The organism is Aestuariibius violaceus, from assembly GCF_040779325.2.
GTDB lineage: Bacteria > Pseudomonadota > Alphaproteobacteria > Rhodobacterales > Rhodobacteraceae > Aestuariibius > Aestuariibius violaceus.
Genome location: NZ_JBFONT020000002.1, coordinates 611,433 through 722,700 on the forward strand (window position 1 = coordinate 611,433; position 111,268 = coordinate 722,700).

General features: G+C 65.7%; 110 protein-coding genes (2 of these 110 only partly in view). 54 read left to right on the top strand and 56 right to left on the bottom strand.

Annotation, left to right across the window (positions count from 1 at the left end; genetic code table 11):
• The 5 genes from lptG to rsmA all read left to right on the top strand — a co-directional run.
• Nucleotides 1–29, top strand: the 3' end of a protein-coding gene (gene lptG, locus AADZ90_RS10240; protein WP_367309898.1) for an LPS export ABC transporter permease LptG. 1,069 nt of this gene lie to the left of the window's left edge; only the last 29 of its 1,098 coding nucleotides appear in the window; the start codon falls outside the window, past its left edge; its stop codon occupies nucleotides 27–29.
• Nucleotides 29–2,128, top strand: a complete 2,100-nt coding sequence (locus AADZ90_RS10245) for an LPS-assembly protein LptD (protein WP_367309899.1) — start codon at nucleotides 29–31, stop codon at nucleotides 2,126–2,128. The genes lptG and AADZ90_RS10245 overlap by 1 nt, the downstream gene beginning before the upstream one ends.
• Before the next feature lie 13 nt (nucleotides 2,129–2,141).
• Entirely contained in the window at nucleotides 2,142–3,326 is a 1,185-nt protein-coding gene (locus AADZ90_RS10250; protein ID WP_367309900.1) for a peptidylprolyl isomerase, read from the top strand.
• On the top strand, nucleotides 3,323–4,300 hold the full coding sequence (pdxA, locus tag AADZ90_RS10255; protein ID WP_367309901.1) for a 4-hydroxythreonine-4-phosphate dehydrogenase PdxA: 978 nt from the start codon (nucleotides 3,323–3,325) through the stop codon (nucleotides 4,298–4,300). Before AADZ90_RS10250 ends, pdxA begins: the two co-directional genes overlap by 4 nt.
• A 178-nt stretch (nucleotides 4,301–4,478) precedes the next feature.
• On the top strand, nucleotides 4,479–5,312 hold the full coding sequence (gene rsmA, locus AADZ90_RS10260) for a 16S rRNA (adenine(1518)-N(6)/adenine(1519)-N(6))-dimethyltransferase RsmA (RefSeq protein ID WP_367309902.1): 834 nt from the start codon (nucleotides 4,479–4,481) through the stop codon (nucleotides 5,310–5,312).
• Here the strand turns inward: rsmA and AADZ90_RS10265 are convergent.
• From AADZ90_RS10265 to prfA, 4 genes are all read right to left on the bottom strand, one after another.
• Nucleotides 5,197–5,553: a hypothetical protein gene (locus tag AADZ90_RS10265; protein WP_367309903.1), complete on the bottom strand. Its 357-nt coding sequence runs from the start codon at nucleotides 5,551–5,553 to the stop codon at nucleotides 5,197–5,199. The genes rsmA and AADZ90_RS10265 overlap by 116 nt on opposite strands.
• A 66-nt stretch (nucleotides 5,554–5,619) precedes the next feature.
• Nucleotides 5,620–6,216: a DUF4167 domain-containing protein gene (locus AADZ90_RS10270; protein ID WP_367309904.1), complete on the bottom strand. Its 597-nt coding sequence runs from the start codon at nucleotides 6,214–6,216 to the stop codon at nucleotides 5,620–5,622.
• 194 nt (nucleotides 6,217–6,410) lie between these two features.
• Nucleotides 6,411–7,253, bottom strand: a complete 843-nt coding sequence (prmC, locus tag AADZ90_RS10275) for a peptide chain release factor N(5)-glutamine methyltransferase (RefSeq protein WP_367309905.1) — start codon at nucleotides 7,251–7,253, stop codon at nucleotides 6,411–6,413.
• Nucleotides 7,250–8,302 (bottom strand): peptide chain release factor 1, encoded by a 1,053-nt coding sequence (gene prfA / locus AADZ90_RS10280; protein ID WP_367310218.1) that lies wholly within the window; start codon nucleotides 8,300–8,302, stop codon nucleotides 7,250–7,252. The genes prmC and prfA overlap by 4 nt, the downstream gene beginning before the upstream one ends.
• Before the next feature lie 79 nt (nucleotides 8,303–8,381).
• Here prfA and AADZ90_RS10285 point away from each other — a divergent pair, with 79 nt between their 5' ends.
• Nucleotides 8,382–8,636: a hypothetical protein gene (locus AADZ90_RS10285; RefSeq protein WP_367309906.1), complete on the top strand. Its 255-nt coding sequence runs from the start codon at nucleotides 8,382–8,384 to the stop codon at nucleotides 8,634–8,636.
• Nucleotides 8,637–8,711: 75 nt separating this feature from the next.
• On the opposite strand, the gene AADZ90_RS10290 is transcribed toward AADZ90_RS10285, so the two are convergent.
• Nucleotides 8,712–9,122 carry a DUF1499 domain-containing protein gene (locus AADZ90_RS10290; protein ID WP_367309907.1) on the bottom strand — a complete coding sequence of 137 codons (411 nt, stop codon included), beginning with the start codon at nucleotides 9,120–9,122 and terminating at the stop codon, nucleotides 8,712–8,714.
• A gap of 68 nt (nucleotides 9,123–9,190) precedes the next feature.
• Nucleotides 9,191–10,171, bottom strand: a complete 981-nt coding sequence (gene speB / locus AADZ90_RS10295) for an agmatinase (protein WP_367309908.1) — start codon at nucleotides 10,169–10,171, stop codon at nucleotides 9,191–9,193.
• Between the two features lie 62 nt (nucleotides 10,172–10,233).
• On the opposite strand from speB, the gene mazG reads away from it, so the two are divergent.
• Entirely contained in the window at nucleotides 10,234–11,043 is an 810-nt protein-coding gene (gene mazG / locus AADZ90_RS10300; protein WP_367309909.1) for a nucleoside triphosphate pyrophosphohydrolase, read from the top strand.
• A 68-nt stretch (nucleotides 11,044–11,111) separates the two neighbouring features.
• On the opposite strand, the gene AADZ90_RS10305 is transcribed toward mazG, so the two are convergent.
• From AADZ90_RS10305 to AADZ90_RS10315, 3 genes are all read right to left on the bottom strand, one after another.
• The gene (locus tag AADZ90_RS10305) at nucleotides 11,112–11,630 is read right to left on the bottom strand and encodes an RES family NAD+ phosphorylase (protein WP_367309910.1); all 519 of its coding nucleotides are present in this window, start codon (nucleotides 11,628–11,630) and stop codon (nucleotides 11,112–11,114) included.
• A gap of 179 nt (nucleotides 11,631–11,809) precedes the next feature.
• Nucleotides 11,810–12,226, bottom strand: coding sequence for a DUF4279 domain-containing protein (locus AADZ90_RS10310; protein ID WP_367309911.1), 417 nt, complete (start codon nucleotides 12,224–12,226; stop codon nucleotides 11,810–11,812).
• A gap of 414 nt (nucleotides 12,227–12,640) precedes the next feature.
• Nucleotides 12,641–14,326, bottom strand: a complete 1,686-nt coding sequence (locus tag AADZ90_RS10315; RefSeq protein WP_367309912.1) for an acyl-CoA dehydrogenase family protein — start codon at nucleotides 14,324–14,326, stop codon at nucleotides 12,641–12,643.
• A gap of 148 nt (nucleotides 14,327–14,474) precedes the next feature.
• On the opposite strand from AADZ90_RS10315, the gene AADZ90_RS10320 reads away from it, so the two are divergent.
• A complete protein-coding gene (locus AADZ90_RS10320; RefSeq protein WP_367309913.1) occupies nucleotides 14,475–15,248 on the top strand; it encodes a sulfite exporter TauE/SafE family protein in 774 nt (257 codons plus the stop codon).
• 4 nt (nucleotides 15,249–15,252) lie between these two features.
• Here the strand turns inward: AADZ90_RS10320 and AADZ90_RS10325 are convergent, their stop codons facing one another.
• Genes AADZ90_RS10325 through AADZ90_RS10340 form a run of 4 tightly spaced genes read right to left on the bottom strand, consistent with a single transcriptional unit; the run spans nucleotide 15,253 to nucleotide 18,478 of the window.
• Entirely contained in the window at nucleotides 15,253–16,431 is a 1,179-nt protein-coding gene (locus AADZ90_RS10325) for a trans-sulfuration enzyme family protein (RefSeq protein ID WP_367309914.1), read from the bottom strand.
• A complete protein-coding gene (locus tag AADZ90_RS10330) occupies nucleotides 16,428–16,952 on the bottom strand; it encodes a gamma carbonic anhydrase family protein (protein ID WP_367309915.1) in 525 nt (174 codons plus the stop codon). The genes AADZ90_RS10325 and AADZ90_RS10330 overlap by 4 nt, the downstream gene beginning before the upstream one ends.
• Nucleotides 16,949–17,593 carry a guanylate kinase gene (gene gmk / locus AADZ90_RS10335; protein ID WP_367309916.1) on the bottom strand — a complete coding sequence of 215 codons (645 nt, stop codon included), beginning with the start codon at nucleotides 17,591–17,593 and terminating at the stop codon, nucleotides 16,949–16,951. The genes AADZ90_RS10330 and gmk overlap by 4 nt, the downstream gene beginning before the upstream one ends.
• Before the next feature lie 3 nt (nucleotides 17,594–17,596).
• Nucleotides 17,597–18,478, bottom strand: coding sequence for a YicC/YloC family endoribonuclease (locus AADZ90_RS10340; RefSeq protein WP_367309917.1), 882 nt, complete (start codon nucleotides 18,476–18,478; stop codon nucleotides 17,597–17,599).
• Nucleotides 18,479–18,691: 213 nt separating this feature from the next.
• On the opposite strand from AADZ90_RS10340, the gene AADZ90_RS10345 reads away from it, so the two are divergent.
• Nucleotides 18,692–19,360 carry a PAS domain-containing protein gene (locus AADZ90_RS10345; protein WP_367309918.1) on the top strand — a complete coding sequence of 223 codons (669 nt, stop codon included), beginning with the start codon at nucleotides 18,692–18,694 and terminating at the stop codon, nucleotides 19,358–19,360.
• 1 nt (nucleotide 19,361) lies between these two features.
• Here AADZ90_RS10345 and AADZ90_RS10350 read toward each other — a convergent pair whose 3' ends face one another.
• Nucleotides 19,362–20,735, bottom strand: coding sequence for a class II 3-deoxy-7-phosphoheptulonate synthase (locus AADZ90_RS10350; RefSeq protein WP_367309919.1), 1,374 nt, complete (start codon nucleotides 20,733–20,735; stop codon nucleotides 19,362–19,364).
• Between the two features lie 160 nt (nucleotides 20,736–20,895).
• Here AADZ90_RS10350 and AADZ90_RS10355 point away from each other — a divergent pair, with 160 nt between their 5' ends.
• Entirely contained in the window at nucleotides 20,896–21,903 is a 1,008-nt protein-coding gene (locus tag AADZ90_RS10355; RefSeq protein ID WP_367309920.1) for a GlxA family transcriptional regulator, read from the top strand.
• Nucleotides 21,904–21,906: 3 nt separating this feature from the next.
• Here the strand turns inward: AADZ90_RS10355 and AADZ90_RS10360 are convergent, their stop codons facing one another.
• Nucleotides 21,907–22,329 carry a hypothetical protein gene (locus AADZ90_RS10360; protein ID WP_367309921.1) on the bottom strand — a complete coding sequence of 141 codons (423 nt, stop codon included), beginning with the start codon at nucleotides 22,327–22,329 and terminating at the stop codon, nucleotides 21,907–21,909.
• 123 nt (nucleotides 22,330–22,452) lie between these two features.
• Between AADZ90_RS10360 and AADZ90_RS10365 the strand changes: the two genes are divergently transcribed.
• The 6 genes from AADZ90_RS10365 to AADZ90_RS10390 all read left to right on the top strand — a co-directional run bounded on the left by AADZ90_RS10365 (nucleotide 22,453) and on the right by AADZ90_RS10390 (nucleotide 28,479).
• On the top strand, nucleotides 22,453–23,634 hold the full coding sequence (locus AADZ90_RS10365) for an ABC transporter substrate-binding protein (RefSeq protein WP_367309922.1): 1,182 nt from the start codon (nucleotides 22,453–22,455) through the stop codon (nucleotides 23,632–23,634).
• Nucleotides 23,635–23,709: 75 nt separating this feature from the next.
• On the top strand, nucleotides 23,710–24,492 hold the full coding sequence (locus tag AADZ90_RS10370; RefSeq protein ID WP_367309923.1) for an ABC transporter ATP-binding protein: 783 nt from the start codon (nucleotides 23,710–23,712) through the stop codon (nucleotides 24,490–24,492).
• A gap of 175 nt (nucleotides 24,493–24,667) precedes the next feature.
• A complete protein-coding gene (locus AADZ90_RS10375) occupies nucleotides 24,668–25,426 on the top strand; it encodes an ABC transporter ATP-binding protein (protein WP_367309924.1) in 759 nt (252 codons plus the stop codon).
• Nucleotides 25,427–25,733: 307 nt separating this feature from the next.
• On the top strand, nucleotides 25,734–26,177 hold the full coding sequence (locus tag AADZ90_RS10380; protein WP_367309925.1) for a hypothetical protein: 444 nt from the start codon (nucleotides 25,734–25,736) through the stop codon (nucleotides 26,175–26,177).
• A complete protein-coding gene (locus AADZ90_RS10385) occupies nucleotides 26,174–27,187 on the top strand; it encodes a branched-chain amino acid ABC transporter permease (protein ID WP_367309926.1) in 1,014 nt (337 codons plus the stop codon). Before AADZ90_RS10380 ends, AADZ90_RS10385 begins: the two co-directional genes overlap by 4 nt.
• The gene (locus tag AADZ90_RS10390; RefSeq protein ID WP_367309927.1) at nucleotides 27,184–28,479 is read left to right on the top strand and encodes a branched-chain amino acid ABC transporter permease; all 1,296 of its coding nucleotides are present in this window, start codon (nucleotides 27,184–27,186) and stop codon (nucleotides 28,477–28,479) included. Before AADZ90_RS10385 ends, AADZ90_RS10390 begins: the two co-directional genes overlap by 4 nt.
• A gap of 320 nt (nucleotides 28,480–28,799) precedes the next feature.
• Here the strand turns inward: AADZ90_RS10390 and AADZ90_RS10395 are convergent, their stop codons facing one another.
• Complete coding sequence (locus tag AADZ90_RS10395; RefSeq protein ID WP_367309928.1) at nucleotides 28,800–29,555, bottom strand: methyltransferase domain-containing protein; 756 nt, start codon at nucleotides 29,553–29,555, stop codon at nucleotides 28,800–28,802.
• On the bottom strand, nucleotides 29,552–30,427 hold the full coding sequence (locus tag AADZ90_RS10400) for an NAD(P)-dependent oxidoreductase (RefSeq protein ID WP_367309929.1): 876 nt from the start codon (nucleotides 30,425–30,427) through the stop codon (nucleotides 29,552–29,554). Before AADZ90_RS10400 ends, AADZ90_RS10395 begins: the two co-directional genes overlap by 4 nt.
• 80 nt (nucleotides 30,428–30,507) lie before the next feature.
• On the opposite strand from AADZ90_RS10400, the gene AADZ90_RS10405 reads away from it, so the two are divergent.
• Both AADZ90_RS10405 and AADZ90_RS10410 read left to right on the top strand, forming a co-directional pair.
• On the top strand, nucleotides 30,508–32,967 hold the full coding sequence (locus AADZ90_RS10405; RefSeq protein ID WP_367309930.1) for a penicillin acylase family protein: 2,460 nt from the start codon (nucleotides 30,508–30,510) through the stop codon (nucleotides 32,965–32,967).
• A 76-nt stretch (nucleotides 32,968–33,043) separates the two neighbouring features.
• Nucleotides 33,044–33,814: a GGDEF domain-containing protein gene (locus AADZ90_RS10410; RefSeq protein WP_367309931.1), complete on the top strand. Its 771-nt coding sequence runs from the start codon at nucleotides 33,044–33,046 to the stop codon at nucleotides 33,812–33,814.
• A gap of 117 nt (nucleotides 33,815–33,931) precedes the next feature.
• On the opposite strand, the gene hflX is transcribed toward AADZ90_RS10410, so the two are convergent.
• The 5 genes from hflX to AADZ90_RS10435 all read right to left on the bottom strand — a co-directional run bounded on the left by hflX (nucleotide 33,932) and on the right by AADZ90_RS10435 (nucleotide 39,317).
• A complete protein-coding gene (gene hflX, locus AADZ90_RS10415; protein ID WP_411997022.1) occupies nucleotides 33,932–35,197 on the bottom strand; it encodes a GTPase HflX in 1,266 nt (421 codons plus the stop codon).
• A 27-nt stretch (nucleotides 35,198–35,224) separates the two neighbouring features.
• Entirely contained in the window at nucleotides 35,225–35,458 is a 234-nt protein-coding gene (gene hfq, locus AADZ90_RS10420) for an RNA chaperone Hfq (RefSeq protein WP_367309933.1), read from the bottom strand.
• Nucleotides 35,459–35,599: 141 nt separating this feature from the next.
• The gene (locus AADZ90_RS10425; RefSeq protein WP_367309934.1) at nucleotides 35,600–37,120 is read right to left on the bottom strand and encodes a TrkH family potassium uptake protein; all 1,521 of its coding nucleotides are present in this window, start codon (nucleotides 37,118–37,120) and stop codon (nucleotides 35,600–35,602) included.
• A gap of 4 nt (nucleotides 37,121–37,124) precedes the next feature.
• Entirely contained in the window at nucleotides 37,125–38,501 is a 1,377-nt protein-coding gene (gene trkA, locus AADZ90_RS10430; RefSeq protein WP_367309935.1) for a Trk system potassium transporter TrkA, read from the bottom strand.
• Nucleotides 38,502–38,555: 54 nt separating this feature from the next.
• Nucleotides 38,556–39,317, bottom strand: coding sequence for an alpha/beta fold hydrolase (locus AADZ90_RS10435; protein WP_411997023.1), 762 nt, complete (start codon nucleotides 39,315–39,317; stop codon nucleotides 38,556–38,558).
• Between AADZ90_RS10435 and AADZ90_RS10440 the strand changes: the two genes are divergently transcribed.
• On the top strand, nucleotides 39,288–39,452 hold the full coding sequence (locus AADZ90_RS10440) for a hypothetical protein (RefSeq protein WP_411996994.1): 165 nt from the start codon (nucleotides 39,288–39,290) through the stop codon (nucleotides 39,450–39,452). The genes AADZ90_RS10435 and AADZ90_RS10440 overlap by 30 nt on opposite strands.
• Here the strand turns inward: AADZ90_RS10440 and ntrX are convergent.
• The 5 genes from ntrX to dusB all read right to left on the bottom strand — a co-directional run bounded on the left by ntrX (nucleotide 39,411) and on the right by dusB (nucleotide 46,638).
• On the bottom strand, nucleotides 39,411–40,805 hold the full coding sequence (gene ntrX, locus AADZ90_RS10445) for a nitrogen assimilation response regulator NtrX (RefSeq protein WP_367309937.1): 1,395 nt from the start codon (nucleotides 40,803–40,805) through the stop codon (nucleotides 39,411–39,413). The genes AADZ90_RS10440 and ntrX overlap by 42 nt on opposite strands.
• A gap of 8 nt (nucleotides 40,806–40,813) precedes the next feature.
• Nucleotides 40,814–43,036, bottom strand: a complete 2,223-nt coding sequence (locus AADZ90_RS10450; RefSeq protein WP_367309938.1) for a sensor histidine kinase NtrY-like — start codon at nucleotides 43,034–43,036, stop codon at nucleotides 40,814–40,816.
• 121 nt (nucleotides 43,037–43,157) lie between these two features.
• Nucleotides 43,158–44,522, bottom strand: a complete 1,365-nt coding sequence (locus AADZ90_RS10455; protein ID WP_367309939.1) for a response regulator — start codon at nucleotides 44,520–44,522, stop codon at nucleotides 43,158–43,160.
• A gap of 20 nt (nucleotides 44,523–44,542) precedes the next feature.
• On the bottom strand, nucleotides 44,543–45,610 hold the full coding sequence (locus AADZ90_RS10460; protein ID WP_367309940.1) for a two-component system sensor histidine kinase NtrB: 1,068 nt from the start codon (nucleotides 45,608–45,610) through the stop codon (nucleotides 44,543–44,545).
• Nucleotides 45,607–46,638, bottom strand: coding sequence for a tRNA dihydrouridine synthase DusB (dusB, locus tag AADZ90_RS10465; RefSeq protein WP_367309941.1), 1,032 nt, complete (start codon nucleotides 46,636–46,638; stop codon nucleotides 45,607–45,609). The genes AADZ90_RS10460 and dusB overlap by 4 nt, the downstream gene beginning before the upstream one ends.
• Nucleotides 46,639–46,761: 123 nt before the next feature.
• On the opposite strand from dusB, the gene AADZ90_RS10470 reads away from it, so the two are divergent.
• The 3 genes from AADZ90_RS10470 to AADZ90_RS10480 are packed head-to-tail and all read left to right on the top strand — an operon-like array spanning nucleotide 46,762 to nucleotide 48,862.
• Nucleotides 46,762–47,904 carry a bifunctional 2-C-methyl-D-erythritol 4-phosphate cytidylyltransferase/2-C-methyl-D-erythritol 2,4-cyclodiphosphate synthase gene (locus tag AADZ90_RS10470; protein ID WP_367309942.1) on the top strand — a complete coding sequence of 381 codons (1,143 nt, stop codon included), beginning with the start codon at nucleotides 46,762–46,764 and terminating at the stop codon, nucleotides 47,902–47,904.
• Nucleotides 47,904–48,395 carry a phosphatidylglycerophosphatase A family protein gene (locus tag AADZ90_RS10475; RefSeq protein WP_367309943.1) on the top strand — a complete coding sequence of 164 codons (492 nt, stop codon included), beginning with the start codon at nucleotides 47,904–47,906 and terminating at the stop codon, nucleotides 48,393–48,395. The genes AADZ90_RS10470 and AADZ90_RS10475 overlap by 1 nt, the downstream gene beginning before the upstream one ends.
• A complete protein-coding gene (locus tag AADZ90_RS10480) occupies nucleotides 48,392–48,862 on the top strand; it encodes a CinA family protein (RefSeq protein WP_367309944.1) in 471 nt (156 codons plus the stop codon). The genes AADZ90_RS10475 and AADZ90_RS10480 overlap by 4 nt, the downstream gene beginning before the upstream one ends.
• Here the strand turns inward: AADZ90_RS10480 and AADZ90_RS10485 are convergent.
• On the bottom strand, nucleotides 48,859–49,302 hold the full coding sequence (locus AADZ90_RS10485) for a type II toxin-antitoxin system RatA family toxin (protein ID WP_367309945.1): 444 nt from the start codon (nucleotides 49,300–49,302) through the stop codon (nucleotides 48,859–48,861). The genes AADZ90_RS10480 and AADZ90_RS10485 overlap by 4 nt on opposite strands.
• Nucleotides 49,303–49,378: 76 nt before the next feature.
• Here AADZ90_RS10485 and hpt point away from each other — a divergent pair, with 76 nt between their 5' ends.
• On the top strand, nucleotides 49,379–49,921 hold the full coding sequence (hpt, locus tag AADZ90_RS10490) for a hypoxanthine phosphoribosyltransferase (RefSeq protein ID WP_367309946.1): 543 nt from the start codon (nucleotides 49,379–49,381) through the stop codon (nucleotides 49,919–49,921).
• Between the two features lie 76 nt (nucleotides 49,922–49,997).
• Complete coding sequence (locus tag AADZ90_RS10495) at nucleotides 49,998–51,284, top strand: sensor domain-containing phosphodiesterase (RefSeq protein WP_367309947.1); 1,287 nt, start codon at nucleotides 49,998–50,000, stop codon at nucleotides 51,282–51,284.
• An 18-nt stretch (nucleotides 51,285–51,302) separates the two neighbouring features.
• On the opposite strand, the gene AADZ90_RS10500 is transcribed toward AADZ90_RS10495, so the two are convergent.
• From AADZ90_RS10500 to AADZ90_RS10520, 5 genes are all read right to left on the bottom strand, one after another.
• Entirely contained in the window at nucleotides 51,303–52,415 is a 1,113-nt protein-coding gene (locus tag AADZ90_RS10500) for a S1C family serine protease (protein WP_367309948.1), read from the bottom strand.
• Nucleotides 52,416–52,473: 58 nt separating this feature from the next.
• Nucleotides 52,474–52,917, bottom strand: a complete 444-nt coding sequence (locus AADZ90_RS10505; RefSeq protein ID WP_411996995.1) for a hypothetical protein — start codon at nucleotides 52,915–52,917, stop codon at nucleotides 52,474–52,476.
• Nucleotides 52,918–53,053: 136 nt separating this feature from the next.
• Nucleotides 53,054–54,004, bottom strand: coding sequence for a lipoyl synthase (gene lipA / locus AADZ90_RS10510; protein ID WP_367309950.1), 951 nt, complete (start codon nucleotides 54,002–54,004; stop codon nucleotides 53,054–53,056).
• A gap of 125 nt (nucleotides 54,005–54,129) precedes the next feature.
• Nucleotides 54,130–54,453: a DUF4342 domain-containing protein gene (locus AADZ90_RS10515; RefSeq protein WP_367309951.1), complete on the bottom strand. Its 324-nt coding sequence runs from the start codon at nucleotides 54,451–54,453 to the stop codon at nucleotides 54,130–54,132.
• Nucleotides 54,454–54,536: 83 nt separating this feature from the next.
• Nucleotides 54,537–55,565 carry a DUF6456 domain-containing protein gene (locus AADZ90_RS10520; protein WP_411996996.1) on the bottom strand — a complete coding sequence of 343 codons (1,029 nt, stop codon included), beginning with the start codon at nucleotides 55,563–55,565 and terminating at the stop codon, nucleotides 54,537–54,539.
• Between the two features lie 227 nt (nucleotides 55,566–55,792).
• On the opposite strand from AADZ90_RS10520, the gene AADZ90_RS10525 reads away from it, so the two are divergent.
• On the top strand, nucleotides 55,793–56,080 hold the full coding sequence (locus tag AADZ90_RS10525) for a DUF6477 family protein (protein WP_367309953.1): 288 nt from the start codon (nucleotides 55,793–55,795) through the stop codon (nucleotides 56,078–56,080).
• Nucleotides 56,081–56,090: 10 nt separating this feature from the next.
• Here AADZ90_RS10525 and AADZ90_RS10530 read toward each other — a convergent pair whose 3' ends face one another.
• Both AADZ90_RS10530 and AADZ90_RS10535 read right to left on the bottom strand, forming a co-directional pair.
• Complete coding sequence (locus AADZ90_RS10530) at nucleotides 56,091–57,623, bottom strand: trimethylamine methyltransferase family protein (RefSeq protein WP_367309954.1); 1,533 nt, start codon at nucleotides 57,621–57,623, stop codon at nucleotides 56,091–56,093.
• Nucleotides 57,624–57,729: 106 nt separating this feature from the next.
• Nucleotides 57,730–58,677, bottom strand: a complete 948-nt coding sequence (locus tag AADZ90_RS10535; protein WP_367309955.1) for a trypsin-like serine peptidase — start codon at nucleotides 58,675–58,677, stop codon at nucleotides 57,730–57,732.
• 434 nt (nucleotides 58,678–59,111) lie between these two features.
• Between AADZ90_RS10535 and AADZ90_RS10540 the strand changes: the two genes are divergently transcribed.
• Nucleotides 59,112–60,014 (top strand): sulfurtransferase, encoded by a 903-nt coding sequence (locus tag AADZ90_RS10540; RefSeq protein WP_367309956.1) that lies wholly within the window; start codon nucleotides 59,112–59,114, stop codon nucleotides 60,012–60,014.
• 51 nt (nucleotides 60,015–60,065) lie between these two features.
• Nucleotides 60,066–61,619 carry a glutamine-hydrolyzing GMP synthase gene (gene guaA, locus AADZ90_RS10545; protein ID WP_367309957.1) on the top strand — a complete coding sequence of 518 codons (1,554 nt, stop codon included), beginning with the start codon at nucleotides 60,066–60,068 and terminating at the stop codon, nucleotides 61,617–61,619.
• Between the two features lie 107 nt (nucleotides 61,620–61,726).
• Here guaA and AADZ90_RS10550 read toward each other — a convergent pair whose 3' ends face one another.
• Entirely contained in the window at nucleotides 61,727–62,395 is a 669-nt protein-coding gene (locus AADZ90_RS10550) for a GFA family protein (RefSeq protein ID WP_367309958.1), read from the bottom strand.
• A gap of 2 nt (nucleotides 62,396–62,397) precedes the next feature.
• Between AADZ90_RS10550 and AADZ90_RS10555 the strand changes: the two genes are divergently transcribed.
• The 5 genes from AADZ90_RS10555 (at nucleotide 62,398) to queF (ending at nucleotide 66,575) form a co-directional block, all read left to right on the top strand.
• Nucleotides 62,398–63,288: a DMT family transporter gene (locus tag AADZ90_RS10555; RefSeq protein ID WP_367309959.1), complete on the top strand. Its 891-nt coding sequence runs from the start codon at nucleotides 62,398–62,400 to the stop codon at nucleotides 63,286–63,288.
• A 111-nt stretch (nucleotides 63,289–63,399) separates the two neighbouring features.
• Nucleotides 63,400–64,581, top strand: a complete 1,182-nt coding sequence (locus AADZ90_RS10560) for an OmpP1/FadL family transporter (RefSeq protein ID WP_367309960.1) — start codon at nucleotides 63,400–63,402, stop codon at nucleotides 64,579–64,581.
• 216 nt (nucleotides 64,582–64,797) lie between these two features.
• Nucleotides 64,798–65,661 (top strand): lysophospholipid acyltransferase family protein, encoded by an 864-nt coding sequence (locus tag AADZ90_RS10565; RefSeq protein WP_367310220.1) that lies wholly within the window; start codon nucleotides 64,798–64,800, stop codon nucleotides 65,659–65,661.
• 66 nt (nucleotides 65,662–65,727) lie between these two features.
• A complete protein-coding gene (locus AADZ90_RS10570; RefSeq protein ID WP_367309961.1) occupies nucleotides 65,728–66,114 on the top strand; it encodes a YunG family protein in 387 nt (128 codons plus the stop codon).
• Entirely contained in the window at nucleotides 66,111–66,575 is a 465-nt protein-coding gene (queF, locus tag AADZ90_RS10575) for a preQ(1) synthase (protein WP_367309962.1), read from the top strand. Before AADZ90_RS10570 ends, queF begins: the two co-directional genes overlap by 4 nt.
• Here queF and AADZ90_RS10580 read toward each other — a convergent pair.
• Together AADZ90_RS10580 and AADZ90_RS10585 are read right to left on the bottom strand one after the other, a co-directional pair.
• On the bottom strand, nucleotides 66,557–67,294 hold the full coding sequence (locus tag AADZ90_RS10580; RefSeq protein ID WP_367309963.1) for a transglycosylase SLT domain-containing protein: 738 nt from the start codon (nucleotides 67,292–67,294) through the stop codon (nucleotides 66,557–66,559). The genes queF and AADZ90_RS10580 overlap by 19 nt on opposite strands.
• A 46-nt stretch (nucleotides 67,295–67,340) precedes the next feature.
• Complete coding sequence (locus AADZ90_RS10585; protein ID WP_367309964.1) at nucleotides 67,341–67,922, bottom strand: transglycosylase SLT domain-containing protein; 582 nt, start codon at nucleotides 67,920–67,922, stop codon at nucleotides 67,341–67,343.
• A gap of 176 nt (nucleotides 67,923–68,098) precedes the next feature.
• Between AADZ90_RS10585 and gatB the strand changes: the two genes are divergently transcribed.
• Nucleotides 68,099–69,613: an Asp-tRNA(Asn)/Glu-tRNA(Gln) amidotransferase subunit GatB gene (gene gatB, locus AADZ90_RS10590; protein ID WP_367309965.1), complete on the top strand. Its 1,515-nt coding sequence runs from the start codon at nucleotides 68,099–68,101 to the stop codon at nucleotides 69,611–69,613.
• Nucleotides 69,614–69,616: 3 nt separating this feature from the next.
• On the opposite strand, the gene AADZ90_RS10595 is transcribed toward gatB, so the two are convergent.
• The 3 genes from AADZ90_RS10595 to AADZ90_RS10605 all read right to left on the bottom strand — a co-directional run bounded on the left by AADZ90_RS10595 (nucleotide 69,617) and on the right by AADZ90_RS10605 (nucleotide 71,137).
• Nucleotides 69,617–70,327, bottom strand: a complete 711-nt coding sequence (locus AADZ90_RS10595; RefSeq protein ID WP_367309966.1) for a hypothetical protein — start codon at nucleotides 70,325–70,327, stop codon at nucleotides 69,617–69,619.
• 138 nt (nucleotides 70,328–70,465) lie between these two features.
• Nucleotides 70,466–70,765: a hypothetical protein gene (locus AADZ90_RS10600; RefSeq protein WP_367309967.1), complete on the bottom strand. Its 300-nt coding sequence runs from the start codon at nucleotides 70,763–70,765 to the stop codon at nucleotides 70,466–70,468.
• Between the two features lie 9 nt (nucleotides 70,766–70,774).
• Entirely contained in the window at nucleotides 70,775–71,137 is a 363-nt protein-coding gene (locus AADZ90_RS10605) for a hypothetical protein (protein ID WP_367309968.1), read from the bottom strand.
• A gap of 247 nt (nucleotides 71,138–71,384) precedes the next feature.
• On the opposite strand from AADZ90_RS10605, the gene AADZ90_RS10610 reads away from it, so the two are divergent.
• On the top strand, nucleotides 71,385–71,867 hold the full coding sequence (locus AADZ90_RS10610; RefSeq protein ID WP_367309969.1) for a DUF4177 domain-containing protein: 483 nt from the start codon (nucleotides 71,385–71,387) through the stop codon (nucleotides 71,865–71,867).
• Here AADZ90_RS10610 and AADZ90_RS10615 read toward each other — a convergent pair.
• Entirely contained in the window at nucleotides 71,864–72,121 is a 258-nt protein-coding gene (locus AADZ90_RS10615; protein WP_367309970.1) for a BolA family protein, read from the bottom strand. The genes AADZ90_RS10610 and AADZ90_RS10615 overlap by 4 nt on opposite strands.
• Before the next feature lie 78 nt (nucleotides 72,122–72,199).
• Between AADZ90_RS10615 and AADZ90_RS10620 the strand changes: the two genes are divergently transcribed.
• Entirely contained in the window at nucleotides 72,200–72,829 is a 630-nt protein-coding gene (locus AADZ90_RS10620) for a J domain-containing protein (RefSeq protein ID WP_367309971.1), read from the top strand.
• Between the two features lie 272 nt (nucleotides 72,830–73,101).
• Nucleotides 73,102–74,145 carry an extracellular catalytic domain type 1 short-chain-length polyhydroxyalkanoate depolymerase gene (locus AADZ90_RS10625; RefSeq protein WP_367309972.1) on the top strand — a complete coding sequence of 348 codons (1,044 nt, stop codon included), beginning with the start codon at nucleotides 73,102–73,104 and terminating at the stop codon, nucleotides 74,143–74,145.
• Between the two features lie 7 nt (nucleotides 74,146–74,152).
• Here AADZ90_RS10625 and AADZ90_RS10630 read toward each other — a convergent pair whose 3' ends face one another.
• The 3 genes from AADZ90_RS10630 to AADZ90_RS10640 form a co-directional block, all read right to left on the bottom strand.
• Nucleotides 74,153–74,608: a hypothetical protein gene (locus tag AADZ90_RS10630; protein WP_411996997.1), complete on the bottom strand. Its 456-nt coding sequence runs from the start codon at nucleotides 74,606–74,608 to the stop codon at nucleotides 74,153–74,155.
• Nucleotides 74,609–74,766: 158 nt separating this feature from the next.
• Complete coding sequence (locus tag AADZ90_RS10635) at nucleotides 74,767–75,168, bottom strand: hypothetical protein (protein WP_411996998.1); 402 nt, start codon at nucleotides 75,166–75,168, stop codon at nucleotides 74,767–74,769.
• An 11-nt stretch (nucleotides 75,169–75,179) separates the two neighbouring features.
• On the bottom strand, nucleotides 75,180–75,308 hold the full coding sequence (locus tag AADZ90_RS10640; protein ID WP_367309975.1) for a hypothetical protein: 129 nt from the start codon (nucleotides 75,306–75,308) through the stop codon (nucleotides 75,180–75,182).
• Between the two features lie 36 nt (nucleotides 75,309–75,344).
• On the opposite strand from AADZ90_RS10640, the gene cobS reads away from it, so the two are divergent.
• From cobS to cobT, 4 genes are all read left to right on the top strand, one after another.
• The gene (gene cobS, locus AADZ90_RS10645; protein WP_367309976.1) at nucleotides 75,345–76,331 is read left to right on the top strand and encodes a cobaltochelatase subunit CobS; all 987 of its coding nucleotides are present in this window, start codon (nucleotides 75,345–75,347) and stop codon (nucleotides 76,329–76,331) included.
• A gap of 316 nt (nucleotides 76,332–76,647) precedes the next feature.
• Nucleotides 76,648–78,000, top strand: a complete 1,353-nt coding sequence (locus AADZ90_RS10650) for an EF-hand domain-containing protein (RefSeq protein ID WP_411996999.1) — start codon at nucleotides 76,648–76,650, stop codon at nucleotides 77,998–78,000.
• On the top strand, nucleotides 77,970–78,524 hold the full coding sequence (locus tag AADZ90_RS10655) for a hypothetical protein (RefSeq protein WP_367309978.1): 555 nt from the start codon (nucleotides 77,970–77,972) through the stop codon (nucleotides 78,522–78,524). Before AADZ90_RS10650 ends, AADZ90_RS10655 begins: the two co-directional genes overlap by 31 nt.
• Before the next feature lie 12 nt (nucleotides 78,525–78,536).
• The gene (cobT, locus tag AADZ90_RS10660; RefSeq protein ID WP_367309979.1) at nucleotides 78,537–80,417 is read left to right on the top strand and encodes a cobaltochelatase subunit CobT; all 1,881 of its coding nucleotides are present in this window, start codon (nucleotides 78,537–78,539) and stop codon (nucleotides 80,415–80,417) included.
• Nucleotides 80,418–80,479: 62 nt separating this feature from the next.
• Here cobT and AADZ90_RS10665 read toward each other — a convergent pair whose 3' ends face one another.
• The 4 genes from AADZ90_RS10665 to AADZ90_RS10680 form a co-directional block, all read right to left on the bottom strand.
• Nucleotides 80,480–82,297, bottom strand: coding sequence for a phosphate ABC transporter substrate-binding/OmpA family protein (locus tag AADZ90_RS10665; RefSeq protein ID WP_367309980.1), 1,818 nt, complete (start codon nucleotides 82,295–82,297; stop codon nucleotides 80,480–80,482).
• A 439-nt stretch (nucleotides 82,298–82,736) separates the two neighbouring features.
• Entirely contained in the window at nucleotides 82,737–83,396 is a 660-nt protein-coding gene (locus tag AADZ90_RS10670) for a DUF2461 domain-containing protein (protein WP_367309981.1), read from the bottom strand.
• Between the two features lie 15 nt (nucleotides 83,397–83,411).
• On the bottom strand, nucleotides 83,412–84,500 hold the full coding sequence (locus tag AADZ90_RS10675) for a Gfo/Idh/MocA family protein (RefSeq protein WP_367309982.1): 1,089 nt from the start codon (nucleotides 84,498–84,500) through the stop codon (nucleotides 83,412–83,414).
• Nucleotides 84,497–85,168 carry a GntR family transcriptional regulator gene (locus AADZ90_RS10680; protein ID WP_367309983.1) on the bottom strand — a complete coding sequence of 224 codons (672 nt, stop codon included), beginning with the start codon at nucleotides 85,166–85,168 and terminating at the stop codon, nucleotides 84,497–84,499. Before AADZ90_RS10680 ends, AADZ90_RS10675 begins: the two co-directional genes overlap by 4 nt.
• Before the next feature lie 92 nt (nucleotides 85,169–85,260).
• On the opposite strand from AADZ90_RS10680, the gene AADZ90_RS10685 reads away from it, so the two are divergent.
• From AADZ90_RS10685 to AADZ90_RS10715, 7 genes are all read left to right on the top strand, one after another.
• Nucleotides 85,261–86,418, top strand: a complete 1,158-nt coding sequence (locus AADZ90_RS10685) for an LLM class flavin-dependent oxidoreductase (RefSeq protein WP_367309984.1) — start codon at nucleotides 85,261–85,263, stop codon at nucleotides 86,416–86,418.
• Nucleotides 86,418–87,311, top strand: coding sequence for an aldo/keto reductase (locus tag AADZ90_RS10690; RefSeq protein WP_367310221.1), 894 nt, complete (start codon nucleotides 86,418–86,420; stop codon nucleotides 87,309–87,311). Before AADZ90_RS10685 ends, AADZ90_RS10690 begins: the two co-directional genes overlap by 1 nt.
• On the top strand, nucleotides 87,308–87,793 hold the full coding sequence (locus AADZ90_RS10695) for a flavin reductase family protein (RefSeq protein WP_367309985.1): 486 nt from the start codon (nucleotides 87,308–87,310) through the stop codon (nucleotides 87,791–87,793). Before AADZ90_RS10690 ends, AADZ90_RS10695 begins: the two co-directional genes overlap by 4 nt.
• Nucleotides 87,794–87,856: 63 nt before the next feature.
• Nucleotides 87,857–88,456: a TRAP transporter small permease gene (locus AADZ90_RS10700; RefSeq protein WP_367309986.1), complete on the top strand. Its 600-nt coding sequence runs from the start codon at nucleotides 87,857–87,859 to the stop codon at nucleotides 88,454–88,456.
• Nucleotides 88,456–89,970, top strand: coding sequence for a TRAP transporter large permease (locus tag AADZ90_RS10705; RefSeq protein ID WP_367309987.1), 1,515 nt, complete (start codon nucleotides 88,456–88,458; stop codon nucleotides 89,968–89,970). Before AADZ90_RS10700 ends, AADZ90_RS10705 begins: the two co-directional genes overlap by 1 nt.
• 35 nt (nucleotides 89,971–90,005) lie before the next feature.
• Nucleotides 90,006–91,058, top strand: a complete 1,053-nt coding sequence (locus AADZ90_RS10710) for a TRAP transporter substrate-binding protein (protein WP_367309988.1) — start codon at nucleotides 90,006–90,008, stop codon at nucleotides 91,056–91,058.
• Nucleotides 91,059–91,169: 111 nt separating this feature from the next.
• Nucleotides 91,170–92,303 carry a carboxylate-amine ligase gene (locus AADZ90_RS10715; RefSeq protein WP_367309989.1) on the top strand — a complete coding sequence of 378 codons (1,134 nt, stop codon included), beginning with the start codon at nucleotides 91,170–91,172 and terminating at the stop codon, nucleotides 92,301–92,303.
• 3 nt (nucleotides 92,304–92,306) lie between these two features.
• Here the strand turns inward: AADZ90_RS10715 and AADZ90_RS10720 are convergent, their stop codons facing one another.
• Entirely contained in the window at nucleotides 92,307–92,786 is a 480-nt protein-coding gene (locus tag AADZ90_RS10720) for a tetratricopeptide repeat protein (protein WP_367309990.1), read from the bottom strand.
• On the opposite strand from AADZ90_RS10720, the gene AADZ90_RS10725 reads away from it, so the two are divergent.
• Nucleotides 92,785–94,488 carry a cytochrome-c peroxidase gene (locus AADZ90_RS10725; RefSeq protein WP_367309991.1) on the top strand — a complete coding sequence of 568 codons (1,704 nt, stop codon included), beginning with the start codon at nucleotides 92,785–92,787 and terminating at the stop codon, nucleotides 94,486–94,488. The two genes, AADZ90_RS10720 and AADZ90_RS10725, sit on opposite strands and share 2 nt — an antisense overlap.
• Nucleotides 94,489–94,884: 396 nt before the next feature.
• Here the strand turns inward: AADZ90_RS10725 and xylA are convergent, their stop codons facing one another.
• The 5 genes from xylA to xylF all read right to left on the bottom strand — a co-directional run bounded on the left by xylA (nucleotide 94,885) and on the right by xylF (nucleotide 101,770).
• A complete protein-coding gene (xylA, locus tag AADZ90_RS10730; protein ID WP_367309992.1) occupies nucleotides 94,885–96,189 on the bottom strand; it encodes a xylose isomerase in 1,305 nt (434 codons plus the stop codon).
• Nucleotides 96,186–97,613, bottom strand: a complete 1,428-nt coding sequence (gene xylB / locus AADZ90_RS10735) for a xylulokinase (RefSeq protein WP_367309993.1) — start codon at nucleotides 97,611–97,613, stop codon at nucleotides 96,186–96,188. The genes xylA and xylB overlap by 4 nt, the downstream gene beginning before the upstream one ends.
• Before the next feature lie 607 nt (nucleotides 97,614–98,220).
• Nucleotides 98,221–98,973 (bottom strand): ATP-binding cassette domain-containing protein, encoded by a 753-nt coding sequence (locus AADZ90_RS10740; RefSeq protein WP_367309994.1) that lies wholly within the window; start codon nucleotides 98,971–98,973, stop codon nucleotides 98,221–98,223.
• A gap of 367 nt (nucleotides 98,974–99,340) precedes the next feature.
• Nucleotides 99,341–100,645, bottom strand: coding sequence for a sugar ABC transporter permease (locus tag AADZ90_RS10745; RefSeq protein ID WP_367309995.1), 1,305 nt, complete (start codon nucleotides 100,643–100,645; stop codon nucleotides 99,341–99,343).
• Nucleotides 100,646–100,741: 96 nt separating this feature from the next.
• Nucleotides 100,742–101,770 carry a D-xylose ABC transporter substrate-binding protein gene (gene xylF / locus AADZ90_RS10750; protein WP_367309996.1) on the bottom strand — a complete coding sequence of 343 codons (1,029 nt, stop codon included), beginning with the start codon at nucleotides 101,768–101,770 and terminating at the stop codon, nucleotides 100,742–100,744.
• Between the two features lie 223 nt (nucleotides 101,771–101,993).
• Here xylF and AADZ90_RS10755 point away from each other — a divergent pair, with 223 nt between their 5' ends.
• Both AADZ90_RS10755 and AADZ90_RS10760 read left to right on the top strand, forming a co-directional pair.
• Complete coding sequence (locus AADZ90_RS10755; RefSeq protein ID WP_367309997.1) at nucleotides 101,994–103,220, top strand: ROK family protein; 1,227 nt, start codon at nucleotides 101,994–101,996, stop codon at nucleotides 103,218–103,220.
• Complete coding sequence (locus AADZ90_RS10760) at nucleotides 103,217–104,731, top strand: CRTAC1 family protein (protein ID WP_367309998.1); 1,515 nt, start codon at nucleotides 103,217–103,219, stop codon at nucleotides 104,729–104,731. The genes AADZ90_RS10755 and AADZ90_RS10760 overlap by 4 nt, the downstream gene beginning before the upstream one ends.
• An 82-nt stretch (nucleotides 104,732–104,813) precedes the next feature.
• On the opposite strand, the gene AADZ90_RS10765 is transcribed toward AADZ90_RS10760, so the two are convergent.
• On the bottom strand, nucleotides 104,814–106,097 hold the full coding sequence (locus AADZ90_RS10765) for a cytochrome-c peroxidase (protein WP_411997024.1): 1,284 nt from the start codon (nucleotides 106,095–106,097) through the stop codon (nucleotides 104,814–104,816).
• Between the two features lie 195 nt (nucleotides 106,098–106,292).
• Between AADZ90_RS10765 and AADZ90_RS10770 the strand changes: the two genes are divergently transcribed.
• The 4 genes from AADZ90_RS10770 to AADZ90_RS10785 form a co-directional block, all read left to right on the top strand.
• The gene (locus AADZ90_RS10770; protein ID WP_367310000.1) at nucleotides 106,293–106,835 is read left to right on the top strand and encodes a biliverdin-producing heme oxygenase; all 543 of its coding nucleotides are present in this window, start codon (nucleotides 106,293–106,295) and stop codon (nucleotides 106,833–106,835) included.
• Nucleotides 106,836–106,848: 13 nt separating this feature from the next.
• Nucleotides 106,849–109,431 carry an HWE histidine kinase domain-containing protein gene (locus AADZ90_RS10775; protein ID WP_367310001.1) on the top strand — a complete coding sequence of 861 codons (2,583 nt, stop codon included), beginning with the start codon at nucleotides 106,849–106,851 and terminating at the stop codon, nucleotides 109,429–109,431.
• A gap of 94 nt (nucleotides 109,432–109,525) precedes the next feature.
• Complete coding sequence (locus AADZ90_RS10780; RefSeq protein WP_367310002.1) at nucleotides 109,526–110,374, top strand: ImuA family protein; 849 nt, start codon at nucleotides 109,526–109,528, stop codon at nucleotides 110,372–110,374.
• Nucleotides 110,375–110,379: 5 nt separating this feature from the next.
• On the top strand, nucleotides 110,380–111,268 hold the 5' portion of the coding sequence (locus AADZ90_RS10785; protein ID WP_367310003.1) for a Y-family DNA polymerase. The gene runs 695 nt beyond the window's last position; only the first 889 of its 1,584 coding nucleotides appear in the window; it begins with the start codon at nucleotides 110,380–110,382; its stop codon lies off the right edge, out of view.

The window sequence follows — 111,268 nt, forward strand, 5'->3', positions numbered from 1 at the left end:
GCCTGCTTCTGCATCTCGAGGACGGGTGATGCGGCTTTTGCTGGCGCTTTTCCTGCTGCTGCCCACGCTTGCCTCGGCCCAGGGCGTGGCGACGCTCGTCGCGGACCGGGTCTTCATCGAGGGGGAGGAGCGGCTGATTGCCGAGGGCAATGTCGAGGTCTTTTATGACGGCACCCGGCTGACCGCCACACGGGTCATCTACGACCAGCCGACGGACCGGCTGACGCTGACGGGCCCCGTGCTGATCACCGGCCCGGACGGCACGATCCTGGCCGCCGAAAGCGGCGTAATCGAGCCGACCCTGTCGAATGCGCTACTGCGCGGCGCACGGCTGGTGCTGGACCGTCAGCTGCAGCTTTCGGCCAACCGGATCGACCGGGTCGATGGCCGCTACACCCAGCTTTACAAGACCAGCGCCACCTCCTGCGCGGTCTGCGGGGACCGGCAGCCGCTCTGGTCGATCCGGGCCGAGCGGGTGATCCACGACGAGGCCGAGCGGCAGATCTATTTCGACAACGCGCAGTTCCTGATCCGCGGCGTGCCGGTCTTCTGGATCCCGCGGATGCGCCTGCCCGATCCGACGCTGGAGCGGTCGCGCGGGTTTCTCGCGCCAGAGATCCGATCGACAAACCAGCTTGGAACCGGGTTGAAGCTGCCCTATTTCATCCCGCTCGGCCCGTCGCGCGACATCACGTTGACGCCCTATCTGGCGCCGGGGACCCGGACGCTGGAATTCCGCTATCGCCAGGCGTTCCGGTCCGGCGATCTGACGATCACCGGCTCCGGGTCGTCGGACGACATCCGGCCCGGCGACCTGCGCGGCTATGTCGAGGCGCAGGGGGTCTTTCAGATCGCGCCGAAGACCGAGCTGGTCTTCGACATCATCACGGTGTCGGACAATGGCTATCTGCTGGATTACGGGGTGACGGGGGCCGACCGGATCGAGAGCTTTGTCGAGCTGACCCGGGTCGAACGGTTCCTCTTCGCATCGGGGTCGCTGAGCAACCTGGAATATCTGCGCGACGACGATGACGGGGATGCGGACGAGCCGAACCTGATCGGGGACCTGGCGCTTCTGCAGCGGCTGCCGCTGGGCTTCGGATCGGAATTGAGGGCCGAGATCACAGGGCGTACCGTCTACCGCTCCTCCGACGAGGACGGCATCGCCGGACGCGATATCGCGCGGCTTGGCGGCGCCATACAGTATCACGGGCGGCGCATCCTGCGCTCGGGCCTGTCGGTCGAAGGCGACGCGGCGCTTTATGCGGACGGCTTCCGCATCACCCAGGACGATGCGGTCGAGGAGGATGCCCTCCGACTGACGCCGGTCGCCGCCGTCACGCTGCGCTATCCGCTGATGCGCACGCGTCCCTCCGGCGCGACGGAGATTCTGGAACCGGCGCTGCAACTGGCGTGGTCCGATACCGGGGACGAGGATCTGCCGAACGAGGACGGCACGCGGCCTGAATTCGACGAGGCGAACCTCTTTTCGCTCGACCGCCTGCCGGGCGGCGATGCGCGGGAGGACGGGCTGCGGCTGAACCTTGGCGTGACCTGGACGCGGTACGATCCGGCGGGTTGGTCGTCGACCCTCACTTTCGGGCGCATCTACCGCGCGGAAGAGGCGGATTTCTCGCGCACGTCGGGGCTGGGCGGCCAGCGGTCGGACTGGCTGATCTCGGGCCAGGTCGATCTGTTCGACGGGCTGCGCCTCGCCAACCGGACGCTCGTGGACGACGAGGGAGAGCTGAGTTCCTCCGAAACACGTCTCGACGCCGAGATCGGCGCCTGGGGCCTCTCGGCCAGCCAGATCTGGCTGGCCGCCGACCCGGCGGTGGATCGGGACGACCCCGCCTCGGAATGGGCGGTCGATGCCGATTACCGCATCTCGGAACGGTGGGATGTGTCCGCCAATGCCCGCTACGACCTGCGGGCGGACGAACCGGTCGAGGCAGGCGTAAAGGTCGGGTGGCGCAATGAATGCGTCGAGGTCGACCTTTCGGTCTCGCGCCGCTACACAAGCTCCGATACGGTCGATCCGACCACAGATTTCGACATTTCGGTCGGCTTGCGCGGCTTTTCCGCGGGCCGGTCGGGCAGCGGCCCCGCGGGGCGTTGCCGCAACTGACAAAGGGTTTCGGATGCGTCACATCCTTCTTGCCGCCCTCCTCTGCTTCGGCGGGGTTACCGTTTCGGCGCAGTCGCAGTTCTCGCCTGCGATCATCGTCAATGATGACGTGATCACGGCCTACGAGCTGGACCAGCGCCGCCGGTTCCTGGAACTCGTGCGCGCGCCGGGTAACCCGGCCGATCTGGCCCGCGAGCAGCTGATCGAGGAAAAGCTGCAGCTGCAGGAGACCCGCCGCGTGGGGATCGAACTGCCGCCCGATGCGGTCGAGCAGGGCATGGCCGATTTCGCGGGCCGCGCGAACCTGACGCTGGATCAGTTCACCCAGCTTCTGAACTCTGCAGGGGTCGAGATCGGCACCTTGCGCGATTTCACCACCGCCGGGCTGGCCTGGCGGGAATACATCCGGGGCCGGTTCCGCAACGAAGCGCAGGTGGACGACGACGAGATCGAGGATGCCGCGGCTGGCTCGACCGGCGGACGTGCCTCGATCCGGGTGCTCGTCTCGGAGATCATCATCGCCGCCCCGCCGCCGCGGGCCGCCGCCGCCCAGCGGGAGGCCGAACGGATCAGCGAGCTGACCTCGGTCGAGGCGTTCTCGGCCGCGGCGCGGCGCGTTTCCGCCCTGCCGTCGCGGGCCAATGGCGGCCGTCTGCCCTGGCAGCCGCTGACCGACCTGCCGCCCGTCGTGCAGAACATCGTGCTGGGCCTGAACCGCGGTGAGGTCAGCGACCCGATCCCGATCCAGAACGGCGTCGCCCTGTTCCAGCTGCGCGATATCGAAGAGGTCGCGCCCCCTGCCCCGCAATTCGGCGCGATCGACTTCGCGGTGGTTGGAGTTGCCAGCGCCGAGGATGCGGCGCGCATCTCGGCCCGGGCGGATACCTGCGACGACCTCTACGGGATCTTCCGCAATGCGAGCGAAGAGCAGCTTTATCGCGATACATTGCCGCCTGATCAGATCCCGACCGAGGTCGCGCTGGTCCTGCCGCGTCTCGACCCGGGCGAGGTGACTCTGCTGCCCGCCGCGAACGGATCGCGCCTTGTCATGCTGTGCGGCCGGACGCCGGTGCTGGAGGACGGCGAGGAGATCGACCGGGAGGCGATCCGCAACCAGCTTGTCTCCCGCCGCCTGGGCGGGTTTGCCGAGGCGCTTCTGGCGGAGTTGAGAGCGGACGCGACGATCGTCGAGCGATGACCGCACCGCTCGCCGTCAGCTGCGGCGACCCGTCCGGCATCGGGCCCGAGATCGCGGCGAAGGCCTGGGCGTCGCTTGGGGCAGCGCTGCCCTTTCTCTGGATCGGCGATCCAAGGCATTTACCCATAGGCACGCCGTTCCAGATCGTCGAGGACCCGGCGCTGGCGCTCGCCGTTGCAGTCGAGGCGCTGCCGGTCCTGGCCCAGCCTTTCGCGGCGATGGCGGAGCCGGGCCATCCCGATCCCGCCAACGCGCAGGGGGTGATCGCCGCGATCACACGCGGGGTGGATCTGGTGCAGGACGGGGCGGCCTCGGCGCTGGTGACCGCGCCGATCCACAAGAAGGCGCTGGCCGACGGGGCGGATTTCGCCTTTCCCGGGCACACGGAATTCCTGGCCCATCTCGCCGGGGCCGACCAGGTCGTGATGATGCTGGCCTGCGAGGCGCTGCGCGTGGTGCCCGCGACGATCCATATTCCGCTGGCAGAGGTTCCGGCGGCGCTGACGACGGACGGTCTGGCCGCCACGATCCGCATCACCCGCGATGCCCTGCGCGACCGCTTCGGCATTCCCGCCCCCCGGATCGCGGTTGCCGGTCTGAACCCCCATGCGGGCGAAGGCGGCCGCATCGGGACCGAGGAGATGGACTGGATCGCGCCCCTTCTCGACCGGCTCCGCACCGATGGCTTTGACCTCTCCGGCCCGCTCTCCGCCGACACGATGTTTCACGACCGGGCGCGGGCGGGCTACGATGCGGCGATCTGCATGTATCACGACCAGGCACTGATCCCGATCAAGACGATCGACTTCGCGGGCGGGGTGAACGTGACGCTTGGCTTGCCGTTCATCCGCACCTCGCCCGATCACGGCACGGCCTATGACATCGCCGGGAAAGGCGTTGCCGACCCGACCTCGATGATCGCGGCGCTGCGCCTGGCAGATCGCATGGCGCGTCAGGCGGAGGCCGGGGAATGAGTATTTCTGGCCAGATGAAGCGGGGATGTGAGGCTGCTCCGGCGAGGGGCAGGTTCGCCCTAATGTTGCTTCAATCCGACGCTGCGCGTGGGGAAGAAGGGCCCTCTCATCAGTCTTTGCCTGATAAGTATCCCCGCCGGAGGCTCCTGTCTTCGCCGCTGGCCCAACAGCCGACCTAATGAGCCGCATCGACACCCTTCCGCCGCTGCGCGAGGTCATTGCCACCTATGGCCTGTCTGCGAAGAAGGCGCTTGGCCAGAACTTCCTCCTCGACCTCAATCTCACGGCCAAGATCGCACGGCAAGCAGGCGATCTGAGCCAATGCGATGTGCTCGAGATCGGCCCCGGTCCCGGTGGCCTGACGCGGGGTCTGCTGGCCGAAGGCGCGCGCCATGTCCTTGCCATCGAAAAGGATCCCCGCTGCTTGCCCGCGCTCGAGGAGATTGCGGCGGCTTATCCGGGGCGCCTGACTGTCCTGCAGGGCGACGCGCTCGCGATCAACCCGCGCGCGCATCTGACGCCGCCGATCCGGGTGGCCGCGAATCTGCCCTACAATATCGGTACAGAGCTTCTGGTGCGCTGGCTGACGCCGGCTGACTGGCCTCCCTTCTGGCAATCGCTGACGCTGATGTTCCAGCGGGAGGTGGCGGAACGGATTGTGGCGGAGCCCGGCGGCAAGGCCTATGGCCGCCTGGCGGTCCTCGCGCAATGGCGATCGGACGCGCGCATCGTCATGGATCTGCCACCGCAGGCCTTTACCCCGCCACCCAAGGTCAGTTCCTCCGTCATCCATCTGACGGCGCTGCCACAGCCGCGCTATCCGGCTGATCCGAATGTCCTCCAGAAGGTCACCGCGGCCGCCTTCAATCAGCGGCGCAAGATGCTGCGCGCGTCGCTCAAGGGCCTCGCGCCGGATATCGAGGACCGGCTTCGCAAGGCAGGTATCGAACCGACGGATCGGGCCGAGCAGATCTCGCTGGAACAATTCTGCGCCCTGGCCCGCCTGATCTAGCCCGCGGCGCCAAACCGGTCGAGCGCGCTCCGCGCTGACGGGACCTGCTGGAGCGGGATCTCTTGAAAGCCGGCAAGCGCGGCGCGCACAGAGCCTCCCGCAGACGCGCGTCGGTCTCGCTGCCAGGGCGTGTCTGCCAGCCCGTAATCAGCCTCACCGCATTCTGATGGAGGACAGGATAGCCCGTCCTGGCCAGGCGACGGGCGAGGCACGTTTTGCCCGCACCATTCGTCCCGGTCACGACAATCCGGTTCGGAAGAGATGAAGAAAGGATCCGGAGGTGGGCGAAGAGGTATCCGCCCGACCGTCACTCCGCCGCTTGCGGCGGCGATGTCTCGTCGCCCGCGTCCTGCGCCGCATTCTCAGGGCGCGGCTTGCGGCTGCGCCGGCGGCGCGGCTTTTCCTCGGGCGTCTCGACAAGACCGGTATCCTCGGCCCCGCCGGTGTCGATCACATCCGCTTCGGACGTCGTCTTCTCCCGCTGACGCTCGCGCGGCTGATCCGGCTGGCGCTCGCGTGGCTGATCGGACGGGCGGTCACCGCCGCCCTCGGCCTGCTGGCGGTCGCGTTCGGCCTGGCGTTCGCGGTCACGCTCGGCCTGCTTTTCGCGTTCGGCCTGACGCTGGCGGTCCTGTTCCTCGCGCCGCGCCTCCATCTCGCGCTGCGCCTCGGCCAGCATCCGGGTGTAATGCTCCGCATGCTGGGCGAAGTTTTCCGCATCGACCCGGTCCCCCGACAGCACCGCATCGCGGTGCAGTTGGTTGTACTTGTCGATGATCTGCTGCGGCGTGCCGCGCACCTTGCCCTCGGGGCCCGAACTGTCGAACACCCGGTTGACGATGTTACCCGACGGGCGGTTGTTGTTCCGGTTCTTCCCGCGCGAGCGTGATTTCGAAGATCTCATGTAAAGCTTTCGTCCAGCTAGTCTTTGTCTAGCGCTCCGAACCTCCCCTGCATCGTAAAAGGATGCGGCCCGGGCACATGCTCCATGTCTGGCGACAATCCGGCGGGAGGGCGATTGGGCCCTCGTTCCGACCGATATGTATGACTAAGCGTTTGAAGCGCGCCAAAGCAAGGGGCAATTGCAAAAAATACACCCTAGAGCGGTTTTTCCGCCGGTTTGCGCCCCGAAACGACACGATCGCGGCCATCGAGGTCGGGGGGGATGGCGATATCCGCGAACCCCGCTGCCCGGAAAAGCGCCGAGACCTCAGGCCCTTGCGCCGCCCCGACCTCGACCATCAGGCGGCCACCTGGCGCGAGGCGATCCATCGCGCCCGGCACGATGATCCGGTAGGCGGACAGGCCGTCGCCCCCGTCGGTCAGCGCGACGCGCGGCTCGTGGCGCAGTTCGGGGGCAAGATCGGCCATCTCGGCCTCGGCGATATAGGGCGGATTGGAGACGATCAGGTCGAACGGCCCCTCGATGCCGGCATACCAGTCGCCCTGCCGAAGCTCTGCCCTCTCCCGAAGCTCCAGGCGCGCCCGGTTTTCCGCGGCCACCGACAGCGCATCGCCGGAGGTATCGACGCCGAGGCCCGTCGCCTCCGGCCGCTCGGCCAGCAGCGTCAGCAGGATACAGCCGGATCCGACGCCGAGGTCGAGCACGCGCCTGAAGGGACGCTCCAGCGCGGCGGCGACCAGGATTTCGGTTTCTGGCCGCGGGTCGAGCACCGCATCCGTCACGGTGAAATCCCGCCCGTAGAAGGCCCGCCGGCCGGTCAGGTGCGAGACGGGTATGCGTTTGCACCGCTTGGCGACGAGCGCTTCGAACGCCTCTTCCGCCGCCGGCGTCATCGACTCTGGCAGGACCAGCGTCACACGGTCTGCCGCGATCCCTGTGGCGGCAGCGAAGAGCCGCCGCGCGTCACGTACCGCGTCTTCGACCCCTGCCGCCTTCAGCCGCCGCGCCGCCTGCGCGACCGCGCGGGTGCCGGTCACGCCATCTCTGCCAGCATCCCGGCCTGCGCGTCGGCGATCAGCGCGTCGATGAACTCGTCCAGATCGCCGGCCATGACCTGATCGAGCTTGTAGAGCGTCAGGTTGATCCGGTGATCCGTCACGCGCCCCTGCGGGAAATTGTAGGTGCGGATCCGTTCCGACCGGTCGCCGGATCCGACCTGCCCCTTGCGGGCCTCGGACCGCTCGGCATCGATGCGGCTGCGTTCCATATCATAGAGGCGCGCCCGCAGGACCTGCATCGCGATCTCGCGGTTGCGGTGCTGGGATTTCTCGGACGAGGTCACGACGATCCCGGTCGGGATATGGGTGATCCGCACCGCCGAATCGGTGGTGTTCACATGCTGTCCGCCCGCCCCGGACGACCGCATCGTGTCGATCCTGAGATCGTTCGCGGCGATCTCGATATCGACGTCCTCAGCCTCGGGCAGCACGGCGACCGTCGCTGCTGATGTATGGATCCGCCCGCCGCTTTCCGTCGCGGGGACGCGCTGCACGCGGTGAACGCCGGATTCGTACTTGAGGCGGGCAAACACCCCCTCCCCCGCGATCCGGGCTGTCACCTCTTTGATCCCGCCGAGCTCTGTCGCCTGTTCCTCGATCGTCTCGAATTTCCAGCCCTTCGCCTCGGCATAGCGCTGATACATCCGGACGAGGTCGCCCGCGAATAGTGCCGCCTCTTCGCCGCCGGTGCCGGGACGGATCTCGATGATCGCAGGCCGCCCATCCGCCGCATCTTTCGGCAGGAGCGCGAGACGCAGCCGATGCTCCAGCTCGGGGCGTCGGGCTTTCAGCGCCGGGATCTCCTCCTCGGCCAGATCGCGCATCTCGGGGTCGGCCAGCATCGCCTCGGCCTCGGTCAGATCAGCTTCGAGCTGCCGGTAGGCGGCGATTTCCTCCACCACCGGTTTCAGCTCGGAATATTCCCGCGCGAGCGCAGCGATCTCGTCTCCGCCGGCGCCGCCGGCCATCTTCGCCTCCAGAAACTGGAAACGGTCAAGGATCTGGTCGAGTTTCTCGCGGGGCAGCATCGGACTGATGTCCCCCATCGCCCCAGGGGCGTCAAGCACGGCATTTGGCGGATCGTAGGCAGCGTGCTATTGTCGGGCCATGCGCACCGCTCTTGTCCTCCTCGCGCTCGCCGCGCCCGTGGCTGCCGATGTCAATCACAACGGCAAGACGATCGAGTGCTACTGTACCGATACGGACGGGGCCCGCGTCGATATCGGCGGGGAGACCTGTCTTCGCGTCGATGGCCGGATGTTCATCGGCAGTTGCCAGATGTCGCTGAACGTGCCGATCTGGCGCGACACGGGACGCTCCTGCCTAACCGGCGCGGTAGATGTGCAGTCAAGCCAGGGCTGACCTTCCGCTCATCGCGCCTCACAGCGCTCTTCGCTCAACGAGCGATGACGGCCGCAAGGACGGAAGAGCGGCCCGTCAGATCCCGGCCTCTTCCAGCCACCCTTCGATCCGCGCTTGATTCACGCCCATATCCGACCGCCCGAAGCGCAACCGCCCCTCGACCGTGAGCAAACCGTCCCGGTGAATCGCGGTCGTGTAATCCGGGAACCCCATCACCCGTGATCGCGTGACCCAGGTCACCATTCCGTCTTCGGGCGCGCCCGCAAGGCGTTGCGTCCGCGGCGTCGCCACGGCTACCGCATCAAGGTCGGCCAGAGCCTCCTCGCCTGCCTCGACAACGGCCATAAACGATCCCTCACCGGGATACTCGCCCGGCTCCCGTGTCTCCGGCGCGACGTGCCACACTGCCGGATCGGACGGCGCGAGCCGGATATAGGCCATACCGGCCGCAATCAGCACCAGAACAAGGATCAGGACAAATCGCATCGAGCGCGCTCCCTAGCTGAGGTCTGCCCCTCCCTATCCCGGCCCGTGCCCGCCCGCCAGCGGACATCTCAGCCCTCGGCAGAGCCGCGCTTCACTGCAAGGCGATGGCAATAGAGACACATCAGTTCCATCGCCGCGTGAGCGCCCGCAATCGCTGTTGCTCCGGTCGTGTCATAGGCCGGTGCCACCTCAACCACGTCCCCGCCCACCATGTCGATCCCACGGATATCCTTGAGCAATATATCCGCCTGCGCCGAACTCAGCCCGCCCCAGACCGGCGTCCCCGTCCCCGGCGCGAAGGCAGGATCGAGGCAATCGATGTCGAAGCTCAAATAGACCGGCCCGATGCCCACGATCTCCTTCACCCGGCGGGCCACCGCCGCCGCGCCACGCTCATGCACCTCGCGCGCGGGGATCGTCGTCAGTTGCGGCCCGTCCCGGTTCACCGTGCGGATGCCGACCTGGACCGACCGCTCCCGGTCGATCAGCCCCTCCGCCAGCGCCTTGGTGAACATCGTCCCGTGATCGATCCGCTCCGGATCGGGGTCAGGCCAGAGGTCGCTATGGGCATCGAACTGCAACAGCGCCACCGGCCCGAACCGCGCCGCATGGGCCCGCAGAACCGGCAGCGTCACCGAGTGATCGCCCCCCAAAACCAGCGCCCCCGCACCGGCCTCGAGGATCCCCGCCACATGCGCCTCGATCCGCCCCGGCACATCGGCGACCCGGGCATAATCGAAGGCCATATCCCCATAATCCACGACGTCGAAATCGCTCAGCGGATCGACGTCCCATCCATAGGGCGGATCGCAGGGCTGCAGGGTCGAGGCCTCGCGGATCGCCCGCGGCCCGAAGCGCGCGCCGGGCCGGTTCGTCACCGCCTGATCGAACGGCACCCCCGTCACCGCAAGATCGACGCCCGTCAGATCCTTCGTATAGGCCCGCCGCATAAAGGACAGCACACCGCCGAACGCGTTCTCATAGGCCAGCCCGCGGCGCTCGCCCGCCAGCGCGCGATCCACATCGGTTTCCGCATCCTTCAGCGCCATCTGGTCCTCCCGCTCGGCCCCTGCTATCGGGCCGAGAGAACCCCATCGGCAAAGGGTCCGCAATGTCCGACGATCCCCTGATCCACGATCCTGCGGGTGGCCTGCCTCGCCTCGTCCGCATCATGGAGCGTCTGCGCGACCCCCAGACGGGATGCCCCTGGGACGTCGAACAGACCTTCGACACCATCGCCCCCTACTCGATCGAAGAAGCCTACGAAGTCGCCGACGCGATCGAACGCCGTGATTGGGACGATCTGAAGGGAGAGCTTGGGGACCTTCTCCTGCAGGTCGTCTATCATTCCCAGATGGCGGCCGAGGATGGGCTTTTCGACATGCAGGACGTGATCCAGGCCGTCTCCGACAAGATGGTCGCGCGCCACCCCCATGTCTTCGGCGATGAAAACCGCGAGAAATCGGCGGAGCAGCAGAAGGCGGATTGGGAAACCGTCAAGGCGACCGAACGGGCGGGGAAGGCGCAGACCGGCGTTCTGGACGACGTCGCGCTGTCGCTGCCCGCACTGCTCCGCGCGTTGAAGCTGCAAAAGCGCGCCGCCCGCGTCGGCTTCGACTGGACCGAGATCGATCAGGTCCTCGCAAAGCTCACTGAGGAGGCAGGCGAACTTGCCGAAGCACGGGAAACCCTGAACCAGGAAGAGATCGAGGCTGAATACGGCGACCTCCTCTTCGTGATGGTCAATCTGGGCCGCCACCTGAAACTGGATCCCGAGGCCGCCCTGCGCGCCGCCAACGCCAAATTCGTCCGCCGCTTCCGCCATATCGAGGCGGCGCTGGCGACCGAAGGCAAGACTCCGGACGGAGCGACGCTGGACGAGATGGACGCCCTCTGGAATGCCGCAAAGGCGGCAGAGTAGCTGGCGCTTCGGTCTCGTCCACCCAGCTTCGCAGATCGACCGAAGCCTTCGCCCCCCCTCGCGACAGGTCAACGATAGTCCGGCTGGACCACGATGGGTTCGGGCGGTCCATCGACCCGGACGGTCGGCGCGCCGGGCGCGTTCCATCGGAAAAGCGTCACGTGCCATAGCCCGGGACGACGCCGGGATGGATCGATCAGCCCGACAGCTCCCGACGCTCTGACGATGTCAGCAGCGGTCCATGAGGGCGGATCTTCACCGCGTTCCAGAGGCGTGCGCCAGGGCTGGCGCGCCAATTCGTACAGATCGGCCGATTTTTCTTGCCGAAGGTCCACTACTTTGCACGTCTCGACATGGTACCGGATCAGCAGGCGAGATGTTTCCCCCTCCACGACATTCCCGCCGATCGCCACGGACGCGCTTTCCGCATCGGGGCTGAGATAAAGCGCATCCTCTCCAAGACGATTGAAGCGGGCCGGTGGACGTTGGGGAAGACCTTTCCGTAAGGCCATCCCCTGCGCGCCGTCCCGCTCGATCCGGACGAAGAGGCCGCCGATCTCAACCAAAGCCAATTCAGTCGCATCCATCTGCAAAACTCTCGCGCTGACCAAACCGTTATGCCGCTTAAATCGATACTGGCGCGTGGCCTAGGCCCCGTTGTCTAGCGCATGACCCTATCCGGTCGACGCCCGCAACGGCCGCCCACGCAATAGTGGACTTCAGCCCCGAGACACCAATTATCGCAGGGCTGAAAAGCCTTGCGGGGCTAGTCGTCGGAACGGTCGTATATATCGAAATCAATTTTCAGACCTCGAACGGCGAGCCTTTCCAAGGTCTCGTTCGATAGGCTGATACCTTCATTGCCTTCCTTCATGAACAAACCACAGAATATGTCCGCCCGGTACCGCGCGGTGATGTCTCGCCAGACATCCATGTCCTCGGTAAGCTGATCCAAAATCTCAGAAATCTGAGCGTCAAAGTCACCAGGTTCACGCCGCTCAGCTTGTAGTCGCCAACCGCCACTTCGGGCAATTCTCCTCTGCCCAGTCACTTTGGCAACAATCTCTTCGCCTTTCCGCTCGGATTTTGTTGGTGGACACCCGAGCAATCCGGTGAGTTGATCGGGGTCCAGATCATCACCAAAGAACCGAAGGGACGCGCGTGACTCGCTCAATACAGCCATGAGTTGCCTTCTCGAAAAGCTTCATCGTTAGGTGGCTATATTGGGACATCCGAAGCTTGTCAGCCTTGAGCCGCCCGCCCCCTCAGAAACAATCACGCTGAAAATCACCCATCAAACAAGTGTTGCGTGCCGCCGCACCGTGCGCTCCGTTAATCACGCGAATTTCGGCCTCCCCCCTCCGACGTAATGCCGACGTGATGCCGACCGGATGCCGCACCTCCACAAAATCAGGGTTAACGCGCGAAAATAGCCGATTCGTGCAGGTGTCGCCCGGCCCCCGTCTCAGCCCACCGAGCGGTCCCTCAATCCGATCTTAACGCCTGGGTCTACGCCAGCAGACGTCGTGCAATCACCTGCGCCTGGATCTCTGCGTGCCGCAGAGGCGGGCCGTCCACTGGACGCCCCGCGATATCGTCAGGCCAACAGCCGCCGTGCGATCACCTGCGCCTGGATTTCGGCGGCCCCTTCGAAGATGTTCAGGATCCGCGCGTCGCAGAGGATGCGGCTGATCTTGTATTCCAGCGCGAAACCGTTCCCGCCATGGATCTGCAACCCGTTATCCGCCGCCGCCCAGGCAACCCGGGCACCCAACAGCTTGGCCATCCCGGCCTCGAGGTCACAGCGCCGCCCCTCGTCCTTCTCGCGGGCCGAAAAGTAGGTCAGCTGCCGGGCGATCATGATCTCGACCGCCATCATCGCAATCTTGCCCGCGACACGCGGGAAGGCGGCCAGCGGTTTGCCGAATTGCTTGCGGTCTTCAGCATATTGCATCGCCACATCCAGCGCCGATTGCGCCACGCCGATCGCGCGGGCCGCGGTCTGGATGCGGGCGGATTCGAAGGTTTCCATCAACTGCTTGAAACCCTTGCCGGTTTCTCCGCCCAGAAGGTTCTCGCCGTCCACGTGGAAGCCGTCGAAGGACAGCTCGTATTCCTTCATCCCGCGGTAGCCCAGCACCTCGATCTCGCCGCCGGTCATGCCGTCGGTCGGGAACGGGTTCTCGTCGGTGCCGGGTTCTTTCTCGGCCAGGAACATCGACAGGCCCCTGTAGTCGGTCGTGTCCGGCTCCGTCCTGGCCAGCAGCGTCATCATATGGGTTCGCGCGGCGTGAGTGATCCAGGTCTTACTCCCGGTTACCGTCCAATCGTCCCCGTCCCGCACGGCGCGGGTGCGGAGCGAGCCCAGATCGGACCCGGTATTCGGCTCGGTAAACACCGCCGTCGGCAGGGTTTCGGCGCTGGCGAGACGCGGCAGCCATTTCCGCTTCTGCTCTTCGGTGCCGCCGCAGAGAATCAGCTCCGCCGCAATCTCGCTGCGGGTGCCCAAGCTGCCGACCCCGATATACCCCCGCGACAGCTCCTCCGAGACGACGCACATCGACGCTTTCGACAGGCCGAAGCCACCATATTCCTCGGGAATCGTCAGGCCGAAGACCCCCAACTCCGCCATCTCCTCGATGATTTCCATCGGGATCAGTTCGTCTTTGAGGTGCCAGTCATGGGCGTGCGGCTCGACCTTCTCGACCGCGAATCGGCGGAACTGCTCACGGATCATCTCAAGCTCGTCGTCGAGGCCCGAGCGGCCCACTGTGATCTCGGCGGACTGCTCCTGCATCAATGAAAACAAGCGCATACGGGCGGCCTGGCTGTTGCCAGTCTGGCTGAGTTCCATCACCGCGGGGACCATCATCGCCCGCTGGTCATCCTGCGACAGGCCGAGGTCCTGCGGGCGAACGATCTCTCCCTGGCTCATCGGGATGCCGCCATAGATCTGCCAGAGGTATTCGCCGAACGCGATCTGGTGGATCAGCTGCTCGAGTTCGCCGAACTTGCCGTCCCCATCCAGCCGTTCGGCCCATAGCTGCATCTGCCGCAGCGATTCGACATAGGTCGCGAGCCAAGCAAGCCCGTGCGCCGCCGTCTGATGCTCCTCCAGCAACGCGCCGGAGACCCGCCCGCCCTCGGTCACCTGCTCTTTCACGCGCGATTTCGCGGTGTTTAGAAGGCTTTCAGCGGCTGCGACGGCGGCACCCGTCAGGCCGAGAAGACCGGGCAGGCGGGGGTCGTCGGCGAGGGTCTGATCCTGGGCGTCACGAGGCATCACGCTCTCCTTTATCTCGGTTGGCATCGTCTAACCCCTTCGCAGATGCAGCGCAATATTCATTCATGTGGAACTCACTTGGCGCACAAAAATGTCGCACTGGATTTTCCGCTGTGCACCTTTGAAAGATAGGCTAGAGCGCTTTGCGATGGAAACCTTGTTGCCCCCGGCGGTCGGTCTCGCCGCCTTTCTTCTCGCGATGCTGGTCACGGGGCTGGGCGGGTTCGTGAAGGGGGCGGTGGGTTTTGCCATGCCGCTGGTCATGGTTTCGGGTATGGGAATCTTCCTCGATCCGGCCACCGTCGTGGCTGGAATCGTCCTGCCCATTGTCATCTCGAACGCGTTGCAGGTCGCGCGGGCGGGCGTGGGCGAGGCGCTGAGCGCGGCGCGGGAATTCGCGATCTATATCGGCATCGTTTGCGTGACGATCCTGATTTCGGCCCAGTTCCTGACGCGCATCCCGCCGAACGCGATGTTCCTGGTGCTAGGTATACCGGTGGTGATCCTGTGTACGATCCAACTGCTGGGCCTGCGGATCGTCATCCCACCGCACCGCCGTAAGCCGTTTTCGATCCTTGCGGGGCTGATTTCCGGAACGCTGGGTGGATTGGCCGGGACCTGGGGACCGCCGACGGTGCTTTACCTGCTGGCGGTGGAGACGCCAAAGGCGCGGCAGATGGTCGTGCAGGGGGTGATCTACGGGCTGGGGTCGGTCGCACTGTTGGCCGGACACCTGCAATCTGGAGTTCTGAACAGGGAAACGGCGCCGTTTTCTGCCGCGCTCGTCATTCCGGCCCTTCTGGGCATGTGGGTGGGATTCAAGGTGCAGGACCGGCTGGATCAGGAGAGGTTCCGCCGGGTGACGCTGTTCGTCCTTACCGTTGCCGGGCTGAACCTGATCCGTCGCGGGCTTTTCGGATAGCGGATCAGCCCGCGACGGCGTCGAGCGCGGCGGTGAATTCCTCGATCAGCAGGTCGGGATCCTCGATCCCGACCGAGACGCGGAAGAAGCCTTCGGTGATCCCGAGCGCCTCACGGCCCCCGGGCGTCAGGGCCCGGTGGGAGGAGCTGGCGGGGTGGGAGAGCGTCGTCGCCACGTCGCCGAGGGTTGGCGCGAAGGCGATCTGCGGCGCGGCTTTCGTCAACGCGTTGGCCTCTGCCCGGCCGCCTTTCAGGACGAAACTGACCATGTTGCCCCCCTGCCCGCCGAAGAGCGGGGCCACGCTGGCATGGTCGGGATGGTCGGCGCGGCCGGGATAAAGCACGTGTGCGACGGCGGGATGCGCGGCCAGCGCGTCGGCAAGCCGCGCGGCGTTGGACTGCGCGCGGTCGAAGCGGAGTTCGAAGGAATGCAAGCCACGCTCGGCGAGCCAGCAGTCGAACGGGCTGGGCGTGAGGCCGAGGGTGATGGCGGTGACGGCGATCTGGGCGCGCAATTCGGGATCGCGGGTCGCGACATAGCCGAGCGTGACGTCGGAGTGGCCGGCAAGAAGCTTAGTGACGGAGTGGATAACGATATCTGCGCCATGATCAAACGGCTTGAGCGCGCGGGGCGTCGTGAAGGTGTTGTCGACGACAAGAAGCGCGCCCGCTTCTTTCGCGATTTCGGCAATCGCATCGAGATCGGCGATGCGGAGCGTGGGGTTCGAGACGGCCTCGATCAGGATGAGCCGCGTCTCTGGCCGGATCGCCGCTTTCATGGCGGCGGCGTCGGTCGGGTCGGCAAGGCTAGTCGCGATGCCGAGGCGGGGCAGTTCCTCGGCCATCATCCGCAGGCAACGGCCGTAGAGCTGGTTGCCGCCGAGAACGTGATCCCCCGCCTTGAGAAGGCCCATCATGACGGCGGTCACGGCGGCCATGCCGGACCCGGTGATCAGCCCGCCTTCGGCCCCTTCCAGCATGTCGATCTTGGCTGCGAGGACATCGGCATTTGGATGCCCCTCGCGCGCGTAGGTATAGCCGGAGGCCTGCCCTTCATATTGTGCGTCGAGCGCGTCGGGCGTCTCGGACCGGTAGACGACCGAAGGCATCAGCGGCGTGACGACGGGCGTGGAGGAAGAGGCCGGAACAGGTGTCCGGCGGACGATGGAGGTCGGTTTTTTCATTCGATGACAGTCAGTTGGTCGCGGAAGAGGCGCATCCGCTCCTGATAATGGATGGCCGACGCCTTGAGCATGGCAATGGCCTGGTCGTCGAGGCTGCGCGCGATCTTGCCGGGGGCGCCGAGGACGAGCGATCCATCGGGGATCTCCTTGCCCTCCGTCACCAGCGCGCCCGCGCCGATCAGGCAATCCCGGCCGATGCGTGCGCCGTTCAGCACCGTCGCGCCCATGCCGATCAGGCTGTTCTCGCCGATGACACAGCCGTGGAGCATCGCCTTGTGGCCGATCGTGCAGCCCGCGCCGAGGATGACGGGAAAGCCCATATCGGTATGGATGACCGTGTTTTCCTGGATATTCGTCCCCTGCCCCACGGTGATCGGTTCGTTGTCGCCGCGCAGGGTGGCGCCGAACCAGATCGAGGCCGCGTCTTCCACGATCACGTCGCCGATGACATTGGCGTCCGGCGCGATCCAGGTGTCGTCTGCGATGCGCGGGCGGCGATCGCCGAGGGCGTAGAGCGTCATGTCCCCTCCTCCTCTTCGAATTCGGTTTGCAGTTTGCGGACGTGATCGACCAGATCGGGCTGCTGGCTGCGGCGCAGGCGTTCGGCGCTGACGATCGTCTTCAGCCGGTCTTCGGTCGCGTCGAGATCGTCGTTGATCAGCACGTAATCGTAGCCGTCCCAATGGCTGATCTCGTCCCAGCTTTTCTGCATCCGCTTGTCAATCACGTCGGTGCTGTCCTGGCCGCGTTCGATCAACCGGCGGTGCAGTTCCGAGATCGACGGCGGGAGGACGAAAATCGACAGGACATGGTCGCGCAACGCGGAATTCTTGATCTGCTGGGCGCCCTGCCAGTCGATATCGAAGAGGATGTCGCACCCCTGGCCGATGGCCGCCTCGACCGGGGCGCGGGGGGAGCCGTAGAAATTGCCGAAGACGTGGGCGTGTTCGAGCATCCCACCATCGGCCACGAGTTTCTTGAACGCGGCCTCGGTCGTGAAGTGATAGTCGGCGCCGTCGACCTCGCCGTCCCGCGGCGAACGGGTCGTGGCCGAGACCGAGAAGGCGATAGTCGGATCCCAGGCGCGCAGGCGGCTGCTGAGCGTGGATTTTCCGGCGCCGGATGGTGAGGACAGGACAATCAGAAGACCACGGCGGGGCATAGGCTATTCCACATTCTGGATCTGTTCGCGGATCTGTTCGATCAGCGCCTTGAGGTCGAGCCCGGCCTGGGTCAGCGCGATGCTGTTCGCTTTGGAGCAGAGCGTGTTGGCCTCGCGATTGAACTCCTGCATCAGGAAGTCAAGCTTTCGGCCCGCCGGTCCATCACCGTTCAGGAGCGTGCGGGCTGCGGTGACATGGGCGTCGAGGCGGTCGAGCTCTTCGGTCACATCCCCTTTGATAGCAAGCAGCGCGGCCTCTTGAGCGAGGCGATCTGGGTCGATCTGATCCGTCGACCCGAGGATGCGATCGAGGGCAGTGCGGAGAGCCTCGGTGCCCGTTTCGGCCTGATCACGCGCAATCGTGCGGGCTGTTGCGGTGCGGGTCTCAAGATCATCGATCTGGGCAACGGCAATGCTGTGGAGCGCGGCCCCTTCGCGGGCGCGCATCTCGCGGAAATCGGCGAGAGCGGCATCAAAATCTGCGAGGATTGCGGCGGTATCCTTGTCGTCAAGGCCAGCCGTTTCGGCACCCGGCAAACCGCGGGCCGTAAGAATATCGAGGGCCGAGGGCGGCGCGAGGGTGAGACCGGCCTCTGTCGCCTGCTGACTGACCTTGCTGAGTGTCTCGAAGAGCGGCGCCAGATTCGCCGGGGTGCCGTCTCCGGCGGTTTGCGGGCGGGTCAGGCGAAGGCCCGCGGTGATGCTACCACGGGCCAAAGTCTGCGAGATACGGCGGCGCACCGGTTGATCCAGCGCCTCGGCTCCATCGGGCAGGCGCAGGCGAATGTCGAGGCCACGGGCATTCACCCCACGCAGATCCCACTGCCAGGCGAACCGGGTGTTTTCGCCCCTTGCCGTCGCGTAGGCGGTCATCGACTGGATCACCGGTGTCTCCTCCCCGTTTGCGGCGGAAGTACGGGAAGGCGCAGGCGCAGTGCAACCCCCTGAAAGATTAACCACTTGTCGCGAAAACAAGAGAAATTTGAATCAAAGCGGCGCATATTAAGAAAGAGGTAACGATTTTGACCCAACCCTAGGACCCAGCCAGGTCGTGGGGGTCGGGTCCCCGGAAAACGCTTCGGCGACGAGGGACGAGATATGGACAATACGACTTCCGCCACGACTGCCGTCGTGGCCCTGGACAGCTATCGGAAAGCGCAACGGCTGCAGGCCCTTCACCGGATCGAGACTTATTGGCACCGCCTGCGCGGGGGGTGTGGCATTCCGCGACGGAGCGACGTGGATCCGCGAGACATGCGCGGCGTGCTCGATCACACCTTCATTCTGGAACGGATCGCGCCAGGCGTGGCGCGGGTGCGGATTGCGGGCCAGCACATCAAGGCCCTGACCGGGCAAGAGGCGCGCGGCTTGCCACTATCGGTGCTGTTCGAGGTCCCGGCGCGCGATGCCTTGGCGAGGCAGCTCGAGCGGGTCTTTTCAGACCCGGCCATCGTTTGCCTTCCCATCGTTGCAGACGGGCCCACTGGCCCGGTCAAGGCAGAAATGCTGATGCTGCCCCTTATGAGTGAGCAGGGCCGCGTCAGCCGCGCTCTGGGCGGGATCAGTACGTTCAGCGAAATCAGACAGGCCTCGCGCCGCCTAACGCTGGCCCGGGGCGAGGTGCGGGTCGACCGGATCGATACAGAACGGCAACTCGACCACCTGGTGGCCAGCTTTGCCGAGGACCCGGCGCCGTTCGCCCATCGGACACCGTCCGCGCCGGAGCGCCCTGCCCTGCATCTGGTGCAGGACAGCGCGCGGAGTTAGATCACGACGTCGCTGCCAGTGCCACGCGATTGCTGCGCGCCGCCGACAACTGTTCAGCAACAAGGAAAGCCAGTTCAAGCGCCTGAGACGCGTTCAGCCGCGGATCGCAGGCAGTGTGATACCGGTCCGACAGATCCTCATCGCTGACCGCGCGGACGCCGCCGGTGCATTCGGTCACGTCCTGGCCCGTCATCTCGAAATGGACACCTGCAGGAATGGAGTCTTCGGCGTTATGGATCGCGAAGAACTCCTGCACCTCACGCAACACGCTTTCGAATGGCCGGGTCTTATAGCCCGAGGCGGACTTGATCGTGTTGCCGTGCATCGGGTCGCAGGACCAGACGACCTCTGCCCCTTCCTCACGCACGGCGCGGATCAGGCGTGGCAAGTGGTCCCCCACTGATCCCGCCCCGAAGCGGGCAATGAGTGTCAGCCGCCCGGGCTCGTTCGCGGGGTTGAGCGTGGCCATCAGCCGCTTGAGATCGTCGACCTCGAGCGACGGGCCGCATTTCAGCCCGATCGGATTCGTCACGCCCCGGCAGAAGGCGACATGCGCCCCGTCCGGCTGGCGCGTGCGGTCGCCGATCCAGATCATGTGGCCCGCGCCTGCGATCCACTGGCCGGAGGTTGAATCGACCCGCGTCAGCGCCTCTTCGTATTCCAGCAGCAGAGCTTCGTGCGAGGTGTAGAACTCAACGGTGGAAAGCTCGTGATTGTTGTCCGCCGTCAGCCCGGCAGAGGTCATGAAGTCGAGCGTGTCCTGGATGCGGGCGGCCATGTCCCGGTACTTCTCGGCCTCTTCCTGGTCGGTGAAGCCAAGCGTCCAGGAATGAACCCGGTGAACATCGGCGAAACCGCCCGTCGAAAAGGCGCGCAACAGGTTCAGCGAAGCAGCAGCCTGGGTATAGGCGCGCAGCATCCGCTCTGGGTCCGGGATGCGAGAGGTTTCCGTGAAGTCCAGGTCGTTGATGATGTCACCGCGGTAGCTGGGCAGTTCCACGCCATCCTTCACCTCGGTCGGCGCCGAGCGGGGCTTGGCGAACTGGCCCGCCATGCGGCCGACCTTTACCACGGGCACCTTGGCGCCATAGGTCAGCACCATTGCCATCTGCAGCATCACCTTGAACGTGTCGCGGATGCGGTCGGCCGAGAACTCTGCGAAGCTTTCGGCGCAGTCGCCACCCTGTAGCAGAAACGCCTCCCCCCGGGCCGCTGCCGCAAGCCGCTTGCGCAGGGTGCGCGCCTCACCCGCAAAGACGAGAGGCGGATAGGTCGACAGCCGCGCCTCGACGGCATTCAGCGCGCCGGCATCGGTGTAATCGGGCATCTGAACCCGGGGCTTCTTGCGCCAGTCGGTCTTTTGCCACTCGGCCATGTCTCTTTCCCCATCGTCCCAACGATCATTCGGGCACCCCGTATAGACGGGGGTTTCGGATAATCCAACGCACAAAAAGGCGTGCCGGACGGCCTGCGCCCCCTTGTGGAGCGCGATAAAAGAGGGTCAGGCTAAACCGCATCAATTCCAGGACGGTGTGATGGACGACGCGAACGAAGCAACGGTGGTGGACTTGGTGCCCGACACCAAGCCGCGCCGCTTTGTTTTCGTGCTGCTCGACAGTTTCACTCTTCTGTGTTTCGCGAGCGCCGTGGAAAGCCTGCGGATCGCGAACCGTATGGCGGGCGGACCGGTCTACGAGTGGATCGTGGCGTCCGAGGATGGCGCGCCGGTACGCTGTTCCGCCGGGACGATCTTCCAACCCGACACCGAACTGACCGATCTGGGCCGCGACGATACGATCATGATCTGCGGCGGGATCGACGTGCAGGCGGCGACGACAAAGCGGGTGCTGAACTGGCTTCGGCGCGAGGCGCGGCGGGGGGCGGTGATCGGCGGGCTCTGCACGGCGGGCTATACGCTGGCCAAGGCCGGGCTTCTCGACGGCAAGAAGGCCACGATCCATTGGGAGAACCAGGATAGCTTCAGCGAGGAATTCGAGGAGGTCGAACTGACCAAGTCGATCTTCGTGGTCGACGGCAACCGGATCACGACGGCGGGCGGCACGGCGTCGATCGACCTGATGCTCAAGCTGATCGCTGATGACCATGGGGAAGGGCTGGCCAATGCGGTGGCCGATCAACTGATCTATTCGTCGATCCGCACCGATCAGGACACCCAGCGGCTGTCGATCCCGACGCGGATCGGCGTGCGGCACCCCAAGCTGAGCACCGTCATCCAGATGATGGAGGGCAATATCGAAGAACCGATGAGCCCCTCGATCCTCGCTTCAAAGGTCGGGATGTCGACCCGCCAGTTGGAGCGGCTGTTCCGCCGCTACCTGAACCGCAGCCCCAAGCGGTATTACATGGAGTTGCGGCTGCAGAAGGCGCGCAACCTGCTGATGCAGACGGATATGAGCGTGATCAACGTCGCACTCGCCTGCGGCTTTGCCTCGCCGTCGCATTTCTCGAAATGCTACCGGGCGCAATATGACGTGACGCCCTACCGCGAGCGTGGGGCGCAGGCGGCGCGCCTGTCGATCTGACGGTCAAAATCCTTCCATCGCGCGCTGGAGCTGTTCGCTGACATTCAGGGTGAAGACGGCGACGCCGTCCTCGCGCGCATGGTACTGAAGAAAAACAAAGAGGTAGCGCGCGCCGCTGTAGTAGCCGATCAACTCGCGGGTGAAGCCGCCTTCGAACTCTTCCCGACGCAGAACTGAGCTGCCCGTCAGGCCTTCCGGCAGTGCCTGGCGGAAGAGCTGCTCCGCCTGGGCAAGCTGGGCCTCGTTGACCGCGTTGTTGGGCAGGATTTCAGCGTAGGCCGCTTGAAGGTTGAGGCTGGTCATGTGCCCATCGAGCGCCGTACGCAAGGCGTCATAATCGGTGAAAAGCGGGGCTTCCGCCTCCTGCGCCGCCAGCTTGAACGGGGCGGCCAAGGCCAGGATCAGGACGAGTATTCGGATGGTCATTGCGGTCTCCTGCATCATTCGCGCCGTCCTACCAGCTTTTGACTTTGCGTTGGCGCTTTTCTTTTACAGCGCTGCTGCTTAGGCTCCGGCGCCAATAAGACCAGTAAAACAGGGAGACTACGCATGAAACGGACATTGCTGGCCAGTGTGGCCGCCGTTTTTGCCACGGGCGCGGCCCAGGCCGAGGACATCCAGTTGGGTATCCTTCTGGGCTATACCGGCCCAATCGAATCGTTGGCCGGTCATATGGCCGACGGGGCGGAAGCTGCGATCGCCGAGGTCAACGAGGCGGGTGGCATCCTCGACGGACAGACCGTTGCGGGCGAGCGTGCCGATACGGGCTGCATCGACAACGCGCTGGCGACCTCCAACGCCGAACGTCTGATCGCGGAAGGCGTGGCTGGCATCATCGGCGGCGACTGCTCGGGTGTGACGGGCGCGATCCTGCAGAACGTGGCGATCCCCAATGGGATGGTGATGATCTCGCCCTCGGCGACGTCACCAGCCCTGACGACGGTCGAGGACAATGACCTCTTCTTCCGCACGGCGCCGTCGGATGCGCGTGAGGGTCAGGTGATGACCGAAGTTCTGATGGACCGCGGATTTAACAGCGTGGCGCTGACCTACACCAATAACGATTACGGCCAGGGTCTGGCCGATGCGTTCCAGACGGCATTTGAAGCAGCTGGTGGTGAAGTGACCATCTCTGCCGCGCACGAGGATGGCCGCGCCGACTACTCGGCCGAGGTCGGAGCGCTGTCTGCCGCAGGGGGCGATATCCTTGTTGTTGCAGGATATTTGGACCAGGGCGGCCTTGGGATCATCCGTGCCGCGCTCGATACCGGGGCCTATGATCAGTTCGTTCTGCCCGGCGGCATGGTGGGCGAGAGCATCACGGAGAATGTGGGGGCGGACCTCAACGGATCCTTCGGGCAGATTGCGGGCTCTGAGGGCCGCGGGCCGGATACGATGACCGAGATCGGCGAGGCCGGCGGCTTCGAAGGCACGTCGCCCTACACGCCCGAAAGCTACGATGCGGCTGCGCTTTTCATGCTCGCCATGGAAGCGGCGGGGTCGACCGATCCGGCGGAATACGGGCCGGAGATCCTGAACATCGCAAACGCGCCGGGCGAGGAGATCTATCCGGGCGAGCTGGCTAAGGCCTTGGAATTGATCAGAAATGGCGAAGACATCGATTATGTCGGTGGGTCCGCTGTCGAGCTGATCGGGCCGGGGGAAAGCGCCGGGACCTATCGCGAGGTCGAGGTCATCGACGAGGCGTTCGAGACGGTTCGCGTTCGCTGATCAGGGCTGATACGAGACGAGAGCAGCCCGGAGAAATCCGGGCTGTTTCCCTATGACAAGGGCGGTTTTGCAGGCATGATCCGGGTCGAGAATATCGTGAAGAGCTTCGGCGGTTTCCGGGCCGTCGATGGCGCGACGCTGGAGATTGCGGAAGGCTCCATCACCGGTTTGATCGGCCCGAACGGCGCCGGAAAAACCACTCTTTTCAACGTGATCGCGGGCAATCTTAAGTCAGATTCCGGCCAGGTTCTGATGGGGGGCGAGGACATCACCGGCCTGCCGCCGCATGAGCTGTTTCACAAGGGCGTTTTGCGGACGTTTCAGATTGCCCATGAGTTCTTTTCGATGAGTGTCCGCGAGAACCTGATGATGGTGCCTGCCGGGCAGTCGGGAGAGAGGCTTTGGAAGACCTGGCTGAACCGCCGCCAGATCGCCGCGGAAGAGCGGAAGTTGGCCCGGAAAGCGGATGAAGTTCTTGAATTTCTTACGATTTCTCATTTGGCGGAGGAGAAGGCCGGGAACCTGTCGGGCGGGCAGAAGAAGCTGCTGGAGCTGGGCCGGACGATGATGGTCGATGCCAAGATCGTCTTTCTGGACGAGGTCGGCGCCGGCGTGAACCGGACGCTTCTGGGCACGATCGGGGATGCAATCGTGCGGCTAAATACCGAAAGAGGCTACACTTTTTGCCTGATCGAGCACGATATGGATTTCATCGCCCGTCTCTGCGACCCGGTGATTGTCATGGCCGAGGGGCATGTCCTGGCCGAGGGCAAGGCGGACGAGATCATGCAGAACGAGGATGTCATCGAGGCCTATCTGGGGACCGGGCTGAAGAACAAGAAAGCGGCGACAGGATGAGAAATGGCGGGGCGGCATCCTGTCGGCTTTCGGTCGGCTTTTCGTCGGACATGTTTTCGGGCGGTTTTTCGCAAGCCTTTGATTTTGTTGAGGCGAAGTTTCCCGGAATCGAAAAGCCATCAGTGACGGCTTATGGATCGGGCAATCCATCGGTCACGACTTATGGGTCTTGCCCATGACCTCGGCCACCGAGATCCAGGCCACGGACGGCGCCGCGCCGATCAAGGAGCCAATGCTGATCGGCGAGAGCATGACGGGCGGCTATGGCTCGGGCGCCGATATCCTCCACGGCTGCACGATCGCGGTCGACCCCGGCGAGATTGCGGTGATCGTCGGCCCCAACGGCGCGGGCAAGTCGACGGCGATGAAGGCCGTCTTCGGGATGCTGAACCTGCGTGAGGGGTCGGTGCGGCTGAAGGGGGCGGACATCACGGCGCTGTCCCCGCCAGACCGGGTGGCCAAGGGCATGGCCTTCGTGCCGCAGACCTGCAACATCTTCACCTCGATGAGCGTGGAGGAAAACCTCGAGATGGGGGCGTTCCTGCGGCGCGACGATACCCGACGGACGATGGAGCAGGTCTATGAGCTGTTTCCGATTCTGCGCGAAAAGCGGCGGCAGGCGGCGGGCGAGCTGTCGGGCGGGCAACGCCAGCAGGTCGCCGTGGGCCGCGCGCTGATGACGGAGCCGACGGTTCTGATGCTGGACGAGCCGACGGCCGGCGTGTCGCCGATTGTCATGGACGAATTGTTCGACCGGATTATCGAGGTGGCACGGACCGGCATCTCGATTCTGATGGTCGAGCAGAATGCCCGCCAGGCGCTGGAGATCGCGGACAAGGGATATGTGCTTGTGCAGGGACGGAACGCCTTTACCGGCACCGGGCAGGAGCTGTTGGCGGATGACGAGGTCAGACGGAGCTTTCTTGGTGGGTGAGCGAGCCTCCCGGAAATCGTCCAGTGGACGATTTCGCTCGCGGACGGGCGGAGCCCCGGGGTTTGGGACTACGTGTCTAACTGAGAATGGGGGACAGATTGCCCACCCTACACCTTTACGGCACAATCTGGCACGGACGCTCCGGGAGAGGTCCCGGATCAAGCCCGGGACGGCTGAATTGAGTGCCGAGGGGATCGCCCGACCTGGAGGGCGTCGCAACGGTTCTGCTTTGTCCGCCATCTCCAAGAGCCCAAGCATTCTGCTGATTGAGACTTCGCAAAATCGCCCTCCGGGGGGAGGTCGGGCGATGCCCGGCGTTTCCGCCGGGCGGGGCGTGTGGGCGGCGTTGCGCCAAGTCTTCGGCGGATGGGGAGTACCGGTGCTTATGGCGTGCTTTGCCGCCCCTGCCCTCGCCCATGAGAACCTCGCCGATCACATCGCTGGCGGAGCGCTGCGCTGCACCTTCGTCATGGAATGCTATGAGACCGAAGCCTGCGCGGAGGCCGATTGGCAGGCCTATGTCCTGATGTCCGGACGCGGGATGAACACGGCGCGGCTGGTGATGCCCGATCAGACGGTGCGCGCGGGGGCGACGCGGCGGGACGATGGCTCGGCCACGGTTGCGGGTGAAGGGGATGGCGGGATCTATCTGCTGACGCTGGCGGAGAACGGCGCTGCGCGGTTGGCGCTGCATCTGACGGAGGGGCCGCAGATGGTGAATTACATGGGATTTTGCGAGGCATTGGAGTGACGGACTTTCTCAACGCCCTTGTGGTCTTGGCGAACTTCGTCGTCATCCCGGCGACGGCCTATGGGGCGCAACTGGCGCTCGGCGCGCTTGGGGTGACGCTGATCTACGGGATCCTGCGGTTTTCGAACTTCGCGCATGGGGACACCATGGCCTTCGGGGCGATGATCACGATCCTGGGGACGTGGGGGCTGCAGGCGGCGGGGGTGACGGCGGGGCCGTTGCCGACGGCTCTGATCGCGTTACCGCTGGGGATCTTGGCGACGGCGGGGTTGCTCTTGTTGACCGATCGGTGGGTCTACCGGTTTCACCGCAAGGTGGGCTCGCCGCCGACGATGTTCGTGATCGTGTCGCTGGGCGTGACCTTCGTGATGAACGCGCTGGTGCGATTCATCATCGGGGTGGACGACCAGCGGTTCGCGGACGGGGAGCGGTTCATCATCCGCGCCCGCGAGTTCCGCGACGCGACGGGGCTGAGCGAGGGCTTGGCGATCAAGACGACGCAGGTCCTGACGCTGGTCGTGGCGGCGATCTGCGTGGCCCTGCTGTTCTGGTTCCTGAACCGGACGCGGACGGGCAAGTCGATGCGGGCCTACTCGGACAACGAGGATCTGGCGCTGCTGTCCGGCATCAATCCCGAGCGGGTGGTGCTGGTGACCTGGCTGATCGTGGCGGCTTTGGCGACGACGGCGGGGGTGCTTTACGGCCTCGACAAGTCGTTCAAACCGTTCACCTATTTCCAGCTGCTGCTTCCGATCTTTGCCGCCGCCATCGTGGGCGGGCTGGGCAATCCGGTGGGGGCGATCCTGGGCGGCTTCGTCATCGCCTTCGCCGAGGTCACGATCACCTATCCGCTGAAGAAGGTGCTGGGGTACTTGATGCCGGAGAGCCTGGAGCCCGACGGCCTCGTCCAGCTGCTGTCGACGGATTACAAGTTCGCGGTGAGCTTCGTGATCCTGATCGTGGTGCTGCTGATCAAGCCGACCGGTCTGATGAAAGGGCAATCGGCATGACCACGCGGGATGGGGCTCTGTTCCTGCTAGTGGCGGTCCTGTTGGCCGGGACCGGGATCCTGCAGGGCTGGAACACGGCGCTGACGATCCTGAACATGGGGTTGGTCTCGGCGATCATGGCGCTGGGCGTGAACCTGCAATGGGGAATTGCGGGGCTCTTCAATATCGGCGTGATGGGGTTCGTGGCCCTGGGCGGTCTGGCGGCCGTGCTGGTCGCGATGCCACCGACGACAGAGGCCTGGGCGGCCGGCGGGCGGCAGGTGCTGATCGGGCTTGCGCTCGGGGCCGCGACGATCGTGGCGGCGGTTCTGGCCTGGAACCGGTTGCCGCGACGCTGGCACCTTTGGGGCACGGTGGGCGTCGTCGTCGCGGGCTTCGTGATCTACCGCCAGGTGATGCCCGGCGGCATGGCGGCGGTCGAGGCGGTGAACCCCGCCGGGACAGGCTATCTGGGCGGGCTGGGCCTGCCGGTGATCCTCGCCTGGCCCGCGGGCGGTCTGCTGGCCGCGGGGGCGGCCTGGATCATCGGCAAGACGGCCCTGGGCCTGCGGGCGGATTACCTGGCGATCGCCACGCTGGGGATCGCCGAGATCATCATCGCCGTCCTGAAGAACGAGGATTGGCTGAGCCGCGGCGTCAAGAACGTGATCGGCATCCCGCGGCCCGTGCCCTACGAGATCGACCTGCAGGCGGATCCGGCCTTCGTCGCCCGGGCCGAGGGGCTGGGGCTCGACCCGGTGGTGGCCTCCTCGCTCTGGGTGAAGATCGCCTATACGGGGCTTTTCGCGGTGGTTCTGATCGCGCTACTCTGGCTGGCCCAGGCCGCGCTGAACGCGCCCTGGGGCCGGATGATGCGGGCGATCCGCGACAACGAGGTCGCGGCCGAGGCGATGGGCAAGGACGTGAAGGGCCGGCACCTGCAGATCTTCATCCTGGGCTCGGCGGTCTGCGGGCTGGCCGGCGCGATGATGACGACGCTCGACGGGCAGCTGACGCCGGGGACCTACCAGCCGCTGCGCTTCACCTTCCTGATCTGGGTGATGGTGATCGTCGGCGGGTCGGGGAACAATTTCGGCGCCGTTCTGGGCGGGTTCCTGATCTGGTGGCTCTGGGTCGAGGTGGAGCCGATCGGCGCGTGGCTGCTGAGCGCGATCTCGGCGCCGCTGCCCGACGGATCCTTGCTGCAGGAGCGTCTGCTCGCCGGGGCGCCGCATATGCGGTACCTGACGATGGGGCTGATCCTGATCCTGGTGCTGCGGTTCGCGCCGCGCGGGCTGATCCCGGAGCGTTGACTGGATCGGCTGTTGGTAAGAGTTGAGACCTGAGGAGCCTTCGGCGAGAGTATTTGGGGCAAGATGAGGATCACTCACCTTGCCCCGGAGAATCAGGACCTTGCCCAATCCTCACCTTGCACGGTCATCGGCTCTCCAGCCTGTACCGCGCCTACAGCATGGCGCGGTAACCTTAATCATTGGTGAATGATCCTCATCTTGCCAAAAATACTCACTTTCCGGAGTTTTATGTTTGGGCGGGGCTGACTTGAGGGCGCTGCCGGTTGGGCTTGGCGGCAAAAATGATGTGCGGCGAAGCCGCTCCGCTTAGTGACAGCCGATCATGGGCGGATCGCGTGGAAGCGGAGGCGGACGTAGTCGGCGACCCAGCCCTCTTCGGGGTCGTGGAGAGGGGCAAGGCGGCGGGTTGTGTCTGCCAGCACGTCATCCGCGAGCGCGGGGTCGAGGGATCCCACAAACGGTCCGGCAAAGGTCTTGAGCCAGCCCTCCATGCCTGTGGGCAGCGGCGTGGGGCGCGGGATGAGATCGACCGAAACGACGGTGAACCCCGCTGCTTCGAGGCGCTTGCGCTGGAGCATGGGGGACGGGAAGTCCCAGGGCTCCGCGATTGGAAGATCGCGAGCTTCCAAAGCGGCTGAGATCGCTACGGAGATCGACGCGACGTTGCCGAAGCCCCCCTGCTCCGCCACGAAACGGCCGCCGGGACGGAGGGCGCGGTGAGCGTTGGCGATGACCCTTTCGGGGTTTCGCATCCAGTGGAGGGCGGCGTTGGAGAAGACCGCGTCGTAGGTGGCCTCGCCGAAGGGCTCGTGGGCGTCCTGGCTCAGCACCTGGATGCTGCGCGCACGGGTGGCGGCGGCGAGGTCGGGGTCGGGTTCCAGGCCGGTGACCGTCGCGCCGCTTTCCACCAGCCGCGCGGTTAGGGTGCCGTTGCCGCAGCCGACGTCGAGGATCCTCTCTCCGGGCTGGGGGTCAAGGAGCGCCAGGACATCGGCCCCGAGCGCTGGCACGAAATCGGCGTTCTCGGCATAGTCGCGGGCGGACCAGACCTGGCCTGCGGCGGGCGCCTCGGTCATGGGTCGGTCTTCCGCAAGCGCTCGATGAGGGAGGATGTGTCCCAGCGGCTGCCGCCCATCCGCTGGACGTCCTTGTAGAACTGATCGATCAACGCGGTGATCGGAAGCGACGCCCCGACCTCGTCGGCGGTCTTGAGGCAGATCCCCAGATCCTTGCGCATCCAGTCGACGGCGAAGCCGTGATCGAACTCCCCGTCCAGCATCGTCTCGTGCCGGTTCGCCATCTGCCACGATCCCGCGGCGCCCTGGCTGATCACCTCGACCACCGCGCGGCCGTCGAGGCCGGCCTTCTCACAGAAATGCAGCGCCTCGGAGAGCGCCTGGACCAGCCCCGCGATGGCGATCTGGTTGCACATCTTGGTCACTTGGCCCGCGCCGCTGTCGCCGATCCGACGGCAGATCTTGGCGTAGGCGGCCATGACGGGTTCGGCCCGGTCATAGGCGCCCTGGTCACCGCCGCACATGATCGAGAGCTGGCCGTTTTCGGCCCCCGCCTGCCCGCCCGAGATCGGCGCGTCGACGAAGCTGATCTGGCGGGTGTCGGCCTCGGCGTACAGCTCCCGCGTCACGGCGGCGGAAACGGTGGTGTGATCGACGAAGACCGACCCCGACGGCATCGCGCCGAACGCGCCGTCCTCGCCCAGGCAGACTGCGCGCAGGTCGTCGTCGTTGCCGACGCAGGCCATGACGAAATCCTTGCCCTCGGCTGCCTCGGCCGGGGTGCGGGCGGCAGAGCCCTTGTGTTCGCCGGTCCAGGCCTCGGCCTTGGAGGCCGTGCGGTTGTAGACGGTTACCTCGTGGCCCGCCGCTGCGAGGTGGCCCGCCATCGGGACGCCCATGACGCCAAGTCCCAGAAACGCGATCCGTGCCATGCGGTTGCTCCTCCCTGCGGCAAAAATTAGAAGCGACCCTAGCCGCATGCCCGGCCCCGTCAACCGAAGGTCTTCGCTCGATGCTTACCCTGTTCCGCTGGCTGATCCGGATCGTGACGGGTGTGATCCTGCTGGCCGTGGCTGGGTTCGGCCTGGCCTACTGGTTCGCCTCGCGATCGCTGCCGGATTACGAGGCGACGCTCCGGGCGGAGGGGCTGGCCGCCCCGGTCGAGATCGTGCGGGACAATGCCAACGTACCGCATATCTTCGGGGCGAGCGATGCGGATGTCTATTTCGCGCTCGGCTTCGCGCACGCCCAGGACCGGCTGTGGCAGATGACGATGCTGCGGCGCACGGCGCAGGGGCGGTTGAGCGAGCTCTTCGGGGAGCGGACGCTGGAGATCGACACGCTGCTCAGGCGGCTGGATCTCTATCGCCTGTCGGTCGCGTCGGTCGAGGATCAGGACGCGGCCACACGGGCGATGCTGCGCGCCTATGCGGCGGGGGTCAATGCCTGGATCGCCGAGGTGAACGACGGCGCGCGGGGCCGCGGGGCGCCCGAGATGTGGCTGTTCAACCACGCGATCGCCCCCTGGCAGGAAGCGGATTCGATCGCCGTGGTCAAGCTGATGGCGCTGCAGCTGTCGAGCCATCTGGAGCACGAGGTGATCCGGGCCCGCACCCAGCTGGTGCTGGAGCCGGAGCGGCTGCGCGACCTCTTGCCCGAGGCGCCGGGCGACGGGATCGCGGCACCGGGACGACGCGCGGAGTGGATGGACGGCCTGCCGCGCTTTGCGGAGAGCGGGCGTGGCGTACCCGATCCTCTCTCCCCTGCCCGGCCGCGGGAATTGGCAGGCGCATCGAATGCCTGGACCGCGGCACCGGCACGGTCGGCGGCCGGCTCGACGCTGCTGGCCAATGATCCGCATCTGCAGCTCACGGCCCCGTCGATCTGGTATCTGGCCCGGCTGGAGCTGGGCTCGGGTGGTGTGATCGGGGGAACGATCCCCGGCGTGCCGGTCATCATGTCGGGCCGCAGCGCGGAGCTGGGCTGGGGGCTGACCTCGAGCTATCTGGATGATCAGGACGTCTATATCGAACAGCTCAATCCCGAGAACCCGAACGAATACAGGGGCTTGGACGGGTTCCAGCCGTTTCGAACCCGGGACAGCATCGTACAGGTCCGCGATGCGCCCGCGGTCACGCTGAAGCTGCGCTGGACGGAAAACGGCCCGGTCCTGCCGGGCGAGCATTACGATCTGGGGCTGATCACGCCGCCGGGGCATGTCACCTCGCTCGCCTGGACGGCGCTGTCGCCTGACGACACGTCACTCACCGCCGCACGGCGTCTGATGGAGGCCAAGAGCGTCGAGCAGGGGATCGAGGCGAGCGCGCTCTATATCGCACCGTCGCAGAACCTGACGCTGGCCGATGCGGGCAGCATCGCGATCAAGACGATCGGCGCGATGCCGGACCGGTCGCCCCGGCACCAGAGCCAGGGGCGCATCCCGTCGCGCGGGTGGCTGGAGCAGAACCGGTGGCGCGGGGTGCTCGACTACGTCAGGAACCCGCAATTCATCGACCCCGAGAATGGCATCCTTGGCAATACCAACAACAAGATGGTCGAGCGGCCGTTTCCGAACCATGTGAGCTTTGCCTACGGCGATACCCAGCGGGTCAATCGCTGGCAGCGGCTGATGCAGGCGCGCGAGGTGCATACCCGCGAAAGCTTCATCGAAGCGCAGCTTGACACCGTCAGCTTCACGGCCCGGTCGCTGCTGCCGCTGATCGGGGCCGATCTGTGGTTCACCGGTCAGGCGGCGCCCGACGGCACGCCGGAGCGGTTGCGGCAGCGGGCGCTGGACCTGCTGGGCGACTGGAATGGCGAGATGAACGAGCACCTGCCGGAGCCCCTGATCTATGCCGCCTGGTTGCGCGCCTTGCAGGACAGGCTGATCCGCGACGAGCTGGGGCCGCTGGCGCGGGATTACACCCATGTCCAGCCGGTCTTCATCGAGCGGGTGTTCCGCGATGTCGACGGTGCGGGCATCTGGTGCGACGTGATCCAGTCTGCGCGGGAGGAAACCTGCGCCGAGATCGCGCGCCTGGCGCTGGACGATGCGCTTCTTTGGATCGGCGAGCGGTGGGGGGCGGAGCTGGAATCGCTCCGCTGGGGGGATGCGCATGAGGCAACGCATGACCATCCGGTCCTCGGCGAGGCGCCGGTGCTGCGCTGGTTCGTGAACATCCGGCAAAGCACGTCCGGCGGGGACAACACGTTGCTGCGCGGGCGAACGGCAGGAACGGGCGACAATCCGTTCCGGAATGTGCATGGCGCCGGGTTTCGCGGTGTCTATGACTTTGCCGATCCCGACAGCTCGGTCTTCGTGATCTCGACCGGGCAGTCCGGCCATCCCCTGTCGCGGCATTACGACGACCTGGGCGAGCTGTGGCGGCGGGGCGAATACATCCCCATGTCGCTTGATCCCGATCTGGCCCGGGCGGGGGCCGTGGGCATCACGCAATTGCTGCCTCGTTAGACTTTCAGGCGTCGGCGTTAAGGAAATCGAAAGGGTTTAAGGCCTAGACTTTGCGCAGCGAGTGAAAGGTGCCCCGTTGCGTTTTCTGATCCGGATGATGGCCGTGCGAAATCCGCTGGATGCGGTGTTGAAGGGGCTGGTCTTTTTCTCCGTGATCAACGGCACCGCGCTGAGCATGGAGCTGGTGCTATACGGCCAGCTTGCCATGCCGTTCTGGTGGCGGACGCTGCTGACGCTCGCGGCCTCTCTGCCGTTCATAGTCCTCGTCTTCTGGGTGGTGACCCATCTGGAGCGTCTGCAGCACAAACTGGCGGATCTTGCGGCGACCGACGTTCTGACCGGGCTGCCCAACCGGCGGGCCTTCTTTGCCGAGGCGCGGCAGAGCTGGATGAAGGGCAAGGACGGTGTGCTTTTCATTGTCGATGCCGATCACTTCAAAGCGATCAACGATACCTATGGCCATGCGGTCGGCGATCTGTGCCTGCAGGCGGCGGCGGAGCGGATGCGCGCCATCCTGCGGCAGGCCGACCTGATCGGCCGGATCGGCGGAGAGGAATTCGCCGTCTTCATGTCCGAGATCTCCATCGAGGAGGCAGAGGCGATCGGCGACCGGTTGAGCACCGCGATCGTCGTCGATCTCGGCGCGGACGAGCCGATCCGCATGACGATGTCCGTCGGCGGAGTGGAGCAACGCTTTGCCCACACGCTCGACCACCTGATGCATCTGGCGGATATGGCCCTTTACCGGGCGAAGGCCCTTGGACGGGCGCGGATGATCATGTGGGAACCGCAGATGGGCGATGGCGGCCTGCCGATCGAGCGACCGCGACAGGCGCAGTTCGCCTAGCCGGGCGGGCTTTTGTCGGCCGGACGCCATCCGCTGCTAACGGGCCGGTGCGTCATTTCCGACAAGGATTTTCGGGCACTTGCGGCATGGCTGGCCGATATGGCGCCGGCGGTACAGTCAGAGAGCGTCGAAGCGGGCCTTTTGCCGGGCGGTCCAACGCACATCGACATCCCAACCGGTCTCGCCCGTCCGTTCGGCGCGCACGACGCCTTCGTTGTGCAGCCAGGCCAGCGCGCGCCCTTCTGGATAGGCGAGATGGATCGTCTCGTCGCTCTCGGGGCCGCGGAGCGCCTGAGAGAGCTGGGTGAGGAAGGCATCCAGACCATCCCCCGATACGGCAGAGAGCATCGCGACGTGCGGCTCGGCGCGGGCAGCGCGGGCCTGCCAGATCGCGCGGGCCTCGGCATCGAGCCGGTCGATCTTGTTCCAGACTTCGATCTGGGGCGTCTCGGGGCCGACGCCGAGGCTGGCGAGGATCGTGCGGACTTCTGCCGCCTGCCCTTCCGTTTCGGGATGCGAAACATCGCGGACATGGAGGATGAGGTCGGCGGCGGTGACCTCTTCCAGGGTGGCGCGGAAGGCGGCGACAAGCTCGGTCGGCAGGTCCGAGACGAAGCCCACCGTGTCGGACAGAATCACCTCGTCGCTGGTTGGCAGATCGACCCGGCGCATGGTGGGATCGAGCGTGGCGAAGAGCATGTCTTTCGCCATGACCTCTGCCCCCGTGAGGCGGTTGAAGAGGGTCGACTTGCCCGCGTTGGTGTAGCCGACAAGCGCCACGATGGGGAACGGCACCTTGGCGCGGGCGGCGCGGTGGAGGGCACGGGTCTTTTCGACCTTCGCGAGCTGGCGGCGCAGGCGGACGAGCTGTTCGTCGATAGCCCGCCTGTCAGCCTCGATCTGGGTCTCGCCGGGGCCGCCGACGAAGCCGAGCCCGCCGCGCTGGCGTTCGAGGTGGGTCCAGGCGCGCACCAGGCGCGTGCGCTGGTAGGACAGCGCGGCCATCTCGACCTGCAGCACGCCCTCGCGGGTGCGGGCGCGATCCGAGAAGATCTCGAGGATCAGCCCGGTCCGGTCGAGGATCTTGAGCTTCCATTCCCGTTCGAGGTTGCGCTGCTGGACGGGCGTGACGGGGCCGTCGATCAGGACAAGCTCAACCTCTTCGGCGGCGAAGACCGCGCCCAGCTCCTCGATCTTGCCGGTCCCGAAGAGCAGGCCCGGATGGGGCCGCGGCAGGCGCACGACCTCGCTGCCGAGGATCGCGAGGCCCGGCAAAGCGGCGGCGAGTGCTGTGGCCTCTTCCAAGGCCGGTTCCGGCGCGCGGCGGCGGTCGTCGCCTCTGATATCGGGGTGCAGCACCCAGGCGCGGGTCGGACGCTCCAGCTGATCCTGAAACTCGGCAGGCAGAGCCTATTCTTCCCCGTCATAGAGGTTGATCGGCTGCGCCGGCATGATCGTGGAAATCGCATGCTTGTAGACCAGCTGCGACTGCCCGTCGCGGCGCAGAAGCACGCAGAAATTGTCGAACCACGTGATGACGCCCTGCAGCTTGACGCCATTGATCAGGAAAATTGTGACCGGCACTTTGGTCTTGCGGACGTGGTTGAGGAAGGCGTCCTGCAAGTTTTGCTTGTCACTCGCCATGTCTGAAAAACCCCCGTTTATTCAGTCTTTTGCTTTTGTGGGCCACGTTGGGCCAGCGGCAGATCGAGGCCACTATGTCGCGGGGGTTGCGGAGATGCCAGCGCAAAAAACCAGCGGGAGAGCGTTCCTGAAAGGTGTGGTTCAGGCGCGCCAGAAATCCGGATTGAGGAGTGCAATGATCGCCAGGGTTTCGAGCCGGCCGAGGACCATCGCGGCCGCCAGCACCACCTTTGCGGGATCCGGAATGCCGGCGTAGGAGATCGGCACCTCGCCGGCGACGGCCGCAAGCGGGCCGGTGGTGGAGAGCGCCGAGACGGTCAGCACCATCGCCGTTTCGAACTGCACCCCGAAGAGGGAGAGGGCGACCATGACGCCCGCGACGGAAAGCGCGAAGAGCATGAAGAAGATCCAGGCGATGAAGGCGCCCTGGCGGCGGATGCGCCGGTCGTCCGACCCGGCGCCGCCGATCGAGGAGGGGTGGATCAGCCGCTCCATCTCGCGCCGTCCGTGGCGCAGGAGGGCGAAGACGCGCAGGAGCTTGACGCCGCCTGCGGTCGTGGCGACGCCGCCCCCGATGAGGGACAGCCCGATGAGGAGGAGGCCGGGCGTCTCGAGCCCCGACCAGAAGCGGGCGCTTTCCCAGTACTGGCTTTCGAATCCCGTCGTCGTCAGGAAGGACAGGACGGTGAAGACGGCCCCCCAGAGGGCGCGGAGGCCATCGGCAAGCTCGGCCCCCGCCACGATCTCGATCGCGCCGAGCCAGTGCCGCAGGAACAGCGCGAGCGGCAGGAAGATCACGAAGGCGAGGCCGAGGCGGAATTCGGGGTCGCGCAGGAGCGGCGTCTGATCCTCGCTGCCCAGGAGGCCGCGGCTGAAGGTGAGGCGCGAGAGCGCGAAGAACAGGAAGGCGAAGATCGCAAGCTCGCCCAGAAAGCCACTATCGGCCCGGGTCAGGCTGCCTTCGGGCGAGATACCGGAGGTGGAAAGCGTCGACATCGCGTGGCAGAGCGCCGTCAGCGCGGTTTCCCCCGCCAGCAAAAGCGCGATCCAGAGGATGAGCGTCAGCCCGCCATAGATCGGCGCGAGGCGCAGGGCGTAGCGGGTCAGCCGTTCCGAAGGGTCGGCGATGCGGGTGATCTGGTCGAAACGGCGCGCCCCTTCGCCGACTTCGGCCTTTGCGCGGATCTCGAACCCGCCGAGATTCATCGGCGCGAAGATGGCGACCGCCGTCGTCCAGATCAGGAAGCCGCCCAGCCAGCCGACAAGCGCCCGCCAGAGGTGGAGCGCGTCGGGCAGGCGGCCGGGCGCGTCGTAGAGCGTCGCCCCGGTGGTGGTGATGGACGACACCATCTCGAACCAGGCGTTGATGAAGCGCGTGGTGCCGAGCGCCTCGTAGAACGGCACGGCGAGCAGGAGGGGCAGCGCCACGAAGGCTGCGACGAGCGACAGGAGCTGCGAGCGGGCGACGTTGGGCGGGGAGTAGTTCGACATCGCGATGCCGATGGTCGAGGTCAGCAGGCCCAAGAGGATCGCCGCATAGAGGAACGTGCGCGAGGTGTCGTAGTCGCGCTGGCCATAGGCCAGAAGCGCGGGGGCGATCATGGCGATGGCCGCAATCCCCATCAGGAGGACAAAGAACGGCAGGCGCAGGATGCGGGACATGCGCCTAGAAGAAGTCGATCGAGACCTGGAGTAGGCGTTCGACCTCTGGCACGTCTGCGGCGATGGCGAAGATCACGATCACGTCGCCGTCTTCGATGCGGAGCGATCCGGTCGGCTTGACGTATTTGCCGCCTTTCATCACGGCGCCGACAAGCACGCCTTCGGGGAAGTCGATATCGCGCAGGCGCTGGCCCGCGATGGGCGAGGTCGACAGGACCTGCGCCTCGAGCACCTCGGCCTCGGCATCGCCGATGGAATAGACCTCGCGCACGCGGCCGTGGCGGATATGGCGCAGGATGGAGCTGACGGTGGTGGCGCGCGGGTTGATATAGGCGTCGATTTCAAGCTGGCCCATGAGCGGGATCAGCGTCGGGTCGTTGATCAGCGCGATGGTCATCGGGCAGCCGAGGCCCTTGGCGCGGACGGCGGACAGCAGGTTCGTCTTGTCGTCATCGGTGACGCAGAGGACGGCATCCGCACGCGCGATGTTCGCCTCTTGCAGCAGCGCCACGTCGAGCCCGTCGCCGTTCAGGACGATCGTGCGTTCCAGCGCATCGGCGGCCCGTTCGGCGCAGAGGCGGGATTTCTCGATCACCTTGGCTCGGACGCGAACCGTGCGCGCCTCGAGCGCCTGGGCCACGGCGAGGCCCACATTGCCGCCGCCCACGATCACGATCCGTTCCTGCTTGCGCTGCGTTTTGCCGAAGATCTCAAGCGCGCGGGCGATATCGTTCGTATCGGCCATGATGTAGCAATCGTCGTCGACGAAGATCTGGTCGCCGGAATCCGGCGCGAAGAGGCGGCCGTTGCGGCGCAGGCCCACGACGACGGCCTTCAGCGTCGAGAACAGATCGGTCAGCTGGCGCAGGGGCGTGTTGATGACGGGGCAGTCGGGATCGATCGTGATGCCGAGAAGCGTCGCCTTGCCGTCGAGGAAGCTTTCGGTGTCGAAGGCGGCGGGCGCGGCAAGGCGTTGCAAGGCGGCCTCGGCCACCTCTTTTTCCGGCGAGATCACAACGTCGATCGGCATGTGATCGCGGCGGTAGAGGTCGGAATAGATCGCGGTGAGGTAGGATTGCGCCCTGAGCCGGGCGATCTTGCGCGGCACGGCGAAGACCGAATGGGCGACCTGGCAGGTCACCATGTTGACCTCGTCGGAATGGGTGGCGGCGATCACCATGTCAGCGTCGCGGGCCCCTGCCCTGTCGAGGATATCGGGATAGCTGGCGAAACCCGCGATGCCTTGCACGTCGAGCGTGTCGGTGGCGCGGCGGACGAGTTCGGCGTTGTTATCCACCACCGTCACGTCGTTCTGTTCGCTGGCGAGATGGCGGGCGATCTGCCAGCCGACCTGGCCCGCGCCGCAGATGATGACTTTCATGCGTCCGTCCGATGCATCCCCGTCGGCCCGTGGTGCCAGAGGGGGCGGGTGGGGTCAATCGGCGTCAAGGAAGGCTTTGAGGCGGGTCGTGAATTCCTTGGGGCGTTCGCGCATCGGCCAGTGGCCGGTTTCCATGAGGTAGAGTTCGGCATTCGGCAGTTTGCGGACGGCGTTGCGGGCGTGGCGGACGGGGACGAGGCGGTCCTTGGTGCCCTGGATGAGGAGCGTGCGGTGCGGGATCTTATGCAGGCGGGGCGAGAGATCGCTTTGCAGGCCCTTCACGGTGAGTTCGCGGGCGAGGAAGGCGTCGAAACTGCGCCGGTCCGCCTGATCGCGGGCGACGTCGCGGACGAGCGCCACGGTTTCGGGATCGACGCGGGACGGGTCAGCATAGGCCGCGCCGAGGCCGATGCGGGTCAGCGTCTCGCTCGCCGCGGCGGCGCGGTAGACCAGGCCCGCGGCGGGGGAGCGGGCCAACGCCCAGGCCAGCGGGTGGAACGGCGCGCGGGGCATCAGGCCGTAGGCGCCGACCGGGATCAGGCGGCGGACGCGGGTCGGCGCCATAAGCCCCGCGTTCAAAGCGATGCCGCCGCCCATGGAGACGCCGGCGATATCGGCCTGGACGATACCTGTCGCATCGAGGAAAGCGATCAGCCAGGCGGTCAGGTCATCCAGGTCATGGGCGCGCCCGAAGCTGTCGCTTTCGCCGTAGCCCGGCATGTCGGGTGCGATGATGCGGCGGTTCTGCGCCAGTTCGGGGATGGCCAGGCGCCAGGTCAGTTCCGCATGGTCGAAGCCGCCGCCATGGAGGAGGATGAGCGGTGGCCCTCCCTGCCCTCCCTGCCCTTCGTCGACATAGCCGACCTTGCGGCCCTCGACCGTGACGAAATGGTCGATGAAGGGCAGCGACTAGCCCTCGATATGGGCGACGCGGGCGCCGGATTTGTTTGAGGTGACGACGCCGAGCGACTTGAGCTTGCGGTGCAGGGCGGAGCGTTCCATGCCGACGAACGACGCGGTGCGCGAGATGTTCCCGCCGAAGCGGTTGATCTGGGTCAGCAGGTATTCCCGTTCAAAGAGCTCGCGCGCCTCGCGCAGCGGCAGGGTGGCAAGGCTGCCGGAGAGGACGACGCGGTCTTCCTCGGGCTTGGCCTCCTCGGTCGCGGGGAGGTCCTTGGCCGCGATCTCTCCACTGTTGTCGCCGAGGATCAGGACGCGTTCGATCACGTTGCGCAGCTGGCGGACATTGCCGGGCCAGACCATCGTCTGCAAGAGCGCGCGGGCGTCTTCGGCCAAGGGGCGCAGGGGCAGGCCCTGATGCTTATTGAACCATTCGATGAAGTGGCTGGCAAGCAGCGGGATATCCTCGCGGCGTTCTTCCAGCGCGGGCACCTGGATCGGCACGACGTTGAGGCGGTGATAGAGCTCTTGCCGGAAGCGGCCCGCGTCTATTTCGGCCAGCAAGTCCCTGTTCGTGCTGGAAATCACCCGCAGGTCAACCCGGATCTTGTCGCCGCCGCCGACCCGCTGGAACTGCTGTTCGACCAGGACGCGCAGGATCTTGGACTGGGTGCCGGCGGGCATGTCGGCGACCTCGTCAAAGTAGATCACGCCGCCATTGGCCTCTTCCAGCAGGCCCTTTTCGACCCCGCGTTCGGGGGTCTCGCGGCCGAACAGCACCTCTTCCATGCGGTCGGGTTCGATGGAGGCGGAATTGACGGTGACGAAAGGTTCCTGCGCGCGCAGGGAGTTGGCGTGGATGTAGCGGGCGGCGATCTCCTTGCCCGACCCGGCGGGGCCGGTCAGCATCACGCGGCCGTTCGACTTGGTCACCTTGTCGAGTTGGCTTTTCAGCGCCTTGAAGGACGCGCTTTCGCCCAGCATCTCGGCCGGTTGGCTTTCGCCGCGCTTGAGTTCGGTATTCTCGCGGCGCAGGCGGGAGGTTTCCATGGCGCGGCGGATGACGACAAGCAGTTGGTCGATGTTGAAGGGCTTCTCGATGAAGTCGTAGGCACCCTGCTTGATCGCGGCGACCGCGATCTCGATATTGCCGTGGCCCGAGATGATGACGATCGGGATGCCGGGGTGGTCGCGCTTGACCGCCTTCAGGATATCGATCCCGTCCATGTCGCTGTCTTTCAGCCAGATATCGAGGATCATCAGGGCCGGCGGGGCCTTGTCGATTTCGGCCATGCATTCGGTCGAGGTTCCGGCAAGTCGGGTCGTAAACCCTTCATCTATCAGGATTTCCGAGATCAGCTCGCGAATGTCGCGTTCATCGTCGGTGATCAGAATATCGCCCATAATCGTCCTCACATCTCTTTGTTCTGTTCTGTTTCTATTGCGTTGGCGCGGGGCAGCCGGATCTCTGCCCGCGCGCCGGGATGGATGGCGCCGCCGAACGGGTCGGCATCGTGCAGCGTCAGCTGCCCACCATGTTCTTCGATGATCTTGCGCACGATCGGCAGGCCAAGGCCGGTGCCCTCGTCGCGGGTCGTCACGTAGGGTTCGAACAGCCGCGCGCGGTCGGCGGGCAAGCCGATGCCGTTATCCTCGATCCACAGCAGGGCCGCATCGGGCGCGTCCGTGAGCGTGATGCGGATAGCCGGAGAATGCCCGTCGGGTGCGCCTTTTTTCTGCAGCGTTTCAATGGCTTCCCCGGCGTTCTTGATAAGGTTCGTCAGCGCCTGGGTGATCATCGTCTCGTCCAGATCGAGGGTCATCGGGCCGTCTGGCAGATCGATTGTGAAGGCAACATCCGGCTGGCCGGCCTCCTGCAGGCTGGCGGCGTCGCGGACCAGGGTGACCAGATCGGTCGGCGCGCGGTCGGGTTCGGGCATCCGGGCGAATTTCGAGAATTCGTCGACGATCCGGCGCAGGTCGTTGGTCTGGCGCACGATCACGTCGGTCATCTGGTCAAGCTTGTCCGCATCCTCGCCCACCGCATCGTGAAACTTGCGTTTGATGCGTTCTGCGGACAGCTGGATCGGGGTGAGCGGGTTCTTGATCTCGTGCGCGATGCGGCGGGCCACATCGCCCCAGGCGGCCATGCGCTGGGCCGAGACGAGGTCGGTCACGTCATCGAAGGCGACCACGTAGCCTTCCAGCTTGCCGTCCTGCGACCGGCGCTTGGCCATGCGGACAAGAAGGGTTTCCTGCATCCGGGCGCGGGTCAGCTTGACCTGGCCCTGGGCGACCTCCGTCCCGCGTTTTCGGACCTGATCGAAGAGGGCGGCGAATTCCGGGACGGCCTTGGCGAGCATCATCGCCTCCTGCGCCTCGCTGACGCCCAGAAGCCGTTCGGCAGAGCGGTTGGCAAAGGTCACGCGTCCCTTCGGATCAAGGCCGACAACGCCGGAGGTGACGGAAGAGAGCACGCTGTCGAAGAGGCGGCGGCGCTGTTCGATCTGGGCGGTGTTGGCCAGAAGCTCGGCCCGCTGGGCCTTGAGCTGGGTCGTCATGCGATTGAAGAGGCGGCCCAGCATGGCGATTTCGTCATCGCCCTCCTCTTCCCGGACGCGGACGTCGAGTTTGCCTTCGCCCACACGTTCGGCCGCGCTGGCGAGCCGCCCGACCGGGCGCGACAGGCGTTCGGCGAACCAGAGGCCCAGCCACGTGGCCGCAAGGATCAAGAGGCCCGCGAAGCCCAGATAGAGCAGGCCGAAATCGAGTAGCAGCCGCCCGCGATCGCTTTCGAGTTGATCGTAGAGGGCGACGATTTCCTGCGTTTCGTCCAGCAGTTCCAGCAGGCTGCCTTCGACCTCGCGCGTGACGTAGAGATAGTGGTCGGTGAACCCGCGCAGGGGGACAAGGGCACGGAATTCGTTGTTGTCCCAATCCTCGATGATAAGGCCGTTTTCCGTGCGCGCGCGTTCGAATTGGGCGGGCGTCGGGCGTTCGTAGTAGAAGAGGTAGGAGCCGTCGCCGCGGGCGCGGACCTCTCCGGCGGCGTTGATGACGAAGGCTTCGCTGAGGCCCCGCTGGACCTGCTCCTGGATCTCGCCGAGGGCCTGCCGAAGCCGCCCGTCATCCATCGGGCCGAAGCGCAGGCGCGCGGTGTTGAGGCCGCCCGCGAAGGCGGCGGCGTCTTCGGCCAGGCCGCTGCGCTGTTCCTCCTCGTAAGCCACCGCGGCGGCGCGGGAGGCGGCGATGGCATTGCTGACCCGTTCGGAAAACCAGCCTTCGAGGCCGAAATTCACCGTGAGCACCGCGAAGATCGCGACGAGGACTGTGGGGATCAGGGCGATGAGGGCGAAGACGCCGGTCAGCCGCAGGTGCAGGCGCGACCCGGCAGAGCGGGCACGGCGCGCGGCGACGATCCGCGCCATGCGCTGCATGACGAGCGCGAAGATCACCAGGATATAGGTGAGATCGGCCAGCAGGACGAGCCGCAGTGCGGTGTCGGATGTGCCCTGATCGAGCGGGCTGAGCACCGTAAAGGTCGCCAGCGCAAGAACCGGCCCCAACAGGACAAGACCCAGCGTGAACGCGGTTTGCACACCGCGGTTCCGCCGCAATTGGCTGACCTGCCTCATGGAGAGGCCCGATAGAGAGCGTTGCACGCTGTCCGCCCGTTTGTTTCCGGGGTCTTAGCCCCAACCGCCTTGGCGCGGCTGTCCGGCGCGATGCCCCGGATGCCACGTCTCTGTTGCGCTTTTACATCAATTTGCGGCGGCGTGTCACGCGGATATCGAGGTCTGTGATCTTCTTTCTAAGGGTATTTCGGTTAATTCCGAGCAGATCGGCGCATTTCGCCTGGTTCCCGCCCGTCGCATCGAGGGCGATTTCAATGAGCGGCAGTTCGACCTCCTTGAGAATCCGCTGATAGAGGCCCGGCGGCGGCAGCACCCCGCCATGCAAATCGAAGTAGCGCCGCAGGTGGCGCGCGACGGAGGCCGAGAGCTTTTCGCTGTCGCCGCTGCGCAGCGGCTCCATCTCGGGCTGGGAGCCGAGAACGGCCTCGACCTCGGTCCGGGTGATCTCGCCTTCGGTGGCGGTCACGATCAGGCGGCGGACGGCGTTTTCCAGCTGGCGGACGTTGCCGGGCCAGGAATAACGGCGGACAAGCGTCATCGCCTCGTCCGAGAACAGGCGCGTGGGCGCGCCGTCGCGTTCGGCGCGGGTCAGAAAGTGATCGGCCAGAAGCGGGATGTCGTCGACGCGCTCGCGCAGCGACGGCACCTCGATCGTGACGCCGCTGAGGCGGTAGAAGAGATCCTGCCGGAACTTGCCGTCCTCCATCCGGTCCATCAGGTCGGATTGGGAGGTCGCCATGATCCGCGGCGCGCTGTCGCCGAAGGCGTCGAGCATCCGGACGATGCGCCCTTGCGTATCTTCGTCGAGATCGCCCACCTCGTCGAACAGGAGCGATCCGCCCTTGGCGCGCGCCATCAGTGAGGCGGGCCCATCGATGCCCGCCAGATCGACCGCCGAGACGGTGACGAAGGGCATCGACCGCCGGTCGGAAAAGTCGTGGATCGCACGCGCGATCAGCGACTTGCCCGTCCCGCTTTCGCCGGTGATGAGGACCGAGAGGTCGGTGTTCATCACCCGTGCCACGAGGCGGTAGAGCGCCTGCATCGCGGGCGTTCGCCCGACCAGCGGCAGGTCGTCGGAGGCCGTTGCGGGCACATCCGTCCGGGGGGCGGGAACGGTGCGCTTGGTTTCGAGCGCCCGGGCCGCGCGCTTCATCAGGTCGGGCAAGTCGAACGGCTTGGGCAGGTAATCGTAGGCTTCTGCCTCGGCGGCCTGGATCGCCGTCATGATCGTGTTCTGGGCGGAGATCACGATAACCGGCAGACCGGGCCGCGCGTCGGAAATCTTGGGCAGCTGTTCCAACCCGTTGCCGTCGGGCATGACGACGTCCGAGATCACCAGATCCCCCTTCCCCTCATCCACCCATCGCATGAGCGTGACGAGGGACGAGGTGGCGTGGACCTTGCAGCCCGCACGCGTCAGCGCCTGGGTCAGCACGGTCCGGATCGTACGATCGTCGTCGGCGACGAGGACGGTTCCATCCATGGGTCAGATCTCCTTGGCAATCATGGGGCTGCCGATCCCTTGGGGGCGATGGGCAGCGATATACGAAACACGGTGCGGCCCGGGTGGCTGTCGACGCTGATCCAGCCGCCATGGTCGGTCACGATCTTCGAGACGAGGGCGAGGCCGAGGCCGGTCCCGTTCTCTTTTCCCGAAACGAAGGGGTCGAACAGGCTGTCGGCGATGTCGGGCGGGATGCCCGGGCCGTCATCGATGATCTCGATCTGCAGCGGCAGTTTGGCCGCCGACCCGTCCTGGCGGCGCATCCGAAGGCTGAGGTCGAAGAAGGTGCGCAAGCGGATCGTGCCGCCTTTGGGTTGCGCTTCGGACGCGTTCTTGAGGAGGTTGAGAAAGACTTGCTGCAGCATGTCGGCATCGGCCCAGGTGGGCGGAAGCGAGGGATCGTAATCCTCTTCGATGTTCATATGCGCCCCGAAGCCCACGGTGGCCGAGCGGCGCGCGCGGTCGAGCACGTCGTGGATGTTGACCACGTGCGAGGCGGGCGGGCGCAGGTTGCCGAATTGCTCGACCTGGTCGAGCAGCTTCACGATCCGGCGGCTTTCGGCGACGATCAGGTCGGTCAGCTCCCGGTCGCCATTGGTGAGGTTCATCGACAGCAGCTGGGCAGCGCCGGTGATGCCGGCGAGCGGGTTCTTGATCTCGTGGGCCAGCATCTCGGCCATGCCGACGGCGGATTTCACGGCCGTCACGGCAGAGGCGCGCCCGGAGAGGAACGAGGTGATCTCTCGCGGGGCGCAGAGGAGGATCATCCGCCCGTCGCCGTTCTGGAGGGGGGCCACGCGAATGTTGCACTGCATCGGCGCCCGGCCCGGCGCGCCGACGTCGATGTCGTTGATATGGAGCGAGGCCATGCTGTCGCGCGCCCGGGCGATGGCTTGGGTGAAGTCCGTATCGACCAGCAGGTACTGGAACAGCGGCTTGCCCTTCAGACCCTTGCGGGACTGGTTGAAGAAATCCTCTGCCGCGCCGTTGACGTCGGCAATGGCGTTGCCCTGTTCGAGCAGGACCGCAGGCACCGGCAGGGAGGCCCAGAGGTCTTCGCCGTTCATGCGGCCTCCCGCGCCGCCCCGGCGAGGGCTGTCGGAAGGCGGGAGAGAACCTCGGCGGGGTCAGTTGCCGTCAGGATCTCCCGGCGGAGCGGTTTGGGCGTTCCGGCATGGTCCATGTACCAGCCGAGATGCTTGCGGGCGACCTTGAGGCCGAGGGGTGGGCCGTAAAAGGACAGCATGTCCTCGTAGTGACCCGCAACCAGATCGGCGAGCGCCCGGCCCGCGGGGATGGCGGGGGGTCGGTCGCCGTTGAGCTTGGCTGCGACTTCGGCGATGCGCCAAGGGCGGCCCTGGGCGCCGCGCCCGATCATCACGCCGTCGGCACCGGAAAGGCGGAGGGCCCCTTGCGCGGCCTCAGGGCTGTCGATGTCACCGTTGGCGAGGACGGGGATGGTGACCGCCTCTTTCACCGCGCGAATCGCGGCCCAGTCGGCGCGGCCCTTGTAGAACTGGCAGCGGGTGCGGCCGTGGATGACGATGCGGGCGATACCGGCGCCCTCGGCCCGGCGGGCCAGTTCGGGGGCGTTGAGGCAATCGTCATCCCAGCCGAGGCGGGTTTTCAGCGTGACGGGGACCGAGACGGCGTTCGCCACCGCCTCGATCAGGGTCAACGCATGGTCGAGGTCGCGCATCAGCGCCGAGCCGGAATAGCCGTTCGTCACCTTCTTGGCGGGGCAGCCCATGTTGATGTCGATGATCCGGGCCCCCTGCCCTTCGACCATGCGCGCGGCCTCCGCCATCCAGCAGCCTTCGCGTCCGGCGAGTTGGACGGCGGTGTTCTCGGCATCCAGGCCAAGCTCGGCCTTTTCGCGGACACCCGGCTTGGCCTGCACCATTTCCTGGCTCGCCACCATCTCGGACACGACGAAATCGGCACCGAAGCGGCTGACCAGCCGACGAAACGGCAGATCGGTGATCCCGGCCAGCGGCGCCAGCGCCACGGGGATGCGGTCTGCGTCATGTGCCACTCGAATGGTCAGCTGCCTAATCCCTAAGCATTTTTTCTTGGCTCTATCCCGGTGGGTCATGGCTCGCAAATGCGGGCAGGCCAACCGGGAAAAAGGAATCTGTGACTGCCGCTTATTTAGGCAATTCGCCCGCAGAAGGCACGGTGTTTGCACGCCTGCGCCTCACCGCATAGACAGCGGCCCATGTCGGATGCGCACCTCCCCCGGACCGGAGCGGTCATTGTCGCAGCAGGCCGCGGTCTGCGGGCCGGTGGCGGGATTCCCAAGCAGTGGCGGGATCTTGCCGGGCGGCCCCTCGCGGCCCATGCGATGGCGGTTTTTGCGGCCCATCCGGGGGTGAGCGAGGTGGTTCTGGTGGTTCATCCCGACGATCAGGGCGCCCTGCCCGCCTTGCCTGCCGCGCGGATCGTGGCGGGGGGTGAGACGCGGGGGGCCTCGGTCTTGGCCGGTCTGGAGGCTCTGGACGAGGTCGAGCGGGTGCTGATCCACGACGCGGCCCGGCCCGGAGTGACGGCGGAAATCATCGACGCGGTGCTGGAGGCGCTGGATCATGCGCCCGCGGCGGCGCCTGCCCTGCCGGTGACGGATGCGCTCTGGCGGGGGGCCGAGGGGGCTGTGGCCGAAACGGTGTCTCGGGACGGCCTTTGGCGGGCTCAGACGCCGCAGGGGTTCCATCTGGGCGCTATTCTGGCGGCGCATCGGGCTTATCCGGGAATGGCCGCCGACGACGTGGAGGTGGCCCGCGCCGCGGGGATGGAGGTGCGGATCGTGCCGGGTTCGGAGCGCAACATGAAGATCACCGAAGCCGCGGATTTCGACCGCGCGGCGCGTCTGATGGGAGGGGCGATGGATATCCGGCTGGGCAACGGGTTTGACGTGCATCGCTTCGGGGACGGGGATCATGTGATGCTGTGCGGCGTCGCGGTGCCGCATGAGCGTGGGTTAGCGGGGCATTCGGACGCCGATGTCGGGATGCATGCGGTGACGGACGCGATCTATGGCGCCTTGGGGGACGGGGATATCGGGCGGCATTTCCCGCCGAGCGATCCGCAATGGAAGGGCGCGGAGAGCCGGATCTTCCTGGTTCACGCGGCGGAGCGGGCGCGAGCGGCAGGGTATGCGATCAGCCATCTGGATTGCACGCTGATCTGCGAGCGGCCGAAGATCGGGCCTCATGCACAGGCCATGGCGGCGGCCTTGGCAGGGATCGCAGGTGTCGAGCCCGGACGGGTGAGCGTGAAGGCCACGACCTCGGAACGGTTGGGTTTCACGGGCCGCGAGGAAGGCATCGCAGCGCTCGCCACGGCAACGCTGGTGAAAGGCTGATGCGGCTGCCCGAGATCATCGGAACGGTCGGCGGCGTGGGCTACCTGCGCCCGGCCTCAGGGACGTGGGGATCGCTCGCGGCGCTGCCACTCGCTGCGCTTCTCTATCTGATCGCGGGGCCGTGGGCGGTGGTGGTCGCGACTGTGGCGGCCTTTGCCGCAGGGTATTGGGCGACGCAGCAGATGATCGGAGGGCCGGAGGACGATCCGTCGGAGGTCGTGATCGACGAGGTCGTCGGTCAATGGATTTCCCTCCTCCCTATCCTGTTCGGCGCGGCCGCCAATGGGGTGTCGGTCTTCGCCTTGTGGCCGGGCTGGGTCGCGGCCTTTGTTCTGTTCCGGTTGTTCGACATCTGGAAACCCGGTCCGGTCGGCTGGGGCGAGCGGCGGCATGGGGCGTTGGGCGTGATGCTGGACGATGTGATCGCGGGGGTGTTGGCGGCCGTTGGGGTGACGGTGCTGGCGGCCCTTTGGCACGGGGTGCTCGCTTGACGCTCGCCGAGGCGTTGCTCGCCAAGGCTCGCGCCGCGGGCAAGGTGGTGACGACAGCGGAGAGCTGCACCGGTGGGCTGCTTGCGGGCGCGATCACGGATGTGGCGGGTAGCTCGGACATCTTTACCCGGGGCGTCGTGACCTATTCGAACGCGGCCAAGACCGATCTCCTTGGCGTCGATCCCGCGCTCTTCGACAGCATCGGCGCGGTGTCGGAAGAGGTGGCGGAGGCGATGGCGCGGGGCGCCCTTGAGCGATCCGGGGCCGATATCGCCGTGTCGGTGACCGGCATCGCAGGCCCCGGCGGGTCGGAGCACAAGCCCGAGGGGCGGGTCTGTTTCGGACTGGCCACGGCGCATGGCGTGACGACCGAGACGGTCGAGTTCGGCGCGATCGGCCGGGCGAAGGTCAGGGCCGCATCGGTCGATCACGCGCTGAGACTGCTGATCGGCGCTTTGAGCGGTTAGCGCCCGTAGAGCTCCCCTGCCCGCCGTTCGAAGGCGCGGACGACGCGCTGCATCGCCTCGTTGAAGAACAGCCCGGCCGCGCCCTGCAGCAGGCGGTTCTTGAATTCGAAATCCACGTCGAAGCGCACCTCGCAACCGCCATCGACATCGGCAAAGCGCCAGGTCGATTCCATGTAGCGGAAGGGGCCGTCGATATATTCGGTGTCGATCCGCTCCTTCGGCCAGAGCGTGACCTTGGATCCGAAGCGTTCCCGGAACACCTTGAACGAGATCACGAGGTCGGCCAGCATCACCTGATGGTCACCGTTATCCTCGGTCGAGCGGATGCGGGCCGCCGCAGTCCAGGGCAGGAATTGCGGGTAATCCCCCACATTCGCGACGAGGTCGAACATCTGTTCCTGCGTGTAGGGCAGGATCCGGGTTTCGGAATGGCTGGGCATGGGCGGCCTAACGGTGGTCAAGTGTTGATGTCATGTCTTAGATGGAATGGACCGAAATCCAAGAGCCAAGGGTGCCATGACCGACCGTAACTATGTCATAGATCAGATGATTTCGGCGAAAGAGATCGCCGCCCGGGTCGAGGCGCTGGCGGGCGAGATCAATGCGGAGTTCCATGACAGCGGCCAGCTGATCGTCGTGGGGCTGCTCAGGGGGTCGTTCGTGTTCATCGCCGATCTGGTGCGTGAACTGGATCTGCCGGTGGAGGTCGACTTCCTGGAAGCCTCCTCCTACGGCGACGCGATGGAATCGAGCCGGGAGGTGCGGATCCTGAAGGACCTGCGCGGCGCCATCGAAGGACGCGACGTTCTGATCGTGGAGGATATCGTCGATACCGGCTTCACGCTTTCCCACGTGCGCGGCCTGCTGGAAAGCCGCCAGCCGGCGCGGCTGAAGACGATCGCGCTGCTGGACAAGCCCACCCGGCGGGAGGTCGAAATCACGGCGGACTGGACGGGGTTCGAGATCCCCGATGAATTCGTTGTGGGCTACGGCATCGATTACGCCCAGCGGGACCGCAACCTGCCCTTCATCGGCAAGGTCAGGTTTACCGGCGAGTGACCCCTCGGCCCAGTTGAGGCTTTGTTAATCGGCTGCGGCCTATCCTTGATGCCTGGAGCCAGCCAAGGACGCGCCGATGAGCAGATTAGAGACGCTTTTCGTTCCCGAAGAGGGGGTGGAAAGCAGCGCCGATACCATCATTCAGGAAGCGCTGGACGCTGTCCGCGCGCATTTCGGCATGCCGATCGCCTATCTGTCGGAAATCGTCGGCGCGGAAAGCGTCTTCCGCTCGGTCAGCGCGCCGGGGCTGGAAGATCTGATCAAGCCCGGCGATCGCCGGCCGCTGGATGCGGTCTATTGCCAGCACATCCTTGACGGGCGCCTGCCCGAGCTTATTCCCGATACCGGGGCGGTGCCGTTTGCCCAGACCCTGCCCATCACCAGGGAGGTTCCGATCGGCGCCCATGTCAGCGTGCCGATCCGGCGTGCGGACGGATCGCTTTATGGGATGTTCTGCTGCCTCTCGCCCGAGCCGCGCCCATCGCTCAACCCCCGCGACCTGTCGATCATGGAGATGTTCGCCTCGCTCTCGGCCCGGCATCTGAATGCGCGCCTGTCGGCCGAGGCCACGCGGCGCGCCTTGGCCAAGACGATCGGGGAGACGCTTGAAAACGGCCTGTTCCACATGGTGTTCCAGCCGATCTTCGATCTCGATGGCGGACGCCCGACCGGGTTCGAGGCGCTCTGCCGCTTTGACGGCCTGCCCTACCGGTCGCCGGATCAGTGGTTCAGGGACGCGGCCCGGATCGGCCAGCAATCGGCGCTGGAGGCGGCGACGATCCGCGCCGCGCTTCCGATCCTGGAGCAACTGCCTGCCGATGTGTCACTTTCGGTCAATGCCTCTCCGTCGGCGGTGGCCGACGGGGCCATAGGCGCCGCCCTGAAGGACGCCCCGGCCGAGCGCATCGTGCTGGAAATCACAGAGCATGACCGTCTGGAAAACAGCGACAGCGTGATCCGCGGCCTCGACCGGCTGCGGGCACGGGGCGTCAAGCTGGCGATCGACGATGTGGGCGCCGGTTATTCGGGCCTGCAGCAGATCCTGCGGCTGCGACCCGATATCCTGAAGCTCGACCTGTCGCTGACTGCCGATATCGACACCGATCCGGCGCGCAGGGCGCTGACGGTCGGGCTGGTTCAGTTCGCCCGGGAAACCGGCGCCATCCTTCTGGCAGAAGGGATCGAACGGGCCGAAGAGGCCGCCGTATTGCGGACCCTCGGGGTCGACCGGGGGCAAGGGTATTTTCTGGGACGGCCGGCCCGGGCGGAAGAGGCATTGGCCGGATTGGCCGGAAAAAGCCCGCCGCGCGGATCGCGCCTTGGCCCTGCTTTCACGATCGGCGCAGAGATCTCGGGCGGCTGATCCCGGCGGTTCGGCGGCTCAGCTCGCGCCGGCCGCGAGGCTGAGCGTGATCTCCCGGGTGGTGCCGTCGCGCGCGACGCGCAGCGTCACCGCGTCGCCCACATCGTAATTGTCGAGCGCCGCGCGCAGGCCGTCGCTGTCGGTCACGTCCAGGCCATCGACCGCGACGATCCGATCCCGCGGGACCATGGTGCCGTCCTGCAGCATCCGCACCGGCTCCAGCCCGGCGCGGGCGGCGGGCGATCCGGGATCGACCGCCAGGACGAGCGCGCCGGAGAGGCCGCGCCGCGCCGCCATCGCATCGGCCCGCGGATCGACGCGCACCCCGATCACCGGCGGCCGGTAGGTGCCCCGCGCGATCAGCTGCGGGACGACGCGGTTCACCGTATCGACCGGCACGGCAAAGCCGATGCCCGCGCTGGCGCCCGAGGGGCTGAAGATCGCCGTATTCACCCCGATCAGCCGCCCGGCACTGTCCAGAAGCGGCCCGCCCGAATTGCCCGGATTGATCGCCGCATCGGTCTGGATCAGCCCGTCGATCACCCGGCCCCGGTCGAGCGGCAGCTCGCGCTCGAGCGCCGAGACAACGCCGGTCGTCAGCGTCAGGTCGAGCCCGAACGGGTTGCCGATGGCGAAGACGCTCTGCCCCACCAACAGGTCGGAAGAGCGCCCGACCGGCAGGGCCGGCGGCCGGGCGCCCGGCACGTCGAGCCGCAGGACCGCCAGATCGTTCGACGGGTCCATCCCGACAAGCGATGCCGGAAAGGCGCGCCCGTCGGCCAAACGCACGGTGGCACCGCTGGCGCCTTCGATCACATGCGCGTTGGTCACGACATGCCCGCGATCGTCCCAGACAAACCCGCTGCCCGTCCCGCGCGGCACCTCGACCGAGCGCCGCCGGAACGGATCGCGCGCCTGGGCGGAGGTCGCGATGAAGACGACACTCTCCTGCGCCTGCTCGAAGAGATCGATCGTTACCTGTTCGGAGGCCGCGAGATCCCCCCGCGCCGCGATCACCCGAGGCTCCCCTGCAGGCCCGAGGAGGGCGGCTTCAAGTGCCGGCGCCAGACGCCAGCCGAGGACGGCGGCGAAGATCACCGCACACACAAAGAGAAGCTGACTTGTTTTCATACGGCTGCAGTTAGGCACAACTCAGCGCAGAACCAAGGGGACGGGCGGAGGCCCCCGATCAAGGTTGCGTGGCTTGATCGTCAAATCTGGCCATGCATCGATTGAACCTGCGGTAGGCTTCTGTCGTGCCTGCCACGTTCCAAGATGCAAGCGTTTGAGAAGCGACCGTCTGCGCTTCGGTCTGCAGGTGAACTTCGCCACCTGTCGTCAGCAAGGACATGACGAGTTCAAGGTCGGACGGCCCCAGATTGCGGGACAATCTCCATTCCGCGCTGTGTTTCACCTCCACCTCTTCGAGCAGAAAAAGTGCCTGATCACGTGTGATGAGCAGCAAGGGACCTTCACGATCATGCAGCATCGCAGGATTGTTCGGCTGCTTGAGAGACAGCATGACCGGATACGTCCGATCCGGCATCGTGATCTGCTCGAAGGACAGCTTTTCTCCAAGGACGTTCTCGGTAAGCAATACGCAACTTGGGCGGCCCAAGTACGGTTTCTTCACCCAGACCTCCCACGCGCTCTGAGGCTGAACGCCTTCGGCCGGAACCATCCCCCCGAAGAGGGAGATAAATCCAGCAAGGAAGAGTGCAGACGACCGCGTGGTCGCACCCGCATGATCTGCGCGGGTACGGCGCATCCTAAGCCAGCGCCGCCTCCCGCGCCGCCCGCAACCGGGCGAAATCGTCGCCCGCGTGGTAGCTGGACCGGGTGAGTGGGGTGGCGGAGACCATGAGGAAGCCCTTGCCGTAGGCGGCTTTCTCGTAGGAGGCAAACTCGTCCGGCGTCACGAAGCGGTCGACGCGATGGTGTTTGGGCGTCGGCTGCAGGTACTGGCCGATGGTCAGGAAATCGACATCGGCCGCGCGCATGTCGTCCATCACCTGCAGCACGCCCTGCCGGTCCTCGCCCAGGCCGACCATGATGCCGGATTTGGTGAACATCGACGGGTCGATCTCTTTTACCCGCTGCAGCAGCCGCAAGGAGTGGAAATAGCGCGCGCCGGGCCGGACTTCGGGATAGAGCCCGGGAACGGTTTCGAGGTTGTGGTTGAAGACATCCGGCTTGGCCGCGACCACCACCTCAAGCACGTCGGGGGCGCATTTCAGAAAGTCGGGCGTCAGGATCTCGATCGTCGTCCCGGGCGATTGCCGCCGCACGGCGCGGATCGTCTGGGCAAAGTGCTCTGCCCCGCCATCGGCCACGTCGTCCCGGTCGACCGAGGTGATGACGACATGCGACAGGCCCAGCTTCTTGACCGCATCGGCCACGCGCCCCGGCTCGAACACGTCCAGAGCGTCGGGACGGCCCGTCGCCACGTTGCAGAAGGTGCAGCCGCGGGTGCAGATCTCGCCCATGATCATCATCGTGGCGTGGCCCTGCGACCAGCATTCGCCGACATTGGGGCAGCCCGCCTCTTCGCAGACTGTCACCAGCCGGTGCTCGCGCATGATGTCGCGGGTCTTGCGGTAGCCGTCCGAGGTCGGCGCCTTGACCCGGATCCAGTCCGGCTTCTTCGGCTGGGCGTTATCGGGCCGGTGCGCCTTTTCGGGGTGCCGCCCGGACGGGATCTTCAGATCTCTCGAAGCCATGCGCGCTCCTTCGCTTGTTCGGGCGCTTGTCCGGGAAATCTAGGCGCTTCCGGAGGCATATCCAACCGCCAAAGCGCGCATCCCCGCCATGCGCAGGGCTGCACGCTTTCGGGCACCTGCGAGGATCAGGAGGTCTGCGCCTCCTCGGCTGGCTCTTCCTTCACGATTTCGATCTTCACCTTCGCGACCAGGGCCGCAAGCGTGCCGACGACGGCCAGGACCGGGGCGGCGATGACCACTGCCCCGCCAGCGATCGCGCCATAGGTCAGCGGGATCTCCAGCGCGATGTCGCCATCGGGCTCGACCACCCGGATCCGCTTGACCTTGCTGTCGGCGGCCAACTGCTTCACGCGGCCGACGAGCTCCTCTCCCTGGACCTCGATCTCTTCGATCCAGGTCTTTTTCCCGGACGTGCTCTCCGGCTCGGCTGTTTTCGTGTCGTCTTCCATCGGGTCTCTCCTCCGCTGATGACGCGGTGGAGATACCGCAAGACCAGGCCTGCCGCGTTGACGGTGGTCAACCCGGCGGGCCGTCAGCCGATCATCGGCCCGTAAGCGCCGTAGCTCTCGGCATAATGACGGCTCAACTGCTGCAATGCGATGCGCAGAACGATCTTGCCCGAGCGGGCCGACCAGCCCTTGCGGCGCTCGGTCCGTTCCATGCCTTCCATGAAGCAGCAGCAGCGCAGGGCCACATCGGCCAGCTCCGGCCCCAGATCGTCGAGTGCGGCGCGCAGGCGCTGGCGGGCCGCCGTGCATCCTGCGGGGAGGTCCGCCGCTTCACCTTCGGCGGCCAGGATCGCGGCGATGCCGGCGCTGGCCTCGTCGAGCTGGGCGAGTTCGAAGTCCTCGCGCAGGCGCTCTCCCACACGGACGAGGTCCGGTTCCAGGAACGGATTGCCGTCCTTGTCGCGCCGACGGGAAAGACCGGCCAGCGGGCTTTCCGCCGTGGGCACCCGCACGGTGCCGCGCGGCCCGCCTTTTCCGCTGTAATAGGTGAATTCCACCGCCGCCTCGGCGAAGCCGCCGGCGCGGTTCTCTGCCTCGGCCAACTGCTCGCGATAGCGCTGGCGGCCGCCTTGGGTGATCCGGTAGCGGACCAGCCGCGCCGTCATATCCGCCGCCGGAAGCGGCGCGATCCAGTCGTTCAGTGCCAGCCGCTCGGCCACGGCCCGGTCGACCGTTTCGGTCTCGTCGCGCCCGTCATAGGCGATCACCGCCCGGTCGAGCCCGCGGGCGATCGCCAGAACCGCCCCCGGCGCGTTGAGCTTGCCCAGGACTGTCAGGTCATCCTCCGCCTTCGCCCGCTCGCCCGGCCGCGGTGCCCCGTCCACCGCCTGCAGCTCGGCCAGGTGGCGCAGGGCGTCATCGACCAGCGGATCGTCCCGCCGCGTCTCGAATCGCCGGATCTGCCGCATCACGGTCGAGGCGTGACACCCGGCCTCGCGGGCCAGCGCCCGGATCGACAGGCCCAGCTCCGTATGGATCACGTAATGCCGGGCAGCAGCCGGAACCCAGGCCGGAAAATCAAACATCTCACGCGGAAGAGCAGCTTGCGTCATGAATTCGTCGTCCCTTCAATCTTGCCCGCCAACCCGGGCGTCCTTGTCATGTCCAATCAACTGCCGATTGTATCCCGTTCGCATGGTTAACAATCCGTTGACCAATGCAGCCTCTCGCCGAAGCAATAACCAAGCCTAAACCCACCGTTCTGTCGGGGGTCGGATGCGCAACACACGTTCTGATTGTGCGATGGTGGGGTTTCGTCACGAGTTAAAGGGATACCGAGATGCAGGACATTCTTTCCATGGTCGCACGCCTGAAGCGCCCCGCGCTTCTGATCCGCGCCGCCCGCCACGGGGTCGACGAGTATAGCCGCGAGCGCCATCTGCGCCGGGTGCTCAAGACCGAGGCCACGCTCAGCCCCGGCGAGGCTCTGATGCAGATCCTGCTGGCCGAGGCCGAGATCGACGAAAGCCGCCGCACCGCCGCAGTGGGATATTCGGCGGCGGCCCATGTGGACCTGCTGATCGCGATGATGGCCGAGGCGCGCCTGTTGCGCGGCCTGTCGGCCTGAGGCCCGGCCCCTAGGTCGTGCCGATCTCTTCCTTCCGCCGCGCGACGAAGGCATCAAGCGCCTCGGCCGTCGCGGGGTCGAGGGGCGGCGGGGTGTAGCGTTCCAACAGCTGCTGCACCCGGAGACGGGCGAGGGCCTGCGTGTCACGCGCGCCCTCTTCCTCCCAGGTCTCGAACGGTTTGTTGTCGAAGACCTCGCTGCGCCAGAAGGCCTCCTTGAAATGGGCCTGGGTGTGGGCGCAACCCAGATAGTGGCCGCCCGGCCCCACCTCGCGAATCGCGTCCATCGCCTGCGCCGCTTCATCGCTGGCAACGCCCGCCGCCATCCGGTGCAGCGTGCCCAGTTGATCCGCATCCATCACGAACTTCTCAAGGCTCGCGACCAGCCCGCCCTCGAGCCAGCCGCAGCTGTGCAGCATGAAGTTCACACCGCCCATCAGGGCCGCATTCAGCGTGTTCGCAGATTCGTAGGCCGCCTGCGCATCGGGCAGCTTCGACCCGCAAAGCCCCCCGCCCGACCGGAACGGCAGCCCCAGCCGCCGGGCGAGCTGCCCGGCCCCGTAAAGGATCTGGCTCGCCTCCGGCGTACCGAAGGTCGGCGCGCCCGAGTTCATGTCGATGGACGTCACGAACGTGCCGAAGATCACCGGCGCGCCAGGCTTCACCAGCTGGCTGTAGGCCACGCCCACCATGACCTCGGCCAGCACCTGCGTCAGCGTGCCGACGACAGAGACCGGCGCCATCGCCCCGCCCACGATGAAGGGCGAGATGATGCAGGCCTGCCCGGCCTCCGCATAGATCTCCAAGGCGCCCATCATCGTGCCGTCGAAGGTCAGCGGCGAGTTGATGTTGATCAGCGAGGTCGTCACTGTCCGCCCCTCCAGCGGGCCGAACAGAACCTCGCTCATCGCGACGCTGTCGACGGCGCGCGACGGGTCGGTGACCGAGCCCATATAGGGTTTGTCCGACAGCACCATATGGGCCTGCAGCATGTCCAGATGGCGCACGGGCACCGGCACATCCGTCGGCTCGCAGACCGTGCCGCCCGAATGATGCAGCCATTTCGACATGTAGCCGAGCTTCACGAAGCTGCGGAAATCCTCCATCGTCGCGTAGCGGCGCACGCCGTCGAGGTCGCGCACGAAGGGCGGGCCGTAGACCGGCGCCATGACCAACGTCTTGCCACCCACGGTGACCGATCGCTCCGGATTGCGCGCCTCCTGCACGTAGGAGGACGGCGCGGTCGCGCACAGCGTGCGGGCCAGACCTTTCGGAAGCCGCACCCGGTCGCCGTCGACGCTCGCGCCCGCTTCCTTCCAGCGGGCAATGGCTTTGGGATTGTCCGAGAAGACGACGCCGACCTCCTCCAGAACCGTCTCGGCATTCGCCTCGATGATGTCGAGCGCCTCGTCCGAGAAGAGGTCCATGACGGGGATGTTGCGCTCGATGAACCGCGCGGCCTCGATCCGGACCGCCGTCCGCTCTGCACGCCGCGCCGCGCCGCCGCCCCCGCGCGAGCGCCTGCCTGGTGCTAGCTCGGTCATGGGGATCCCTTCCTGCAAAAAACCAGTTGCTCCGTGGTAGGATCAAAGCACCGAATGACCCGACCGGGAAGCGCCATTCCAGGGCGAAAACCGACATCACGGCCAGTCAGGAGAAGCGCAGCACCTTCGAGGGCACACCTCTGGCCCGCAGGAACGCCCGCAGGGCGGGCCGGATCAGAAGGCCAGTCGCATAGCGTCTGTTGCCGCTGGTTTCCGTTGCATGGTGCAACGCGACCAGCTGGCGGGGGTAAGGACCGTCGGGCTTGTAGACCCAGATCGGCCCACCGCTCATCCCGCGGCGCGTGTTCACCGCGTACCGCACCATCGGCAGGGCACGTCCCGTCCGCCGATCTGGCGGGAACGTATCAATGACATCGTTAAGGCCCAGCCGCATCCGGTCGTTCTTGCCGCCCTCGCGCTCGGGATAGCCCGCGACGTTGACGCGCCGCTTGGACAAGCCGCCGTCGAATGTGGACACGCGGATGGAGTTTTCGCGCGGCTTGCACCACCAGCCCAGCGTGCCGCCACCCGGCAGGCGCGTGTCGCCGGGATAGCGCCGGTCATCATTGGTCTGCACCTCGATCAGGGCGAAATCGTGCGCGCGAAAGACCCCCTCGGTCGCGTCGCCTTCGCGGTCGTAGCGCAAGGCGCCCGACGGCACCCAGGACCTCACGGCCCTCCAAGTCCCGATGCGGCTCTTCGGAACGTTTCCCTTGCTCGCCACGCGACCGGGCGTGACGTAGATCAAATCCGGCTTGAGGATCTTCGTCATCCGGCCGCCCCTTTTCCCGAAGATGCTCCAGGCGCGGACCACATGGGCGCAGGTCAGGATGTGTCTGGGCGAGATGATGATCCCAGTGCCGCCCATGAAAGGCCGATTGTAAAGCTCGTGCTTGAGGTTGAGGATCTTCTGCTCGGGGAACTGGGCCACGATCGAACAGACATAGCGAAAGGGGCGCTGCAGCAGGTCGGGTGCGGGCCGCAGCGCGCGCCCCGGCGCAGGTCCAGCCTGATCGATGCGGTCGAGATCGACAGCGGTCGTGATCCAGTCCATCTGGCCGGGCTCCTTGATGGCGCGCGTCCGATGTTACGCCCAACCGGCCTCCCACGGTATCGCATGGATGCGCTACCCTGCCGGACCCCAAGGTGGCTTTGTTTTCGTCCGGAGTACCGCCCCGCCTCACGCAGACCTCAGAGACGGCTGCGACCCGCAAATCAACCTGGGTTTGTAGACGCAGTGCCGGTGCACCGCCAGGATGGATAACTGCGTTGATTAAGGCGAACTCATCTCAGAACAGCCCGCCCCCTTCCCCAACGTCGTCCTAATTCAAAGGCTCAGATGGAGGTGTTGTAACAAGTATGTGACGCGCTGCGCGGTTGCGGCCGTCGCCGAGCAAAAAGCGAGGTTGGTAAATGGTGAAGAGTCTCACGCGCGCGCCCATAGGGCTCGCGGCACTTTTGAGCATGGCTGCGATCTCTCAGCCCTTAATGGCACAGGGATATGATCGCCCGGTTGCGTTTCACAGCACGATCAGCATCGCGGAGGCCACCCTTGAGGCGCCGGAGGAAGAGCAGATCGACCTGCGGCCGCTCATCAGCCCGGCGGAACTCGTCCAGCTGATGGAGGATGCGTCCCCGCAGGTCATCGATATCCGAAACCCGTCCGCCATTCGCCCGCTCTTCAGCTATGCGGCGGGACATGTGCCCGGATCGATCAACGTGCCCTATGGCGACTGGCGCAAGCTCTGGGCCGATCCGCTCTCGATCCCGGCAGAGAACGATCTGACCGACTTCATCCGCGCTGCCGGGCTGACCAGGGACCGCCCTGTCGTCATTGTCCATAGCAGCGCGGCGAAAGGCAATTTCGGCTCGGCCGCTTGGGTCTACTGGTTGCTCAAGACCGCCGGGTTCGAGCAACTGGCGATCCTCAACGGCGGCATCCGGTCATGGAAAGCCTCCGGGCAGGAGCTCTCGACCGACCCGACGCCGATCGTGCCGTCCTTCGAGGTTGCGACTCTCAACACCTCCTGGCTGGCCACCCACGAAGATGTCGATGCGGTGCTCGCCGGTCAAAGCGAGGCGCAGCTTCTCGACGCACGCCCGCTGCAGCAGATCGCCCGGGACGCGTCCCTGCATGGATCGTTCACGATGGACGCGACCAGCCTGATCACCGGCGAAGACGGACAGGCGGGCGAGGTGCTCGACATTTTCATGCGGGTGAAGGCGGCCGACCTGACCTGGGAATTCGGCGATGTCATCACCTATTGCAACAACGGTGCGCTTGCCGCCGTCGACTGGTTCATGGCGAGCGAGATCGCGGGCATCCCGAACGTGCGGGTCTATGGCCACTCGCTGAGCGCGCGCAATCGCAGGATCACGGCGCTGCGCTAGGCGGCGGCTCAGGCCTTGTCTACGGCCCCGCTGCAACCTATGCCGCGGGGCATGTCGCACCAACGTCTCCTCATCATCGATTTCGGCAGCCAGGTCACGCAACTCATCGCGCGCCGCCTGCGCGAGCTGAATGTCTACTGTGAAATCCACCCGTTCCAGAGCGTCACCGAGGCGTTCCTGAAAGATTTCGCCCCCCGCGCCATCATCCTCTCTGGCGGGCCCGCCAGCGTGACCGATCCAGGCGCACCGCGCCCGCCCAAGGCGATCTTCACGCTTGGCGTGCCCATCCTCGGCATCTGCTACGGCCAGCAGGTGATGATGGACATGCTGGGCGGCAAGGTCGTCCGCGGCGAGGGCACGGCAGAGTTCGGCCGCGCTTACGTCACCGCCCCGGACGAGCGGATCGACCTTCTCACCGGCTGGTTCCTGGACGGGCGCGAGCAGGTCTGGATGAGCCATGGCGACCACGTCAGCGAGATCGCCCCGGGCTTCACCGTCCACGGCACCTCGCCCAACGCGCCTTACGCGATCACCGCCGATCTGAACCGTAACTTCTTCGCCGTCCAGTTCCATCCTGAGGTTCACCACACCCCCAACGGCAAGACGCTCTACGAGAACTTCGTGCGCCTTGCAGGCTTTACCGGCGACTGGACGATGGCCGGCTACCGCGACGAGGCGATCCGCAAGATCCGCGAGCAGGTCGGCGACGCCAAGGTGATCTGCGGCCTCTCGGGCGGCGTCGATTCGTCGGTCGCCGCCGTCCTGATCCACGAGGCGATCGGCGACCAGCTGACCTGCGTCTTCGTCGATCACGGCCTCCTGCGTCAGAACGAGGCGACCGAAGTCGTGGCCATGTTCCGCGACCACTACAACATCCCGCTGATCCATGCCGACGAGGCGGACCTGTTCCTCGACGCGCTCGATGGCGTCTCGGATCCCGAAACCAAGCGCAAGACGATCGGCAAGCTGTTCATCGACGTCTTCCAGAAACACGCAGCCGAGGTCGGCGGGGCGGAGTTCCTGGCCCAGGGCACCCTCTACCCCGATGTCATCGAATCGGTCAGCTTCTCCGGCGGCCCCTCCGTCACGATCAAGTCGCACCACAATGTGGGCGGCCTGCCCGAAAAGATGGGGCTCAAGCTGGTCGAACCCCTCCGCGAGCTCTTCAAGGACGAGGTGCGCGCGCTCGGCCACGAGCTTGGCCTGCCCGCCAGCTTCATCGGCCGCCACCCCTTCCCCGGCCCCGGCCTCGCCATCCGCTGCCCGGGCGAGATCACGCGCGACAAGCTCGCCATCCTCCGCAAGGCCGACGCCGTCTATATCGACCAGATCCGCAGGCACGGCCTCTATGATGAGATCTGGCAGGCCTTCGTCGCGATCCTGCCCGTCCGCACCGTTGGCGTCATGGGCGACGGCCGCACCTACGATTACGCCTGCGCCCTCCGCGCGGTGACCTCAGTCGACGGCATGACCGCTGACTACTACCCCTTCACCCACGACTTCCTCGGCGAGACCGCCACGCGGATCATCAACGAGGTCGAGGGCATCAACCGCGTCACCTATGACATCACGTCGAAACCGCCGGGCACGATAGAATGGGAGTGACCGCGTGCCGATGAAACCCCGATAACGTCAGCGCCACTTTCAACATGAGTGGTGAGCCCTCCGTGAGAACTCGCAGGCAACTCGGAACGTCCATCATTCACCGACGCTCACTCTCGGCTCGGTAACTCTGCTAGCCGAGCCGTCGCCGTCGCGTCCAAACGCTCGATATCATCGCGGATATGAAGCCAGGGCAGCCTCTGCGCCTCATGCGCATGCATCTGCGGCACCAGAAGATCGGCCTGATCAATCACCCCCAGAGGCACATAAACCTGCCCTGGCAAGTAATCGTACCGGCCCGTCAGCGACGACCCGCAGGTCTCGCAAAACGTCCTGGTCACACCCGGGGTCATGCTGACCCGTTTCCCCTCGTCCGGCTCAAACGCAATCGCGCCGTCTTCGAAGGCGGCAAAAGCGGCAACGGGCCCACCCGTCGCGCGGCGGCAATCGTTGCAGTGGCAATAGGCGACACTTGTCGGCGGCGCTGTCGTCCGGAATGTCGTCGACCCGCAATAGCACCGGCCTGTGATCATCTGCGGAAGCTCGGCTGACATACCTGGACAATCCGCTATCCCGTCGGAGCGGTCAAATCCCGCGGCCGCGAAATCGCTCGCCTTCCACGCCGTCCTGTGGTTCGAACACTCCCATATCACGGGATCTTGGTAATGTTTGCCGATCAAAGACAACCGCGCCGCATCCAGGTCGCCCGAACCGCCGGGGATGGTGGGCGGGGCGATGCGCCCGGCCACATCGTGGCGGGGCGCGAGCGCCGTCCCCATCCATGATCCGCCCGGGGCCGACCGCCACCGCCGCGCTCTGGATGCTCGGCACCATCTCCTCGTTCAGCCTGATGGCCGTCGCCGGCCGCGAGATCGGCGCGGATCACGACACGTTCGAGATCATGTTCTACCGCAGCCTGGTCGGGCTGGCGCTCATCTTCGCCATCGCCACCGCAACCGGACAGCTCGCCCAGGCGAGGACCGACCGCCTCGGCGCGCATCTGGTCCGCAATCTCTTCCATTTCGCGGGTCAGAACCTGTGGTTTCTGGCGATCACGCTCATCCCGCTCGCCCAGGTCTTCGCGATCGAGTTCACGGCGCCGATCTGGGCGATGCTGCTGACCCCCCTCATCCTGCGGGAACGCCTGACCGCCATCAACCTCCTGGCAGGCGTGATCGGGTTCGCTGGCATCCTCATCGTCACACAGCCCTCGGCGGCAACGCTCGACCTCGGAACCATCGCCGCCGCCGGCGCCGCGATCTTCTTTGCGATCACAGCCCTGCTCACCCGGCGCCTCACCCGCAGCCAGAGCCTTCTGACGATCCTCTTCTACCTCACCGGGCTCCAGGCGATCTTCGGCCTGATCTGCGCAGGGGCCGATGGGGCGATGGCCTTGCCCGACGCCCGGACGACCCCCTGGCTGATCCTCATCGGCCTTGCCGGTCTCTGCGCCCATACCTGCCTGACCAAGGCCTTGACCCTCGCCCCCGCAACCATTGTCATGCCCATCGATTTCGCCCGCCTGCCGGTGATCGCGATCGTTGGCTGGGCGCTCTATGACGAGCGACTCGAACTCGCGGTCCTTGTCGGTGGTCTGATCATCATTGCAGCCAACGTCATCAACCTGCGCGCGAGCGCACCATCGGGGCCGCGAAATATTGCAAAAACGTGACGGCCCCAATCCGAATGATTATGACCCAGCGTCACGAATTGACCCGTGTTTTAACCGCTCCCTAAGCTCGAACGCACAATAACGAGGCATCCTCAGGATAGGGACGGATCCATGACAAGAGTACTCACGGCGGGGGCGGTTTTGCTGATGACCACCTCGGCCCTCAGCGCCGCCGGGATCGAGCGGACGCGCAACCCATACGGTAACCTGTTCGAAGACGGCGGCTATATGGAGCTGACCTTCTCCAACGTCTTCCCGAACGTCGAAGGCGACTATTCCGATCAACTTGCCGGGGTCGCGGTCATTGGAACCGACACCACCGGAAACATGGCCGGGGACTACTTCAACATCGGCTTCACCTACAAGAATGACCTCACCGATCAGCTCAGCTTTGGTCTTTTCTTGAACTCACCCTATGGCGCAGATGCGAATTACGGCCAGGGGTTCTATGATGGCCTCTTTGCGGAGTGGAATAGCCGCCAACTGGCAGCGCTGCTCAAATACAAGATGAACGACAACTTCTCCGTATATGGCGGCGTCCGCTATGTGGAAAGTGAAGCTCGGATCATTCTTCCCGACTCCCTTATTCGAGGTGGGCTTCTTTCGAGTGGCAATCCTCAGGCAGAGTTTGTCGGCAACAATGCCCCACTTGGATCACTGGAATACTCAGCAGAAGCGGACCGCGACGGCGCAACGGGATATGTCGTGGGGGTAGCCTACGAGCGCCCGGAAATCGCCCTTCGCGTATCCCTGACCTACGAATCAGAGTTGGAATATGAATTCGATAGCGCTGAGGCGCTGGCCGGTATTCCTGGGCAATTCGAGATCGATGACGACACGACAACCGAAATCAAAATGCCCCAGGTCGTCACGCTCGACTTCCAGACCGGCATCGCACAGGACACGCTTCTTTTCGGGTCAGTTCAATGGGCTGAATGGTCGGTTTGGCAAGTAGAGCCTCCTGCCTACGAAGAGCTTTTCAATGCTCGCGTCACCGGCATCGACAACGACGCCTTTACCTACCAGCTAGGCGTTGGCCGCCGGTTCAGCGATGACTTCTCTGGTTTTGTCCGCGCAACGCACGAACCCAGCAACGGTGACGAGGCCTCGCGCCTGGCCCCGACCGACGGGCGCAGCAGCCTCGGCATCGGCGGCAGCTACACCTACGAGAATGTCGAGATGACCGTGGGCGCCGAATACATCTGGCTTGGCGACGCGACCGACGGCTCGGACACGGAATTCGAGGACAACACCGCGATCGGTATCGGTGCGAGCTTCGGCTTCCGCTTCTGAGCCGCGCAAATCCCTTTCAAAGGCCCCGCTTCGGCGGGGCTTTTTTGTTTCCTCGTCGGCAGGCCGCACCCACTGGGTCCGCCCCTCCTTCCCCAAACCGGAAACAATCCGCCGATCCGGGAAAACCCGGGTGGCGCGGCGTGTTTCCCTATGGGAACTTCTCAAAGTGTCGTCTGTTTGTCACACGAGACTGCTTTGAGGGCCGCCATGACGCCCATGAAAATGCGCATCGACCCCCTGATCGCCGAACGTGCCCCGTGGCTGCACCGTCCGGGGGTTCTTTCGACCCTGTTCCAACGCCCGCTCGAACGCGCCCTGGCCTATCCGGCGACCATCGCCCTGGCCGAGATCCTGCGCGACCGCTCCAGCCGCGAGATCATGGATGCGATGGCCCGCCGGCTCGCCCGCGACGTGGAGGTCTCGGGCCTGCAGCACATCCCGCGCTCTGGTCCCGCGATCATCGTCGCCAACCACCCGACCGGCATCGCCGATGGCATCATGTTGCACCATTTGATCACACGGGTACGCAACGACGCCTATTTCTATGCCAATCGGGATATACTCCGCGTCCTGCCCCAGATGGAGGACATGATCGCCCCCGTCGAATGGCGCGAGGAAAAGCGGTCCGCCGCCAGCGCACGCGAGACGATGATGTTCACCCGCGACGCCGTCAACGAAGGGCGCCTCGGCGTCATCTTTCCCTCCGGGCGCCTCGCCAAACGCCGCGGTCTGCAATTGCACGAACGCCCCTGGATGTCCTCCGCCGCGCGGCTCGCGAAAAAGTTTGACCTGCCCGTGATCCCGATCCATGTGCGCGCGCGGAATTCGGTCCTCTTCTACCTCTTCGACCTGCTCCACCCAACGCTCAGGGACATCACGCTGTTCAACGAGACGCTGAACAAGGACCGCCAGCCCTTCCGCCTGACGGTGGGCGAACCGGTCTCGCCCTCGGCCATTCCCGCGGACCCCGACGCGGGCATCGCGATGCTGCGCCGCGCGGTGCTGGAAATGGCCGTCCCCAACGACAGCCCCTTCACCCACCGCCGCCCCCTTGGGCGCCCGGCCAAGCGGCTGACCTGACCGGCTGCTTGCCTAAGGCCCGCATCCCCCGCATAGACCTGTCAGCGTTCGCAAGGGGACAGGCCCATGAGACACGATTTCGCCGAAGGACAGGTGCGCGACGCGCTCTTCCGGGCTTGGTCCCTTGAAACAGCGGTTCAATGGACACCCGACAACCCTGCATCCGGTCAATGCAATGTCACCGCGGCAGTCGTCCACGATCTGTTTGGGGGCGAGGTCCTGCGAACAAGGCTCCCCGGCGTCTGGCACTACTACAACCGCATCGGCGGGAACCGGACCGACCTGACCGACAGCCAGTTCACCGCGCCGGGCGCCCGGTTCGACGCTCCGGACACCTACGATGACGAGCTGACGACGCGGGACGCCGCGATGACCGGCATCCCGCAGAGGGAATACGACACCCTGCGCCGCAACCTGCTGGCCCATCTCGACGCGGCAGAGGGCGCGGCATGACCGACGATATCTACAGCGGCCTGAAACAGCTCGGCGGCGCCACCACCCTGCCCGAAAGCCCCGACCAGGCAGAGCTTGAGCGGGTGCGGAACCCCCAGGCGGATGTCCTTTACAACGTCCGCTTCACCGCGCCCGAATTCACCTCGCTCTGCCCGATGACGGGGCAGCCGGACTTTGCCCACCTCGTCATCGATTACGTGCCGGACGCGTGGCTGGTGGAAAGCAAATCGCTCAAGCTGTTCCTCGGCGCGTTCCGCAACCACGGTGCATTTCACGAGGATTGCACGATCTCCATCGCCCGCCGCCTCGCCGATTTCCTGACGCCGCACTGGCTGCGAATCGGCGGCTACTGGTATCCGCGCGGCGGTATCCCGATCGACGTATTCTGGCAGACCGGCCCGATGCCCGACGGCATCTGGATCCCCGATCAGGGCGTGCCGCCCTATCGCGGCAGAGGGTAGGACTGGCTGGCGCGCGCCTGCTCCACGACCCGTCCGGGCCGGCCCTGCGGTCGCACATCGGCCATCAGGCGGCAATAGGTCTGCCGGCGGGTCCAACGGGCCATGTCACGCCGCTTGGCCGAACTGACCATCGGCCCCCAATCGGCCGCCACCCCACGCCACCGCCCGTCATGCAGCGCCACCGCATTGTCGCGCGGCACCGTGACGGCCATGATCCGCACCGCGCAACTCAGATTGTCGGCCGCATCGGTCAGCATCCGCCCCGTCGTCGCGTGGCAACCATAGCCACGCGCGGTCGGTGGATAGATCTGCAACAGGCCGAACCACAGGTTCCCCCCGCCCACGGCCTGCGGATTATAGGTGCTTTCATGCTTCGACAGCGACGACATCAGACCGACCCAGAACGCCTTGCGCTGCTCGTCGGAGGCCTCGGGATAGGCCGGGCACCATTCCGCAATGTCCCGCGGTACGACATCCAGCAGCGGCGCCCCATGGGCATCGATCGCCGACATCGCCGCACGCGTCCAAAGCGCGCTGTCGCGGCGGAAATCCCAGCGGGTGCGCGGCATCCCGTGAACCCGCTGCACGGGCCGCACATCGGGCGAGGCGACAGGCGCCCGCTTGTTCCAGATGTCCGGTCGCGCCTCGGGGCGGGGCGGCTCCGCCGCGGCCACAGCACCGGCGCAAAAAGCCAGACAGATCAGAGATATACGCAGCATTCTGGCCAATTTGCTCTAAACCCGCCCACCGGATCAAGCGCCAAATTCATCCAGTGCAATATGGTTGAGACTGGGTAAAGGCCCGCATCTCGGCGCGCTTCGATCCCGAATGGAACGGCCCCCAATCCAGCATCCCGCGCGCCACGCTGCCGCGCCGCTGCACCTGTGCGCTGGCAATGCGGATCGCGCAGGACAGGTTGGCCTGCCCATCCTTCAGCGCCTCGCCATTGGTCGCCCGGCAGCCATAGCCGCGGGCCGTGGCCGGCGCGATCTGTACCAGCCCGAACCAGCGCCCGCCGCCGCCCACGGCGCGCGGGTTCCAGGTGCTCTCATGCTCGGCCAGCGCCGACAGCAGCCCGACCCAGAACGCCGCGCGCTCGGGCGCTGTCGCTTCGGGATAGTTGGGGCACCACCGCTCCACATCGCTGGGCACGGTCGAGATCAGGCCGGTGCCGTGATTCTCCATCGCCATCAGCGCAGCGCTCGTCCAGACGGGCGCTTCGGGCCGGTGATCCCACGCCATCGGCGGCAGCGTCGTCATGAACGACATCTCATCGGCATCATCGTCCACCGCCGCACATCCCGTCAGCAGCAGCAGCGCGGCCAGTCCCGCTCGAATTCCTCGCATCAGGTCGTCCCTCTCAGGTCAAACCCCCGCGCCACCTTGATAAATCCGCCAAGAAAGGCAACCCACGTGATCGCGGATATGCGGAGCACCGCCGACCCCGGCGGCCCACCGCCATCTTGCCTCTGCCCGCGCCCGCGCCTAGGACGGACCCGCGACGCGAGAGAAGGACGAGAGCCATGCTCGATCTCACATACGAAGCCCCGAAACCGAAGGTCATCGAAGGCGCGACCGGCCCGTGGGAGCTGGTGATCGGGCTCGAGGTCCATGCCCAGGTCGCCTCCAACGCCAAGCTCTTCTCCGGCGCCTCGACCGAATTCGGGGCCGAACCCAATTCCAACGTCGCCTTCATCGACGCCGGAATGCCGGGGATGCTGCCGGTCATCAACGAGGGCTGCGTCGCGCTGGCGGTCAAGACCGGCCTCGGCCTCAAGGCGCAGATCAACCTGACCTCGGCCTTCGACCGCAAGAACTACTTCTACCCCGATCTGCCGCAGGGCTATCAGATCAGCCAGCTCTACCATCCGATCGTGGGCGAAGGCGAAGTGCTGGTGGATATGGAACCCGGCATCGCCCGCCTCGTCCGGATCGAGCGCATCCACCTCGAACAGGATGCGGGCAAATCGATCCACGATATGGACCCGCATATGTCCTTCGTCGATCTCAACCGCACCGGCGTCGCGCTGATGGAAATCGTCAGCCGCCCCGATATCCGCGGCCCCGAGGAAGCGGCGGCCTATGTCGCCAAGCTGCGCCAGATCATGCGCTATCTCGGCACCTGCGACGGCAACATGCAGAACGGCAACCTGCGCGCCGATGTCAACGTCTCGGTCTGCCGTCCGGGCGATTACGAGAAGTATATGGAAACGCAGGATTTCTCGCATCTCGGCACCCGCTGCGAGATCAAGAACATGAACTCCATGCGGTTCATCCAGCAGGCCATCGATTACGAGGCGCGCCGCCAGATCGCGATCCTCGAGGATGGCGGCAGCGTGACCCAGGAAACCCGTCTCTACGACCCCGACAAGGGCGAAACCCGTTCCATGCGGTCGAAGGAAGAGGCGCACGATTACCGCTACTTCCCCGATCCCGACCTCCTGCCGCTCGAGATCGAACAGGCCTGGGTCGACGACATCGCCAGCCACCTGCCGGAACTGCCGGACGAGAAGAAGGCCCGCTTCGTCACCGAATTCGGCCTCTCCGAATACGATGCCTCCGTCCTGACGGCCGAGGCCGAGAACGCCGTCTATTTCGAGGTCGCCGCCGAAGGCAACGATGGCAAGCTCACCGCCAACTGGGTCATCAACGAGCTGTTCGGGCGCCTCAAGAAAGACGGCGACACGCCGATCACCGAAAGCCCCGTCAGCCCCCATCAGCTGGGCGGCATCGTGGCCCTCATCTCCAAAGGCGACATCTCGGGCAAGATCGCCAAGGACCTGTTCGAGATCGTCTATACCGAAGGCGGCGACCCCGCGACCCTCGTCGAGGAACGCGGAATGAAGCAGGTCACCGATACCGGCGCCATCGAGGCGGCGGTGGATGACGTCATCGCCGCCAACCCCGCCCAGGTCGAAAAGGCCAAGGCGAACCCCAAGCTTGCCGGATGGTTCGTCGGTCAGGTGATGAAGGCCACCGGCGGCAAGGCGAACCCCAAGGCCGTCAACCAGATCGTGGCGGCCAAGCTGGGGCTCTAGGGCTCAACACTCAAGCGCGAAGATCCAGCTGCTCGACCCGCCGACGGTCACGACCCGGTCGCGCACCGCCCGCTCGCAGCGGCTCCGCGCGGCCACGTCGGCGCCGATGGTCGCCCGCGCCTCCGCCCCGCCGGGCAACTCCCGCGAGACCGGCTCGATCACGCCGAAATTGCGCCCGTTCACCTCGACCCGGCGCAGCTCGCCGCTGACCCCGCCGGACTGGAACGGCACGGTCTGCGCATCATCGCGCCGCGGGTTGGTATCCCCGACGCTCAGGATCACCTCGGCCGCCGCCGCTTCGATCCCGTCGAGATCCGCGTCGCTCAGGCTTTCGGCCCGAACCCGGTAATAGGGCGCCGTCTCGGTCGACGCAGCCGGTGCGGCCTCCGCCGCAGGCGCGGGTGCCGCGGCTGGCGTCGGTGCGGGACCGGGCGCCGGCACCTGAACGGTCTGCACCGTCCGCGTCTGCTGGCCGCCCACCCGCGTTTCCGTCGTCACTTCGACCTGCACGACACCACGCCCGGACCCATCGCCTCGTTCAGCGGCCACCGGGCGCCCGTCGCGCACGGGCACCGCAAATTCGGCCTCCTCTCCAAAAACGGCAGTCGGCGACCGACCTTCGCCGCCACCGACGCGGTCGCCGAAGCCGACCCCCTGCTGGCCCCCGGTGCACGCGGCCAGCCCAATGCTCAAAAGAAAAACAGAATACTTCATGACATAAAAACTCCCTTCGTCACGCACGGAAGTTTTCGACATAAATGTGGCGAAAACATGCACCATAGGCGAAGGTTACCGGCGAGCGCCTTGCTTTCCATCGGACATCCGGCCCGCCCGCCAACAGCGCTGCCCGCGTCAGCAGTCGACGAGAATGATCCAGGCCGTTGCGCCCCAGCCATGATGGGTTAGGCCCCGGCCATCACTTTCACATCCCGCCATCCGCGCAGCGGCCTCGGCGGCGAGCGCCTTCTTGCGGCCATCACGCGCAGGAAGGCCTCGGACAGGTTCTACGACAAGATAGTCAGAGCCGTTCAGATTGACCCGCCGGATCTTCCCCGTGATTCCCTCGAACGCGAAGGGCACAGTGACCGCGTCATTGGCCATTATGCTGCTGTCACCGGCTTGACGAATTGCGAGGACGGTCTGTTGGCTCACCCGATAGCCTCAGTCGGCGCTGATCCGAGGATTGCTCACGCGATGCACAGGCACAGCCGAATTCGGGCTCACCCGCATGGCGTTGGGGGCCGTGACAGGCTGCGAAGGCGGCGTTCCGATCTCCACCGTCCGGGTCGTGCGGGTCCGCCCATCGGCAGCGATCGTGGTCTGCTCCGTTACCGTCCTAATGCCAGTCACCGTCACCACCGGCTCCCCGTTTCGCACCGGCACCCGATAGGCGGCATCGGGATCGGCCACCGCCGGTTCTCCGGCAAGGGTGGCGCCGCCGATCCGGTCGTCAAAGCCGACGCCTTTCGGCGTGGGCGCACAGGCCACGAGGGCAGAGCAAAGAATGAAGGAAAGCGCGCGCATGACATATCTCCTGGTCGTCTGTCCCACCTCCCGTCCCGCCGCAATCGGGCAGGATCAAGGCCGGGCCAAGACAATCCCGGGTTGTTGCCCCCGGCCTTGCGGGACGGCGGGCGGGGCGATGCGGGCGGCGCGTCCGCGCCGGACGCGAGCGGCGTCCTGCTGTCCCGCGCCCACCGCCTTGGACCTGCCGCCCGCCTCTGATAGCTTGCGCCAAATCCGGCCCCGAGGCCGCATAAGGACAGGCACAATGATCTATGAGTATCGCGTCGTCCCCGCGCCCCGGCGCGGGCTGAAGGGCAAGGGCGTCAAAGGGCCGGAAGCCCGGTTCGCCCATGCGCTCGAGACGGTGATGAACGAAGAGGCCGCCGATGGCTGGGAATATGTCCGCACCGACACCCTGCCGGCGGAAGAACGCCAGGGCCTGACCTCGCGCACGACCGTCTACCAGAACGTGCTTGTCTTCCGCCGCCCCCGACGCGACAGCGCCGCCGGGACCGAGGACGATCATGCCCCCGCCGTCCTCGCCATCGCCGCCCCGCGCAGCCCCCTGCCTTCCAACCACGACACGCCGCCCATCGGCGATCCGCCCCTCACCGCCGAAGAGGAAGAGGCCCAGACCGAGGACAGCGGCGTCGACCCCAATCGCCTCGCCGCGACCTTCCGCGATGACGATGAGGGCGACGATGAACCCGACACCCGCCTGCGCGCCGACCGGCGGCCCGAAAGCTAGTCCCGCACGGTCAACCCAAACGCGTGGATCCGTCCCATCAGGTCGGGACCGATTGCCGCATGCACCGCCCGGTGCCGCGCCAGCCGCGACATCGCGGTCAGCGCGTCAGACCCGATCGTCACATGAAAATGGCTCTCGCCCGATCCATCATCGCCCGCATGGCCCGCGTGACGCGCGCTGTCGTTGCGCACCTCGATCTCCGCCTCCGGCCATTCGGCCGCAAGACGTGCCTGAATCTCCTCCGCAACCCGCATTATTTTTCTCCGACCTCTTCAAACATCCGTCACAGCGTTTAAACTCCCTCGTCCGAGTCGAGAAGTGAGGCAGGGCAGATGACCAAAAGCGATCCCTTCGGCTTCGATATGTCCGTATCGTCGGCCAAGAAGAAGAATCCCCGCGGCCGCCGCGGCATGTCCGGCGCGTTCGAGACGTCGACGCGCGTCTGCGATCATCCCGGCTGTGAAGAGGCCGGTAAGTACCGCGCGCCCAAAAGCCCCGACACGCTCGACGACTATTACTGGTTCTGCAAGGACCACGTCCGCGAGTACAACAATAAGTGGAACTTCTTCGAAACCGCGACCGAGGCCGAGATCGAGGAACAGGCCGACAAGGATCGGGTCTGGGAACGCGAGACCAAGCCCTTCGGCAAGCGCGGCGAAGAACAGCGCGCCTGGGCCCGGCTCGGCATCGACGATCCGCACCAGGTGCTGGGCGACAACGCGACGCGCAACCCCGGCAAGGGCGCGGGCACCCGCAAGCTGCCGCCCACCGAACGCCGCGCGATCGAGATCCTCGAGGCGAAGGACAACTGGACCAAGGCCGAGATCCGCAAGGCCTACAAGGCCCTGATCAAGGTCCTGCACCCCGACATGAACGGCGGCGACCGCAGCCAGGAGGAACAGCTGGCCGAGGTCGTCTGGGCCTGGGATCAGCTCAAGGGCAGCCGCAGCTTCAAGGATTGAGCGCGACGCCGGGCTTCCCCGGCGGCCCGCTCATGTCTGCCCGGCAGGGCACGCCCGCGCAGGCGCATCGCCTAAATCTTCGCCGTCTGCGCTTTAGTCCCGCCCCCGTCGACGGAAACCGCTTCGTGGTGCCCCGCGATCCCGTTAGGATTGCTGCACTCAAGTATTTCAGCTCTCCGAAGCGTGCCCCAGCGGCCGCTCGAATTCGTTCTCGCGTCCGCCTTCCTGCTTCTCCGCAGAGGCCGGACAGGAAAGTGTCAGAGGAATTTCAGATGAGACCATTTGCATCCCGAGCGCACGCAGGCATCCGGTCGCTGGCATTGGCCCTAAGCGCGGGCCTGATCTCCGTCATCGCGTCGCAATCATCGACCGCCGCGGAACGCATCGATGATTTCGGCGACAACCCCGGCGACCTTCTGATGTATCTGCACCGGCCCGCTGACGCCGCAGCCGGGCTGCCTCTGGTCGTCGCGCTTCACGGATGCCAGCAGAGCGCCTCGGTCTTCGATGACGAGACCGGCCTCGTGGCGCTGGCCGACGAGATCCCGTTCCTCCTCCTGCTGCCTGAGCAGCAGGAGGCAAACATGTTCAACAGCTGCTTCCGCTGGTACGACACCGACGACAACCAGCCGGGTCTCGGCGAAAGCGCGTCGATCCTCTCGATGGTCGACTTCGCCATCAGGACCGAGGGTGTCGATCCCGATGAGGTCTACGTACTCGGCCTCTCCGCCGGAGGGGCGATGACAGCCGTCCTGATGGCGAACTACCCCGACCGGTTTGCCGGTGGCGCCATCCTTGCGGGCCTCCCCTATGGCTGCAATCGACCGGTCAACGCCTTCGATGTCGGGTGGTACTGGCGGCACACCTTCGGCCTCGACGGCATCGATGCCAGCTATGCCTGCGGGATCGTCGTATCCTCCCTGACGGATCGCGATCCTGAGGACTGGCGCCGCTTCGTGCTCGACACCCTCCCCGCCGAGCCAGCGCAATGGCCCCCGATCTCCCTCTGGCAGGGCACGGGTGACGAGACGGTCGATCCCGACAACCTGCAGGAACTGACCGAGCAATGGACGGCGCTTCACGGCATCGACACCGTCGCCGACAGCCGGGAAGAGATGGGGGGCATCGTGCGCGAGGTCTATAGCGGCGCCGCCGGAGACCCACTTGTCGAGACCTGGTCGCTCGACGGGTTCGGCCATGCGGTCCCGGTCGATCCCGATGGCGAGCCGGAGACCTGCGGCCTGGAAGGCGCCTTCATCCTCGACGCGGATATCTGCGCCGTGCGCCGCATCGCTGAGTTCTGGCAACTCCGCTGATGGCGCCTCAGTAGGTCATCTCGAACCGCAGGTTATGCAGCGTCCGGTGTGCGCCGAATATCGTGGCGGCCCACAGGACCAGAAGCACCGGCGCCTCGATCAGCGTCACGATCACCGACAGCGGGCCGAACATCGTCCCGAAACCCGGCAGCACCAGCGTGCCCCCGATCACGGCGCCGGCCAGCGTGATCCAGATCCCGGCCCCGAACGCGCGGACGGCGCCCCAGACCCCAGGCAGGCCCAGATGCCCCTCTGCCGTGCGATAGGCGATGACCGCCCCGATCATGCCCGAGAGAATCGTCCAGTAATCGTAGGGCTCCAGCGTCTCCAGCGGCGCTTGGTTCAGATGACGCACGACGGCATGGGCGATCAGCCCACCAAACAGCATGATCACCAACATTGCCCGTCGCCGCCGGGTCTCGGCATGACTGCGGACAAAGACGGTCCCCATCATCTTCCGCATCGCAACACTCGTCTCCCCATGAAGCGGGACGCTGACCGTCAAACTTGGCAGGAATGTGGGCAAAACACGACAGCGGGCCGATCCGCAGCGCACCGTTGCGTGACCGCCAAAACCATTCCCGCTTCCCACCGTTTGCATCCCTTATTTTGTAAGGAAAATCAAGCGTCCGAAACCGTTTGCCGGGCGCGGACATGCAGGGCCGCCATCCCTGCGAGCCAGAGGATCACGCTCACCGGGTTGGTAAATACCACGATCAGCGCGAGGGCCCCGACCTCCCAGAACGCGCCGAAGAAGCTCCCTTCGGATATCGCATAGACGGGAAGCCCGCCAACCATCGCGCCGACCACCGTCGCCAGCAGACCGAAGACCATGGCGACACCCCAGCCCCGCCAGCCGCCGCGCCCGAAGAACCGGGCGGTCAACAGGCCACCCAGGCCGCCGCCAAGCGCCCCCGCACCCAGCCCGACCAGCCCCATCCCCACGAAGGACCCGGCGACCCCGGCAACCACTGCCCCCGTCACTGTCATTCCCACAACATGCCGCCAGTCGACCTGCATCATACCCGTTCTCTCTATCCGTCGCTTTCGCGCCCCATATCGCGCGCCCGCCGACCAGCCCGCGCATATCCCTCGTGCAGCCCTTGCGCAATCCGCCGCACCTGCCGCGCCTTTCCCTTGAAGGCCCGCGCGATATGGTGCATCCCCGGCACCGCTTCTTATCCCAAAGGACCCCCGCCATGGCCGACGGCACCCAGACCGCCCTTGCGAAACCCACCGAAGAGCTGTCGGTCCGCGAGGTGTTCGGCCTCGACACGGATATGAAGATCAAAGGCTTCCCCGAGCGGGTGGAACGGGTGCCCGATATCGACACGACCTACCGCTTCGATCCCGACACGACGCTCGCGATCCTCGCAGGCTTCGGCTGGAATCGGCGGGTGATGATCCAGGGCTATCACGGCACCGGCAAATCGACCCATATCGAACAGGTCGCCGCCCGGCTGAACTGGCCCTGCGTGCGGGTCAACCTCGACAGCCACATCTCCCGGATCGACCTGATCGGCAAGGACGCGATCAAGCTCAAGGATGGCAAGCAGGTCACCGACTTCCAGGAAGGCATCCTGCCTTGGGCGCTGCGCAACGCCTGCGCCATCGTCTTTGATGAATACGATGCGGGCCGGGCCGACGTCATGTTCGTCATCCAGCGCGTGCTGGAGGTTGATGGCAAGCTCACGCTGCTCGACCAGAACGAGGTGATCGAACCGCACCCCTCCTTCCGCCTGTTTGCGACGGCCAACACGGTGGGCCTCGGCGACACGACCGGCCTCTATCACGGCACCCAGCAGATCAACCAGGGCCAGATGGACCGGTGGAGCCTCGTCGCCACGCTCAACTACCTCAGCCACGATGCCGAAACCGCGATCGTCCTGGCCAAGAACCCGCATTACAACACCGAGAAGGGCCGCAAGACCGTGGCCCAGATGGTCACCGTCGCGGGCCTGACCCGCACCGCCTTCATGAACGGAGAACTGTCGACCGTCATGAGCCCCCGGACCGTCATCGCCTGGGCCCAGAACGCCGAGATCTTCCGCTCCGTCGGCTACGCCTTCCGGCTGTCCTTCCTCAACAAATGCGACGAACTCGAGCGCCAGACGGTCGCCGAATTCTACCAGCGCTGCTTCGACGAGGAACTGCCGGAAAGCGCGGTGAGCATGGCTCTAGGCTGATTTGCCGCTCCGGGGCCTGTTGAAGGGGCCTCCGCCACACGCTACCGATGTAAGGATTACACCGCGAAAGGAGGCGCGTGCGATGCCCGCTCTGTCACGCCTTGTATCGGTTCTCGCTTGTTGCGTTTGTCCATTTGCCCTCGGCGCACAGGATGCCGGCCCGGAAGACGTTGGTCCGACGCTTGCACTTCCTGCGGATACCATATCGCAAATCAGATCCAATCCGAGCTTCGTTCAGAACACGCTCTCAGAGCTCTATCGCACCGCACCGGACGGCACTGTCAGCCAAGACGCGATCGACGTTCGGGCGCAGCGAATGCTTGCTGAAGGTCGGGCGCGTCACCTTCAGGAGTTCACGCATTTCGATCTCGACGGCGATCTGGCGATCTCCGCCGCCGAGGTGGACCGCCAGCTGCCATTCCTCCCCGCCAATAGAAAGGCAGATCTTCTGGCCCTTGTGATCCAGGTCGACAGGGACGGAGATAGGGGTCTCTCGACCCAGGAAATCCTCGCCGAAGTGAACCGGCGCGCGGAAAGAACCCATAACGGCGCCCGAAATGCCACGCGACTTCTCGAATTCGATATCGACGGCAATAAAGAGGTAACGGCGGAAGAAATCATCGCCGCCGTTCGAAGCGTCAACCAGGGCGAACGCGACAGCATTACAAGCCTCCGGCCGACATCGCCCGCCACCCTTAGCATCACGATGGCCCCGACGATCCGGCAGATTCCGGGCTTCCAACAAAGCCCGGCCGTCGAATGCGATCTCCCGCCGGTCCCCGCAAATGCAGAGATCGTGATGCTCAGCGCATTTGGCGGCGCGTCCCTCTCCAATCTGGCGATCGCGAGCCAGGACAGGGTCACCACGACCGGGACCTTAACGATCGAAGACGGTGAAGCCCCCCTTTATGTCGTCAATCTCAGCCAGAACACGGTGATCTGGCAGTTCGAGGGGGCGACCGATCGCATTGCAGCGCTGGTCGTGGGCGTGTGGCGTAACGGCACGGGGGTCACCGGGCTTGAAGACGACAGGATTCATTTCATTCCCGGCCAGGATTGCCTGCCAAGCCCCTTCCGCGACGGGGGCGGCGGTGATGCACTCAGAGCGAACGCAATGATGTCTGCCCGTTTGGCGCGGGCTCCGGACCATGTCGTGACGCCCGGAACCGTCAATCAGGTCGCCCTTCCCTCCGGCGAGGTGCTCGTCGCGGGCACACGAAGCCTTCCGGGCCCCATCATCGTAAGCAACGGTCGCCGCACCGTTCTCACCGAGGATGGTCCGGTCTCTCTCGACGCCGAAAGCGGGAGCGACAACCGGCGTCTTGAGGCGCAGCTCATCACCGATCTGTCCCGCCAGCATCCAGGCGGGATCGCCTCGCTCGATCCCGATGATGTCATCGCCTCCGGATCCGTCGAGCCTTACGAGGTGCTGCCTCGGACGGCGGGGCTTCAGCAGCTGATCCGGGATGGCGCCATCACCAGAACATCGGACGGCTACTATCATATCGTTAAGCCGATCCCCCGCTTCCCGGCCGGGTTACACGGTGGCCATCGCCTTCGCTTCATACTGGGGACGGGAGTGCCCATGCCTGCAGGCAGCCCTGGCCATTCCCCAGTCTATTCCGAGGAGACGGGAGAATGTATCGGCGGATCCATCATGTGCAGATGACGAAAGACGGGATCTTCATGATGGGAGGGCTGACGGCCCTCCTCCTCGCGCTGGCCTCTCCCGCCGCGGCCGACCTCGATCTCGGCCCCGATCCCCTGCCCGACCTGACCCCCCTCGACCAGCTGGCCGAAGGCGAGGTCTGGCCCTCCTACCGCGCGATCCGCTGTGCAGCACTCTTCGACGCGCTCGACCGGCTCGACCTGCCGCCCGCCGCCCTCGGCGCCAACGGAAACGCAGGTGCCCTCGCCGACAGCTTCCGGGACGCCGCGACCCAAGCCTGGCGCATCGGCGCTGGCGAACCCGCAGAGCCCGAAGGCTTCTTCACCGACAGCACCCCCGCCCCGATCCGCGACGGGATCGGCATCATGTCGGAAAGCTACGCCGTGCGCATGTCGACCGCCTTCATCCTCGACGGCCGCCCCACGACCGACGGCGACCTCGTCACCCGCGACCTCGCCCATTGCACCCGGATGCTCGGCGGCGGCGGGGGCACCGCCCCCTTGCCTTCCGCCCCCGCCGACTGACATATCGAAAACATGGCCCAGCACCCCGAAAACCCCGCCGATCCGTTCAAAAAGGCCCTGGCCGAGGCAACGCGCACGCTCGCCGACGACCCCGAGATCGGCGTCACCTACACGGTCGACCCGCCGGGCCAGACGGCGGACGCGATCCGCCTGCCCCAGGTCTCTCGCCGGATGACGGCGGACGAGGTGCTGCTGGCCCGCGGCACGGCCGATGCCTTCGCGCTCCGCCACCGCTACCATGACGACGCCACCTTCCGGAAATACGCCCCCGCGGGCCAGATGGCCCGCGACCTCTACGAGGCGATGGAAACCGCCCGGATCGAGGCGGTGGGCGCCGAGCATATGCCCGGCACCGCCGGCAATATCGACGCCAAGATCGGCCACGAGGCCGCGCGCCGCGGCTACGACCAGATCCGCGACCCGGCCGAGGCCCCGCTGGCCGTCGCCGCGGGCTACCTCATCCGCCACCTCGCCACCGGCCGCACCCTGCCCGCTGCCGCCGACAACGTCATGAAGCTCTGGCAGGGCTATATCGAGGAACAGGCCGGCGGCTCGCTGGAAACCCTGCAGGACGCGCTTTCCGATCAACAGCAATTCGCGCGCCTCGCCCGCCAGATCATCGACGATCTGGGCTACGGCGACCAGCTGGGCGACGACCCCGACCAGGGCGACGACGAGGCCGAAGAGGATGCCGAGGCCGATGACGAAGCAGGCGACGAACCCGACTCCACCGGCTCCGACGACGACCAGCGCTCCGACGATATGGATGCCGCCCCCGACCAGTCGCAGGAGGATCAGCAGGACGCGTCCCAGGCCCAGGTCTCGCTCGACGACATGGCCGACGCGGAATCGGGCGAGGACAGCGAACTCCCCGACGGCGAGGCCCCGCTGGAACCGCCCGCCCCGCAGCCGGTCTCGGACGCCGATCCCAACTACAAGGTCTACCTCACCGCCAACGATGAAGAGGTGAAAGCCGAAGACCTCGCCGACCCGGCCGAGCTTGAACGCCTCCGCGCCTATCTCGACCAACAGCTCGACCCGCTGAAAGGCGCCGTTTCGCGGCTCGCCAACAAGCTCCAGCGGCGGCTCCAGGCCCAGCAGAACCGTTCATGGGAATTCGACCTCGAGGAAGGCATCCTCGATGCGGGCCGCCTCGCGCGCATCGTCGCCAACCCCACGACGCCGCTGTCGTTCAAGGTCGAAAAGGATACCGAGTTCCGCGACACCGTCGTCACCCTGCTGCTCGACAATTCCGGCTCCATGCGCGGGCGGCCCATCTCCATCGCCGCGATCTGCGCCGACGTGCTGGCCCGGACGCTGGAACGCTGCCAGGTCAAGGTCGAGATCCTGGGCTTCACCACCCGCGCCTGGAAAGGCGGCGCCAGCCGAGAGGCATGGCTCTCCGACGGACGCCCCTCCGCGCCCGGGCGGCTGAACGATCTGCGCCACATCATCTACAAGGGTGCCGATGCCCCCTGGCGGCGCACGCGCGAGAACCTCGGCCTGATGATGAAGGAAGGGCTGCTGAAGGAAAACATCGACGGCGAAGCGCTGGAATGGGCGCATCGCCGCCTTGCGAACCGTCCGGAAAGCCGCAAGGTCCTGATGGTCATCTCCGACGGCGCCCCGGTCGACGACAGCACCCTTTCGGTGAACCCCGCGAACTACCTCGAAAAGCACCTGCGCGACGTGATCGCGATGATCGAAAAGAAGAAGGCGGTCGAACTGCTCGCCATCGGCATCGGCCACGACGTGACCCGTTACTACGACCGGGCCGTCACGATCACCGATGTGGACCAGCTGGCGGGCGCGATGACCGAACAGCTCGCCTGCCTCTTCGATCCAGATCCCCGCGCCCGCGCCAGGGTGCTCGGGATGCGGAAAGTGGCCTGAGCCAACGGAAAGGGGCCGCCCCAGGCAGGGCGGCCCCATCCCTGGGTTACGGCGGGCCTCCTCTACCGCACCCAGATCTCGACCCGACGGTTGATCTGCCGTCCGTCGTCATCCTCGTTGCAGGCCGCGGGCGACAGCTCGCCATAGCCGCGGGTCGACAGCTGCGTGGCGCCCCGCGCGGCGGCCGACAGCTGCGACAGGATCGTCCCGCGCACCGTCGCGGCCCGTCCTTCGGCCAGCCGCGCATTCGCCTCGAACGACCCGATCGCGTCGGTGAACCCGACGAAGATCACCTCGCGCGGTTGGTTCTGCTCGATGTAGTCGACGATCCGCGCCACGTCGGCCCGGGCCCGGACGTCCAGCCGGCTGGATCCGAAGGCGAAGCGGAACGTCGTCGACAGCCGCTGCGTGTCCTGCATGTCCAGAAGCATCCGCCGCAGGAAGCCCAGCTCGAACGCATCCGCCGTCGACAGGATCGCCCGCTGCGTCCGCCCCGAACTGGCATCCTGATCCTGCGCAATCACCGCCAGATCGACAAAGCCGGCCTTGTTCACCACCCCGTCCAGCTGATCGGAGTCGAGATAGGCCAGAAACTCCTGCGCTTCGGGCGACACCACCGCACGGTTATAGGCGTAGAACCGGCGCTGCATCACGTATTCCTCGGTCTTGATCGCAAAGACGCTGGGTTCGTTCACGATCCCGCAGCTTGCCGCGACCGGCACCGCCCGCGTGCCCCGCAGGTTGGCGTAAGGCACGACGCCGATCCCGTTCGGATCGCCAAGGATCTTGGCCGTCATCTCCCGCATGGTCTGCACGACGTTGATATCGTCGCCCAGCTCCGCGTCGGCGGGCTCCAGCACCAGCTCGTCCACATAGTGGATGGCCGCATTGGACTCGTCGAAGGAATAGACGTTGATCGGCGCGTTCGGCCCGCCCAGCTGCGACCAGTTGGTGATCTCGCCCGAAAAGACCCGCGGCACGTCGTCGATCGAGATCTGGCGGATCGGGTTCTGCGGTGACACGGCGACCACCAGCCCCTCCACCGCGATCACCCGCTCCTGACCCGGCGCGATGATGTTGCCGCCACCGCCGCGCGCGACCTCCTGGATATCGTCGGGCTCCGCCGGTTCGTCGAGGAAGATGATCTCGGCCTCGCCCTCGGCCAGCGCCTCGATCGCCTCTTCCTCTTCCTCGATGATCACCCCGTAATGGCGGTATTCGTCGCCATCGCGTTCGACCAGGCGGATGCTGATCAGGTCGAGGCCCCCCTCGTCGTCGTCATCATCGTCGTCGTCATCGCGGCCCGCACTCCGCTCTTCGTCGTCATCATCGTCATCGTCGTCACGCGGCCCGCCGGGCAGAGGGCGGCCGATATCGTCCGGCAGCGGCTCGCCGAAGATATCCGTTGCCAGCGCGATCGCGCCGTTTTCCTCGGCAATCCCTTCCGAGATCACGGGCAGCAGCTGATCCGCGATCCCGGCCGAGGCGACGATCTGGAAGGTGAAATCGTCGAAGTCGATCTCGGCCATCTGCCGGTCGTCGTTATCCCCGTCATCATCATCGTCGTCATCATCGTCCGGCGCCGCCGCGGTCGCGGCCGATCCCGCCGTCCGGATCTCGTCCGGGCAATCGGCGCCGATGCAGTCGAAATTCTCGATGGCCAGCAGGATCGTCCCGATCGTGGTCGCGATGGTGACCATCCCGTCCTCGACCTCCTGGATCTCTCCGGTAAACCGTATGGTCCCGTCGCGCGACACCATCTCGATGGGCTCCGCCGCGAGGGGGCTGACGCTGCCCAGCAAAAGCCCCACCGTCACGGCGGCCCGGGCATATCTGCGGCGCGCCTGCATTGCGCCCACACCAACCAGCTTGCAGTCCATTCCACTCTCCTCACTCGTCACAAAACATGCCTGGAGAGGAAGTCAGCCCTGCGATCCGGTCAATTGATAGGCAAAAATTAAAAAATGGTTTACCGTAAACTTCCAGTTGCTGAGTTACCGGCCTTTTGTTTTCTATTGGGCAACAATCAAGCCCAACCTGATGAATGGTTCACGAAAGGAAACGGTGCGATCTGCCGCGCCGGACCTCCTGCGACTCACCGCCGGACTGTCCACCGCCGGATGGGCAATGTCTCCGAAATCCCGATATCGTTTCGCGCCGTTGCCGGCCAAATCCCCACCGCGCGGTCCATTACCGCGGGGGGGCCGCCGGTCGGGTCCGACGGAAAGCCGACCAAAAGCCGACAGAGTGCCGACATGCCATTTCGGGCAAATTCAAAGCTTTAACCCTGATTCGGAGGGGTTTCCGATAAGTAGCGGCCTATGGAACGACCTCCGCCAGCATCCGGTAGACCGGCATCAGCGTCTTGTAGGTGTCCCGTACCGTCTCGATCACGCCCCCGCTGCGCCAATCCGTAACGTCTGTCATCGCGACAAACCCCTTTCGTTTCAATAGCTCGGCATGGGCGTGGTCCGGATCGAACCCGCTCGGCACCCGCTTCAGGGGCTCCGCGCCGAAATCGATCAGCCACGCTTCCGCCGCCTCCATCGCCGCCACCAGATCGTCCCCCCGCCCGTCGATCAGCTTGCGGTACCGCGTCAGCGCCTCGCCCTTGTAACCAACCGCCCCCACTGCCGCCCGCACCCCGTCCGGATCGGCCGCGAAGAAAAAAGCCGGCATATGCGGCGCCCCACCGGCTTCGGACCACAAGATATGGAGGTGCGCATTATAGGGCGTCTTGTCCTTCGAAAACCGGACATCCCGGTAGATCCGAAAGATCTTCCCCACTTGCCCCGCCCCGGTCAGCTTCGACAGTTCCTCTTCCATCAAAGTCGAAAACAGCTCCGCCGGTTTCAGGATCGTCTCGCGATACGCCTCCTTCCGCGGATCGAACCAATCCTTCCGGTTGTTCTTGCGCAGCTTGCCGAAGAACGCCTGCGCGTCCGCGATCATCCGGACAAAGCCGTCTTCCTCCGCCATCGCCAACCTTTCAAATCAAAGCGTTACGACGATACTTTCCGTCGCCGAGCGCTGCGCAGCAAGCCCCATCTGCACCGCCTTAGCCCCATCATCCAGCGTCACCTCCGGCGCGCCATTGCCGCGCACGACCTCCAGGAAATGCTGGTGCTGGTAGAAGGTCGATCCGTTGTGATCCCCCGCCGCCAGGATCTCGGGGGCGACCGGCATCTCCTCGATCACCGGCCCCATCGGCGTCCGCGGAGACGTGATCACCCGCGGCACCGGCTGCGGCCCAAGCGCGCGCGGCCAAAACCGTTCCGGGCCAGGCACTTGCGCCTCGATCTTGCCGTTGCCGCCGACCGCCATGATCTCTTCCTGATAGCGCGAGCCTTCGGCGAACATGCACAATTCCAGCATCGCGCGCGCACCGGACGCGAAATCAACGATTACGTAAGCATTGTCCCATACATCCGGTGTCTTCCCGTCCACCACTTCGCTCAGGTGATTCACGTCCTGCCCGCCCGACGCCATGACCCGCACCGGCTCTGACTTCAAAACAAGGCGCATCAGATCAAAGAAGTGGCAGCATTTCTCGACCAGCGTGCCGCCGGTCTGGGAATTGAAGCGGTTCCAGTTGCCGACCTTCGGCAGGAACGGAAAGCGGTGTTCCCGGATCGTCAGCATCCTGACGCCGCCGGTCACCTGCTCGGCCCGCTCCACCAGCGCGGCGATGGGCTCCATATAGCGATATTCCATCGCGACCCAGATCGGTGCGCCGTAATTCCGGCCCAGCACCGTCAACGCATCGGCCTGCGCAAGGTCGGTATAGAGCGGTTTTTCCACCAGGATCGGCAGCGTCCGCCGCTCCGCGATGGCGCGCATCTGGTCCACATGCACGTGGTTCGGGCTCGCGATCACGACCGCATCGAGGCTCTCGTCGGCGATCAGATCGTCCAGGCTGTCGGCGATCAAGGCTGTGCCCGACAACCGCACCGCCGCATCCGCCAGATCGCGAACCGGGTCGTAAACCATTGAAAACGCGGCACCTTCCAGAAGGGCGACGTTGCGAATATGCTCCTGCCCCATCATGCCACAGCCGATCAGGCCGTACTTCTTGCTGCTCATCCTGTCCTCAAACTGTCCCGGGAAATGTATTGCGCGGCCCCGGGATCGAACCAGGTCTCACTCGTTTCCACGGCTTTGTCGTCAGCCGCCCAGGCGGTCCGCGCCACATGCCCCGCAAGGGATTGGGAAGGAAGGGGAAAGTCCTCCGGCGCCCAGTCCGGAACCGGCGCAATCCCCACCCGGTCCTCGATCCGCGCGATCACCAGCCCGAACGCATCGGCGTAATGCCGGTAGAGCGCATCCGGCAAAGGTGCGGCCAGACATGGCGCACGTCCTTGATCCAAAAGGATTTCTTCCAGTGCCACCGGCTGCCCGTCCAACCGCCGCAGCCGGCGGATCCGGTGTTGTCCCCGCCTTGTCACCACCGAAAGAGTATCCGCCGTGGGCAGCCCGCCCCCCTCCGGCCGCTCCAGCCGCAGGAAGGCGTAGATCCCCCGCCCCTCGCCCTTTTGTATATAGTTTCCAGACCCCTGGCGCCGGACCAGCAGCCCCCGCGCCTCCAGCTCGGCCAGCGCCTTGCGCAGCGTGCCGATGGCAATCCCCTCCGCCTCGGCCATCTCGCGCTCGGGCGGCAGACGGGTGCCCGGCGCCAGCCGCCCGGCGGCGATCTCCCGCGTCAGGCGTTCGCTCACGACAAGGTATTTCGGCAGGGACGAGCCCGACGACATGCTCCGGCGCGCCTCCCCTCGCATCCGAATTGATGCACTATTGATGCACGCATCTCCCCCTGCTAGGCAAGTGCCAAAGGGAGGACATCGCAATGACCATCGTGCCGGTGACGAGCGCCGACCTCGACGCGTCGGAAGTCTCGTGGTTTTCCGCGCTCTGCTCGGACGATTACCGGTATCTCGGCGTGCCAGACGGCGCGTTGCGGTCGTCTTGGGAGCATTGCCGCGACATCCTGCTCGAGGCCGAAAAACAAGGCTTCCGCAACATCCTATGCCCCTCGTCCTATCAGGTCGGACAGGATACGCTTTCCTTCGTCGCCGGCTGCGCGCCGCTCACCGACAAGATCAACATGCTCGCCGCGATCCGGTGCGGCGAGATGCAGCCGATCATGCTCGCCCGCACCGTCGCAACGCTTGACCACATGCTGAAAGGCCGCCTGACGCTGAACGTCATCTCGTCCGATTTCCCGGGCGAGAAGGCCGAAAGCGAATACCGCTACAAGCGCTCCAAAGAGGTCGTTGAGGTCCTCAAACAGGCCTGGACGCAGGACGAGATCAATTACGACGGCGAGATCTACCAGTTCCACGGCCTCACCACCGACCCGGCCCGACCCTATCAGCAGAACGGCGGGCCGCTCCTCTACTTCGGCGGCTACTCTCCTGCTGCGCTCGACCTCTGCGCGCGGCATTGCGACGTCTACCTGATGTGGCCAGAGCCCGAAGAGCAGATCGCGCAGCGGATGAAAGATGTCGCGGAACGGGCTGAAAGCTATGGCAGAACTCTCGATTACGGCCTGCGCGTCCACATGATCGTCCGCGATACAGAGGCCGAGGCCAAGGAATATGCCGAGAGCCTCGTTTCCAAGCTCGACGACGAGTACGGGCGTCTGATCCGCGACCGGGCACACGATTCGATCTCGCTCGGCGTTGCCCATCAGGCCAAAGCCCGCGAGCTTGCCGATCAATACGGCTATGTTGAGCCGCACCTCTGGACTGGCATTGGCCGCGCCCGCTCCGGCTGCGGCGCGGCGCTCGTAGGGTCAGCGGACCAGGTCCTGTCAAAGCTCGAAACCTACCGCAAGATGGGCATCCGCGCCTTCATCTTCTCAGGCTATCCGCATATCGACGAATGCCGCCATTTCGGCCGCCTCGTCATGCCGGAATTGACAACCTGTTCTCTGCCCCATGTCTATGGCCGTGTGCCAGAGAGCACCCCGGCAACGCCGCTGGGAGAGGGAGAACGCAAATGATCGACCGGATCGACCTGGGCGGGCTGGAGTTCAGCCGCATCGTCTACGGTATGTGGCGGCTGGGGGACGACAAGGACACCTCGCCTGGCCATGTTCAGGCCAAGATCGAGGCCTGCCTCGAGCAGGGAATTACCACGCTGGATCAGGCGGATATCTATGGCGGCTACACCGCCGAGGCGATCCTGGGCGAGTGCTTCAAGGCCGCCCCAGACCTGCGCGATCAGTGCGAGATCGTGACGAAATGCGATATCGTCGCCCCGATGGGCCGCTACGGCGACGCGAAGGTCAAGCACTACGACACCTCCCGCGATCACATCGTCCAGTCGGTCGAGACGTCGCTGAAAGAGATGGCGATCGAGGTGATCGACCTTCTCCTCATTCACCGCCCCGATCCGCTGATGGATCATCAGGAAACGGGCGCTGCTCTCGACGAGGTGGTGAAATCCGGAAAGGTCCGCGCGGTCGGTGTCTCGAACTTCCGCCCATGGGATTGGACGCTGCTGCAATCGGGGATGGAGACGCAGCTCTGCACAAACCAGATCGAGATCAGCTTGAAAGAGCATACCCCCTTTGTGAATGGCGACCTCGCCTTCCTGCAGGAAAAGGGCGTGAAACCAATGGCCTGGTCCCCGCTTGGTGGCGGTGATCTCGTTGGGTCCAACGCAGATGCCACACTGCGTACCGCAATGGCCACAGTGGCCCAGAACAACTCTGTCGACGCGGCTGCGGTCGCCATCGCCTGGCTTCTCAGACACCCGGCGGGCATCCTGCCGGTGATGGGCACCAACAACCTCGACCGGATCCGCGCTTTCTCTGATGCCATGAACGTCAACATGGACCGCGAGACCTGGTACGAGCTCTACACCGCCGCCCTCGGGCGCGAGGTCGCTTGATCGCCTTCCGCCCCGAAGACGATGCGCGCGGCTTCCGCGACGCCCTGGGCCGCTTCGCGACCGGCGTCACGGTCGTGACGGTCCCGTCCGAGGATGGCCCCGTCGGCATCACAGCCAACAGCTTCGCCAGCGTCTCGCTCGACCCGCCGCTCGTGCTCTGGTCGCCGGCGAAATCCGCCAATCGGTTCAAATACTTCGAGAAAGCCCGGCATTTCGCGATCCACGTCCTCGACGGACACCAGCAGCAGATCTGCAACGCTTTCACTCGCGAATGCCACGCCTTTGACGGCCTCGATTGGGAGGAGGACCCGAACGGAGTGCCATTGATCGACGGATGCCTAGCCCGGTTCGAATGCGAACTGGACACGACGCACGATGCGGGGGACCATCTGATCATCGTCGGCCGGGTCCGGCGGGCGAGCCACCGGGACGGGCTGCCACTTCTGTTCCAGGGGGGGAGGTTCGTCGCCTTCAAGGGGTGACGCGAACGGGGCCGCAAGGGCCCCGGGTAACGGCCCGCAAAGGGCCATGGGAGGAGAGCCGCCATGGCGGTGTTGTTCGGTCTACTCTGGCCGCTCCAGCGCGTGAATGACGCGGTGCTGGCGGCTGGGCGCGCGCTCGCTGTTGCAGCGCTGGCAATCATGGTTTGCCTGATCCTCGCACAGATCTTCTTCCGTTACTTCGTAGGCGATGCGCTGAACTGGACAGAGGAAGCCGCCCGCTTCGGTATGCTCTGGATGGTCGGGTTGATGGCGCCGCTCGCCTACCGGCTGGGCGGCTTCGTCTCGATCGACATGCTTGAACGCGCCCTGCCCCGCCGTGGCGCCGCCCTGCTCTCGCTGATCCTGCTCTCCATGTCCTTCGCGGTGCTGGTGGTGATGGCCGAGAAGGGCTGGAACAACCATGTCGACACGATGTCGGGCCGGGGCTGTTCCTCGTCCCTGCGCTGGCCCTTCGGGATCGAGATCGGGCGCTGCGGCGTCCGCTTCGCCAACAGCTATCAATACGCCTCGCTCTTTGTCGGCTGCGTCCTGATGGTGTTGGTCAGCGCTGAACTCATCATCCGCCAAGTCATCGTGGCCCTGGGCTGCGGCGACCGGCTGAGGCCGCTCAGGCCGGATGAAGAAATTGCGGGAGCATCCTGATGGCCCTCGCCTGGTTCCTGCCCGTCTTCCTGGCGCTTCTCATGATCGGCTTGCCGGTCGTCTTCGCGCTTCTCTTCGCGCCCGGGGCGCTTCTGATGCTGAACGGGGAGGAACGCCAGCTCTCCGTCCTTTATCGCAACGTTTACAATGGGATGGACAGCTTCCCGCTGATGGCCTTGCCTTTCTTCATGCTGGCGGGAGAGATCATGAACCGCGGCGGGATCACCACCCGCCTCGTCGAGTTCTCCCAAGCCTTCATGGGCCATCTGCGCGGCGGGCTTGCCCATGTGAACATCCTGTCCTCGATCCTTTTTGCAGGTCTCTCGGGGTCTGCTGTCGCCGATACCTCGGCCCTCGGCTCCACACTGATCCCGGCGATGGAGAAGAACGGCTATTCCCGCCGCTTCGCCGCAGCGGTGACTGCCGCGTCCTCGGTCATCGGCCCGATCATCCCGCCCTCGGGCATCATGATCATCTACGCCTACGTGATGGGTGAGTCCGTCGCCGCGCTCTTCCTCGCCGGGATCGTGCCCGGCATCATGGTCGGTGTCGGCCTCATGGTTATGGTCCGTCTGATGGCCGATCGTTATGACCTGCCCAAGGCAGAGCGGATCGTTCAGACCGGCCAGTCCATCACCCCTCTGGAAAGCGTTGTCAGCTGGGCACTTCTGCGGATCAACGTCGCAGGCATCCTCTATGCGGTCTATGCCGGGCTGAAGCGCCCCCTGGGGATCTCTACCATCGACGATGCAGGTGTCGTGACCGAGCCGAATGGCTGGATCGTCTTCGCGATCTTCCTGCCGATTGCTCATGTCATCGTCATGCTGATCCGACGCCAGATCAGCGAGGATTTCCGGATCGTCTGCAAGAAGGCCGTCGCGCCGCTGCAGACCCCGATCATCATTCTGGGCGGCATCCTCGTCGGTATCATGACCCCGACCGAAGCGTCCGTGATTGCAGTGGCTTACGCGCTGATTGTCAGCTTCGTTGTCCTGCGTTCGATGACCGTGAAAGATCTGATCGGCACTCTCTCACGCTCCGCGCTCGCGTCCTCCGCCGTCCTCCTGCTCGTCGGCGCGGCGGTGGCGTTCAAGACGGTCGTCTCGCTGTCCTACGCGCCGCAGATCCTGACGGATTTCATCCTGTCGCTGTCGGAAAACCCGCTGACGCTGCTCTTCCTGATCAACATCCTGCTCTTCATCGTGGGTATGTTTCTCGATGCCGGGCCGGCGATCATCATCCTCGGCCCCATCCTCGGGCCGATCTTCGTTGAGCTTGGGGTCCATCCTGTCCACTTCGCCATCATCATGAGCGTGAACCTGACGGTGGGCCTCGCCACGCCGCCCATGGGGCTGGTCTTATTCGTGGCCTCCACGGTCTCGGGCGAGAAGGTCGAGACCATTTCCAAGGCGATCCTGCCCTTCCTCGCGGTAGAGGTCTTCGTGATCTTTCTGATCACCTACGTCCCCGCGATTTCGATGACGATCCCCCGCTTGACGGGTTTCGTGCAATGACGACCAATGAGCGCAATTCAACTGGGAGGTAACACATGTTGAAGCATCTCACCGCTGCGGCCCTGGCCGCTTGTGTGGCGGGCAGCGCGATGGCGCAGGATTACACCCTGCGGGCCACCGCGAACTCCAACGAGAATGACGAAGACTATGACGGGCTCGTCGTCTTTAAGAACTACGTGGAAAGCGCGTCGAACGGGGCGATCGCCGTGGAGCTGTTCATCGGCACGCAGCTTTGCTCGACCGGGGCCGAGTGTCTTGAAGGCGTCTCGGAAGGGTCCATCGACATCTACGTGTCGACCTCCGGCGGGGCTGCGGGGATCTTCCCCTTCGTTCAGGTCCTCGACCTGCCCTACCTGATGGCCGACGACCGGGTGGCCGAAGCGGTGCTCGCCAACGGCTCGCCCTTCGTGCGCCAGATGCAGGACATGGTGATGGAGGCCTCGGGCGAGACGGTGCGCCTGATGACCATCGGCAATACCGGCGGCTGGCGCAACTTCGCCAACACGCAGCGCCGGGTGACATCGCCTGAGGATATGGATGGCCTGAAGATCCGTACCGTCGTCGCCGACCTGCCGCAGGAGCTGGTCCGGGCCCTTGGCGCCTCGCCCACGCCAATCCCGTGGCCTGAGCTCTTCACGTCGTTCCAGACTGGCGTCGTCGACGGGTCGAAGAACGGCATCACCGATATCATGGGCATGAAGTTCCCCGATGCCGGCCTGCAATACGTCACGCTCGACGGGCACGCCTATATGGGCGCGCTCTGGTACATGAATAACGAGAAGTTCATGGGCATGCCCGAGGATCTGCGCCGCGTCGTGGCAGATGGCTTCTACCAGCTGCAGCAGGCCACCTTTGCCTCGCCCAAGCGCAAGTCGATCCAGGCCTATGAGGATTTCGTGGCCGGTGGCGGTGACCTCTACGTGCCAACGCCCGAGGAAAAGGCTGCGTTTGCCGAAGCCGCGGCCCCCGTCATGGACTGGTTTCAGCAGAACGTAGACGGCGGACCCGAGATTCTAGAAGCGATGCAGGCCGCCGTCTCGGAGGCCGAGGCGCAGATCGCTGAAACCTATGAGGCCGACCTGAACTGATCCTGAAAGGCGCCGGGGTTGCCCCGGCGCCTTTCCCCAAGCCCCCGTAAGGCTTGCATAATCCGGCGGTTCCGGCGCACATTTCCCTGAAACGGAAGGAGCCTGCCGCCCATGCCCGCAGACCCGCCTGCCTTTACCCTCGGTGTCGAAGAGGAGTACCTTCTCGTCGATATTGAGACCCTCGACCTCGCCGATGCCCCTGCCGCGCTGGTTAAGGCCTGCGCCAAGGATCTGGGGGACCGGGTCAGCCCCGAGTTCCTGAAGTGTCAGATCGAGATTGGCACCGGCGTCTGCAAGGACGTGGGTGAGGCCCGCGAAGAACTGTCTCATCTGCGCCGGACGATCGCAAAACACGCCAGTGAGTACGGCCTCGCGCCAATCGCCGCCGCCTGTCACCCCTTCGCCGACTGGAAGAAGCAGATCCACACCGACAAGGACCGCTATAACGAGCTTCGCAAGGACCTCGCCAACGTGGCACGCCGGATGCTGATCTGCGGGATGCACGTCCATGTGGGTGTGGAGGACGAGGATACGCGCATCGACCTCGTCAACCAGCTCAGCTACTTCCTGCCACATCTTCTGGCGCTGTCCGTGTCATCGCCCTACTGGCAAGGCGATGATACCGGCCTTAGCAGCTATCGCCTGACGGTGTTCGACAACCTGCCGCGGACGGGCCTGCCGCCGCGGATGGCGAACTGGCAGGATTTCCGTCGATCGGTGAAGACCTTGATCGACCTTGATATTTTGGAGGATGCGAGCAAGATCTGGTGGGATCTGCGGCCGTCGGCCCGGTTTCCAACGATCGAGACCCGAATCTTCGACGGCTCACCGCGGCTGGAAACGACACTGACCCTGACGGCCGTGACACAAAGCCTGGTCCGCTGGCTTTGGCGGCTGTTGCAGAACGGTGATCCACGGCCGTTGCTGGACACATTCCTGATCGAGGAAAACCGCTGGAGGGCGCAAAGATATGGCCCGTCTGAGGGTCTGATCGACTTCGGGAAGCGCGAGATCGTCCCGGCCGAGGCGCTCGTCTCGGAGCTGATCGAACTGGTCTCAGAGGATGCGGCAGAGCTGGGCTGCCTGCCCGAGCTTCAGGCGGCGGCGACTATCCTTGAGACGGGCACCGCCGCAGATCGCCAGCGTGCCGTTCGGGCGGCAACACTGGAAACAGGCGCGACAGAGCGGGAGGCAATGGAGACGGTCGTGCGCCACCTCATCGCCGAATTTCACCATGGTCTCTAAGGCTTAGCGGAATGGGTACATCCAGACGCGGTAGTCGGCGACCATCGCGGCGGCCTGTTTGATCTGGTCCGGGCTCATCTTCTTGACGACCTCCTCCTGGCTGATCGCCGCATCTGGATCGCCGCCGATCGCCGACAGCACATACCACATATAGGCGCGGACGAGGTCCGGGGCGGGCATCCCGATCCCCTCCTCGTAATACCAGCCGACGCCCGATTGCGCGCCCGGATGGCCCTTCATCGCGGACCGGAGATACCAGTCGAAGGCTCTGATCGGATCCTTCTCGACGCCGAGGCCGAGCGCGTACATCACGCCGATCAACTCTTCCGCATCGGCGTTGCCCGACCGGGCCGCGGGCCAGAGCGCCTCGCGCGCCTCCTCGAAGCGGCCTGCCTCCATGAGGTCGCGCGCTTCCTCGATTTCCGCGCCGGCCGGCATCGCGAGGGTTGCCATCAGCATCAGGGCGGGGATGATCCGGGTCATGCGCTTTCTTGTCCTTCTCTGCCTTCTCGGGTCTCCGGCTGTCGCCGACCCGATCGGTGCGGATGATTTCCTGCAAGCCGACCCGAAGCAAGCCCGGATCGGGCAGCTTCTGTTTTACGACAAGGTGTTGTCGGGCAACCGGAATATCTCCTGCGGGACGTGTCATCATCACGATTTTCATGGCACCGATGGACTGTCTTTGGGGATTGGCGAAGGTGGAACTGGGCTGGGGCCCGAGAGGCAGGCGGGGGATATCCGCAAACGGGTTCCACGAAATGCCCCTGCGCTCTGGAATCTCGGCCATAAGGATGTCCGGGTGCTGTTCCATGACGGGCGGCTCGAAGTCTCGGAGATCTTTGGAAACGGGTTCAATTCACCGGCCGAGGAATGGCTGCCGCACGGCCTTGATACTATCGTCGCAGCACAGGCGCTGTTCCCTCTGACCGCCCAGTTCGAGATGGCGGGAAACCCTGGCGAGAATGATGTGGCAGGCGCCGTTCACGACCGGATCGACGCCGCCTGGCCGATCATCGCGGACCGGGTGCGGGCGATCCCCGGGTATCGGGAGATGTTCGTGGACGCTTTCGAGAGCGTCGAGACGCCCGCTGACATCACGATCGTCGAGATCGGTAACGCCTTGGGCGCGTTCATTATCTCCGAATGGCAGAGTTTCGACAGCGCCTACGACGCCTGGCTGAGCGGCGCGCCCCTGCCACCGGAGGCCGAGGTGGGGCGTCAGCTGTTCTTTGGCGAGGCGCAATGTGCGACCTGCCATTCCGGGCCGCTGTTCACCGATCAGGAATTCCACGCCCTCGGCCTGCCCGCCTTCGGACCGGGCCGCACCCGGCGGTTCGATCCGACGCCGCGCGACGTGGGCCGGATGGGAGAAAGTGACGCACTGAAGGATGCCTATCGGTTCCGCACGCCATCGCTCAGGAACGTGGCGTTGACAGCGCCTTACGGGCATAACGGCGCTTTTCCGACGCTGGAGGGGATGGTTCGGCACCATCTCGATCCGACCGCGTCCCGCACCGCCTGGCGGCCCGAACTGGCGGCCTTGCCTGACGCGCCCTGGCTTGCCGAGATCGACTTCGTGATCCAAAGCGATGCCCGCGAAATGGCCCGGCATGAAGCTGCTTTGGATATTGCCCCTATGGCTTTGTCCGATGCGGAGATCGCCGCTTTGGTGAGCTTTCTCAACGCTTTGACGGGCAAAACGGCGGAGGACCGCCCCCTCGGACGACCTGAGACGGTTCCGAGCGGGATACCTGTCGACCGACCGTCACAGGCTTTCAAACGCCTCATTCGGGCTTGGCGGGTCGATGCGTCCGAAGCGGATGACGGCATCGAGGCGGCGGTCCGGCCCGATCCCGTAGCGGTCGGTCAGGGCCTGCCGCGCCCCGGGATTGCGGACCAGCGCATCCATCTCCCACCCCGCAAGGCCCAGACCCGTCGCGTCGAGCCAGAGGCGGTAGAGCCTGCGCCCGGCTTCCAGAAGGCGGATATCGGGTGCGCTGGTATGCAGCGCGATCAGGGCGGCGGAGCGCGTCGCCTTGACCTCCTCCGGCTCGTCAGGCCCGCGGCGGAGCCAGCCAGGGCGGCCTGCGCCTACGAGGGTGCCCTCCTCCGCCAGCTGTGCGATCCAGTCCTTCCCGCGCTGGTCCGTTACCAGCCGCGCGCGGTCCGGGGCCCAGCCGAATAGGCGGACAGGCCCTTTCGCGAAAGGACCTGACCAGTCCCGCCGTTTGTCCATCATCCGCTCCAGCGGATCGTGACGGGTACCCTCTGACAGGAGCAGGATAGCGACGGGGACCGGCCCGCCTTCCATCAGGAGCCGCCGGTTCAGCATGTTGGCGACCCGCGCCCCGATACCCTTGGCAGAAAGCGCGATCACCGCCGCCTCGACCCGTGCGCCGCAGGCGAGCGCCAGGAAATGCCCCTCCGGATCCTCGTCCGGGTGCCACGCCGAGGCGTCGATATCGATATAGAGCGTCGCACCCTCGTGCCGCCACGTCAGCGGCAGCCCCTTGTAGAGCCCGCCCGGTGCACGAGACGCGCGCTTTGTAAGCGACTGAAATCCCTCGTCGTTCAGCATCCGCTAGAGATAGCGGTTCACCAGATTTTCCAAGGCCTCCTGCCGCCCGGAATGGGGCTGCGGGTTGATGTTGTCGCGCAGGACGCAGTCCGCGATCGTCTCGAGTGTCCCTTGCGCCAGAAGCGCCGGCGCATCGCCCGCCTCCCAAGCCGCGTAGCGGGCCTGTCGCGCCTCTTCCAGCATGCCATCCTCAAGCATCCGCGCCGCGGCTTTCAGGCCCGCCGCGCAGACATCCATCCCGCCCACATGGGCCAGGATCAGATCCTGCGGGTCGAGCGACTGGCGCCGCAGCTTGGCGTCGAAATTCGTGCCGCCGGTGGTGAACCCGCCCGCCTTCAGCACCTCGTAATAGGCCAGCATCACTTCTGGCACGTTGTTCGGGAACTGGTCGGTATCCCAACCAGATTGGTAGTCGTTTCGATTCATGTCGATAGACCCAAGAATGCCTAACGACGCGGCGAGGGCGAGCTCGTGTTCGAACGAGTGCCCGGCGAGGATCGCATGGCCCTGTTCGATGTTGACCTTCACCTCCCCCTCTAACCCGAAATCCTTAAGAAACCCGTAAACCGTGGCGACATCGTAGTCGTATTGGTGCTTGGTCGGCTCCTGCGGCTTCGGTTCGATCAGGATCGTGCCGTCAAAGCCGATCTTTTTTGCGTAGTCGACGACCATGGTGAGGAACCGCCCGGCCTGCTGGCGTTCGCGCTTGAGGTCGGTGTTGAGCAGCGTCTCGTAGCCTTCACGCCCGCCCCACAGGACGTAGTTCTCACCACCCAGTTGCTGGGTCGCATCGAGGCATGTTTTCACCGTCGCGGCAGCGAAGGCGAAGACGTCCGGATCCGGGTTCGTCGCGGCGCCCGCCATGTAGCGGCGGTGGGAAAAGAGGTTGGCGGTGCCCCAGAGGAGTTTGGTTCCGGTCGCCTCCATCTTGCCTTGCAGGTAATCCGTCATCTCTTTGAGGCGATTGGTGTTTTCGGCGAAGGTGTCGCCCTCCGGGCGGATGTCGGCGTCGTGGAAACAGAAGTAGGGCTGGCCGAGGATGCGGAACATCTCGAAGGCGGCGTTGGCCTTCATTTTGGCATGGTCCATTGTGGGGCCGAACCAGGGGCGCAGGAAGGTCTGGCCGCCGAAGGGATCGCCGCCATCGGAGGCGAAGGAGTGCCAGTAGGCGACGGAGAAGCGCAGGTGATCCTCAAGGCGCTTACCGAGGATCGTCTCGTCGGGGTCGTAATGGCGGAAGGCGAAGTCGTTGTCGCCGTCGGGGCCCTCGTAGGCGATCTTGGGGATGCCGGCGAAATAGTCGGTCATGTCAGTCCTTTCAGGGCGGTGTAGGCGGCTTTGTAGCGGGTGTGGGCCTCGGTGAAGGCGTCGGTCAGCGCGGGATCGGGGTCGATCCGGCGGGCGATTCGCGGGGTGTCGAGGACGCCCGCTTGGCCCGCGCAGAGCATGGCGAGGCGGGCGGCGCCAAAGGCCGCGCCGTTTTCTGTCTCGGGGACGTCGATGGGGGTATCGAGGGAGGTCGCGATGGCCTGCAGCCAGTAGGTCGAGCGGGCGCCGCCGCCGGTGGCGAGCAGGCGGTCGATCCTGGTGCCGGTTGCGGCCAGTGCATCGCGGCAGTCGCGCAGGGCGTGGGTGACGCCTTCGACGACGGCGCGGGTGAGGCCCTCCCGGTCGGTCGCGTGGTCGAGATGGAGGAACTGCGCGCGGATCCGCGCGTCGTTGTGCGGGGTGCGCTCGCCGCCGAGATAGGGAAGAAAGAGAGGTCTTTCAGGGGCTTGCAGGGGCCCGAGCGCGTCGGTGAGCGCCTTGGGTTCGGCATCCAGCTGGCTTGCGAGCCAGTTGAGGCTGTCGGTCGCCGAGAGGATCACGCCCATCTGGTGCCATGTGTCGGGGAGCGCATGGCAGAAGGTATGGACGGCGGTTTCAGGCGCCGGGCGGTAGCCATCGGAGGGGGCGAAGAGGACGCCGGACGTGCCGAGAGAGACGAAGGCCTGGCCGGGTTTGACGATCCCGAGGCCGATGGCGGAGGCGGCGTTGTCGCCGCCGCCCGCGGCGACGGGGAGGCCCTTGGGCAGACCGAAACGGGCGGCAAGGTCGTCGCGGATTTCGCCCGTCTTTTCAGGGCCTTCGGCGATGGTCGGCATGTGGTCACGGGTGAGGCCCGTGGCGGTGAGCATCGCGTCGGACCAGTCGCGGTTCGCCGTGTCGAGCCAGCTGGTGCCGGCGGCGTCGGAAGGGTCGGTCACGGCCTCTCCGGTCAGCCAGAGGCGGAGGTAGTCTTTGGGAAGGAGGACCTTCCAGAGGTCCGTGAGGCTATCCGGTTCGTGGGTGCGGAGCCAGTTGATCTTGGGGGCTGTGAAGCCGGGAAAGACAATGTTTCCAGTGGCTTCGTGGGCGTTCTGGGTATCGAGCGCGGCCGCCTCTTTCGAGGCGCGGGTGTCGTTCCAGAGGATCGCCGGACGGATGGCCGTTAAGGATTTGTTAACCAAGGTGGCGCCGTGCATTTGGCCAGAGAGGCCGATGGCTTTAGCTGAGCTTACGTCTGTCTGCCCTTTCAGCGCCTCCAGAACCTGTTCGGCAGCGGTGATCCAGGCGGCGGGATCCTGTTCGGACCAGCCGGGATGAGGGCGCTGGACGTCGAGGGGCGCGGTGGCCTCTGCGACGATGGTCTGGCTGTCGTCGAGGACGATGCCCTTGAGGCCGGAGGTGCCGAGGTCGAGGCCGATATACATCAGAACACTTGCATTGAGGTTAATCGTGGGGCGCTGCGGGCGTTAAGGTTTCCGTCCGTTAAGGTTAACGTATGGGACGGGGGAGAACAGGGCTAACGGGTGGTTTTTGGGGAAGTTGGCCGTTGTGGGGCGGTGGGGGTTTGGCAGGTCTTTCCGAAGGGTCATTGAGGCTTCCTTACGTGGTTCGGAACAGCGGGAAGCGCGGTAAGGATGTTCGGATGGATGGGACCAGTGATCAGGGTGTCGCCCTATCAGGAGGGATGAGCGGTGCTTCTGGGCTGCGGGGTCGAGAGATGGCGGGATGAACCTCGCCCTATGTTTCCGATGAAGCGTTTTCGAAGGGCGTTCAGGGGGAGGTCCCGGATCAAGTCCGGGACGGCGAGGCTTTGCGGTAAGGGCGTCGCCTGGCCCGGAGCGGTAAGCGGTGCACTGAAAACGCTCCAGTGGAGTGTTTTCAACAGCGAACGGGCGGAGCCCCGGAAGGACGACGTATTGGACATCGGCCAGTGGCCGATTTCGGCAGTAAACGCACAACGCGCCGGATGTGACGATGCCCGGCGGTGCCGCCGGGCAAGAAGGTTGGGCAGCAGGGCGCATTACCGTCCTATCAAGCTGCTTTCTTCGGATTTTTACCCATGATGATCATTGACAGGATATCGTCTTCGGTGACGTCCTCGACCCGTTCAGTCCCCACGAGCGCGCCGTTCTTCATGACGGAGACGCGGTCGCACAGCGCCAGCATCTCGCGCGTGTCGTGGCTGATCAGGAAGATGCCGAGGCCCTGGTTCTTGAGTTCCTTGATCAGATCCGCGACCATCTCGGTCTCCTGCACGCCGAGGGCGGCGGTGGGTTCGTCCATGATCAGGATCTTGGCGTTGAAATAGACCGCGCGGGCGATGGCGACGGATTGGCGTTGGCCGCCGGAAAGCGCGCTGACGGGGTCTTTCAGCTTTTTGAAATTGGGGTTGAGGCGGGCCATGATCTTGGCCGTTTCAGCCTCCATCTGGGCCTCGTCGACGAAGCCGAGGGCCGTCGTCAGCTCGCGCCCGAGGAAGAGGTTCGAGGCGGCATCGAGATTGTCGGCGAGCGCGAGGGTCTGGTAGATCGTTTCGATGTTGTAGCGGCGGGCGTCGCGGGGCGAGTGGATCTCGGCCTTCTCGCCGTTAATGAAGATTTCGCCGGAATCCATCTGGTAGGCGCCGGAGAGGATCTTGATGAGCGTGGATTTCCCGGCGCCGTTATGGCCGAGGAGGCCTACGACTTCGCCCGGGTAGAGATCGATCGAGACGTGATCGACGGCGCGGACGCCCCCGAAGGAGAGGCAGATATCACGGAGATCGACGAGCGGGGTCTGGGTCATGGGCGAGCCTCAGCAGAGGTGATAGGTGAGCTTACATTGAGTGAATGCGGCATCCGGTCGGCTTTCTGTCGGCTTTTGGTCGGGCATGGTTTGCCGGATGTCTGCCACTCACCGAATATCAGAACCCTGCGAAGTTCATTGATTTCTTTGCGTTTTTTGACAGAACGAGCCAGTGAGCGTCCATGGCTCGATTGCGTCGACCCATAGGTCGTCGCCGATAAGTCAGTCGGGACGTATAGGCAGCGACCGATGCGTCCAAGTTCGGAGGGCAGCGCCCGACCCGAGGGCGGGCGAGAAGCGCCCGCCCTGGGGGCGGGTCGGGCGCTGCCCGGCGTTCCGCCGGGCGTGAGAACGGGACAGTCGCGCATCATTTCACGCCGGTCCGTCTGCGGTAGAGGATGTCGACAAAGACGGCGAGGACGAGGACGGAGCCGACGACGATGTTCTGGAGCGGCGCATCGACGCCTACCATGGCCATCCCCGATTGCAGGGATTGCATGATGAGTGCGCCGAGGATCGCCCCATAGATCGTGCCGATCCCACCGGAAAGCGCCGTGCCTCCGATCACCGCGGCGGCGATGACGCGCAGTTCGTCCAGCGTGCCGATGTCGTTGGAATGGTTGGCGAGGCGGGCGGAGGCCACGAGCGCCGCCAGCGCGCAGAGGGCGCCCATGATGGCGAAGACCTTGACGGTCAGAAGGCGGGTGTTGATGCCGGAGAGCTCTGCCGCTTCGGGGTTGCCGCCGGTCGCGAAGATGTAGCGGCCGAGGCGGGTCTTCTGGGCGACGAGGGTCATGACGATCGCGACGGCGATGAGCAGCAGGACGGAGATCGGCAAACCGTAGGCTTCGGTATAGCCCTCGGGCACTTCGAGGCCGCGGGCGGCGAAATCGCGGGCGAGCACGCGTTCTGGCACCTGATAGCTGTTGAGGACCCAGATGAAGCCGAGGATGCCGATTGCCACCAGGCCGCCGACGACGAATTCGGCCCATATTGGCTTGAGCGGGAAGCCGTGGGTCTTGCGGTTGCGGCGGCTCGTGGCGAGCATCCAGAGCGCGGCCGCGGTGGCGAGGAGGCCGAAGATCCAGCTCCACGTTTCGCCCAGGGTGCCGGAGATGCCGCCAAATGTGCGGAAGGTTCCGTCCAGCGGGCCGATGGTCTGGCCGTTGGTGAGGTACCAGCCGACATTGCGCCAGACGAGGAGGCCGCCCAGGGTGACGATGAAGGCCGGGATCGTGAGATAGCCGATCAGCCAGCCCTGGAAGCCACCGATCAGCGCGCCGGTGAAGAGGCCCACGGCGATGGCGATCCAGGGGATGGCCGGGTGGCCGAGTTCCAGCCCGAGGGCGGGGAGCCAGGCGGTTTGCGTCATCGCCATCATGGCCGAGCAGGTGGCCAGCAGCGCGCCGACGGCGAGGTCGATATTGCGGGTGACGATGACGAAGACCATGCCGGTCGCCATGATCGCGACGGAGGCGGTCTGGATCGTCAGGTTGAAGATGTTGCGCGGCGTCAGGAAGCGCCCGTCGGTCATCACGTTGAAGGTGATGCAGACGACCGCGAAGGCGCCGACCATGCCGAGGAGGCGCAGATCGATCTCGAGCGCCTGGACGACGTTGCGCTTGGGCGCGGCGGGCGGGCGGTTCGTGTCGTCGGGGGTGGTGTCGGTCATGGGGTCCGTCCTTCGGCCAGCCGTCCGGGCCTTGAGCCGGGACCTCTTGCCGGGTCCCGGCGGAGGCCCCGGATCAGGTCCGGGGCCGCTGGTTCATCATTCGCAGGGCGACGGGCCGTTTTCGACGCCCTGGCAGAGCGCCTCTTCGGTGATCCAGCCCGCTTCGGTGACAACGGTGAGGTTGTCGCGGGTGATCGGGACCGGCTCGAGGAACTTGGCGTTCATCTCGACCCCGCCAGGGGACGTGTAGCCCTGGGCACCGTCGATCGAGCTTACGGGATCCCCGCCCGCAAGGGCGACGGCGATCTCACCGGCCTCCCGGCCGAGCTGGCGCGCGTCCTTCCAGACGCTGACCGTCTGGGTGCCGAGCGCGATGCGGTTCAGGGCCGCATAATCGCCGTCCTGGCCCGAGACCGGCACGGCGCCTTCCATGCCCTGCGCCGTCAGCGCGGCCACGGCGCCGCCTGCGGTGCCGTCGTTGGAGGCCACGACCGCATCGACGTTGTTGTCCTGCGCAGTCAGGATCTGTTCCATGTTGCGCTGGGCGTTGGCGGGCAGCCAGCCATCGGTATAGGCCTCGCCCACGATGGTGATGGCGCCTGAGTCAATCGCCTCCTGCAGGACCTCCTGCTGGCCGCCGCGGAGGAAGTCCGCGTTCGGATCGGTGGGCGAGCCCTTGATCATGACGTAATTGCCTTCGGGCGCGGCCTCGAGCACGGCGCGGGCCTGCATGCGGCCAACCTCGACATTGTCGAAGGTGAGATAGAAGGCGCGCGGATCCTCGATCAGGCGGTCATAGGCGATGACCGGAATACCTTCGTCGGCGGCGGCCTGGACGGCCGGACCGATGGCCTGGGTGTCCTGCGCCAGGATGATCAGCGCGTCGACGCCCTGAGCGATGAGGCTTTCGATATCCGACAGCTGCTTGGCCGAGGAGGATTGGGCGTCGGCCGAGACGTATTCGGCGCCGGCCGCGTCCAGCGCGGCCTGGATCGCCGCCTCGTCGGTTTTCCAACGCTCTTCCTGGAAGTTCGACCAGCTGACGCCGACGGTGATGTCCTGGGCGAGGGCTGATGTGGTGAAGCCGACGGCCGCGATGGCCGCCGCGTAGAACGCGTTACGCATATATGTCCTCCCTGTATCGGCCGACCCGTCCTTGGCTGTCGCGGACCGGCGCAGCGATATTGATCGCCGCAGGGAGAGGATGCGCAATTTAATTCAGTTGTCAAAATAAAATTGACAGGAGGCGCGTATCGGTTCCTAAATTAGCTCATGAAGCTGCCGAAAAAGGCAGCAAAGGGAGGATCCGGCCGTTTCTGCGGTGCGGAATAGTTTACGGACTGAATTAATGTACGACGAGTCGGAGCGCTCCGGCTGCGGACCGGAGCCGAGCGGAGCGCGCAGCGGCGCGCAGCCCCTGAAGCAGCAGGTTTTCGAATACGTGCGCGCAGCCGGTCAGGCCCCGCGGATGGACGTCGCCCGCATGCTGGAGATCTCGCCCGGGTCGGTGACCGCCCTGACCTCGGACCTGATCGCGCAGGGCTTTCTGGAAGAGGTCGAGGGCACGGCGCGGGAGGCCGGACGCGGGCGCCCCCCCGTCGCGTTGCAGGTGGCCGAGGGCGCGGGCCTCGTCGTCGGCATGAAGCTGGCCGACAAGATGCATTCGGCGGTTCTGGTCGACATGGCCGGCCGGATCCTGGCCGAGGCTGAGGAGCCATGCGCCGGGCGGCGCCAGAGTTACGGCGTGACGGTGGACGAGGCCGACAGGCTGCTGACCCGTCTGCTGGACAGCGCGGGACGCGGGCGCGGCGATGTCGCGGCGGTGGGCGTGGGCCTGCCGGGGATCGTGGATGCCGCGACGGGCTGCGTGCCCTGGTCGCCGATCGTGGCCGAGACCGATGCCGATCTGGGCGGTTGTCTGGCCGATCACCTGGGGCTGCCGGTGCATCTGGACAACGACGCCAACGTACTGACGCTGGCCGAACTGTGGTTCGGCGCCGGCCGCGCGATGTCCGATTTCGCGGTCGTGACGATCGAGCACGGGGTGGGCATGGGGCTGGTGCTGGACGGCAAGCTGTACCGCGGCTCCCAAGGGCTGGGGCTGGAGCTGGGGCACACCAAGGTGCATCTCGACGGCGCGCTCTGCCGCTGCGGGCGGCGGGGCTGCCTGGAGGCCTACATCGCCGATTACGCGCTGGTCCGCGAGGCGGCGACGGCCCTGGGGGAGGACCGGCCGGGCGGGGCTGCGATGCTCGAGACGCTCTATGCCGAGGCAAAGGCGGGCCACGAGGCGGCGCAGGCGATCTTTCGCCGCGCGGGGCGTTATCTGGCACTGGGGCTGGCCAATGTCGTGCAGCTGTTCGACCCGGCCAAGATCCTGCTGAGCGGAGAGCGGCTGCGGTATGAATACCTCTATGCGGACGAAGTGATGGCCGAGATGGCGCGGATGTCCCTGCCCGTCAGCCGCGACCCGGTGCCGGTGGAGATCCACGCCTGGGGCGGCCGGGTCTGGGCGCGCGGCGCGGCAGCCTTGGCGCTGGATGCCGTGACCGAGGAAAGGCTGGGGCGGGCGTGAGAGGGCTGGCGCTGCTGGTGTTCCTTGCCGGACCGGCGGCGGCAGAGGTGCGGTTCGAGGACCGGTCGAACGCGTTGCCGACCCATGTCTATGACGGTGGCTGGGAGCATTTCGTGGGCGGTGGCGTGGCCGTCTTCGATTGCAACGGCGACGGCCTGCCCGAGATCTTTGCGGCGGGCGGCGAAAACCCGGCGCGGCTGTTCCTCAATCGGGGCGGGTTCGCCTTCGAGGAGGCGCCGCTGCCCGAGCTGACAGGCGTGACTGGGGCTTATCCTCTGGACCTGGACGGGGACGGAACACTCGACCTTTACGTGATGCGGGCCGGTCCGAACGTGGCTCTGAAGGGTGGCTGGGACTGCGGATTCACCGATTGGACGGCAAGTTGGCGGCTGGAGGGCGGAGACGGATGGACGACGGCCTTCACCGCCTGGGTCGAACCGGGAGACGATCGCCCGACGCTGGCGATCGGGAACTACGTCGACCGCGATGACCCGGAAGGGCCGTTTGGCACCTGCGATACGCATAGGATTCTGAGGCCGACGGAGATGAAGGTCTATCCGCGGGACCGGATGGCGGGGCCGGTCAGACTGCAGGGCGTCTGGTCGGGCACCGAGCTGTCGCCCGGTTTCTGCAGCCTCTCGATGCTGGCCGCGGAGGATGCGCGGGGGCGGATGACGCTCAGGATCTCGAACGACCGTCACTATTACGTGCGCGGCGGGGCCGAGCAGATGTGGGATATCGAGGAGCAGCGGTTCCTCGGCCCGGAGGACGGCTGGGAGGGGCCGCAGCTTTGGGGGATGGGCATCGCGTCGCGCGATCTGAACGGGGACGGCGCAGACGAGGTGATGCTGACCTCGATGGGGGATCAGCTTTTGCAGATCGCGGAGGGCGACGGCTATGTCGCGGCGCCGTTCGAGATGGGGACGACGGCGCACCGGCCACATCTGGGGGATGACGGGCGCCCCTCGACCGGGTGGCACGCGGAGTTCGGGGATGTCGACAATGACGGGCGGCCGGATCTGTTCATCGCCAAGGGCAATGTGGACCAGATGCCGGGCAACGCGATGGAGGATCCGAACAGCCTGCTGATGCAGGAGGCGGGCGGGACGTTCCGAGAGGTTGCCGGAGAGGCCGGTGTGGCCGCGGTGGCGCGGTCACGGGGGGCGGCCCTGGCCGATTTCGACGGGGATGGACGGCTGGACCTGGTGGTGGTGAACCGGCGGGCGCCGATGGGGCTGTGGCGGAACGTGAGCGACGCGGGTGGCTTCGTGACGGTCGAGGTGGTGCCGAGGCGGATCGGCGGGCGGGTGGAACTGCGGACCGCGACGGGGATGCAGAGCCAGCAGGTCACCGTGGGCGGTGGCCATGCGGGCGGGAGCGCCCTGCCCTTGCACTTCGGAATTGGAGAGGCCGCAGGGGCGGAGGTCCGGTTTGTCTCGCCGGACGGGCGTGTTGGCGACTGGCGCGAGGTTACGGCAGGTGGGCAGCTGGTGCTGAACGCAGGCGGTTGAGCGGGCAGGATTTTCTAGAAAATCCTGATTTGCAAATCCTTCTAGAAGGATTTGAGGAGCAAAATTTTCTAGAAAATTTTGACTAGGGGCGGTCGATGGAGAGGCCTGAAGGGACGGTGTCGGGAATGCCGAGGCGGCCTTTGAGGGCGGCCTGATCTTCAAGGGCTGTCAGGAAAGCGAGAAGCGCGTCGCGGTCGGCTTCGGTGAGCGTGCGGGACGGTGTCGTGACGGCGGCGGCGATGGCGGCGGTTTCGGATGGGTCTTCGGCGATGCGGTGGTCGTCGACATCGAGAGGCGGCAGACGAACCTGAGGCGCGGCGGCGAAGCGGGCGGGGGCGCCTGCTGGGTCGAGGTGGTCAACCAGGAAGGCGCCGAGGTCGTCATGGGCGCCGGCATGGCCCCAGGGGCCGGTACGGGTGACGTTGCGCAGGGACGGCGTGCGGAAGGCGTAGGCGTCTGCGGGGTCTCCGGTGACGCGCAGGCGGCCCTCGTCGCGGGCGTGGGTTTCGAAGCGGGCGGCCTTGCCGGGACCGATCTGAGGGGTGCCCATGGCGTGGAAGCCGTGATCGGTCTGGAACGGGCCGCTATGGCAGGCGGCGCAGCCGAGACCGCTGTAGAAGAGGGCCATCCCGTCGGCGGCCTGCCCGGTCAGGGGGGCCTCGCCGCGGAGATGGGCATCGAACGGGCTGGTATCGGAGCGCCATTCGAAGGCGATGAAGGCGGCGATGGCGTTCGATATATCGGTGAAGGCGATATCCTCGGGCGCGTCGATATGGGGGTAGAGGCGAAAGGCATCCGCGTAGGCGGGGATCGTGGCGACGCGTTTCGAGATCAGGTCCCAGGCGCCACCCGCGCCCGTCATCCGGCCGGTGCGGACGGCCTTTGAGATCTCGTTCTCGCCGTAATGGCCTGCCATTTCGTCGGGCGAGAGGACGGGAAACATGGTCTGGGCGGACAGCAGCGAGGCGAAGCCCTGGGTCATATCCTCGCCCAGCGGCGTCCGCAGGGTGCCGTCAGCGCGGGTTTCGATCCGGCCGTCGTGGAAGAGCACGGTAAACTCCGTATGGCCGAGGTTGAAGAGTGCGGGGGAGTTTCGGGGGATGCGCTGTTCGGGCAGGTTCGCGGGATCCGCGCGGCGGGCCGGGCCGAGCCCCCTGCCCCCTTCGCCGAGGCCAAGGGCGAGGCCGTCCGAGGTGCCGAAGGCGGGATGGTGGCAGGTCGCGCAGGAGATGTTGCGGTTGCCCGACAGGATCGGGTCGTAGAAGAGAAGTTGGCCGAGGCGGATCTCGGCGGCGTTTTCGGCGGGGTAGCCAGCGGGATCGACAGATGGCGGGAGGTGCGGATCGGCATGAAGCGACACGGCCAGCGCGGTTGTGAAAGACGCTGCTGTCCAGCACCAATATGCCCCCCGCAGACAAACCAGAACAAGTTGCCGCCAAAACCTCTGCGCAAGGGCGACAATCCGATCTTCTGTCAGGTTGGATTTGCCTCTAGGGTTGTCTAGCATTCAGAACTTTCCAGCACTCCTCCCGCTGGCAAGGTTGAAGGGACCGATATGGGAATGCAACAGAAGAGCGCCTTGGCAGAGTCGCTCCGCACCCGCCTGCGGCGCGATCTCGCGGTCGTGCATGAGCGGCTGGATCAGGCGATCTCGCGCCTGGATCTGACGGCCCGTGCGGATTACGGTGTGTTCCTGGTCTTGCACCGGCAGGCCTTCGGCGGGCTGACGGCCCCGGGGGCCGCAACCGCCCCCGATCTGGCCGACACACTCGCGGCGCTTGATCTGGATATCGCCGCGCTCGGGCTTCGCCCGACAGAGGACAGAGACGCGATGGAGGTGGCGGGTCTGGCCCTTGACTATGTTTTCCTGGGATCGCGCCTGGGCACCAAGGTCTTGCGGCGGCACTGGCAGGCAGCGTTAGACCCGGTGGTGCGCGGTGCGGGCGCTTACTTTGCCCTTCCCCCGCGAAAGGACGGGTGGAGCACGCTATTGCAGGACCTGGCGGCGCGGCCAGCCAACGGCACCGAGGCCGACCGGATCGTCACCGATGCAGGCCGGATCTTCGCCCGGTTCGAAGATACGTATCAGGCCGTTCTGGCCTAGAAAGGATGCGCTTATGCGCAAAATCATCCCCGCCACGCCAGCTTCCAACGCGTCGCAGACCGTCGATCTGAGCAATTGTGACCGGGAGCCGATCCACATCCCGGGGCGCATCCAGTTTTTCGGCTGCCTGATCGCGGTGTCCCAGGACTGGATCATCACCCATCTGTCCGGCAACGCCACCGAGATGATCGGGCTCGATCCCGACACGGCGATCGGGACGCCGCTCAGGGATCATTTGCCGCCGGAGACGATCCATGCGGTGCGGTCCCGCCTGCAGATCGCGGCCCATTCGGACGCGCAGGCGCGTCTGTTCAATGTCGCAGCACTCAACGACGAGCGCCTGTTCGACATTGTCGTACATCAATCGGGATCAAACTGGGTGATCGAGTTCGAACCGAAGACAGAGGTTCGGGGCGCCCAAGAGGCCGCCTGGGCGGTTCAACCTCTGATTGCGCGGGTCGGCCGCCGCAAGACGATCGAAGGTCTTGCCGAAGAGGGCGCAAAGTCGGTGAAGGCGCTGTCGGGCTTTGACCGTGTCATGGTCTATCGCTTCGAAGAGGACGGGTCCGGCACCGTTCTGGCCGAAGCAAAAATGCCCGGAATGCAGCCCTTTCTGGGCCTACGCTTCCCCGCGAGCGATATTCCCCAGCAGGCCCGCGCGCTTTACGTCAAGAACCCAATCCGCATCATCTCGGACGTCGAAAGCGAGGTGTTCGATCTGATCCCGCAGCAGGGGCCGGACGGGACGCCGCTGGACCTGACGATGAGCGTGACGCGCGCGGTGTCGCCGATCCATCTGGAATATTTGCGCAACATGGGCGTCTGCGCGTCGATGTCGGTCTCGATCCTGAAGGACGGGGCGCTTTGGGGGCTGTTCGCCTGCCATCACAACAGCCCCCGCCTTCTGGCCTACGAGCAGCGCAGCATGATCGAGTTGTTCGCCCAGCTTTTCGCCTATGAGCTGGCATTGAAGGAGGCAGAGCAGGACCGGGCCGAGGCGGATCAGGCGCGCGTGCTGCACGATCAGCTGATGGCGCAGGTGTCGGACGGGCGCAGTTTCGTCAACAATTTCGAAACCGTCGCCGAGGACATTCGTCGGGTCATTGGGTTCGACGGGATCGTGCTGTCGGCGGAGGACCGGTTCGTTTCTCTCGGCTCTACACCGACCGAGGACGAGTTCCGCGAGCTGACCCGGTTTCTGAACACAAGCGCGGCGTCATCGGTGTTTCATACCGACTGTCTGAGCGCGCGTTATACGCCGGCCGAGGATTATGTGGAGCGGGCGGCGGGGGCCATGGCCCTGCCGATTTCCCGGCGGCCGCGGGATTACATCGTGCTGTTCCGGCGGGAAGTGGCGCGGGCCGTGCAATGGGGGGGCAATCCGGACAAACCCGTGGAGGCGGGTCCGAACGGGGTGCGTCTGACGCCGCGCAAGAGTTTCGAGGCCTGGAAACAGATCGTGAAGGGCCACAGCAGCCCCTGGAGCCGGGCCGAGCTGAACGCGGCCGAAGCGCTGCGGGTGACGCTTCTGGAAGCGATCCTGAAGGTCGCCGATGCCGCAGCGCACGAGCGCAAGCGGGCTGCCGAGAAACAGGATCTGCTGATCGCCGAACTGAACCACCGGGTGCGCAACATCCTGACTCTGATCCAGGGGCTGGTGAGCCAGGGAAAAGCCGAAGCGGTGTCGATCGAATCCTATTCGCGCGAGCTGGACGGGCGCATCCAGGCACTGGCGCGGGCCCATGACATGCTGACAGCCGAAAGCTGGTCGCCGACCTCTCTGGTGCAGCTGATCGAGGTCGAGGCAGAGGCGTTTCTGTCGGAGGGAACGGAGCGGCTGAAGATCGAAGGCGATGACGTTCTTCTGGCGCCCGATGCCACGACGACCTTGGCGCTGGTTCTTCATGAACTGGTCACGAATTCCGCCAAGTACGGCGCCTTGAGCGTTGCGACGGGCCGGGTGGACGTCACAATCAGGCGGACGGAAACCGACGCTTTGTCGTTCGATTGGGTCGAGGCGGGTGGGCCGCCCGTCCGGGCGCCCAAGCGGAAGGGGTTCGGAACGACGGTGATCGAACGGTCGGTACCGTTCGAATTGAAGGGGGATGCGGAGATGGAGTTCCGGTTGACCGGGGTCCAGGCCCGCTTCGTCGTGCCCGAGCGGTTCGTGAGCAACGCCCCCAAGCGGACCGGCCGCGGCCGCTCGACGCCGAAGATCGCAAAGGTTGACGGGCCGCTGCCGGACAGCCTGCTGGTGGTCGAGGATAACATGATCATCGCCTTCGACACGATGGAGATGGCCCGCGAGATGGGGGTCGGCACGGTCTTGAGCGCCGCCAGCGTGTCGGATGCGATACGGATCATCGATACGGAAGAAATCGGCTGCGCGCTGCTGGACGTCAATCTGGGCGGCGAGACCTCGGCCACGATCGCCGCAGAACTGGAGCGGCGCGGCATCCCCTTCGCGCTTGCCACCGGCTATGGCAGGTCGCAGGAGCTGCTGGGCAACTATCCGGACGCGCTGATCCTGAGCAAACCCTTCGGCAATGAAGCGCTGCGGTCCACATTGATCAGGCTGGCTGGCGATCAGGCGTGAATGCCGCCCCACCTGCGGCGTTTACCGGTTTGACGAAAGGCGGGTTTGGCGCTAGAACATAACAAGAACAAATGATCCTGTCCGGTTCTCTGTCATGTCTGTTTCTTCGTCCAAAGCCGCTGCCAAACCTGCCATCAAACCCTCGCTTGAAAAGGCCCGCGCGGCGCTTGCCTCGTCCCTGACCAACCGCTTGCCCAGCTCCTCCCGCCCGTTGCCGCGGGCCATCCCCGCCAGGGCGGAGCCGGTGGAGGGCCTGCCGGAGGTGCTGCATCCCGGCGCGCCGATCCTGTCGGAGGTATTCTCGGCCACCGGGGCCTGCGCCGTGCCTGCCGGGTTCGTTCTGGCCCAGCTGCCGCGGGGGGCGTTTTCCGGGCGTCCGATCCTCTGGATCCAGGACCGCCTGTCCCTGCGCGAGGCGGGGCGGCCCTATCTGGGCGGCAGTCCGGAGGGTTTGCGGATCCTGCGGGTTGCCGTTTCGCGCCCTGTCGATGCGCTGTGGGCGATGGAGGAAGGTCTGGGCTGCGACGGGCTCGCCGCTGTGGTGGGCGAGGTCTGGGGCGATCCGCAAGCGGTCGATTTCACGGCGACCAAGCGGCTGGCCATGCGGGCCGAGACGCAGGGGCGCCCGGCCTGGCTGATCCGGCGCGCGGCCTCTCCCGATCTGAGCGCGGCGCGGCGGCGCTGGCGGCTGGGCCCCCTGCCCTCCCTCCCCTGCGAAGACGACCTGCAGGCGCCGGGACAGCCCCGCTGGGCGGCGGAGCTGTTCCGCACCCGCACCGGTCAGCCCGGGCGCTGGCAGCTTGTGCCGGAGATGGGGGGATTACGGGCCGAACCGCTGGAGGGCGGGACGGAAGAGGCGCTGCCGCGGGAGAGCAGCGGATCGGTGGTCACCGTTCCCTTCGGGGAGGCCCCGCCCCAGAGGGCGGCCGCCCGGGCGGGATGAGCCGGATGGATGGGGGATTTCTGACGGAGCAGAGCCTCGCAGGGCGGTCTGCGCCGGATCGGCGGATCGTATCGGTTCACTTGCCGCGGTTCTCGATCGAGCGCTGGCAGCGGGTTCTGGAGCGCCAAGGGGACGCACCGCCCGATGATCTGCCTGCGGTTCTGGCTGTCGAAGGTCCCCACGGACCCATCGTCCATGCCGCAACCCATGCCGCCGAACGGGTCGGTATCCGCCCGGGCGCACGGGTGACGGATATGCATGCGATCGCTCCGGGGCTGCGGGTCGACTATGCGGACCTCGCAGGCGACCGGGCGGCGCTGGAGCGCCTGATGCTCTGGATGCGGCGCTGGTGCCCGTGGAGCTGCCTCGACGGCGACGATGGGCTGTTTCTGAACACGACCGGGTCGGATCACCTCTGGGGCGGCGAGGCGGCGATGCTGGCCCAGATCGAAGCTGCGCTGGCGGTGCTGGGCTTCTCGGCCGATCTGGCCCTTGCGCCGACGCCGGGCGCGGCCTGGGCGCTGGCCCGGTTCGGCCCGGTGCGCGCCATTGCGACGCCGGAGACATTGGCGGATGACCTGGCCCCGCTTCCGGTCCGCGCCTTGCGGATTGGGGATGACGATGCGCTGGTGCTCGACCGGCTGGGGCTCAAGACAATGGGGGCGCTGGCCGGGATCCCGCGGGCGGCGCTGAGCCCGCGCTTTCCGGCGGGAGACACCGGGGTGACGCCGCTGGTGCGCCTCGATCAGGCGATGGCGCGCGCCTCGGAGCCGCTGGATTATCCGGACGAACCGCCGCGCTTTTCCGTCCGGGCACTGCTGCCGGAACCGGTGGAGGATCCGACGCCCTATCTGGGTCAGCTCTGCCACGACCTCTGCGCGGCGATGGAGCGGG

Coding starts and splice junctions, on each gene's coding strand:
- AADZ90_RS10355 (WP_367309920.1), top strand. CDS start 20,896: ATGGACGACGCGAACGAAGCAACGGTGGTGGACTTGGTGCCCGACACC.
- AADZ90_RS10595 (WP_367309966.1), bottom strand. CDS start 70,327: ATGAAGTATTCTGTTTTTCTTTTGAGCATTGGGCTGGCCGCGTGCACC.
- gatB (WP_367309965.1), top strand. CDS start 68,099: ATGCTCGATCTCACATACGAAGCCCCGAAACCGAAGGTCATCGAAGGC.
- AADZ90_RS10375 (WP_367309924.1), top strand. CDS start 24,668: ATGACCTCGGCCACCGAGATCCAGGCCACGGACGGCGCCGCGCCGATC.
- AADZ90_RS10405 (WP_367309930.1), top strand. CDS start 30,508: ATGCTTACCCTGTTCCGCTGGCTGATCCGGATCGTGACGGGTGTGATC.
- AADZ90_RS10330 (WP_367309915.1), bottom strand. CDS start 16,952: ATGACGCTCTACGCCCTCGGCGATCGCCGCCCGCGCATCGCAGACGAC.
- AADZ90_RS10755 (WP_367309997.1), top strand. CDS start 101,994: ATGTACGACGAGTCGGAGCGCTCCGGCTGCGGACCGGAGCCGAGCGGA.
- AADZ90_RS10685 (WP_367309984.1), top strand. CDS start 85,261: ATGACCATCGTGCCGGTGACGAGCGCCGACCTCGACGCGTCGGAAGTC.
- AADZ90_RS10565 (WP_367310220.1), top strand. CDS start 64,798: ATGAAAATGCGCATCGACCCCCTGATCGCCGAACGTGCCCCGTGGCTG.
- AADZ90_RS10395 (WP_367309928.1), bottom strand. CDS start 29,555: ATGACCGAGGCGCCCGCCGCAGGCCAGGTCTGGTCCGCCCGCGACTAT.
- dusB (WP_367309941.1), bottom strand. CDS start 46,638: ATGACCCACCGGGATAGAGCCAAGAAAAAATGCTTAGGGATTAGGCAG.
- mazG (WP_367309909.1), top strand. CDS start 10,234: ATGTCCGACGATCCCCTGATCCACGATCCTGCGGGTGGCCTGCCTCGC.
- AADZ90_RS10390 (WP_367309927.1), top strand. CDS start 27,184: ATGACCACGCGGGATGGGGCTCTGTTCCTGCTAGTGGCGGTCCTGTTG.
- AADZ90_RS10710 (WP_367309988.1), top strand. CDS start 90,006: ATGTTGAAGCATCTCACCGCTGCGGCCCTGGCCGCTTGTGTGGCGGGC.
- AADZ90_RS10520 (WP_411996996.1), bottom strand. CDS start 55,565: ATGACGCAAGCTGCTCTTCCGCGTGAGATGTTTGATTTTCCGGCCTGG.
- xylA (WP_367309992.1), bottom strand. CDS start 96,189: ATGACCGACTATTTCGCCGGCATCCCCAAGATCGCCTACGAGGGCCCC.
- pdxA (WP_367309901.1), top strand. CDS start 3,323: ATGACCGCACCGCTCGCCGTCAGCTGCGGCGACCCGTCCGGCATCGGG.
- AADZ90_RS10400 (WP_367309929.1), bottom strand. CDS start 30,427: ATGGCACGGATCGCGTTTCTGGGACTTGGCGTCATGGGCGTCCCGATG.
- AADZ90_RS10535 (WP_367309955.1), bottom strand. CDS start 58,677: ATGGACTGGATCACGACCGCTGTCGATCTCGACCGCATCGATCAGGCT.
- speB (WP_367309908.1), bottom strand. CDS start 10,171: ATGGCGCTGAAGGATGCGGAAACCGATGTGGATCGCGCGCTGGCGGGC.
- AADZ90_RS10365 (WP_367309922.1), top strand. CDS start 22,453: ATGAAACGGACATTGCTGGCCAGTGTGGCCGCCGTTTTTGCCACGGGC.
- AADZ90_RS10700 (WP_367309986.1), top strand. CDS start 87,857: ATGGCGGTGTTGTTCGGTCTACTCTGGCCGCTCCAGCGCGTGAATGAC.
- AADZ90_RS10285 (WP_367309906.1), top strand. CDS start 8,382: ATGCGCACCGCTCTTGTCCTCCTCGCGCTCGCCGCGCCCGTGGCTGCC.
- AADZ90_RS10780 (WP_367310002.1), top strand. CDS start 109,526: ATGTCTGTTTCTTCGTCCAAAGCCGCTGCCAAACCTGCCATCAAACCC.
- AADZ90_RS10350 (WP_367309919.1), bottom strand. CDS start 20,735: ATGGCCGAGTGGCAAAAGACCGACTGGCGCAAGAAGCCCCGGGTTCAG.
- AADZ90_RS10460 (WP_367309940.1), bottom strand. CDS start 45,610: ATGAACGGCGAAGACCTCTGGGCCTCCCTGCCGGTGCCTGCGGTCCTG.
- AADZ90_RS10525 (WP_367309953.1), top strand. CDS start 55,793: ATGCAGGACATTCTTTCCATGGTCGCACGCCTGAAGCGCCCCGCGCTT.
- prfA (WP_367310218.1), bottom strand. CDS start 8,302: ATGCTGCCCCGCGAGAAACTCGACCAGATCCTTGACCGTTTCCAGTTT.
- guaA (WP_367309957.1), top strand. CDS start 60,066: ATGTCGCACCAACGTCTCCTCATCATCGATTTCGGCAGCCAGGTCACG.
- AADZ90_RS10425 (WP_367309934.1), bottom strand. CDS start 37,120: ATGTCCCGCATCCTGCGCCTGCCGTTCTTTGTCCTCCTGATGGGGATT.
- AADZ90_RS10675 (WP_367309982.1), bottom strand. CDS start 84,500: ATGAGCAGCAAGAAGTACGGCCTGATCGGCTGTGGCATGATGGGGCAG.
- ntrX (WP_367309937.1), bottom strand. CDS start 40,805: ATGGGCGATATTCTGATCACCGACGATGAACGCGACATTCGCGAGCTG.
- AADZ90_RS10770 (WP_367310000.1), top strand. CDS start 106,293: ATGCAACAGAAGAGCGCCTTGGCAGAGTCGCTCCGCACCCGCCTGCGG.
- AADZ90_RS10345 (WP_367309918.1), top strand. CDS start 18,692: ATGGACAATACGACTTCCGCCACGACTGCCGTCGTGGCCCTGGACAGC.
- AADZ90_RS10555 (WP_367309959.1), top strand. CDS start 62,398: ATGATCCGCCCGGGGCCGACCGCCACCGCCGCGCTCTGGATGCTCGGC.
- AADZ90_RS10655 (WP_367309978.1), top strand. CDS start 77,970: ATGTATCGGCGGATCCATCATGTGCAGATGACGAAAGACGGGATCTTC.
- AADZ90_RS10715 (WP_367309989.1), top strand. CDS start 91,170: ATGCCCGCAGACCCGCCTGCCTTTACCCTCGGTGTCGAAGAGGAGTAC.
- AADZ90_RS10640 (WP_367309975.1), bottom strand. CDS start 75,308: ATGCACCATATCGCGCGGGCCTTCAAGGGAAAGGCGCGGCAGGTGCGG.
- AADZ90_RS10315 (WP_367309912.1), bottom strand. CDS start 14,326: ATGCCTCGTGACGCCCAGGATCAGACCCTCGCCGACGACCCCCGCCTG.
- AADZ90_RS10290 (WP_367309907.1), bottom strand. CDS start 9,122: ATGCGATTTGTCCTGATCCTTGTTCTGGTGCTGATTGCGGCCGGTATG.
- AADZ90_RS10680 (WP_367309983.1), bottom strand. CDS start 85,168: ATGTCGTCGGGCTCGTCCCTGCCGAAATACCTTGTCGTGAGCGAACGC.
- AADZ90_RS10495 (WP_367309947.1), top strand. CDS start 49,998: ATGAGCAGATTAGAGACGCTTTTCGTTCCCGAAGAGGGGGTGGAAAGC.
- AADZ90_RS10360 (WP_367309921.1), bottom strand. CDS start 22,329: ATGACCATCCGAATACTCGTCCTGATCCTGGCCTTGGCCGCCCCGTTC.
- queF (WP_367309962.1), top strand. CDS start 66,111: ATGACCGACGATATCTACAGCGGCCTGAAACAGCTCGGCGGCGCCACC.
- AADZ90_RS10370 (WP_367309923.1), top strand. CDS start 23,710: ATGATCCGGGTCGAGAATATCGTGAAGAGCTTCGGCGGTTTCCGGGCC.
- AADZ90_RS10725 (WP_367309991.1), top strand. CDS start 92,785: ATGCGCTTTCTTGTCCTTCTCTGCCTTCTCGGGTCTCCGGCTGTCGCC.
- lipA (WP_367309950.1), bottom strand. CDS start 54,004: ATGGCTTCGAGAGATCTGAAGATCCCGTCCGGGCGGCACCCCGAAAAG.
- AADZ90_RS10320 (WP_367309913.1), top strand. CDS start 14,475: ATGGAAACCTTGTTGCCCCCGGCGGTCGGTCTCGCCGCCTTTCTTCTC.
- AADZ90_RS10450 (WP_367309938.1), bottom strand. CDS start 43,036: ATGAGGCAGGTCAGCCAATTGCGGCGGAACCGCGGTGTGCAAACCGCG.
- AADZ90_RS10305 (WP_367309910.1), bottom strand. CDS start 11,630: ATGGATGCGACTGAATTGGCTTTGGTTGAGATCGGCGGCCTCTTCGTC.
- rsmA (WP_367309902.1), top strand. CDS start 4,479: ATGAGCCGCATCGACACCCTTCCGCCGCTGCGCGAGGTCATTGCCACC.
- AADZ90_RS10665 (WP_367309980.1), bottom strand. CDS start 82,297: ATGGACTGCAAGCTGGTTGGTGTGGGCGCAATGCAGGCGCGCCGCAGA.
- AADZ90_RS10250 (WP_367309900.1), top strand. CDS start 2,142: ATGCGTCACATCCTTCTTGCCGCCCTCCTCTGCTTCGGCGGGGTTACC.
- AADZ90_RS10380 (WP_367309925.1), top strand. CDS start 25,734: ATGCCCGGCGTTTCCGCCGGGCGGGGCGTGTGGGCGGCGTTGCGCCAA.
- AADZ90_RS10325 (WP_367309914.1), bottom strand. CDS start 16,431: ATGAAAAAACCGACCTCCATCGTCCGCCGGACACCTGTTCCGGCCTCT.
- xylB (WP_367309993.1), bottom strand. CDS start 97,613: ATGTATATCGGCCTCGACCTCGGCACCTCCGGCCTCAAGGGCATCGTC.
- AADZ90_RS10775 (WP_367310001.1), top strand. CDS start 106,849: ATGCGCAAAATCATCCCCGCCACGCCAGCTTCCAACGCGTCGCAGACC.
- cobT (WP_367309979.1), top strand. CDS start 78,537: ATGGCCCAGCACCCCGAAAACCCCGCCGATCCGTTCAAAAAGGCCCTG.
- AADZ90_RS10745 (WP_367309995.1), bottom strand. CDS start 100,645: ATGACCGACACCACCCCCGACGACACGAACCGCCCGCCCGCCGCGCCC.
- AADZ90_RS10630 (WP_411996997.1), bottom strand. CDS start 74,608: ATGCGGAAGATGATGGGGACCGTCTTTGTCCGCAGTCATGCCGAGACC.
- AADZ90_RS10470 (WP_367309942.1), top strand. CDS start 46,762: ATGTCGGATGCGCACCTCCCCCGGACCGGAGCGGTCATTGTCGCAGCA.
- trkA (WP_367309935.1), bottom strand. CDS start 38,501: ATGAAAGTCATCATCTGCGGCGCGGGCCAGGTCGGCTGGCAGATCGCC.
- AADZ90_RS10270 (WP_367309904.1), bottom strand. CDS start 6,216: ATGAGATCTTCGAAATCACGCTCGCGCGGGAAGAACCGGAACAACAAC.
- AADZ90_RS10455 (WP_367309939.1), bottom strand. CDS start 44,522: ATGGATGGAACCGTCCTCGTCGCCGACGACGATCGTACGATCCGGACC.
- AADZ90_RS10245 (WP_367309899.1), top strand. CDS start 29: ATGCGGCTTTTGCTGGCGCTTTTCCTGCTGCTGCCCACGCTTGCCTCG.
- AADZ90_RS10620 (WP_367309971.1), top strand. CDS start 72,200: ATGACCAAAAGCGATCCCTTCGGCTTCGATATGTCCGTATCGTCGGCC.
- AADZ90_RS10580 (WP_367309963.1), bottom strand. CDS start 67,294: ATGCTGCGTATATCTCTGATCTGTCTGGCTTTTTGCGCCGGTGCTGTG.
- AADZ90_RS10310 (WP_367309911.1), bottom strand. CDS start 12,226: ATGGCTGTATTGAGCGAGTCACGCGCGTCCCTTCGGTTCTTTGGTGAT.
- AADZ90_RS10550 (WP_367309958.1), bottom strand. CDS start 62,395: ATGGGGACGGCGCTCGCGCCCCGCCACGATGTGGCCGGGCGCATCGCC.
- AADZ90_RS10515 (WP_367309951.1), bottom strand. CDS start 54,453: ATGGAAGACGACACGAAAACAGCCGAGCCGGAGAGCACGTCCGGGAAA.
- AADZ90_RS10720 (WP_367309990.1), bottom strand. CDS start 92,786: ATGACCCGGATCATCCCCGCCCTGATGCTGATGGCAACCCTCGCGATG.
- AADZ90_RS10570 (WP_367309961.1), top strand. CDS start 65,728: ATGAGACACGATTTCGCCGAAGGACAGGTGCGCGACGCGCTCTTCCGG.
- AADZ90_RS10605 (WP_367309968.1), bottom strand. CDS start 71,137: ATGCGCGCGCTTTCCTTCATTCTTTGCTCTGCCCTCGTGGCCTGTGCG.
- AADZ90_RS10650 (WP_411996999.1), top strand. CDS start 76,648: ATGCTTGCTGAAGGTCGGGCGCGTCACCTTCAGGAGTTCACGCATTTC.
- AADZ90_RS10440 (WP_411996994.1), top strand. CDS start 39,288: ATGGTCGAAGCCGCCGCCATGGAGGAGGATGAGCGGTGGCCCTCCCTG.
- AADZ90_RS10475 (WP_367309943.1), top strand. CDS start 47,904: ATGCGGCTGCCCGAGATCATCGGAACGGTCGGCGGCGTGGGCTACCTG.
- hfq (WP_367309933.1), bottom strand. CDS start 35,458: ATGGCGAGTGACAAGCAAAACTTGCAGGACGCCTTCCTCAACCACGTC.
- AADZ90_RS10500 (WP_367309948.1), bottom strand. CDS start 52,415: ATGAAAACAAGTCAGCTTCTCTTTGTGTGTGCGGTGATCTTCGCCGCC.
- AADZ90_RS10560 (WP_367309960.1), top strand. CDS start 63,400: ATGACAAGAGTACTCACGGCGGGGGCGGTTTTGCTGATGACCACCTCG.
- AADZ90_RS10740 (WP_367309994.1), bottom strand. CDS start 98,973: ATGACCCAGACCCCGCTCGTCGATCTCCGTGATATCTGCCTCTCCTTC.
- AADZ90_RS10625 (WP_367309972.1), top strand. CDS start 73,102: ATGAGACCATTTGCATCCCGAGCGCACGCAGGCATCCGGTCGCTGGCA.
- AADZ90_RS10705 (WP_367309987.1), top strand. CDS start 88,456: ATGGCCCTCGCCTGGTTCCTGCCCGTCTTCCTGGCGCTTCTCATGATC.
- AADZ90_RS10485 (WP_367309945.1), bottom strand. CDS start 49,302: ATGCCCAGCCATTCCGAAACCCGGATCCTGCCCTACACGCAGGAACAG.
- hpt (WP_367309946.1), top strand. CDS start 49,379: ATGACCGACCGTAACTATGTCATAGATCAGATGATTTCGGCGAAAGAG.
- xylF (WP_367309996.1), bottom strand. CDS start 101,770: ATGCGTAACGCGTTCTACGCGGCGGCCATCGCGGCCGTCGGCTTCACC.
- AADZ90_RS10670 (WP_367309981.1), bottom strand. CDS start 83,396: ATGGCGGAGGAAGACGGCTTTGTCCGGATGATCGCGGACGCGCAGGCG.
- AADZ90_RS10540 (WP_367309956.1), top strand. CDS start 59,112: ATGGCACAGGGATATGATCGCCCGGTTGCGTTTCACAGCACGATCAGC.
- cobS (WP_367309976.1), top strand. CDS start 75,345: ATGGCCGACGGCACCCAGACCGCCCTTGCGAAACCCACCGAAGAGCTG.
- AADZ90_RS10610 (WP_367309969.1), top strand. CDS start 71,385: ATGATCTATGAGTATCGCGTCGTCCCCGCGCCCCGGCGCGGGCTGAAG.
- AADZ90_RS10585 (WP_367309964.1), bottom strand. CDS start 67,922: ATGCGAGGAATTCGAGCGGGACTGGCCGCGCTGCTGCTGCTGACGGGA.
- AADZ90_RS10635 (WP_411996998.1), bottom strand. CDS start 75,168: ATGATGCAGGTCGACTGGCGGCATGTTGTGGGAATGACAGTGACGGGG.
- AADZ90_RS10615 (WP_367309970.1), bottom strand. CDS start 72,121: ATGCGGGTTGCGGAGGAGATTCAGGCACGTCTTGCGGCCGAATGGCCG.
- AADZ90_RS10530 (WP_367309954.1), bottom strand. CDS start 57,623: ATGACCGAGCTAGCACCAGGCAGGCGCTCGCGCGGGGGCGGCGGCGCG.
- gmk (WP_367309916.1), bottom strand. CDS start 17,593: ATGCCCCGCCGTGGTCTTCTGATTGTCCTGTCCTCACCATCCGGCGCC.